General features: G+C 67.5%; 98 protein-coding genes and 16 pseudogenes (1 of these 114 running past the window's edge). 81 read left to right on the top strand and 33 right to left on the bottom strand.

From position 1 onward, the window contains the following. Window positions 1-1,052, top strand: partial view of an alpha/beta hydrolase gene (locus tag AC1P0E_RS32630; protein ID WP_482746080.1) — the 3' portion only. The gene continues 547 nt to the left of window position 1, outside the view; only the last 1,052 of its 1,599 coding nucleotides appear in the window; its start codon lies beyond the left edge, outside the window; the stop codon is at window positions 1,050-1,052. A 57-nt stretch (window positions 1,053-1,109) separates the two neighbouring features. Here AC1P0E_RS32630 and AC1P0E_RS32625 read toward each other — a convergent pair whose 3' ends face one another. From AC1P0E_RS32625 to AC1P0E_RS32600, 6 genes and pseudogenes are all read right to left on the bottom strand, one after another. Then, window positions 1,110-1,568, bottom strand: a complete 459-nt coding sequence (locus tag AC1P0E_RS32625) for a DDE-type integrase/transposase/recombinase (RefSeq protein ID WP_482746079.1) — start codon at window positions 1,566-1,568, stop codon at window positions 1,110-1,112. A 164-nt stretch (window positions 1,569-1,732) separates the two neighbouring features. Further along, window positions 1,733-2,392 carry a phosphatase PAP2 family protein gene (locus tag AC1P0E_RS32620; protein ID WP_482746078.1) on the bottom strand — a complete coding sequence of 220 codons (660 nt, stop codon included), beginning with the start codon at window positions 2,390-2,392 and terminating at the stop codon, window positions 1,733-1,735. 82 nt (window positions 2,393-2,474) lie between these two features. Next, window positions 2,475-2,980, bottom strand: a pseudogene (locus tag AC1P0E_RS32615) (YihY/virulence factor BrkB family protein); the annotation flags it as partial. Window positions 2,981-3,032: 52 nt separating this feature from the next. After that, entirely contained in the window at window positions 3,033-3,236 is a 204-nt protein-coding gene (locus AC1P0E_RS32610) for a helix-turn-helix domain-containing protein (protein ID WP_482746077.1), read from the bottom strand. Between the two features lie 353 nt (window positions 3,237-3,589). Next, window positions 3,590-3,859 (bottom strand): hypothetical protein, encoded by a 270-nt coding sequence (locus tag AC1P0E_RS32605; RefSeq protein WP_482746076.1) that lies wholly within the window; start codon window positions 3,857-3,859, stop codon window positions 3,590-3,592. A gap of 156 nt (window positions 3,860-4,015) precedes the next feature. Continuing rightward, complete coding sequence (locus AC1P0E_RS32600; protein WP_482746075.1) at window positions 4,016-4,651, bottom strand: hypothetical protein; 636 nt, start codon at window positions 4,649-4,651, stop codon at window positions 4,016-4,018. A gap of 247 nt (window positions 4,652-4,898) precedes the next feature. Here AC1P0E_RS32600 and mscL point away from each other — a divergent pair, with 247 nt between their 5' ends. The 7 genes from mscL (at window position 4,899) to AC1P0E_RS32565 (ending at window position 9,455) form a co-directional block, all read left to right on the top strand. Beyond that, window positions 4,899-5,306, top strand: a complete 408-nt coding sequence (gene mscL / locus AC1P0E_RS32595) for a large conductance mechanosensitive channel protein MscL (protein WP_482746074.1) — start codon at window positions 4,899-4,901, stop codon at window positions 5,304-5,306. 557 nt (window positions 5,307-5,863) lie between these two features. Further along, window positions 5,864-6,286 (top strand): hypothetical protein, encoded by a 423-nt coding sequence (locus AC1P0E_RS32590; protein ID WP_482746073.1) that lies wholly within the window; start codon window positions 5,864-5,866, stop codon window positions 6,284-6,286. A gap of 1,650 nt (window positions 6,287-7,936) precedes the next feature. Continuing rightward, window positions 7,937-8,149: a hypothetical protein gene (locus AC1P0E_RS32585; RefSeq protein WP_482746072.1), complete on the top strand. Its 213-nt coding sequence runs from the start codon at window positions 7,937-7,939 to the stop codon at window positions 8,147-8,149. A 202-nt stretch (window positions 8,150-8,351) separates the two neighbouring features. Then, window positions 8,352-8,561: a hypothetical protein gene (locus tag AC1P0E_RS32580; protein ID WP_482746071.1), complete on the top strand. Its 210-nt coding sequence runs from the start codon at window positions 8,352-8,354 to the stop codon at window positions 8,559-8,561. 5 nt (window positions 8,562-8,566) lie between these two features. Then, the gene (locus AC1P0E_RS32575) at window positions 8,567-8,806 is read left to right on the top strand and encodes an ATP-binding protein (RefSeq protein ID WP_482746070.1); all 240 of its coding nucleotides are present in this window, start codon (window positions 8,567-8,569) and stop codon (window positions 8,804-8,806) included. A 170-nt stretch (window positions 8,807-8,976) separates the two neighbouring features. Next, window positions 8,977-9,198 carry a hypothetical protein gene (locus AC1P0E_RS32570; RefSeq protein WP_482746069.1) on the top strand — a complete coding sequence of 74 codons (222 nt, stop codon included), beginning with the start codon at window positions 8,977-8,979 and terminating at the stop codon, window positions 9,196-9,198. Beyond that, window positions 9,195-9,455, top strand: a complete 261-nt coding sequence (locus tag AC1P0E_RS32565) for a hypothetical protein (RefSeq protein ID WP_482746068.1) — start codon at window positions 9,195-9,197, stop codon at window positions 9,453-9,455. The genes AC1P0E_RS32570 and AC1P0E_RS32565 overlap by 4 nt, the downstream gene beginning before the upstream one ends. 769 nt (window positions 9,456-10,224) lie before the next feature. On the opposite strand, the gene amaP is transcribed toward AC1P0E_RS32565, so the two are convergent. The 5 genes from amaP to AC1P0E_RS32540 form a co-directional block, all read right to left on the bottom strand. Next, window positions 10,225-10,830 carry an alkaline shock response membrane anchor protein AmaP gene (gene amaP, locus AC1P0E_RS32560; RefSeq protein ID WP_482746067.1) on the bottom strand — a complete coding sequence of 202 codons (606 nt, stop codon included), beginning with the start codon at window positions 10,828-10,830 and terminating at the stop codon, window positions 10,225-10,227. Window positions 10,831-10,875: 45 nt separating this feature from the next. Continuing rightward, on the bottom strand, window positions 10,876-11,565 hold the full coding sequence (locus tag AC1P0E_RS32555; RefSeq protein WP_482746066.1) for a DUF6286 domain-containing protein: 690 nt from the start codon (window positions 11,563-11,565) through the stop codon (window positions 10,876-10,878). A 36-nt stretch (window positions 11,566-11,601) separates the two neighbouring features. Further along, entirely contained in the window at window positions 11,602-12,006 is a 405-nt protein-coding gene (locus tag AC1P0E_RS32550) for an Asp23/Gls24 family envelope stress response protein (protein ID WP_482746065.1), read from the bottom strand. Beyond that, window positions 12,003-12,182 (bottom strand): DUF2273 domain-containing protein, encoded by a 180-nt coding sequence (locus AC1P0E_RS32545; protein ID WP_482746064.1) that lies wholly within the window; start codon window positions 12,180-12,182, stop codon window positions 12,003-12,005. The genes AC1P0E_RS32550 and AC1P0E_RS32545 overlap by 4 nt, the downstream gene beginning before the upstream one ends. Before the next feature lie 76 nt (window positions 12,183-12,258). Next, on the bottom strand, window positions 12,259-12,744 hold the full coding sequence (locus AC1P0E_RS32540; protein ID WP_482746063.1) for an Asp23/Gls24 family envelope stress response protein: 486 nt from the start codon (window positions 12,742-12,744) through the stop codon (window positions 12,259-12,261). A gap of 161 nt (window positions 12,745-12,905) precedes the next feature. Here AC1P0E_RS32540 and AC1P0E_RS32535 point away from each other — a divergent pair, with 161 nt between their 5' ends. The 8 genes from AC1P0E_RS32535 to AC1P0E_RS32500 all read left to right on the top strand — a co-directional run bounded on the left by AC1P0E_RS32535 (window position 12,906) and on the right by AC1P0E_RS32500 (window position 18,269). Next, on the top strand, window positions 12,906-13,550 hold the full coding sequence (locus tag AC1P0E_RS32535) for an RNA polymerase sigma factor (protein ID WP_482746062.1): 645 nt from the start codon (window positions 12,906-12,908) through the stop codon (window positions 13,548-13,550). Next, window positions 13,541-14,221 (top strand): hypothetical protein, encoded by a 681-nt coding sequence (locus AC1P0E_RS32530; protein ID WP_482746061.1) that lies wholly within the window; start codon window positions 13,541-13,543, stop codon window positions 14,219-14,221. Before AC1P0E_RS32535 ends, AC1P0E_RS32530 begins: the two co-directional genes overlap by 10 nt. Beyond that, on the top strand, window positions 14,218-14,574 hold the full coding sequence (locus AC1P0E_RS32525) for an Asp23/Gls24 family envelope stress response protein (RefSeq protein ID WP_482746060.1): 357 nt from the start codon (window positions 14,218-14,220) through the stop codon (window positions 14,572-14,574). Before AC1P0E_RS32530 ends, AC1P0E_RS32525 begins: the two co-directional genes overlap by 4 nt. Before the next feature lie 170 nt (window positions 14,575-14,744). Continuing rightward, complete coding sequence (locus tag AC1P0E_RS32520; RefSeq protein ID WP_482746059.1) at window positions 14,745-15,095, top strand: hypothetical protein; 351 nt, start codon at window positions 14,745-14,747, stop codon at window positions 15,093-15,095. Between the two features lie 36 nt (window positions 15,096-15,131). After that, entirely contained in the window at window positions 15,132-16,088 is a 957-nt protein-coding gene (locus AC1P0E_RS32515; protein WP_482746058.1) for a hypothetical protein, read from the top strand. Further along, the gene (locus tag AC1P0E_RS32510; protein WP_482746057.1) at window positions 16,085-16,546 is read left to right on the top strand and encodes a nucleotidyltransferase domain-containing protein; all 462 of its coding nucleotides are present in this window, start codon (window positions 16,085-16,087) and stop codon (window positions 16,544-16,546) included. Before AC1P0E_RS32515 ends, AC1P0E_RS32510 begins: the two co-directional genes overlap by 4 nt. Before the next feature lie 126 nt (window positions 16,547-16,672). After that, window positions 16,673-17,005 (top strand): helix-turn-helix domain-containing protein, encoded by a 333-nt coding sequence (locus tag AC1P0E_RS32505; protein ID WP_482746056.1) that lies wholly within the window; start codon window positions 16,673-16,675, stop codon window positions 17,003-17,005. A gap of 328 nt (window positions 17,006-17,333) precedes the next feature. Continuing rightward, entirely contained in the window at window positions 17,334-18,269 is a 936-nt protein-coding gene (locus AC1P0E_RS32500) for a hypothetical protein (protein WP_482746055.1), read from the top strand. A gap of 180 nt (window positions 18,270-18,449) precedes the next feature. Here AC1P0E_RS32500 and AC1P0E_RS32495 read toward each other — a convergent pair. Then, window positions 18,450-18,841: pseudogene (locus AC1P0E_RS32495) on the bottom strand (ATP-binding protein). Between the two features lie 875 nt (window positions 18,842-19,716). Here AC1P0E_RS32495 and AC1P0E_RS32490 point away from each other — a divergent pair. Continuing rightward, a complete protein-coding gene (locus tag AC1P0E_RS32490; protein ID WP_482746054.1) occupies window positions 19,717-20,055 on the top strand; it encodes a MerR family transcriptional regulator in 339 nt (112 codons plus the stop codon). A 254-nt stretch (window positions 20,056-20,309) separates the two neighbouring features. Here AC1P0E_RS32490 and AC1P0E_RS32485 read toward each other — a convergent pair. Continuing rightward, window positions 20,310-20,456 (bottom strand): annotated as a pseudogene (locus AC1P0E_RS32485) (serine/threonine-protein kinase); the annotation flags it as partial. After that, window positions 20,441-20,968, bottom strand: coding sequence for a transposase family protein (locus AC1P0E_RS32480; RefSeq protein ID WP_482746053.1), 528 nt, complete (start codon window positions 20,966-20,968; stop codon window positions 20,441-20,443). The gene AC1P0E_RS32480 and the pseudogene AC1P0E_RS32485, both read right to left, overlap by 16 nt. Before the next feature lie 176 nt (window positions 20,969-21,144). On the opposite strand from AC1P0E_RS32480, the gene AC1P0E_RS32475 reads away from it, so the two are divergent. The 10 genes from AC1P0E_RS32475 to AC1P0E_RS32430 all read left to right on the top strand — a co-directional run bounded on the left by AC1P0E_RS32475 (window position 21,145) and on the right by AC1P0E_RS32430 (window position 32,786). Continuing rightward, window positions 21,145-22,236 (top strand): IS630 family transposase, encoded by a 1,092-nt coding sequence (locus AC1P0E_RS32475; protein ID WP_482746052.1) that lies wholly within the window; start codon window positions 21,145-21,147, stop codon window positions 22,234-22,236. Window positions 22,237-22,415: 179 nt separating this feature from the next. Then, entirely contained in the window at window positions 22,416-22,853 is a 438-nt protein-coding gene (locus AC1P0E_RS32470; RefSeq protein ID WP_482746051.1) for a transposase family protein, read from the top strand. Between the two features lie 411 nt (window positions 22,854-23,264). Then, on the top strand, window positions 23,265-24,632 hold the full coding sequence (locus tag AC1P0E_RS32465; protein ID WP_482746050.1) for a His/Gly/Thr/Pro-type tRNA ligase C-terminal domain-containing protein: 1,368 nt from the start codon (window positions 23,265-23,267) through the stop codon (window positions 24,630-24,632). A gap of 25 nt (window positions 24,633-24,657) precedes the next feature. Next, window positions 24,658-26,790 carry an AMP-binding protein gene (locus AC1P0E_RS32460; protein ID WP_482746049.1) on the top strand — a complete coding sequence of 711 codons (2,133 nt, stop codon included), beginning with the start codon at window positions 24,658-24,660 and terminating at the stop codon, window positions 26,788-26,790. A 125-nt stretch (window positions 26,791-26,915) separates the two neighbouring features. Next, on the top strand, window positions 26,916-27,386 hold the full coding sequence (locus AC1P0E_RS32455) for a cupin domain-containing protein (RefSeq protein ID WP_482746048.1): 471 nt from the start codon (window positions 26,916-26,918) through the stop codon (window positions 27,384-27,386). Next, on the top strand, window positions 27,383-28,735 hold the full coding sequence (locus tag AC1P0E_RS32450; protein WP_482746047.1) for an aldehyde dehydrogenase family protein: 1,353 nt from the start codon (window positions 27,383-27,385) through the stop codon (window positions 28,733-28,735). Before AC1P0E_RS32455 ends, AC1P0E_RS32450 begins: the two co-directional genes overlap by 4 nt. Then, entirely contained in the window at window positions 28,735-29,967 is a 1,233-nt protein-coding gene (locus AC1P0E_RS32445; RefSeq protein ID WP_482746046.1) for an ATP-grasp domain-containing protein, read from the top strand. Before AC1P0E_RS32450 ends, AC1P0E_RS32445 begins: the two co-directional genes overlap by 1 nt. After that, the gene (locus AC1P0E_RS32440; RefSeq protein WP_482746045.1) at window positions 29,957-31,087 is read left to right on the top strand and encodes a GNAT family N-acetyltransferase; all 1,131 of its coding nucleotides are present in this window, start codon (window positions 29,957-29,959) and stop codon (window positions 31,085-31,087) included. The genes AC1P0E_RS32445 and AC1P0E_RS32440 overlap by 11 nt, the downstream gene beginning before the upstream one ends. Beyond that, window positions 31,084-32,304: an MFS transporter gene (locus tag AC1P0E_RS32435; protein WP_482746044.1), complete on the top strand. Its 1,221-nt coding sequence runs from the start codon at window positions 31,084-31,086 to the stop codon at window positions 32,302-32,304. Before AC1P0E_RS32440 ends, AC1P0E_RS32435 begins: the two co-directional genes overlap by 4 nt. 122 nt (window positions 32,305-32,426) lie before the next feature. After that, window positions 32,427-32,786 carry a PaaI family thioesterase gene (locus tag AC1P0E_RS32430; RefSeq protein WP_482746043.1) on the top strand — a complete coding sequence of 120 codons (360 nt, stop codon included), beginning with the start codon at window positions 32,427-32,429 and terminating at the stop codon, window positions 32,784-32,786. Window positions 32,787-32,832: 46 nt separating this feature from the next. Here the strand turns inward: AC1P0E_RS32430 and AC1P0E_RS32425 are convergent, their stop codons facing one another. Continuing rightward, on the bottom strand, window positions 32,833-33,483 hold the full coding sequence (locus AC1P0E_RS32425; protein WP_482746042.1) for a Type 1 glutamine amidotransferase-like domain-containing protein: 651 nt from the start codon (window positions 33,481-33,483) through the stop codon (window positions 32,833-32,835). An 80-nt stretch (window positions 33,484-33,563) separates the two neighbouring features. On the opposite strand from AC1P0E_RS32425, the pseudogene AC1P0E_RS32420 reads away from it, so the two are divergent. After that, window positions 33,564-34,376 (top strand): annotated as a pseudogene (locus AC1P0E_RS32420) (IS5 family transposase). Window positions 34,377-34,385: 9 nt separating this feature from the next. On the opposite strand, the gene AC1P0E_RS32415 reads toward AC1P0E_RS32420, so the two are convergent. Continuing rightward, window positions 34,386-35,366, bottom strand: a complete 981-nt coding sequence (locus AC1P0E_RS32415; protein WP_482746041.1) for a CehA/McbA family metallohydrolase — start codon at window positions 35,364-35,366, stop codon at window positions 34,386-34,388. Between the two features lie 341 nt (window positions 35,367-35,707). Between AC1P0E_RS32415 and AC1P0E_RS32410 the strand changes: the two are divergent. From AC1P0E_RS32410 to AC1P0E_RS32395, 4 genes and pseudogenes are all read left to right on the top strand, one after another. Further along, window positions 35,708-36,546, top strand: a pseudogene (locus AC1P0E_RS32410) (IS5 family transposase). 93 nt (window positions 36,547-36,639) lie between these two features. Then, entirely contained in the window at window positions 36,640-37,110 is a 471-nt protein-coding gene (locus AC1P0E_RS32405) for a DUF5959 family protein (RefSeq protein ID WP_482746040.1), read from the top strand. Window positions 37,111-37,411: 301 nt separating this feature from the next. Then, a complete protein-coding gene (locus AC1P0E_RS32400) occupies window positions 37,412-37,834 on the top strand; it encodes a hypothetical protein (protein ID WP_482746039.1) in 423 nt (140 codons plus the stop codon). Between the two features lie 430 nt (window positions 37,835-38,264). After that, window positions 38,265-38,522: a hypothetical protein gene (locus AC1P0E_RS32395; RefSeq protein ID WP_482746038.1), complete on the top strand. Its 258-nt coding sequence runs from the start codon at window positions 38,265-38,267 to the stop codon at window positions 38,520-38,522. 269 nt (window positions 38,523-38,791) lie between these two features. On the opposite strand, the gene AC1P0E_RS32390 is transcribed toward AC1P0E_RS32395, so the two are convergent. Then, window positions 38,792-39,160, bottom strand: a complete 369-nt coding sequence (locus tag AC1P0E_RS32390) for an STAS domain-containing protein (RefSeq protein ID WP_482746037.1) — start codon at window positions 39,158-39,160, stop codon at window positions 38,792-38,794. 304 nt (window positions 39,161-39,464) lie between these two features. On the opposite strand from AC1P0E_RS32390, the gene AC1P0E_RS32385 reads away from it, so the two are divergent. Further along, complete coding sequence (locus tag AC1P0E_RS32385) at window positions 39,465-39,827, top strand: hypothetical protein (RefSeq protein ID WP_482746036.1); 363 nt, start codon at window positions 39,465-39,467, stop codon at window positions 39,825-39,827. 390 nt (window positions 39,828-40,217) lie between these two features. On the opposite strand, the gene AC1P0E_RS32380 is transcribed toward AC1P0E_RS32385, so the two are convergent. Beyond that, window positions 40,218-40,634: a CBS domain-containing protein gene (locus tag AC1P0E_RS32380; RefSeq protein WP_482746035.1), complete on the bottom strand. Its 417-nt coding sequence runs from the start codon at window positions 40,632-40,634 to the stop codon at window positions 40,218-40,220. A gap of 682 nt (window positions 40,635-41,316) precedes the next feature. Here AC1P0E_RS32380 and AC1P0E_RS32375 point away from each other — a divergent pair. The 6 genes and pseudogenes from AC1P0E_RS32375 to AC1P0E_RS32350 all read left to right on the top strand — a co-directional run bounded on the left by AC1P0E_RS32375 (window position 41,317) and on the right by AC1P0E_RS32350 (window position 48,332). Next, complete coding sequence (locus tag AC1P0E_RS32375) at window positions 41,317-41,679, top strand: hypothetical protein (RefSeq protein ID WP_482746034.1); 363 nt, start codon at window positions 41,317-41,319, stop codon at window positions 41,677-41,679. Window positions 41,680-41,713: 34 nt separating this feature from the next. Then, window positions 41,714-44,044: an FxSxx-COOH system tetratricopeptide repeat protein gene (gene fxsT, locus AC1P0E_RS32370; RefSeq protein ID WP_482746033.1), complete on the top strand. Its 2,331-nt coding sequence runs from the start codon at window positions 41,714-41,716 to the stop codon at window positions 44,042-44,044. A 491-nt stretch (window positions 44,045-44,535) separates the two neighbouring features. After that, a pseudogene (locus AC1P0E_RS32365) lies at window positions 44,536-44,637 on the top strand (hypothetical protein); the annotation flags it as partial. A gap of 244 nt (window positions 44,638-44,881) precedes the next feature. Next, window positions 44,882-46,072, top strand: a complete 1,191-nt coding sequence (locus AC1P0E_RS32360) for an ISL3 family transposase (protein ID WP_482746032.1) — start codon at window positions 44,882-44,884, stop codon at window positions 46,070-46,072. 439 nt (window positions 46,073-46,511) lie between these two features. Then, entirely contained in the window at window positions 46,512-46,925 is a 414-nt protein-coding gene (locus AC1P0E_RS32355; protein ID WP_482746031.1) for a preprotein translocase subunit TatB, read from the top strand. 675 nt (window positions 46,926-47,600) lie between these two features. Further along, window positions 47,601-48,332, top strand: a complete 732-nt coding sequence (locus AC1P0E_RS32350; protein WP_482746030.1) for a VanZ family protein — start codon at window positions 47,601-47,603, stop codon at window positions 48,330-48,332. 80 nt (window positions 48,333-48,412) lie between these two features. On the opposite strand, the pseudogene AC1P0E_RS32345 reads toward AC1P0E_RS32350, so the two are convergent. Continuing rightward, window positions 48,413-48,967: pseudogene (locus tag AC1P0E_RS32345) on the bottom strand (ISAzo13 family transposase); the annotation flags it as partial. A gap of 54 nt (window positions 48,968-49,021) precedes the next feature. Here AC1P0E_RS32345 and AC1P0E_RS32340 point away from each other — a divergent pair. Together AC1P0E_RS32340 and AC1P0E_RS32335 are read left to right on the top strand one after the other, a co-directional pair. Next, window positions 49,022-49,606, top strand: a complete 585-nt coding sequence (locus tag AC1P0E_RS32340; protein ID WP_482746029.1) for a TerD family protein — start codon at window positions 49,022-49,024, stop codon at window positions 49,604-49,606. A 162-nt stretch (window positions 49,607-49,768) separates the two neighbouring features. After that, window positions 49,769-49,963 (top strand): hypothetical protein, encoded by a 195-nt coding sequence (locus tag AC1P0E_RS32335; RefSeq protein ID WP_482746028.1) that lies wholly within the window; start codon window positions 49,769-49,771, stop codon window positions 49,961-49,963. A gap of 41 nt (window positions 49,964-50,004) precedes the next feature. On the opposite strand, the gene AC1P0E_RS32330 is transcribed toward AC1P0E_RS32335, so the two are convergent. Further along, a complete protein-coding gene (locus AC1P0E_RS32330; protein ID WP_482746027.1) occupies window positions 50,005-50,400 on the bottom strand; it encodes a VOC family protein in 396 nt (131 codons plus the stop codon). Between the two features lie 225 nt (window positions 50,401-50,625). Here AC1P0E_RS32330 and AC1P0E_RS32325 point away from each other — a divergent pair. Then, window positions 50,626-51,120 (top strand): annotated as a pseudogene (locus AC1P0E_RS32325) (acyl-CoA desaturase); the annotation flags it as partial. Window positions 51,121-52,106: 986 nt separating this feature from the next. Continuing rightward, entirely contained in the window at window positions 52,107-52,445 is a 339-nt protein-coding gene (locus AC1P0E_RS32320) for a MerR family transcriptional regulator (protein WP_482746026.1), read from the top strand. A 191-nt stretch (window positions 52,446-52,636) separates the two neighbouring features. On the opposite strand, the gene AC1P0E_RS32315 is transcribed toward AC1P0E_RS32320, so the two are convergent. Further along, the gene (locus AC1P0E_RS32315; RefSeq protein ID WP_482746025.1) at window positions 52,637-53,836 is read right to left on the bottom strand and encodes a PP2C family protein-serine/threonine phosphatase; all 1,200 of its coding nucleotides are present in this window, start codon (window positions 53,834-53,836) and stop codon (window positions 52,637-52,639) included. Between the two features lie 263 nt (window positions 53,837-54,099). Here AC1P0E_RS32315 and AC1P0E_RS32310 point away from each other — a divergent pair. After that, window positions 54,100-54,322: pseudogene (locus AC1P0E_RS32310) on the top strand (transcriptional regulator); the annotation flags it as partial. 81 nt (window positions 54,323-54,403) lie between these two features. Beyond that, window positions 54,404-54,514: pseudogene (locus tag AC1P0E_RS32305) on the top strand (MerR family transcriptional regulator); the annotation flags it as partial. 393 nt (window positions 54,515-54,907) lie between these two features. On the opposite strand, the gene AC1P0E_RS32300 reads toward AC1P0E_RS32305, so the two are convergent. Continuing rightward, window positions 54,908-55,609: a hypothetical protein gene (locus AC1P0E_RS32300; protein WP_482746024.1), complete on the bottom strand. Its 702-nt coding sequence runs from the start codon at window positions 55,607-55,609 to the stop codon at window positions 54,908-54,910. Window positions 55,610-55,891: 282 nt separating this feature from the next. Here AC1P0E_RS32300 and AC1P0E_RS32295 point away from each other — a divergent pair, with 282 nt between their 5' ends. The 5 genes and pseudogenes from AC1P0E_RS32295 to AC1P0E_RS32275 all read left to right on the top strand — a co-directional run bounded on the left by AC1P0E_RS32295 (window position 55,892) and on the right by AC1P0E_RS32275 (window position 61,446). Continuing rightward, window positions 55,892-57,379 carry a DUF4331 domain-containing protein gene (locus AC1P0E_RS32295; RefSeq protein WP_482746023.1) on the top strand — a complete coding sequence of 496 codons (1,488 nt, stop codon included), beginning with the start codon at window positions 55,892-55,894 and terminating at the stop codon, window positions 57,377-57,379. Beyond that, the gene (locus tag AC1P0E_RS32290) at window positions 57,376-58,650 is read left to right on the top strand and encodes a tetratricopeptide repeat protein (protein ID WP_482746022.1); all 1,275 of its coding nucleotides are present in this window, start codon (window positions 57,376-57,378) and stop codon (window positions 58,648-58,650) included. Before AC1P0E_RS32295 ends, AC1P0E_RS32290 begins: the two co-directional genes overlap by 4 nt. Before the next feature lie 3 nt (window positions 58,651-58,653). Then, on the top strand, window positions 58,654-60,228 hold the full coding sequence (locus tag AC1P0E_RS32285) for a nickel transporter (protein WP_482746021.1): 1,575 nt from the start codon (window positions 58,654-58,656) through the stop codon (window positions 60,226-60,228). A gap of 284 nt (window positions 60,229-60,512) precedes the next feature. Beyond that, window positions 60,513-60,854: pseudogene (locus AC1P0E_RS32280) on the top strand (DUF6415 family natural product biosynthesis protein); the annotation flags it as partial. A gap of 79 nt (window positions 60,855-60,933) precedes the next feature. Further along, the gene (locus AC1P0E_RS32275; protein WP_482746317.1) at window positions 60,934-61,446 is read left to right on the top strand and encodes a hypothetical protein; all 513 of its coding nucleotides are present in this window, start codon (window positions 60,934-60,936) and stop codon (window positions 61,444-61,446) included. Window positions 61,447-62,163: 717 nt separating this feature from the next. Here AC1P0E_RS32275 and AC1P0E_RS32270 read toward each other — a convergent pair. The 3 genes and pseudogenes from AC1P0E_RS32270 to AC1P0E_RS32260 form a co-directional block, all read right to left on the bottom strand. After that, a complete protein-coding gene (locus AC1P0E_RS32270) occupies window positions 62,164-64,134 on the bottom strand; it encodes a helicase associated domain-containing protein (RefSeq protein WP_482746020.1) in 1,971 nt (656 codons plus the stop codon). Between the two features lie 763 nt (window positions 64,135-64,897). Then, on the bottom strand, window positions 64,898-65,206 hold the full coding sequence (locus AC1P0E_RS32265; RefSeq protein ID WP_482746019.1) for a hypothetical protein: 309 nt from the start codon (window positions 65,204-65,206) through the stop codon (window positions 64,898-64,900). A gap of 618 nt (window positions 65,207-65,824) precedes the next feature. Beyond that, window positions 65,825-66,586: pseudogene (locus tag AC1P0E_RS32260) on the bottom strand (ISL3 family transposase); the annotation flags it as partial. Between AC1P0E_RS32260 and AC1P0E_RS32255 the strand changes: the two are divergent. From AC1P0E_RS32255 to AC1P0E_RS32240, 4 genes are all read left to right on the top strand, one after another. Beyond that, the gene (locus AC1P0E_RS32255) at window positions 66,519-66,728 is read left to right on the top strand and encodes a hypothetical protein (RefSeq protein WP_482746018.1); all 210 of its coding nucleotides are present in this window, start codon (window positions 66,519-66,521) and stop codon (window positions 66,726-66,728) included. The pseudogene AC1P0E_RS32260 and the gene AC1P0E_RS32255 overlap by 68 nt on opposite strands. Window positions 66,729-66,763: 35 nt before the next feature. Further along, window positions 66,764-68,467 carry an oxidoreductase gene (locus AC1P0E_RS32250; RefSeq protein ID WP_482746017.1) on the top strand — a complete coding sequence of 568 codons (1,704 nt, stop codon included), beginning with the start codon at window positions 66,764-66,766 and terminating at the stop codon, window positions 68,465-68,467. A gap of 142 nt (window positions 68,468-68,609) precedes the next feature. Continuing rightward, window positions 68,610-69,152: a DUF5753 domain-containing protein gene (locus AC1P0E_RS32245; protein WP_482746016.1), complete on the top strand. Its 543-nt coding sequence runs from the start codon at window positions 68,610-68,612 to the stop codon at window positions 69,150-69,152. A 597-nt stretch (window positions 69,153-69,749) separates the two neighbouring features. Further along, window positions 69,750-69,956, top strand: a complete 207-nt coding sequence (locus AC1P0E_RS32240; protein WP_482746015.1) for a hypothetical protein — start codon at window positions 69,750-69,752, stop codon at window positions 69,954-69,956. Window positions 69,957-70,490: 534 nt separating this feature from the next. Here AC1P0E_RS32240 and AC1P0E_RS32235 read toward each other — a convergent pair. Next, window positions 70,491-70,592 carry a DUF6207 family protein gene (locus AC1P0E_RS32235; RefSeq protein WP_482746014.1) on the bottom strand — a complete coding sequence of 34 codons (102 nt, stop codon included), beginning with the start codon at window positions 70,590-70,592 and terminating at the stop codon, window positions 70,491-70,493. A 648-nt stretch (window positions 70,593-71,240) separates the two neighbouring features. Between AC1P0E_RS32235 and AC1P0E_RS32230 the strand changes: the two genes are divergently transcribed. The 3 genes from AC1P0E_RS32230 to AC1P0E_RS32220 all read left to right on the top strand — a co-directional run bounded on the left by AC1P0E_RS32230 (window position 71,241) and on the right by AC1P0E_RS32220 (window position 82,222). After that, complete coding sequence (locus tag AC1P0E_RS32230; RefSeq protein ID WP_482746308.1) at window positions 71,241-74,930, top strand: LamG domain-containing protein; 3,690 nt, start codon at window positions 71,241-71,243, stop codon at window positions 74,928-74,930. A gap of 86 nt (window positions 74,931-75,016) precedes the next feature. Next, window positions 75,017-81,559: an RHS repeat-associated core domain-containing protein gene (locus AC1P0E_RS32225; protein ID WP_482746013.1), complete on the top strand. Its 6,543-nt coding sequence runs from the start codon at window positions 75,017-75,019 to the stop codon at window positions 81,557-81,559. Window positions 81,560-81,643: 84 nt separating this feature from the next. Further along, window positions 81,644-82,222 carry a hypothetical protein gene (locus AC1P0E_RS32220; protein WP_482746012.1) on the top strand — a complete coding sequence of 193 codons (579 nt, stop codon included), beginning with the start codon at window positions 81,644-81,646 and terminating at the stop codon, window positions 82,220-82,222. A 369-nt stretch (window positions 82,223-82,591) separates the two neighbouring features. Here the strand turns inward: AC1P0E_RS32220 and AC1P0E_RS32215 are convergent, their stop codons facing one another. Continuing rightward, window positions 82,592-82,804, bottom strand: a complete 213-nt coding sequence (locus AC1P0E_RS32215) for a DUF6207 family protein (RefSeq protein ID WP_482746011.1) — start codon at window positions 82,802-82,804, stop codon at window positions 82,592-82,594. 251 nt (window positions 82,805-83,055) lie between these two features. On the opposite strand from AC1P0E_RS32215, the gene AC1P0E_RS32210 reads away from it, so the two are divergent. Together AC1P0E_RS32210 and AC1P0E_RS32205 are read left to right on the top strand one after the other, a co-directional pair. Beyond that, entirely contained in the window at window positions 83,056-83,715 is a 660-nt protein-coding gene (locus AC1P0E_RS32210; protein ID WP_482746010.1) for an HNH endonuclease family protein, read from the top strand. A gap of 119 nt (window positions 83,716-83,834) precedes the next feature. Continuing rightward, window positions 83,835-84,152, top strand: a complete 318-nt coding sequence (locus tag AC1P0E_RS32205; RefSeq protein ID WP_482746009.1) for a hypothetical protein — start codon at window positions 83,835-83,837, stop codon at window positions 84,150-84,152. Between the two features lie 883 nt (window positions 84,153-85,035). Here AC1P0E_RS32205 and AC1P0E_RS32200 read toward each other — a convergent pair. Beyond that, window positions 85,036-85,884 (bottom strand): NAD(P)H-binding protein, encoded by an 849-nt coding sequence (locus AC1P0E_RS32200; RefSeq protein WP_482746008.1) that lies wholly within the window; start codon window positions 85,882-85,884, stop codon window positions 85,036-85,038. A gap of 1,129 nt (window positions 85,885-87,013) precedes the next feature. Here AC1P0E_RS32200 and AC1P0E_RS32195 point away from each other — a divergent pair. The 8 genes from AC1P0E_RS32195 to AC1P0E_RS32160 all read left to right on the top strand — a co-directional run bounded on the left by AC1P0E_RS32195 (window position 87,014) and on the right by AC1P0E_RS32160 (window position 93,740). After that, entirely contained in the window at window positions 87,014-87,556 is a 543-nt protein-coding gene (locus tag AC1P0E_RS32195; RefSeq protein ID WP_482746007.1) for an RNA polymerase sigma factor, read from the top strand. After that, window positions 87,553-88,254, top strand: coding sequence for a hypothetical protein (locus AC1P0E_RS32190; protein WP_482746006.1), 702 nt, complete (start codon window positions 87,553-87,555; stop codon window positions 88,252-88,254). Before AC1P0E_RS32195 ends, AC1P0E_RS32190 begins: the two co-directional genes overlap by 4 nt. 1,446 nt (window positions 88,255-89,700) lie before the next feature. Then, window positions 89,701-90,252, top strand: coding sequence for a hypothetical protein (locus tag AC1P0E_RS32185; RefSeq protein ID WP_482746005.1), 552 nt, complete (start codon window positions 89,701-89,703; stop codon window positions 90,250-90,252). Next, window positions 90,239-91,174, top strand: coding sequence for a helix-turn-helix domain-containing protein (locus AC1P0E_RS32180; protein WP_482746004.1), 936 nt, complete (start codon window positions 90,239-90,241; stop codon window positions 91,172-91,174). Before AC1P0E_RS32185 ends, AC1P0E_RS32180 begins: the two co-directional genes overlap by 14 nt. Window positions 91,175-91,410: 236 nt before the next feature. Further along, window positions 91,411-92,225, top strand: a protein-coding gene (locus AC1P0E_RS32175; RefSeq protein ID WP_482746003.1) for an IS5 family transposase whose coding sequence is annotated in 2 segments (ribosomal slippage) — window positions 91,411-91,753 and window positions 91,753-92,225 — 816 coding nt in all. Because the reading frame shifts where the segments join, the coding sequence is not laid out codon by codon here. 167 nt (window positions 92,226-92,392) lie between these two features. After that, window positions 92,393-92,869, top strand: a complete 477-nt coding sequence (locus AC1P0E_RS32170) for a hypothetical protein (protein WP_482746002.1) — start codon at window positions 92,393-92,395, stop codon at window positions 92,867-92,869. A gap of 149 nt (window positions 92,870-93,018) precedes the next feature. Next, window positions 93,019-93,363, top strand: coding sequence for a hypothetical protein (locus tag AC1P0E_RS32165; RefSeq protein WP_482746001.1), 345 nt, complete (start codon window positions 93,019-93,021; stop codon window positions 93,361-93,363). A gap of 134 nt (window positions 93,364-93,497) precedes the next feature. Further along, complete coding sequence (locus AC1P0E_RS32160) at window positions 93,498-93,740, top strand: hypothetical protein (RefSeq protein ID WP_482746000.1); 243 nt, start codon at window positions 93,498-93,500, stop codon at window positions 93,738-93,740. Here AC1P0E_RS32160 and AC1P0E_RS32155 read toward each other — a convergent pair. Further along, window positions 93,661-93,888 (bottom strand): annotated as a pseudogene (locus tag AC1P0E_RS32155) (hypothetical protein); the annotation flags it as partial. The gene AC1P0E_RS32160 and the pseudogene AC1P0E_RS32155 sit on opposite strands and share 80 nt — an antisense overlap. Before the next feature lie 251 nt (window positions 93,889-94,139). Here AC1P0E_RS32155 and AC1P0E_RS32150 point away from each other — a divergent pair. After that, window positions 94,140-95,087 (top strand): S66 family peptidase, encoded by a 948-nt coding sequence (locus AC1P0E_RS32150; RefSeq protein ID WP_482746307.1) that lies wholly within the window; start codon window positions 94,140-94,142, stop codon window positions 95,085-95,087. Between the two features lie 655 nt (window positions 95,088-95,742). Beyond that, complete coding sequence (locus AC1P0E_RS32145) at window positions 95,743-97,701, top strand: hypothetical protein (protein WP_482745999.1); 1,959 nt, start codon at window positions 95,743-95,745, stop codon at window positions 97,699-97,701. 61 nt (window positions 97,702-97,762) lie between these two features. Here AC1P0E_RS32145 and AC1P0E_RS32140 read toward each other — a convergent pair whose 3' ends face one another. After that, window positions 97,763-98,425, bottom strand: coding sequence for a hypothetical protein (locus tag AC1P0E_RS32140; protein WP_482745998.1), 663 nt, complete (start codon window positions 98,423-98,425; stop codon window positions 97,763-97,765). Window positions 98,426-98,981: 556 nt separating this feature from the next. Here AC1P0E_RS32140 and AC1P0E_RS32135 point away from each other — a divergent pair. Both AC1P0E_RS32135 and AC1P0E_RS32130 read left to right on the top strand, forming a co-directional pair. Next, window positions 98,982-99,968: a protein NO VEIN domain-containing protein gene (locus AC1P0E_RS32135; protein WP_482745997.1), complete on the top strand. Its 987-nt coding sequence runs from the start codon at window positions 98,982-98,984 to the stop codon at window positions 99,966-99,968. A gap of 234 nt (window positions 99,969-100,202) precedes the next feature. Beyond that, window positions 100,203-102,089 carry a DNA/RNA helicase domain-containing protein gene (locus tag AC1P0E_RS32130; protein ID WP_482745996.1) on the top strand — a complete coding sequence of 629 codons (1,887 nt, stop codon included), beginning with the start codon at window positions 100,203-100,205 and terminating at the stop codon, window positions 102,087-102,089. Between the two features lie 670 nt (window positions 102,090-102,759). On the opposite strand, the gene AC1P0E_RS32125 is transcribed toward AC1P0E_RS32130, so the two are convergent. From AC1P0E_RS32125 to AC1P0E_RS32115, 3 genes and pseudogenes are all read right to left on the bottom strand, one after another. Then, a complete protein-coding gene (locus AC1P0E_RS32125) occupies window positions 102,760-103,125 on the bottom strand; it encodes a hypothetical protein (protein WP_482745995.1) in 366 nt (121 codons plus the stop codon). Window positions 103,126-103,747: 622 nt separating this feature from the next. After that, window positions 103,748-104,851: a helicase associated domain-containing protein gene (locus tag AC1P0E_RS32120; RefSeq protein ID WP_482745994.1), complete on the bottom strand. Its 1,104-nt coding sequence runs from the start codon at window positions 104,849-104,851 to the stop codon at window positions 103,748-103,750. Between the two features lie 292 nt (window positions 104,852-105,143). Further along, window positions 105,144-105,263 (bottom strand): annotated as a pseudogene (locus tag AC1P0E_RS32115) (hypothetical protein); the annotation flags it as partial. 451 nt (window positions 105,264-105,714) lie between these two features. Between AC1P0E_RS32115 and AC1P0E_RS32110 the strand changes: the two are divergent. From AC1P0E_RS32110 to AC1P0E_RS32065, 10 genes and pseudogenes are all read left to right on the top strand, one after another. After that, window positions 105,715-106,032 (top strand): annotated as a pseudogene (locus tag AC1P0E_RS32110) (hypothetical protein); the annotation flags it as partial. Window positions 106,033-106,486: 454 nt separating this feature from the next. Continuing rightward, window positions 106,487-106,867: a tyrosine-type recombinase/integrase gene (locus AC1P0E_RS32105; RefSeq protein WP_482745993.1), complete on the top strand. Its 381-nt coding sequence runs from the start codon at window positions 106,487-106,489 to the stop codon at window positions 106,865-106,867. Continuing rightward, the gene (locus AC1P0E_RS32100; protein WP_482745992.1) at window positions 106,864-107,205 is read left to right on the top strand and encodes a helix-turn-helix domain-containing protein; all 342 of its coding nucleotides are present in this window, start codon (window positions 106,864-106,866) and stop codon (window positions 107,203-107,205) included. Before AC1P0E_RS32105 ends, AC1P0E_RS32100 begins: the two co-directional genes overlap by 4 nt. A 1,325-nt stretch (window positions 107,206-108,530) precedes the next feature. After that, on the top strand, window positions 108,531-109,619 hold the full coding sequence (locus AC1P0E_RS32095) for a hypothetical protein (RefSeq protein ID WP_482745991.1): 1,089 nt from the start codon (window positions 108,531-108,533) through the stop codon (window positions 109,617-109,619). 451 nt (window positions 109,620-110,070) lie between these two features. Further along, window positions 110,071-111,060: a hypothetical protein gene (locus AC1P0E_RS32090; RefSeq protein WP_482745990.1), complete on the top strand. Its 990-nt coding sequence runs from the start codon at window positions 110,071-110,073 to the stop codon at window positions 111,058-111,060. 113 nt (window positions 111,061-111,173) lie between these two features. Next, window positions 111,174-111,677 carry a hypothetical protein gene (locus AC1P0E_RS32085; RefSeq protein ID WP_482745989.1) on the top strand — a complete coding sequence of 168 codons (504 nt, stop codon included), beginning with the start codon at window positions 111,174-111,176 and terminating at the stop codon, window positions 111,675-111,677. Beyond that, window positions 111,671-112,945, top strand: a complete 1,275-nt coding sequence (locus AC1P0E_RS32080; protein ID WP_482745988.1) for a HesA/MoeB/ThiF family protein — start codon at window positions 111,671-111,673, stop codon at window positions 112,943-112,945. The genes AC1P0E_RS32085 and AC1P0E_RS32080 overlap by 7 nt, the downstream gene beginning before the upstream one ends. After that, window positions 112,942-113,427, top strand: a complete 486-nt coding sequence (locus AC1P0E_RS32075; protein ID WP_482745987.1) for a Mov34/MPN/PAD-1 family protein — start codon at window positions 112,942-112,944, stop codon at window positions 113,425-113,427. The genes AC1P0E_RS32080 and AC1P0E_RS32075 overlap by 4 nt, the downstream gene beginning before the upstream one ends. 67 nt (window positions 113,428-113,494) lie before the next feature. After that, the gene (locus AC1P0E_RS32070; RefSeq protein WP_482745986.1) at window positions 113,495-114,970 is read left to right on the top strand and encodes an SAVED domain-containing protein; all 1,476 of its coding nucleotides are present in this window, start codon (window positions 113,495-113,497) and stop codon (window positions 114,968-114,970) included. Between the two features lie 144 nt (window positions 114,971-115,114). After that, window positions 115,115-115,273 (top strand): annotated as a pseudogene (locus AC1P0E_RS32065) (VOC family protein); the annotation flags it as partial. Window positions 115,274-115,343: the final 70 nt, after the last annotated feature.

Genomic DNA, 115,343 nt, shown 5'->3' with positions numbered 1-115,343 from the left:
CCGACGCCGCGAGCGCGGTCGTGGCCTGTAAAAGGCACAGCGGCTCGATTCTGCCGCACGTCGGAACGGCCGAGGCGGCCCGTGACATGGACGTGCTGCGCGCCGCGCTCGGCGACGACAAGCTGAGCTATCTCGGCTGGTCCTACGGGACGTCTCTGGGCACCACCTACGGTGAGCTGTTCCCCTGGCGGGTACGCGCCATGGTGCTGGACGGGGCCGTCGACCCCTCGCTGGACTGGTCCGAGCGGGCCCGTAGCCAGGCCGCCGGATTCCGCAAGGCGGTCGACGACTACGCCGAGCACTGCGCCGACGTGGTGGGGGACGCCTGCCCCGCCGACACCCCTGACGGCATCCGCGAGCTGCTCGGCGGTCTCTATGTGCAGACCGCCGAGCAGCCGCTGCCGGTCAACGACAGCGAGTGGGGCCTGGACGCGGCGACCCTGCACAGCGCCATCGTCACGTCGATGTACACCCCGGAGGAGCAGTGGGAGGCGCTCTCCCACGGTCTGAGCGACGCGGCCAGCGGTGACGGAACGAGGCTCGACACAATCGCCGTCGGAGAGGAAGACACCTGGGGGGACCAGGACAGCGGCAGCGGTGACGAGGTGGAGCAAGAGGAACAGGGGGAGGAGAGCCACCCCGACAACTCCGACGTGGCGATCACCGCGGTCGACTGCGTTGACATCCCTCACCCCAAAAGCCCCCAGGAGTACTGGAAGGCCCTCGACCAGGCACACCTCGCCGAGGGCGACTTCGGGTCCGAGAGCGTGGTCGCCGCGCTCGACTGTAAGGACTGGCCGCACCGCGGGCCCGGCCCGCACCGGGTGTCCGCCGACGGCCTTCCGCCGGTCCTCGTGGTGGGCACCACCGGCGACCCATCCACGCCGTATCACGAGGCACAGAGCCTGGCCCGCCAACTTCCCCAGGGCATGCTGCTGACCTTCGAGGAACTTGGACACACCGCGTACGGGCGCGGCAGTAGCTGCGTGGACAACGCCGTGGACAGCTACCTCATCGACCTCAAGCCGGTGAAACCGGGCGCGACCTGCTGACGCCGCGGACACCGCCACACTCCACGTGCCGTGAAGGCCTCGCCTGTGAGGACCGCGCTAGCCCCCACATTGGGCCTGGCCGTCTTCCTCAACCTCGCCGACGCGCTCTGAGGGCTTGCCGGAGCAGCGTGGCTCACCGTGCGCATCGTCGTCGCAAGTTGTACCAGCCTTCGATGAAATCGAAGAGCCCGGTGCGGGCGGCGGCCCGGCTGGGCCAGGGCGGCGGTGCCGAAAGGCTCGCATTTGATGGTGGCGAAGAAACGACTCGGCGAGCGCGTTGTCCCAGCACTGCCCGGTGCGGCCGACCGACAGTCGGATGTCGAACTCATGAGCCAGAGAAGCGAATTGCTGACTGGTGTATTGGCAGCCGCGATCCGAGTGGAAGATCACCGGGCCGGTGCGGCGGCGATGCCGGCAGGCGGCTGTCAGCGCGTCGGCGACCAGCTCGGTCCGCAGGTGGTCGGCCGTGGCCCACCCGACCACGCGGCGGGAAGCGATGCCGGACAGCGCCGCCAAGGGCCGCGCCGCCCCTTGGCGTGTGCCGTGAGGGATCGGCCGGGTGAGGGCGCGCTGGACTGTATTTACCTGGGCGGGTGGGCCACCCTTGTAGGTGTGCCCGCCGCGCTGCCCTTTTGCCTCCACGAGCGGCGGGTGCACCCACGACGGACTGGTAGGCGGGATTAGCCGGGCCGGGTGCCGGTCAGGCGTTGCACTGCGGTGGCGCCGCCGCGGTCGACGGCTGTTTTGACGGCTGGGAAGATCGCGCCCGTGGACGGTGGCGGCGAGCAGGATCTCCTGCCAGCTGCGGTCAGCAGCCGAGGTGCGCGGTGGACGAGCCAGGCGCTCGCCAGGCCGATGACGGCGCCGACCGCGACATCGCTGGGATAGTGGGCTCCGCTGTGGACACGCTCCACGGCCACCATTGCGGCAGGAACCGCGGCGGCAGCTCCCCACCACGGCGAGTTGAGTGCGACCGCGGCGGTGAAGCCCACGGCGGCCGCGGTGTGCCCGGAGGGGAAGGACGAGCTGTCCGGCCGGTCCTCTACATCGTCGTGCGGAATCAGGTCCGCCGGGGGCCTGCGCCGCTCGTACAACTGCTTGCACCCTGCGTTCCCGATCACCTGCGCGGTCAGCATCCCCGCCACGCCCGCCACCGCGGCTTTGCGCTCCGTGCGCCCGCCTACGGCAGCCATGACAACGGCGATACCCCACCAGAGTTTCGTCTTCTCCGCCGCGGACTCCACCGCCGGCAGCACCTGCCGCGCCCAGGGAGAGTCCCATGAAGCGGCCCGGTGGGTCAGATGCCGGTCGGCACGACGGAAATCATGAAGAAGATGCATGACCTGCTGGTTCCCCTCACCCGGTATCCAACACGCTGGATCCGGCACGCAACGGGGCCCGCTCAAGCGCGACGGCCTGGGGTCAGACGCCGCCCACCTCCCTGCGGTCCTCGTCGGTCCACGTGTGGGTGTCGCGCGGCTGGACGTACGGCTCCTCGTGTTCGGGGTGGCCGCCGATGATGGCCCGCTCCCGGGGCCACTTCCGAGTCGAACTCCAGCCCCATCAGGATCGCCAGGTTCGTGATCCACAGCCAGACGAGGAAGATGATCACACCGGCGAGGGCGCCGTACGTCTTGTTGTACGAACCGAAGTTCGCCACGTAGAGCGCGAAGCCGGCCGAGGCGATCACCAGATCAGCAGGGCCAGGAAGCTGCCCGGGGTGACCCATTTGAAGCCCCGGCCCTTGGCGTTGGGGGAGGCCCAGTACAGGATCGCGACCATGACGGTGACCAGCAGGACCAGGACGGGCCACTTGGCGATCGACCACACCGTCAGAGCGGAGTCCCCGATACCGAGCGCGCCGCCCAGTTGCCGCGCGAGGCCCCGGTGAACCCCACGATGAGCGCGCTGACGCAGGCCATTACCAGGCCGAGGAAGAATGCGGGCAGCAACACCGCGATGACTGCTATCGGACCCGTGTCAGGCCGGCGCCGCGACAGGAACCTGGGCCGCGTGAAGGACTTCGGGCAGCGGCAGCCCGAGGGCGTCGGCGAGTTCGGCCAGCTCTTGCGCGGTGGGATGGACAGGACCGCTGGCCCCGTCCTCAGCGAACGCCCTGATACGCGGCGTGCGGATACCGGTCCGCTCCGCGAGGGCCTGCGCAGTCAGGTGACGTCGGTGCATGGACACTTGCAGAAGTTTTCCAAGGTCGGCCGTCTCTCTCGTCTGCCCCGCCCAGGACTCGCCAGTCCTGGGCTCCCCCATGGTGAGTGGCCGCCCTGAAATGACGGTGGGCATAGGGCATCAGTGCCCACCACTGCCGTCGTTCCCGCGCAGGAGCCACCAAAGCCAAGGGCCCATGGCAAACGGATGATGCCAAAGCGACCCGCGCCGTTGCGTCTTGGCAGTGGGATCGCGTGGAGTTACGAAGACCCTGTGGCCGACCCGGTGCGGCGAAGCCCGGGTCGGCCAGATTCGCTGCAAAGACAGAGCGACCGAGAACTGAGCGCCGCACGAGTCTCTGGTGCAGTGGCGTGTCAGCTGCCGACGGGTGTGACACCGAACATCAGGGTGCGGCGGCTGACGTCGTAGTGCACGGTTGACGTCTCGGAGAGCAGGTCCTGGAGGACGTCCGCGTCGTCGGCGTCAACGGTCAGCACTTCTTCCCACGCGCCTTCGTCGAGCACCAGCTGCAAGGTAATAGTCCCTGGGGCCCCTGGACCGCCGGCGACCCAGGTGAACTGGTAGTGGCTGAGCTGACGCACCTTGATGCTGTCGTCCGTGACAGGTTGCGTGACCTTGGCCATGCGTTTCTCCTTCTGGCGTAGGGATAAGCGGTTGCGGTTCCACGGCTGTTGGTTGATCTTGAGGCCCTCCAATCCGGGTGCGCCTGAGCGCTCGGCCGTGCAGGGGTGCTCCGGCTCGGACGGTGGGCCGGAGCCTGGGCGGCTGGGGATGGATACCTATGCTTCGCAGTGCCGTCCCGGCAGGCCGCGCTCACGGGCGCGGCGAACGGCAGCCCATCCGGTGCCCCCAGCTGTGACGAGGGGTGAGGCGGCCCGGCGTACCATCCCCAGCCGTTGCTGCTCGGGGCGTTGCTGCTCACCGTGCAGGGCGTTGAGGACCAACACGCCCGCGGTCAGAGCGGGCACGGCCCACTGCAGCAGGACGAGCTGACGCTGTGCCTGTTCAAGTTTGATCGGGTGCTCCGCTGCCATCTGGGCATCCCTGGGGTCCAGGGACGAGGCGAGCTCGACCTTCTTACCCACGACTCGGGTATAGGCGGTCGCAGCCAGGGCCGCCCCGGTGAGCACCAGCTTGGCCACAGTGGAGGCACCCACCCCCTGCTGGTAGGCCACCCGGGCGCTGTTCGCACCCAGCAGGCCGACTCCTCCCACCAGGTGAGCACCGATCGCTGCTGCGTTCACCGGCGTCCAGGCTGCCCAGCCGGCGCTGGCGATTCGCGCGGTGGACAATTCATCGTCCCCAGACCTGTTCGCTGCCCCGTTGAGGCCGATGGCACCCATCAGGGAGCCACCGAACCAGGCCGCCAGCCCGACGTCGTGCAGGCTGCGCAGAGCCGTGTTGCGTTCTGACATTCGAATCCTTCCAAGTCTCACGCCCTGCGATCCAGGGCACCGCAACCAGCCTCAGCGTGATCACTGGCACCGGCCAGACAGGGCGCGCACACGGGCTACCAGCCCAGTTCAGGCCGCTGTCGCAGGACGACCCGGTCGCGGTGCTTCGGCGGTGAGGGTTGGCGTCACTGAAAAGGGCTAGGCGTGAGGTGAGCAGACGCCCGACCGGCTGTGCTGCCAGGGCGACACGGATGAAAGGACTGAGCTGGTGAAGGAACTGCTGCAAGGGTTCCGCAGCTTCGTACTGCGCGGAAATGTGGTGGACTTGGCCGTCGGTACCGTCGTCGGTGCCGCGTTCACCACTGTGGTCAACGGCTCCGTAAAAGCCTTCCTGACCCCTGTAGCGGGTCTGGCCACCGGCGCCACGGGCGACTACAGCCGCAAGACCTTCATGATCGGCCAAACAGTCTTTCCGTACGGCAACTTCATCAACGCCACGATCAGCTTCCTGCTCATCGCCTGCGCGCTGTACTTCCTCGTCGTCCTGCGGTCAACAAACTCCACGAGCGTTTCGCCCCGCACCACGACGTCCAGGCAGACAAGCGGGACTGCCCCGCATGCCTCAACTCCGTCCCCGCCCAGGCATACCGCTGTGGGCACTGCACCAGCGAATTGACGTCACCAAACGGAGCGCCCGACAGCAACACTCTCTCGGCAGGCCCCTCGTACACATCCTGACAGGCGTTTCCAGCGCTCCAACCCCAGCAGCTCGACCAGACCAGACCAGACCAGACACAGCCGGCATCGGCGTGGTGCGCCTCATCGATAGGCGCGCTCTCGTGATCGACCCCTGCAGGCTCGGCGCGCGTTTGGTGACGGTGCGGCCCCTTGGTGTGCAACGCCGGCGAGGATCTGGAAGCCGGGCGATTGAGCGTGACCAGGCCCAGCGCGTGGCAGACGCCGTGTCAGCCGCCGTCACCTCAGTGCGCCATCAGTCGGCCCTACGGGATTGCCGCCCGTTGACGAAGAACCAGCGGAAAGGCGCCATGGCCGTCTGGCAAGTGGGCTCGCGGCCGCGGAAGCGTGCTGACACTGGTGGGTAAGACGAAGCCCTGGACGGCTTGTGACGGCTTGGCCCAGGGCCCCGGCTACGGCTCCAAACGTCTTCGGAGCCGCTGCTTCTACTGTGCAGGCTGCGGGGTAGTACAGCTGGCTGCGCCACCCTTGCGCACCGTGGCTCACTCCATCGGCCGTCATACGCGGGCCGTACGCGCCAGATCCTCTTCGGAGCTGGCGGGCGGGAACTGTACGACCCCGCGCCGCTGGGAACTGGTCCGGCGACACCTCCTGAACGCTCCCAGCGGCTCCGCGCAGTTCCGCCGTTCGGCGGTGCGGCCGGCCCACGTGGCACGAGCTGCGGGAGCGGGGGCAGCTCCAGCGGCGGCAGAAGGCCGCAGTCTGGTCCTGTCCTTCCTGCGGCGTGTGGTCTGCCCCAGCGGGGAGGACTGGGAGGCCGTACCGGTCGGCGGCGACTGCGACATGTGTGCCTACGCCAAGGAGGGCGAGCGTCAGAAGGCCGAGGACCGCGCACGTGAAGAGACGGAAGCGGATGCGCGGCGCAAGGAGAACAACATCTTCGGCTTCTTCCGCGGCTGACAAGCACCGGAGCTCTGCCGGTGTGCACGGCGCACCACGGCCGGGCTGGGTTGGGGGCCCCGAGCCGAGGCGCGGTTGTCGGGGCCCCCGGAGCGCGCGCAATCCATGGGGTTGCATGCGTCCCCCGGCTCAACTGCCGTGGTGAACCTCGGGTCACGGACTCGGTGGGGTGAAGTGTGGTGGCACCGGGTTGCCCCGCTCAGCCCTTTGGCCAACTCCGCGATGTCGATCAGCCGGTACGCCAGCGCCCTGCTGATACCCAGCTCGGCCTGCGCGTACTCACCCCACCCGCCATAGCCCAGCGCCACCCAAACCCGCGCCCGGTGCACGTCCCGCACCCGCTGCGCCAGCACCACAGCCGCCCGCCGCGCCTCACCGATCGCTGCACGCAACTGCTCGGTCAGCCGAACCGCATCCAACCAACCCACAGGCTTTAGCACCGAGCCCTGACCTGGGTCATCCGAGGAAGCCACATCTTCAGGATGCTCCCTGTGCGCCCGGCCGGACGGGGGGCGCGAGAAGCACGCGCGCTGCCGGCCGGTGAGAGAGGGTGAGGGCCCTTGAGGGGAGGGCCCTCACAACGCGGGTCCGTGGGGGACGGAAATTGCACTCGCGTCGGCGTATCAACGACCGCCGCGTGTCGTGGTCACTGTCCGCGCGAACGCAGAACACGTCCGCGCGCACGGAGGGCTTTCTGCCCCACTGGTGAGAGGCTGGGGAGCGACTCAGCGCTCGCCCCCGACCGCTGAGACGCGGGACCCGCCTCCAATCCCGCACCCGGCCCGGCCTCCCTCCCCCCAGGGAGGCCGGTCCCTTGACGCGCTGAGGGAGCCTGTCGAAGGAAGCCGCCGATCAGGGCAGGATGATCTCTTTTCGCGTTGTTAAAGGGGCGTGGGTGTGGGCACACGCTTGATGTGAGTGGGCAAAGCAGGTCCTTCAGGGGCCACCCGCAGGCGGCGGCTGGCCCCTGAACGTGCTGCCCACAGCCCGCTTGAACCGCTGAAGCTCACTGCGCTACGCCGCCTGTGCCCCGTCGAGTTCGGCGCGGATCGCCAGCTGCTGATTGCGCAACCGGCCACGCCGGTTCTTCTGCCAACCCACGCTGGACCGGGCGCCGCCGCCCTGTGTCCGCATCAGGTTGATATGGGGGCACGGGTATCGTGGCGTCTTGGCGAGGCGGTCGTGGGGGCGTACGAAGGGCCGGTGAGCTGGCCCGGGTAGGTGAAGAGCCGGGGTCGGCCACATTGAGCTTGCTAACGGCTGCGTCTCGGTGAGGTTGCGGTACTACCGTTTCGCCTTCCTGCCCGGCCCGCAGGGCGTTGATCGGGCATGGAAGGTTCCCACGGTGAGATCCGGGGTTGTTGGCGTGTGCGTACTGGCTGGAGGCGCCGGTGCACGGCGGTCACGGTCGTGTGGGCGATGGTGGCGGTGGCGCTGAGCTGAACCGGTCAACACCTGATGGCAGTCCAGGCGGTGTTGTGGCTGCCCCGGCCTGAGTGGTCGAGGCGGGCGGGCGCGATGGAAGTCATGATCCGTTTTGGGCGGGTAGCGGGCGGGCGTGGTCCGGGTCATTTCCCCCGTCTCGGAGCGCGTAGCTGTCGGGCTGGTGTTCCCCCGCACTGGTCCGCCGGCACCGGGTACCCGGCGCCGATGGTTACCGAAGAAGACGGATTACCGCCCACGGACGTGCCGGAGCTGATCGGCGAGATCGTGCAAGCCGTGCGGGAGGGTGACGATCCGCGGATCAGGGCGCTGCTTGAGCGACTGGCCCAGCGGGCGGACACTGAAGCACTCCTGTTGCTGCGCGCCCGGTTGAACGAAGGCCTGTCCCCAGGACCACGCACCACGTGCCGGCGTGAATGATGCCCGGTGGTCGTTGCTGCGGCATGAGTGCGTACTGTGTGCCGGGCTTCGTCCCGCGGTTTGGAAGTGAGCCACGGCGAAGCGCCCCTTTTCCGCAACTGGCCTGGCGACAAGCAGTTTGTGGGGATGCTGTGGCAAAGCGGGGGTAAACGCGATGGTGTCGCGTTCGGCGGCGAGACCTGCGGGGCACGGGGGAGATGTTGTGGATCAGGTGGCAGTTGATGGTCGGGAAGATCCGGTTGTTGCAGGCCCGGTGGCGTGGGCTGGTGTGGCGTATGACGGGAATCTCGAGTCGATCGGGGACGCGAGGCGGTTCGTCACCGACTTTTTGACCCAGCTGTGCGAGCAGCGCCGGATCGAGGTCCCCTCACAGGCGGCCGGAGCGGCCGAGGTGGTGGTCAGTGACTGGTGACCAACGTGTGCAAGTACGCTCCCGGCCCGTGCGTCCTCGACGTGGAGGTGGTCGGCCCGGCTTTGGAGATCACGGTGTGGGACACGAGCCCTGCTCTGCCGGTGGTGTGTGCGCCTGATCCGGGCCGGATCGGCGGGCATGGCCTGGAGATCGTCACCGCCATGTGCGAGGGCTTCGAGGCGCGGCGTGAGCCTATCGGCAAGCGGATCAAGGCCCGCGTGCCTCTCGAACTTGCGGCCGGTTAGGGTCTGTCCGTTCCTCGCACTCCCGCCAGGCGGCACCGTATGGGGGCATGGATAGCGGCATTCGCCCGGGATTTTCGGCTGTGGCGGGGCAGGCTATGGGGATGAGTTTTAGTCCTTTAGGCGGTGCGGGGCGTTCGGTTGCAGGGCTGTGGCGCCAGGTGCTGGCCGCATTGAAGAGCACTGAGGTCAGCGACGCCCAGCGTGAGGAGCTCCTGGCTCTGGGGGCTGCGGAACTGGCCCTGGCCCGCGCCGAGGAACGACGCCCGGTCACCGCCGCAGATGTGCAGCGCATCGCGTTCGAAGAGTTCTCGCTGCTGCTCGGCACGCGACAGGCGCGTGCGGCGCTGCGGGAGAGCCGGGAAGCCTGGCACGGGAAAAGGGAGCCTGCATGACCACCTTCGTCATCACCATTCCGGGTACGTTCCTGCGCGAAGTGACCGACGCCGAACGGGCCGCTCTCATACGGCAGCTGCGTCCGGCCGACCCGCAGCACACTGCCCTGGGCCAGAGCGAGGACCTGGACATCCTCACCGTCCACGAGGATGGAACGTTCAGCCTCCGCCTGGAGGTAGAGGCCGGCGACAGCCGCAGCGCGGAACAGCACGTCAAGCAGGTGGCCACCACCGCCCTGCGCCAGGGCCGGAATTAGCGAGGGCCAGGCCCCGCTCGGCCCGACAGCGGTGACCGGCATCGACACCTAGCCACCGCGCCAGCTGATAGCGACGGCCTGGGCAGGAGTCCACGAGCACCCGGCCAACAGACCTCGTCGCCGACTGCTGGCCGGGGCCCCTGCAGGGAGCGCTCACCCGGCTGCCCCGGCCCCGCCGCCACGGGATCCCGTGCAGGCGGGATAGGGGATCAGCGGGGTCGGGTGTCATCTTCGGAGACGACGAATCCGATCAGGACCAGAAGGGTCGCGGTCAGAGCGTCGCGTTTGCCGTACCTCCTTCATGCCGTATTGACCCGGTGGGCGGTGCCCGGCGGTCAGAGCCAGGTGCCTTCCAGGGCGCGGTGGTCGCCGGTGAGCGCGTAGCGGCGTACGGCGAGGACGGTTTCGACGTCGCAGCCGACGTCGTCCGCGTACCGGGCCGACCTTGTCGACGGCTTCCTGCTCGGACAGAACGCCGGGGCGAGTTCGAGAGCGATCTGTCCCAGCCGGCCGCGGCCATGTGTCGACCAGGCGCCGTACCACCGTCGTGTCAGCCGGGTGTCGCTCCGCGTCAGCGAGTGCCCGCTCCCGACCGTTCGGTGACGGCGGTGGTGAGTTCATCGAGTCGGCCGGGAAGGTGGCTGTGTAGGCGCTTTGACTCCCCAGCGCGATTACCTCCCGTTCGAGGGACCCACAAAACCGCCCTGCGGGGCTCTCTTAACAACGGATTAGGCATTGCCTCCCATTGAAAGCATGAATATCGGGGCTACTATGCGGCGCGGTGGGGCTTGTGCGGGCTGACCTGCAGCCGTGCCTGGCAGGGGAGTTGGGGCCAGCCTGTGGACTGGTGGGCGCGTTCCAGGGGACCGTGGCACAAGGCCTGCAGGACGGCGCCAGGCTCGCTGTCGGGGGTAAGCGTGAGGGCGACGCGGACCTCGGGATGGTTGGCCCGGCCGACCATCTGCACCCTTGCGTGCTGGACGCCGGGTAGCTGGCGGGCGTCGGCGGCGATGGCGTCGCTGAGGGCGTTGTGGTGCAGTTCCACTCCGTATGTTGAGGGTGTTCCTTCGATGGGCATGCAGCCTGGGCGGGTGCGGCGCAGTTGTGCCAGTAGCCACCACAGGGTGAGCAGGACGATGACGGCCAAGACGGCGATGACCACTGGCCACCACCAGCCCTCGTCGGTCCAACGGGTCCGCCCCCCTGCGCTGAGCAGGACGCTGTGCGGGGTGGTCAGGGGCCAGCCGTCGGGTGGCGTCAGGTTCCAGCGCCGGTAGAGATCGAGGCCACCTGCGAGGACGAGGAGGCCACCTCCCAGCAGGACGAGACCGACCAGCGCCATCAGGCTCCGGTTGACCGCGGATTGCCTCTTCATGGCTTCGTCTCCTGCCTTCTTGCCACTTCGGGCGTCCCAGACGGGTCAGTTGCGGCGTTGCCGTACGCGCAGGGTGATCCGGGGCGGGTGGGCCAGGGCGAGCCGGTCGCGTTGCTCGTGCAGAACGGCGGTGAGGTCGGTCTTGACCTCGGCGGGGTCGCGGAAGCGTATGTCTGCGCGAGCGTTGATGCGGTGTCGGCGCACCCTGATCCTGGCGCGGCTGACGCCGGGGACGCGCAGGGCGGCATCTCGCAGTATCAGGGCGGCGGCGTCCCGGTCCAGTACGGCCCGCACCTTGCACTGGCCGGCGGGGACGTTGAGGGGCAGCTGGTGACGCAGGCCATGGGTGAGCGCCAGGATGATCAGGCACAGGCCGAGGGCTGCGGTGAGGGCGGCGCCGATGAGCATCCAGATGTCGTCCAGGGGGCGGGTGGCCAGTTCGTGAGCGAGGCGGGTACGCCAGGCCGCGGCTTCTCGGCTGGCCCGCACCATGGAGATGTCGAACAGCAGGATCCCGGCGCCGGCTCCGATGACGAGGGCAGTCAGCGCGGCGGGCATCCGGCGTGCAGACCACAGGCGGCGCGACGCACGCGTGCCGTCGGCCGCCATGCTGCTCGGCTGGGACTGCGCAGCGTCTGGCGGTTGCTTGGCCAGTAGCTCCACCGTCAGCGGAGTGGCCGCTTGGGGGGTGGTGGGCTGCTCCGTCTCGGCGGCGGGTTCTTGGTCCCGTGACATGCCAGCTCTCCTTCCCGTGAGGTGTGCCAGCCTGGGTCATTGCACGCGTCTGTGCTCCAGGCCGCCGGAGGGAACCAAGCGCTCGATGCTCAAGGTGACCTCGGTGACACGCATGCCGGTCAGCCAGGCCACCCTCTCGCCGACATAGCGCTGCACTTCGCGGGAGGTACCGGCGATGTCGATCGGGTAGGGCAGGTCCAGGGACAGGCCCAGCCGGGCCGATCCGCTGCTGACCGCGACCGTGGAGCGGGGCGGGGTGAGTCCCAGGCGCGCGGGGCTCGCGCCCGTCTGGTCGGTCAGTGCCTCATGCGCGGCGCGGGCCGTGATGCGGGCGACCACCTTGTCGGGGATCACGGTCGCGCCGCGCTCGGCCGCCGGTACAAGAGGCTTGGGAGCGTGGGCCGGTCTGCCGGGTGAGGCGGCAGCCGGTTGCCGGGTCACCGCCGCTCCCGTGACCGGACGAAGTCGGATACTTCCAGGTCACCCTCGAGGAGGCGGCCGACGACCAAGCCGACCGCGCCCAGAACCGCCACGAGCAGGAAAGCCCAGAAGCCGCCGAAGTAAGCGGCGAAGCCCAGGGCCATACCTGCCAGCAGGCCCACCGTCGCTCTGCTCATCTCACTCACCTGCATCTCATATCGATCGGCTTCTCCCCAACACCGCCTTGCACCGCGTCCGAGGCAGGTGGCGGGGTCACTTCACACGGCCCTCTGTCTCCTCCTGCTCGTCCTCTTCGTCGGGTAGGTGGACATCGTCGACGGCGATGTTCACCTCGACGACCTCCAGGCCCGTCATGCGTTCCACGGCCCCGATGACGTTGGTGCGGACATCGCCGGCCACGTCCACGATGGCGACGCCGTATTCGACGACCACGTCGAGGTCCACGGCCGTCTGGCGCTCGCCCACCTCGACGCTCACCCCACGGGTCACGCTGGGGCGCCCACCTGGCACCCGGTCGCGGACGGCCCCGAAGGTCCGGGACATCCCAGCGCCGAGGCTGTGGATGCCCGGTACCTCACGGGCGGCCATCCCGGCGATCTTCTCCACCACACTGTCGGCGATCGTGGTCCGCCCACGTGTCTCGGGCGCCGCCCCGGCGCCGGTGCGACCCTGCAGAGACTTGCCTGCGGTGCCGGGTTGGCTCTCACCTGCGGTGGGGCGGCTGATTGTGTCCGACATGAGGACCTCCCGAGGGTGTCCGTGCGGGAACCGGTGCGGTGCCCGTCGAAGGATTAGACACACTGCAGCCGCATTCCTCACACCATTTACGTGACGAGCACCACATAGACTCGAAGGGTGCGGACGCCGGGACGACGGTCCTGGCAGGAAGCGAGCGGTGGATGCGCGACCGGACCGGACACCCGCCCCCACCGGGCGCAGACCACCTCCAGCAGCCTGCGCCGCTGACCAGCGCCGACGTCCCGGTCAGCCGGGACAATTTCGCCGAGCTGGCGGACAGGCTGCTGGCCGTACGGGCGGCCGAGGGAGATGACGACGCGTTCGCCGTTCTCGTCCGCCGTCACAGCAGCCCACTGCTCGCGCTCGCCCACCACCTGCTCGGCAGCCAGGCCGACGCCGAGGACGCCGTCCAGGAAGCATTTCTCGCCGCCTGGCGACACCTGCCGGAGTTCCGCCACGGCGCCTCGTTCGGCACCTGGATGTACCGCATCGTCACCAACCGCTGTCTCAACATCCTGCGCCACGGCCCCCGCGCTCTTCCCCTGGACACCGCCCCCGAGCCCACTGCACACGATGCGGGCAGCTCACCACCGCGCGTCGCCGAGACGGACGCGGCAACGGCCGCTTTGGCCCAGGCACTTCGCGAGCTCAACCCCGAGCAACGAGTCTGCTGGATCCTGCGGGAACTGCACGGCCTGCACTACCAGGAGATCGCACACGTGACCGCGACCAGCGAGCAGACGGTGCGCGGCAGACTCTTTCGCGCACGACACGCACTGCAGGAGGCGATGCGCCCATGGCGCTAGGCGACTCACAACCCGACTCCGGCCACGGACCGCCAGCCGAAGGCGCCAAGGCGGCCGCCCGCCCGCCATTCCCCGAAGCAGAACTGCTCGCCGGCGACGAGCTGCTGCCCTGCGGGCGCCCACTCAGCCGCGCCTGGGAGGAGGCACGCGACGCCGAGACCACGGCAGACCCGCACACCACCCACTGCCAGTACTGCCGACAGGCAGTCGAGGGGCTGGCTGCCCTGGACAAGGCCACCCGCGCCCTGCGTGACAAGGAACGTCCCCGCGAGCACAGCCTCGCCGAGCGGGTGATCAACGCGGTCCGGGCGGAGGTGCGGCTCGGCGCGCTACTGCCGCTGGACGACCCCGCCCACGACCTGCGGATCGCTGAGAGTGCCGCCGCGAGAGTCCTGCGCCGCGCTGCCGACACCGTGCCCGGAGCCCGCGCCGCCAGCTGCCGCCTCACCCCCACCGGCAACGGCACCGCCGTGCACGTCACCATGACCCTGGCAGCTGCTCTCGACCAGCCGCTGCCCGACCGGGCCGCCCAGGTACGCCGAGCCGTTCTCCATGCCGCAGACCACGAGCTGGGTCTGGCCGTCAGCGACGTGGACCTGGAGATCGACACCGTGCTGGACCCTGCCGCCGCGTCCAGTGGCCGACTGACGAAGCGGAGCGGACAGCGATGACCTCCGCCAGCAACCGAGACATCCAGCAGACTGCTGCGCGGGCTGCCCTCGATGTGCCCGGCGTGGCCGCACTCCAACCAGGCCTCGCCGACCGGCTGGCCGCCACGGCCTCCCGCGCACAGCAAGCCATGGGAGCCGACCCACTTTCTGGCGAGGCCGGCATCCGGGCCGAACACTGCCCCGAAAGCGGCTGGCACCTAGAAGTACGCTGCGCCGTGCACGAAGACCACCGCGTCCTGGACGTCGCCCAGCAGGTACGCGAACACGTCCGAACCGCCCTCACCGCCCACCTGACCCAGCACGGCACAACCGCACCGGTCACCGTCCTCGTCACGGTCACCAGCACCGTGTAAATGAGGGCCAGTCACCGACACCATCAGCCACAAGTCCATCAGCAAGATCCTGCACGGCGAGACACCGCCAGGCTGGCTCAAGCTGGAACCTGGTGCGCCAGTACCTCACGTGGAACACCCACCGGTGCGACACCATCGATGCCGAAGTCCTGCGGCCAAGGGAGTTATAGATGAAGGCGACAACCGATGCTCAGTGGCCGTTCCCAGAAGAGACAGCACGGAAAGACCACGGGACCAGCCTGATCGCGCTTCTCCGTGAACGCCAGCACGACGGGGCGATCGAAGCCCTGATGCTGGCTGCCGCCCAGAAGCTCGACGCCTTCAGTGCGGCGCGCTTCGTACAAAAGCTCTCCGAACTCCCCGATTCTGCCCGCCTAGTGACCGCGCTCCTGAACGCTGTTGCCAGTGACATGCCCGCTCCCTTGGCCCGCGCGACGGTTGACCAACTACAACAGGACCGCAAACCGACGGAGGCGACTGCCCTCGCTGGCCTCCTGGAGCGCCACCATCGCAACGGATAGCGTCATATCGTATTTCCGCGCCGACGCAGCGTCCTCGTGGCCGCCGACGCCCTGCCGCCCCGCGACGAGCAGATGGTCCGCCTCGAACGGCACGTGAAGGACTTCGTCGCCTCCCACGCCACCCCGGAGGGGCGGCAGATCCTGCACCGCTACGCGACCTGGCACCTGATTTGTCGGCTTCGCCGCCGAAGCCGCAGCAACGACATCACACACACCCAGCTCAACGTCGTCCGTGTGCACCTCCGAGCCGCCGTCTATCTCCTGGACTGGCTCACGGACCAGAACCTGACCATGGCCAGCTTCTGCCAGGGCGGCCTCGAACGCTGGATGATCCGCGACGAGACCCAACTCCAAAGAGAAGCAGGCCACTTTGTGCGCTGGGCCCTCACCCAGGAGATCGCCCGCGACCTCAGCTTCCCCGCCGTGAAGTGGAACGGCCCCTCCCAGGCCATGGGCAACGACGCCCGCTGGGCCGCGGCCCGCCGCCTGCTGCACGACGACACCATCCGGACCGAAGACCGCTTGGCCGGCCTGTTGTTGCTCCTCTATGCCCAGTGGCCAGCGGCGATCTCCCGGCTGACCACCGCGCACATCGAGAAGGCGGACGCCACAGTCCGCATCCGCCTCGGCGACATCGCGGTCACCTTGCCCGGACCCGTCGCCGAGCTGGCCCTGGAACAGGTCTCCGCCCGTCGCAGCCACGCGGTCCTCGCCCAGACCGACTCGCTCTGGCTCTTCCTCGGAGGCCAACCCGGCCGCCCAATCGGCGCCTGGGCCATGGGCGAACGACTCCGCAAGCTCGGCATCCGGCTGGCGGCAACCCGCTCCACCGCGCTGTTCCAGCTCGCCACCGAACTGCCCGCCGCGATCCTCGCCCGCACCCTCGGCATCCACATCACCGTCGCCGTCAAATGGCAACGAGCCGCAGCTGGAGACTTGGGCGCCTACGCCGCCGAGATCAGCCGCCGTCTGGAAGTCCAGGAGCCCACATGACACACCGCACCGAACAATCAGCGAACCAGACCGAGATCTCGCAGGAACGGGCCGCCGAAGCGCAGCAGATCATCGACCGCATCACACGCTGGGCCGCGAACCGCCAGGACATCGTCGGCCTGCTACTTGTCGGTTCATACGCGCGCAACGCCGCGCGCCCCGACTCCGATATCGACATCGTCCTGCTCACGACAGACCAGACCCAGTACTTCAACAACACCTGGGCCGACGAGCTTGCCCTCGGCGAGCTCGTCCGAACGCAAGCGTGGGGGCTCATCACCGAGCGACGCTATGCCACGGCCTCCGGTTTGGAAGTTGAGATCGGCATCGGGTCTCCGGAGTGGGCACAGACGGACCCCGTCGACCCTGGCACGCGCCGCGTCGTCACCGACGGAGCCCACCCTCTGCATGATCCGGCAGGGGTCCTTGCCTCTCTGATCCAGACATGCCGACCGTGACCATCCTGTCAGGGGCATTCGGACAGTTCCAATACCCGACTGCACCATTACATGTGCACCGCACGTCGAAGACGCCTGGACGGCCGCCCACCAGCGCGCCGAGAACCGCTGGAAGGGACTGACCCGATGAAGTGGAACCTGAGACTGGCCGCGGCTCATCGGGAGATCTGGAAGGCAAGCGAGTTGCAGCGGCTCCTCGCGGAGCACGGTCTTGTGATCAGCGCCGGGAAGATGCCCGGTCTGTGGTCGAGCACCCCAGCCAGCATCAAGCTCTCCGACATCGAAGTGATCTGTGTGGCTCTGGGCTGCGAGATCACCGAGATCATGACGCCCGAGCCGGAGAACGTCACCCGCACCACGAGCGAACAGTCGCCCGCGGCTGAGGCAGTCGGGCAGGTTGGGCCCGCACCGGCGGTGGTGCCGCGCTCGCGCGGTGGCCGATCGCTGCCGCCGCGATGACCTGTCCGGTCTGCTCGATGACGTTGCCCGTCCGCACCGGGCTGGGGCGTCCGCGCGTGTACTGCTCGAACGCGTGCAAAAGTCGGGCCTATCGGCGCGGCCACGCCGGCCGATCCCCGGCGGCCTTGAAGCGGCCCGAGCCTACGGGGGAGGGTGTGTTGGGCGTGGCCCGGAAGTACGCCGTTGGGCTGGGTGAGGAACGCGGCTGGACCGTCTACGTGCATCGCGATGTCCACCAAGCCCTTGGCCGGGCTGACAGGGCTGCCCGGACGGTGATCGCGTCAGCCACGTCGAACTGCGTCGACGGCTGTCCGGGACCGGCCTGCCGATGCGCCACACGGCCGAGGTCCTCGCCGCTTTGGACCTTCTGCACGACGACCGGGCACCGGCCGCCAGGGACTGGATCGAGCGGCGCACTGCCGAGCTACCCGACGGCTTCGCCTTGGATGTCCGCGGCTGGCTCTTCTGGCTGCTGGACGGCGACGCCCGCCCCCGGCCACTGGGCACCCTGCACTCCTACTTCGGCACCGTCCGACCGATCGTGGAGCGGTGGGCCGAGCACCGGTCCCAGCTGCGGGAGATCACCCGCGAGGATGTCACCGATGCGGTCACGGGCCTCTGCGGCAGCCAGTACACGTCCGTCGTCACGGCCCTGCGGTCCCTCGTCCTCTACGGCAAGAAGTACAAGCGCGTCTTCAGCAACCCCATGCGGGGCATCCGCGTCGGCCGCCGCCCACCGGGACCTGTCATGCCGATGTCCGAGGACGAGATCGCCCACGTCCAGACCGCCGCCCAGACGCCGGCCGCCCGACTGGCCGTTGCCCTAGCCGCCGTACAGGCCGTCCGGGGCGAAGCGATTCGCACCTTGCAGCTGGACGACCTGGACTTCCAGCAGAACCGCATCGCCCTCGACGGCAACATCCAGCCGATGGGTTCCCTCACCACCCGCGCGGCCCTGCGGGCCTGGCTCGGCGAACGGCGCACCCGCTGGCCCCGGACCCTCAACCGCCGTGTTCTGGTATCCCGGCAGACCGCGCTCGGCACCGGCCCGGTCAGCGCGCACTTCCTCAGACACCAGCTCACGAAGCACGGCGTCCGCGCCGACCGCGTCCGCGCCGACCGCGTCCTGGGTGAAGCCCTCGCCACCGGAGCAGACCCCATGCACCTGGCCGCGATCTTCGACATCTCCGAGACGACCGCCGTGAGGTACGCGACCCTCGCCCGCCAGCTCCCCAAGGAAGATGCGCTCGGGAACGAGCAGTAACCGACGCAACGTCACCACACGAATGCCGCCTGCCACGAGAAGCTATGTCAGCGGCGTACGACGAAACTGCCGCCACCACCGATACGCCCCGTGCGTAGGACGGACGTACAGGTACGGGCCCGCCTCGTCGATGTTGCGGCACAGCAGGTGGGAGAGCCGGTCGGCGTCGGCGCCCTGGCGCTATCGGGCGAGGAGGGCGCTTACGGTTTTGCTGCCGGGTGCTCGGCGGGACACGGCGGTGGCGTTTGCGAGGTGGTTGACCATGTGCCAGCCGAATCCTCCGGTGCCGCCGTTCAGGTCGGGGGTGCGCATGTATGGGGGGCCTGCGGGCTGGGGTCGTGCACGGCCACCTCGATGCTGCCGGGGTGCGCGGTCAGGTCCAGGGTGCAGGTGCCGCCGCCGTGGCGAAGGGCGTTGGTGACGAGCTCCGAGACGACCAGGACCATCGTGTCGGTGGCCTCGGCCGCAATCGCCGGTACGAGCTCGTCGAGGAAGCCCCGGGCGCTGTCGCGTGCACCGGCGATGGATGTCGCGGAGCGGCGGGTTGCGACGTTGACGCTCATCGTGTCCATCAGGTTCCCCCGGTCTCTGGATCGTCAATGCCCGGCCCTGTCTGTCCGGTGCTTGTGCCCCCCCGGTCTGCGGCCTATTAACCCGGCTTGCCCCCGCCCTCCATCGTTGTTCGGGGTCGATTACCTCACCGTCGGACACGCTGAAATCTATCTCGGGCGGAGTAGACATTGGTCGGTGGTGTGGTTAAGGTTTCTCTCGTAACCCAAAGAGACAGCAGGTCCTGGCAGAAACGAACTGCCGGGCAGCAGTACCGCAGTTGCAGTGCGCAGGACGGTTTGGTGGTGGAGTTTCGAAGCCAGGGTTGTTGCAGGACGGCGACGGGACTGGCGACCGGACCGGGTGGCCCGCAGTGATCAGGGGCCGCCGTAAGCAGTGCCGCAGTTCGGTAAGTGCAGTTCGCGGTACCCAGCAGTGAAGTCAGTGAGCAGCACCTCGGTGAAGGCGTCGGCTGCGGACGCGCGCACCGGGAGGTTCGGCAGTGGGGTTCTAAGCCAGAGCAGATGCAGGACGGGCGACGGGGCTGGCTGCCGAAGAGTGGCGTAGCCACAAGGCCACAGAGCAGTACGCATCACCAGCAGTACGCAAGAGCAGTACCAGCAGTAGGTAAGTGATCCCAGAGGGAAAGAACGGAGGAGCCCCGCGCCATCAGGATCGCCCGGGCGAAATCACTGGGCCCGGGTACCGCAGGACATCGATAGTGAGGTGGTCTCCGGTCAAGCAACCGCGATCCCCGCAACCCCGACAGCAGTTCGGTCGGGTCTGCGGAAACAGAAGGCCGGCGCAGTATCAGGGCCGGCAGATGGTGTAGCAGTTCCTTCGGGGCCCTGGTGCCAACGGCACCAGGGCCCCTCCACGCGTTCCATGAGAGGTGCAAGTGACAGCAGACGACTCGTTCGGCCGTCTCGACGACGACGACTACCCCGCCTACACCATGGGCCGGGCCGCCGAAATGCTCGGCACCACCCAGGGCTTCCTCCGCGCTATCGGCGAAGCCCGACTCATCACCCCGCTCCGCTCCCAGGGCGGCCACCGCCGCTACTCCCGCTACCAGCTGCGCATCGCCGCCCGCGCCCGGGAGCTCGTCGACCACGGGACCCCCATCGAGGCCGCCTGCCGCATCGTCATCCTCGAAGACCAACTCGAAGAAGCCCAGCGCATCAACGCCGAACACCGCCGCACCGCCGAACCAGCGAACCCCACGACCGCGGCCTGAGTGGTGCAGACCTGCAACTCCCAGGCGCTTGCGGCTGCCGCCCACGCATGTGCCCGGGACTCAAAGCGCGCAAAGCGTTCCGGGCAACATCGTCTTCTACGGTCCTGGGGGCCGAGCGTGTGACCTGTGCACCGAGAGTCACTCTCATAACGAGGGCATCTGTGAGAGCTCTGCGACAAGCCCCGGATCGATCACGTTTCCACAGGTCGCCGATCGCGAGAGCCCTCTCGCAGTACCTCGTGCCGGCCGCCGGGCGCCGACAGTGACCGGTAGTGCTCCGAGCTGATCCAGCCCGGTGTGCCGGTGGTGACGCCGGTGCGGGTCACGCTGGTGCCGTCGGCCGCGTGGGCGATCCCGGAATCCAACACACGGGGTCCGGCGGGGGTCAGGATGACGTCCCTGCACACGGGGCGGAGAGTTGTACCTCGCGGTGGAACCGGCTCCGGAACTCGGGGTCGAGTTGAGTCTGCATTGATGTCGAGGCCGACCAGCCGATGATCCGGCGGGAGGAGGTGCCCTCGACGAACGCGACGTAGACGACGCCGGAGAAGGTGGCGACGTGGGTAAAGCCGGCGACCCAGCAGCGGTTGGGCGCGAGCGCGACGAAGTCACGGTCGACCACGTCCGGTGCCCTCGGTGCGGTGGAGTCGGGGATCGTGGTGATGACCTTCTTGCCGCGGACCGCGCCGGTGATGCCGGTCTCGCACATCAGCCGTTCGACGGCGCAGCGGCCACGGTGTGGCCCTTCCGGTTCAGGTGCCGCCAGATCTTTCTCGCGCCGTAGACGCGGTAGTTGGCCTCGTACGGCCTCCTGGATCAGGATCTTCAGCTCGGCGTCGCGGAGGGTGCGAGCCGAGGGCGCCGCCTGACGCTTCTTGTGGGCGTAGTAGGTGGACGCGGCGATCCGCTGCACGGAGCGGCGCCCGCCAAGGGTTGCAGCCGCTGCACGCCTGATTCGCGAAGGAACCGAACACCTCATGACCACAAATGCGGACGCGCCCTGTCAGGACCGCGACCACCGGGAGCTGCGCCTGGTCGTTCTCCTGCTGGCCCTAGTGACCTGAGTCGAAGATTTGTCGTTGGTTGGGTATGAGTCGTCCGGGTCCGAAGATTCCGCCGTTGTCGGTGACCGATGCCCAACGGGCTGTGCTGGAGGGCTGGGTGCGTCGTCGTACGACGGCCCAGGCTTTGGCTCAGCGGTCGCGGATTGTGCTGGAGTGCGCCGAGGGGCACTCGATCATGGAGGTGTCCCGTCGGCTGGAGGTCACTGCGGACACGGTCCGCACCTGGCGGCGGCGTTTCCTCGAACGTGGCTTGGACGGCCTGTCCGACGAACCCAGACCCGGTGTCCCACGGAAGATCACCGACGCCGATGTCGAGCGGGTCATCGTCAAGACGCTGGAAGAGAAACCGAAGAACGCGACACACTGGTCGACCAGGTCGATGGCGGCGGCGACGGGCATGTCGCAGTCCGCGGTCTCGCGGATCTGGCGGGCGTTCGCCCTGGCCCCGCACCGGTCGCAGACGTTCAAGCTGTCCACGGACCCGTTGTTCATCGACAAGGTCCGTGACGTGGTGGGCCTGTATCTCGACCCGCCGGAGAAAGCCCTGGTGCTCTGCCTGGACGAGAAGTCACAGATCCAGGCACTGGACCGGTCCCAGCCCGTCCTGCCGATGGTGCCAGGAGTTCCCGAACGCCGAAGCCACGACTACGTACGCGCCGGCACCACCACCCTGTTCGCCGCTCTGGAAGTCGCCACGGGCAAAGTGATCGGCTCTCTCCACCGCAGGCACCGGGCTGTCGAGTTCAAGAAGTTCCTCGCCAAACTCGACAAGGAAGTGCCCGCCGACCTCGACGTGCACCTCATCCTCGACAACTACGTCACCCACAAGACACCCGCCATCAAGCAGTGGCTACTGGCCCACCCACGCTTCCACCTGCACTTCACGCCCACCAGTTCGTCCTGGCTGAACCTGGTCGAGCGGTGGTTCGCCGAGCTCACACAGAAGAAACTCAAGCGAGGTGTCCACCGCTCGGTCCAAGCCCTCGAACGCGACATCCGCAACTGGCTCGCCGACTGGAACGACCACCCACGGCCCTTCATCTGGACCAAGACCGCCGACGAGATCCTCGACAAAGTCGCCGCCTACTGCCGACGAATCTCTGACTCAGGTCACTAGTGATGGGGCTGCTGATCACGGGGGTCGCAGTCTACCTCGCCTTGGTCCATCCGTCGCTGGCTGGGCCGTTGGGGGTGGGCGCGGCTGTTCTTGGTGTGCTAGCCGGTGCCGTGGGCATTGTGTCCCGCGCAGTGCGGCATGGGCTGTGACGGCTGGCGCAGGTCATCACGTCATAACATGTGTGTCCCTACGCTGATGCCCCACGGAGCGAGGGCGCCCGCCTCGTCCTGCAGGACGAGGCGGGCGCGCGAGCGGTGGAGCGTCCCGCCCGGCCCGGCCGCACCCACGACAACACCGCCGCCCGCCACGATCACATCCTGACCCACCTGCGCGCCGCCGGCCTCGGGGCGCTGGCCGACCTCGGCTTCCGCGGCCTGGACAACGACCTGCACGACCCCGTGATCGTCACCGGCTACACCGCCAGCCGCACCCACAAGCTCACCCCGGGCGAGAAGACCGCCAACCGCGTCCTCGCCATCGGACGCGCACCGGTCGAGCATGGCTTCGCCCACCTCAAGAACTGGCGGACCCTCACCAAACTCCGCACCGACCCCGTCCGCGCCACCCAGCTCCTGCGCGCCCTGCTCGTCCTGACAAACCTCGAAGTCAACCGCTGACAGACGATCTTCTCCGCAGACTCCCACGACCAGCACGAGTACCCAGAGCACCGGTCACACCAGCCCTTTGAGCTGCGGCTTCAGGTTGGCGGAGGCTCAGTGCCTCGTCCACCCTCTTCCTCGCAGGTTGACCCGGCGGAAGCTCGGCAGTGGCCTGACTCGTAGGCGATAAGGACATCACAGGCGAACCGTCACGGAGGTCAGCCATTCGCCATCGATGCCTCGTTGTCGGGGTACGGATATCGAACACCCCTTCCCGAAAGTCGATCACCGTGCTAAGTTCGGTTTCAGGTGAGCCGTCAGGAACTCCAAGGGGTTCGAGCTAGAGTTCCATCCTTCTAAGTAGTAACTCACTAACAATGCATGGAATTTGCCCCAAGGGATATTGGTGGCTTATCGAGGGGCGCGAACGTGGTTGCTGATGTGCTGATATTCGACGGCCACGGGCACAAAATGTGGGCCGGCTCGGAGTCGGACAGTGCACAGGCGCTCTTGTCGATCCCGGACGCTGGTATCAGTACCACCGCCGTGGCGGACATCGAAGTCGTTCCGCGATGCAATAAGAACGACGTCATGCGAGCCGCTGAACAGCTCCATATGGTCAGCCGTCGGGGTGTGCCGAAAGGCTTCCTAACGACCCTGCCGGCGGGCAACGTGTTCGAAGAGGCCGTCGATGCCTTCAACATGGCCCACCTTGCCGCACTCGATGTCAACCGCATCGACTTTCCGCTGGTCTTCGACAGCGGCGGCGCGGCGATGGCCGAACTGATCGAGCCCTACCACCTGCAAGGGCGCACCTTCACCCTGGCCGACCGCGAAGGACTGCGGCTCAGCTACGCGGCCGACCCTAATCTGTTCGGGTGGCTGCAGGGTCGAACCCTGGCACCGGACCTGCTGCCGTACGCGGTGTACAGCCCGCAGCCCGTATTCCGGAACTTCCGTACCGGCGAGCTGAGCATTCAGCGGGTAAGGCAGTTCACGGTCCCTGACATCCACATCCTGGCGACGCAGGACAGCGCTGCCGACCGTTATCTGCACGCACTGGAACTGGCGGCGGAGTCCACTCGGTTCTGGTTCGATGAGGACTACGTCCACGTGCTGGACTCGGTGGCGGGCACAGCGAATGACAACGAGGAATTCTACGCGAGGGCCGGAAAGGCGGCAGGCGGTATCACCGTCGTGCGGCGCCTACCGAATCAATCCAAGTACTATGCGCAGAAGTCGGGCGTGCTCGTGTGGTCGGGCTACGACAACGTCATGCTCTACAACTTGCAGATGGACGACGTGAACCCGACCCGGTTCGATATCCGACTGGATGGTGGAGGCCACCCGACGGTCATCCATGCCTGTGTCGCAATGGGAATGTCCCGGATGCTTCCATTGATACTTGGACGCGGCATATCCGGTATCAGTCGTAGGGTGATGCCTGTAGAACTAGCACCCATCCAGGTGTCCGTTGTTCCCTTGCGCGAAGCCCATGTGGAACGCGCTGGCGAGATCACCGCCCAACTGCGGAATGCGGGAATTCGCGCCGCCACCGATACCGATATCGGTCGTCCGATAGGGGCGCGCCTAACCAAGGGAAATCAGGCATGGCGGCCGTTCTTCACCGTAATCGGTGATCGTGAACTGTCGCAGCAGCCGCTGATCCAGGATGCCACTCGTACTGCGGATGCGATGACGCCGGACGAATTCGTACGCCTGCACGGCGAACGCATTCGCCGATGCGCGGCCGGGCCTCTCGCTCAGGACCGCCGTCTGCCTTTCATCGGCGACTGACCCTCTCTACGAACAAGGATCTCCTATGACTCACCCCGAGTGGGTGGATTCGTTGCGCGCGCTTCCCGAAGGCGCGCGGGTCGTAATCAGACTGCCGAACGGGGGCGCACTCGCCGACGTGCTGCTGGCCTGCTTCGACTTGCGGCTGGTGTCGGTGCCGGTGCATCCCCGCTCCACCGATGCCGAAGTGGGGCAGCTGATCGACCGGGTCTATGCCTCAGCCGTGGTGGATACCCCGCAATCCGCCCCGGGCCCGATTCGGATCACCAAGCCCCACGGCGGTCGGCCGGACCATGAGGATGCCTGCGGACTGGCGTTCATCATGTTCACTTCCGGATCGACTGGACGCCCCAAGGGTGTGATGCTCAGCCGCGATGCTGTGACGGGCAATGCGTCCAAAGTGGCCGCGTTGCACGGGTTCTCACCTGACCGCCCCCATGCCACGTGCCTGCCGCTCTACCACGTCAACGCGCTGATGATGTCACTCCTCGGTACACGGCTGACCGGCGCACCGCTCATGCTTCAAAGCCGTTTCAGCCCTGCGGGCTACTTCGCCGAGCTGGCCGCCAAGGGGGTGCGTACCGCGTCCATCGTGCCGGCGCTGCTGCACGAGCTGGTTCGCGCACGCCCCGCCTGGCCGGACTCCCTCGACTACCTGATCACCGCGGCCGCGCCACTCTCCAGCGACCTGGCGGCTGAGTTCCACCGTCTCTACGGTCCTCGGCTGCGTCAGGGGTACGGCATGACCGAGGCGGTCAACTTCAGCTTCGTGACACCGACGCTGGACGACCGCGAGTTCGTGCGCCAGTACGTCGAGCACGCACCGCCCGTCGGCCTTCCGCTGCCGGGAACGGAGTTCGAACTGCGCAGCGGGGAAGTGTGGCTTCGCTCCCCGGACTTGATGACCGGGTACTGGGAAGAGCCAGCCATCACCGCGGAGACGATCGATCAGGACGGCTGGCTGCGCACCAATGACATGGGCGAGTCGCGCGACGGCCTCCTGGTGCTGCGCGGACGCCGCGTCGAGACGTTCAACCGAGGCGGTGAGAAGTACTACCCGATCGACATAGAGGCGCGCTGGCGCTCTGCGGGCTTGAGCGGTGACTTCGCCGCGGTGCCCGTAGGTGATCCGGCTCTCGGCCAGGAGATCGGTCTGGTGTTCGAGAAGAACGACATCGCGCAGCTCCGCGCGGTGTTCAACGACAGAAGGGTACGTCCAGCCGTGGTGACTTCAGGCGAAGTGCTGACAACCGACACCGGCAAGCCCCGCCGCCGAGAGATGGGCCTGCCCCTGGCCGTCCGGCGCGACAACGCCGAGCAGTACGAGGAGATCCTCGACTACGCACGGGCCACCGCGATGAAGATCATCTCCAGCCCGCACAAGCCGGACTGCGCCCAAGCCGCGCACATGTACAACCAGGCCGTCTCGCTCGTGCACACGCACCCCGAGTCCGACCGCCCCGCCGCGCATCCCCGCACTGCCGCACACGAGTGCTTCGACGCCTTGGCCGAGTTCTGGCCAGTCTTGGCCGACGGCTCCGGCAGCGGCGAGCAGATGATGCACCAGCACCGCGGCCTCTGGGCCCGGTTCAACACCCAGTGGCCGCTGGTCAGCTATGCCGAACTGATGGCCGACGTAGTGAAGTCGGGCACCTTCCTCCAGGGCAGGGTGCTGGAACTTGGCTCCGGCGTCGGCAACACGACGTCGTTGATCGACGGCCACGTGGAGGGCGAGTTCGTCTGGTCCGACCGGGTGCCGCAGCTCGTGGAACGGGGCCGTTGGCAGGGCCGAGGCATCGTCTTCGATCTCGACGAGGAGGCACCCGCCGGCCTCGGCCAGTTCGACACGATCATGGCCACCAACGTCCTGCACTGCGTCGCCGACAAGGAGAAGACGCTCCGTCGGCTCACCGCACTGCTCAATGACGGCGGGCGGCTGATCCTCTCCGAGGGGGCCAGCCCGACCACCACGGAGGGTACGCCGTGGGCGCTGGACTACCTGTGCTCGCTCTGGGGCGGCTGGTGGGACCGCGGCGGCTTCCGCACCCGATGGGAGTGGATGGCCATGTTCGAGCAGGCGGGACTCCGCCCGGGCGGATTCTCCGCGCTGCACGCGGGCCGACACGACCTCGGTGGGGTCGTCTGGGCCTCCAAGTAACGCGCCCGGTCAACACCATTTAGTACTGAAAGGGCAACATGTACGGCTCGCTTCACCGCTCCCGTGACCTCAACATCGTCAAGTGGGCCCACGGTCACGTGGAAGACGGTCAAACCAATCTGAGAGTGGAACACGCCCCGCTGCCCGTCGACGTGCACGGTGCCGACGCCACCGGCCTCGCACTGGTCTCCAACGGTGAGATCGGCGCCGACCTGATCAGGCTGCCCGCCGGCGCCGGCTTCGCGCCGCACACCCACCCGGGCCACCACATCCTGACCGTTGTCGGCGGTATCGGCACCATCACCTACGACGGCAAGATCTACGAGACACGAGCCGGCCAGACGTTTCTCATCGAAGGCTCCGTACCGCACGCCGTCGGCGCGATCACCGACCATGTGATCATCGCTGTCGGGGCGCCTCACAAGGCGATCGACGCCGACGACCGCATGGCGCCGGTGGCCTACGAGGAGGTCATAGCTGACGCCGGGGACCTGACCTGCCTCATCTGCGACAAGAGTGTTCTGGCGCCCGAGCGGCTGCACGCCGATGACTGTCCGCACTGTCCCTGCATCGAATGCAACGGAGACGGGCAGTGACGCTGGTACTCCTCGACCCTCGTACCGGACGTCGCCGCGGCGAATCCGCTCTGAGCCGTGAGTCCGAGGTCATCGGCGCCGTTCGCGCCTGCCGCTCTGCTCTGCGGGCCTGGCGGGCGCTCACGCCTAGGGCGCGCGCGGAGCGGCTGTCCGCGCTGGCCGACGCGATCGGCTCCCGCGCGGAGCAGTTCGCCACGTCGGAGCGAGCGGGTACGGGAAAGCCCGTGGCGGAGGCAACGGACGAAGTCGACCAGGCTGTCGACCTGATCCGGTTCTACGCACAGGCAGCCCGTACAGAGCTGAGCCCTGCAGCAGGCGGGCTCCTCGACGGCCACGAGAGCTGGGTGCGCTGGGAGCCGATCGGCGTTGTCGGCGTCATCGTGCCGTGGAACTATCCGCTGATGATGGCGGTCTGGCGACTGGCACCCGCGCTGGCGACCGGCAACACCGTGGTACTTAAGCCGGCTGAATCCACACCGGACACCGCACTGCTCCTGGCCGAACTGGCCGACCGCACTCTGGGCTCCGGCGTGCTCACTGCTCTCACCGGCGACCGCACCACGGGACAGCTCCTGGTCGAGAGCGATGTGGATGCGGTCGCGTTCACCGGCAGCGTGCGCGGCGGAACCGACGTCGTAGCGCGCGCCGGGCTCAAACGCACCAGTCTCGAGCTGGGCGGCAACTGCCCGGTCGTGGTCCTGGCGGACGCACCTGAGCACACCTGGACGGATGTCGTCGCGGCATCGGTGTACAACGCTGGACAGAGCTGCGCCGCACCCGCTCGTGTGATTGTGCTCGAAGAGCACTACGACAAGGCCGTTGAACAGCTGGGCGCGGCCATGGCCGAGCAAACCGCCGGTGTCGACTTCGGGCCGCTGAACAACGCGGACCAGGCTGCCCGGTACGACCGGATCCTCAGTACTACCCGCGCGAAGACGGTCTTTCGCGGCGGGGTCGATGTGCCTGCCGACGAGCGGGACGGTTTCTGGCGGCCGACCGCCCTGCTGGCTGGGCTGCCCCAGGACGACCCCGCGATCACGGAAGAGGTCTTCGCACCCGTCCTCACCGTGCAGCGGGCGGACAGCGTTGAGCACGCCGTGGAACTGGCCAACAGCACGCCCCAGGCTCTCGCCGCGAGCGTCTGGAGCCGGGACCTGGCCTCCGCGCTCACCCTTACGCGCCGGATCGACGCGGGCGAGGTATGGGTGAACTGCCACCTGGTCCAGACCGCTGAGCTGCCGCACGGCGGCCGGGGCGACTCCGGACACGGAACCGACCTGAGTGTGCTGGCCTTGCGCGAGTACACCCGGCCTAAGACGATCACGGCCGCACTGCGAGGAGCCCGGTGATGACAGTCGCGATTGTCGACGGCTACGCGACCGCCCGGTTCCTGGTCGCCGCGCTGACCGAGCGTGGCACCCAGTGTGTACACATAGCCAGCGACCCCCACCCGCCGGTGGCCTATCAGCGGGTCTTCAACCCCGCTCCCTACCTGCACGATCTCGGCCACCACGCAGATCTCGACATCGTCGTGACGAAGTTGCGCAAGCTGGGTATTAGCCAGGTCATCGCAGGTGCGGAGTCGGGCGTCCAGCTGGCCGACGCTCTGAACCACGAACTCCGCACTCCGGGGAACGACATCACCCGTGTCGCAGCCAGGCGGGACAAGTTCGCCATGGCCAAACAGGTACGTGCGGCCGGCCTGGCCGCTCCGGCAACCACGATCGTCGGCGATCCGGGGCAGGCTGTGGACTGGTTCACCGCGCGCGGGAGCCGTCCGATCGTAGTCAAGCCGGTGGCGAGCGCCGGCACGAACGACGTGTCCGTCTGCCGCACCGCGGAGGAGGTCGCGAGCCGGTGCGCGGCACTGATCGGCACTGTCGACTTCTTCGGCGCCACCAATGAACAGGCTCTCGTCCAGGAGTTCCTGGAGGGCGAAGAATTCATGGTGAACACGGTGAGCGTCCACGGCGTCCACAAGGTGGTCGACGTCTGGCGTTCAGTGCGCACCGCAGGTCCCAACGGCGCGCCGATCTGCGACTTTCAGGAACCTTTGCCCCTAACCGACGGCGATGCGCGGCAGGTGGCGGCGTACACATGCGACGTTGTCACCGCGCTCGGCATCGCCAACGGCGCAGGCCATACCGAGGTCATGCTGACCGCCGACGGGCCCGTGCTGATTGAGAGCGCCGCCCGGCTGATGGGCGGCTTCCTCCCTTGGGTCTCGGAGAAGTTCAGCGGCACGTCGCAAATCCAGGAGCTCGCCGTCGCGCTGACCAGCCGCGAGGAGTTCCACGCATTCTCCGACACCGGCGCGGCGTTCTCCCAGCACGTACGCAACGTCTGGCTGATCAACAGGCAGCCCAAGCCCGGCCGAAGAGACGGGTGGCAGCAGCGCATCGAATCGCTGCCCACCTTCGTCGCCCTGACCACAAAGGTTGTCACTGGACAGACGGTTCCTCTCACCGTGGACCTGCCATCGGCACCGGGGTTCGTGTCACTGGCGGGCGGACTCGCCGAAGTCGAACGCGACCACCGGAGCATCCGCGAGATGGAACAGGGGGGACTGTATGTCGACTGAGTCACTGAAGGTGCAAATCCTGGAGCGGCTCGACGAGAGCGACCGTCTGACCTGGGACGCACTGGCGGCGACGAGATCGTTCTACGCGGGGACACGCTGGCTGGACTTCCAACGCGAACAAGAGCACGGCGGACGGGTTCACTACGTGTGCGTGCGCGCCGGCGACCAGTTGGTCGGCGCCGTTGCGGTGTTTGTCGTGGAGCGGCCCAGCAGTGGCAACTACACGCCCGGCAGGCTCTTTCCCGACGCTCTGGACCAAGGCGACAGGCCGATCACTCTGGTCGGCAGCTCACGCGGCTTCTACAGCGCGCCGCTGTTTTCCGACGCCCGGGCGCTGGAACTGCTGCTGGACGCGGTACAGGACATTGCCGATGAGCAGAGCGACGGGCTGGCGTGGTGGCTCTACACCACCTCAGCAGACGCTGCCCTGCTCACCCGACGCACCGGCGTCGTCCCGCGGTTGCTCAACGGAGAGTGCGTCATCGACCTGCCCGGCAACGGCTTCGACGACTACCTGGCGGGACTGCCCGGCAGCAGGAGGGGCAGGGTGCGGCGCGACCTGCGCGAGTTCGAGTCAGCCGGTCTGCACCTGCGCCGAGCACAGCTGTCGGACGAATACCGGCGCTGCGGTGCACTCCTGGCAGCGACCCAGCAGAAGCACGGCGTGCATGCCTCGGCCGATGCGATGACGCTATGGCTGGAACAACTCAGCCGCGCCGCACGGGACACCGGCCAGTTGCACCTGTGCATGGACTCGGAAGAGCAGCCGATCGGATTCTCCCTCATCTTCACCGAGGGGGAGACCGCCTTCATGCGCGCCGTCGGATTCGACTACGAGCGGGCACCTCATGTGGGCGAGTACTTCCAGCTGAGCTGCTATCAACCGATCCGAGACGCATACGCCGACGGTGTCACGGCCTTGCATCTCGGCGCCGGCGCGTACCACGCCAAGGCGCGGCGCGGGGCCACTGTCCGCCCGATGTGGGCCGTCCCGACCCGCGCCGGGGCCTGGGACGCTGCGGCCACCAAGTCGTACAACGTCAACCGCGTCGACGAGCTCCGGGCCGAGTTGCCCGGTGACGACCTGGTGTGGACCTCCGCCTGCGAAGGCTGGCTGTGAAGGGCCTCCGCTGGATGATCCCGCCCTCGCGCAATGGGCGTATCCTCGCGATCGGCGGCACCGTCGACTCCCTTGGAACCGGCATGTTCCTTGCGGCCTCGACGCTGTACTTCGTGCAGGTCGTCGGGCTGCCGGTGGTCGCTGTGGGCGTAGCGCTGGGTGCTGGAAGCGTCTGCGGTCTGCTCAGTCCGGTGCCCATGGGCAAGCTCGCCGACCGGATCGGTGCCAGCCGGGTGTTCATCGGGCTCCTGGTGGTGCGCGCGTTCGGATACGCGGGCTATGCACTGGTCGACGACTATCCGGCCTACCTCGGACTCACCTGCCTGCTCGCTGCCGCCGACGCGGCCAGCGCCCCGCTGTTCCAGGCGGTGATCGGCGACGTAGTGCCCGCCGAGCAACGCAGCGTCACCATGGCATCGATCCGGGCCATACGCAACATCGGGCTCAGCGCCGGATTCCTCCTCGCAGCGGGCGTCCAGGCACTCAACTGGGCACCGGCGTTCCAGATCCTGTTCGCCGTCAACGGTGTCTCGTTCATCGCCACCGGCCTGGCGATCCGGCGTGTGACTGCTACGGTCACGGCCCACAAACCTGCAGTCGAAGTGGTGGACCATTCCGCCCCGGAGATTCCCGCGCCCTACCGTGACCGGCGGTTCGTCGGACTCGTCGTAGCGAACGCGTTCGCGATGCTGCACGACTCCATTCTCTTCGTCCTGGTGCCCCTGTGGGTGGTCGAGGTACTGGACCTACCGGCCCCGCTCTCCTCAGCGCTACTGGCTGTCAACACCGTCCAGACCGCGCTCCTCCAGGGCTATATAGGTCGGTCCGTACAGGGGCTGGCCCGCTCTGTCCGCACCATTCGCTGGGCCTGCGGGCTGCTCGTCCTCACCTGCGCATTCTTCGCCGCAGCGGCCGTCGCCGGGACAGCCCTGGCAGTGACCGGGGCCATAGCAGGAGTCGTCATCCTGACACTGGCGGAAAATATGCTCATCGCGGCAAGTTGGGAACTGTCGTACGTCGTGTCTCCAGCGCGTAAACGCTCACAGTACCTGGCGTTCTTCAGTCTGGGATTCGGCAGCCAGCGGGCCGTCGGGCCACTGCTCATGACCGCCGTGGTACTGCCTTCTGGAGGCCTCGGATGGGCACTGCTGGGTGCGCTTTTCCTGCTTGCGGCGGGTGGTACCACTGCGGCCGCCCGCCCGGCGAGAGCGGCATGATCACCCCGCCTCCGGGTTCTGTCGTCCCATCGCCCGCGACGACGGCGCGGGCACCAGGCGAAGCACCGCATGAGCCGGGCTACGCCTCCTGCTTCGGATGCGGCAGCACCATGCCGGGAGGCTTGCACGTCCATGTCGTCAACGACGACCCGCAGGAGTTGGTCGCGACGGCGCGCCTGAACGCAGCGCACCAGGGGCCTCCCGGGCTGGCTCACAGCGGGGTGGTAGCGGCGCTGCTGGATGAAGTGATCAGCCTCGTCCTGTGGCGGCTACTGGACCGCAGATGCTTGACCGCACGGCTGGAGGCAGTCTTTCTCGCGCCCGTACCGATCGACCGCGACCTTGAAGTGCGCGCCCGGTGCACCGGTGTACACGGACGTAAGGTATACACCAGTGCCCAGGTACTGATCGCGGGGACGGCGCACGCCGAAGCCGTGGGGCTGTTCATCGATGTCACGGAGAACGCTGCCACTGCGAGATGAGTACACGCCGTGTGTCTGGTGACGGTGATTGCACGGCGCACCGGGGTTAGTGGATAGAGGTGATTGCTCCGTTGATCACGATGGCCTGTCCGTCGCGGAGAGTCTGATGGGCGACACCTCCTGCTCGGTAACAGTCGGCCACGATGTCCAGGATCTCGGTTTCGGGATGGCCTGGAGAGTCAATGTGCGGTACCACGATGTAATTGAGAAGAGCGAGTCCGTCCCAGCGAGCTTGGGCGTCGTAGGCAGCCCGCACCGCTTCTGGATCGTCACACCATTCCAGCCCGTGAAGGTCAGGTGCCAGGACGCATGCTCCGGCGCTGTAGCCGCCGTAGACGACCGCATCCTGCCACAGCAGCTTGGCCAGAGCTTGGTCGGCACCGCTTCGAGCCAAGGCGTGACGCAGGACGAATACGTTGCCCCCGCGGACCCAGATCAGAGAGAACTTAGCCAGAGCGGCTGCAATGGAGGTCGCGGGTCGGTCGAAGAATGCTCGCAGATCCAACTCGACCGGCCGTAGGCCGAGCTCAGCGAGTGCGCTGAACTCCCGCTCGACAGCAGCCTGACGCTCGCCGCTCGGCAGGGCGTCGACCGCGTTGGCGATCACTGCAACTTCAACATTGGCGGAACTACCCAGAAGTGCCAGCATCTGCTCCGGGTGGTCACCGACGCGGAAGGAGGAAAGATACATGCGCATCTGTGAACCTTACTGATCGTTTCAGAATGAGTTGAGTCGCAAGTCTTGCGCCCGGTGATCTTCGTGGGCAGGGTGTCCGGGTGCGTGCTGATCTTGTTCCGGATGACCTGTGGGAGCGCGTAGCTCCGCTGCTGCCCCCTGCTCCTGAGCGGCGTCGCCCGCTATCCCGGGCGACTGCGCGTTCCCGACCGGACGGCACTCGCCGGGATCATGTACGTACTACGGACCGGAGTCGCGTGGCGTGATGTCCCGGCCGAAACGGTGGGCTGCTCAGGGGTGACGGCCTGGCGCCGGCTTCGGGACTGGACCGAGGCCGGCGTCTGGCCGCGCCTGCACGCGGCCTTGCTGGCCGAGTTGCGCCGCGCCGACCTTCTGGACGTGGATCACTGCGCTGTTGACGGCTCGCATGTCCGGGCCCTCAAAGGGGGGATCACGTCGGCCCTTCGCCGGTCGACCGCGCCCGTCCTGGCTCCAAGCACCACCTGATAGTCGACCGGCACGGAACCCCGCTCGCCGTCACCCTCACCGGCGGCAACCGCCACGACGTCACCCAGCTCCTGCCGCTGCTCGACGCGGTTCCGCCGATCCGGGGGCTGCGAGGGCGACCTCGCCGCAAGCCGCGGCACGTGTATGCCGACCGGGGCTACGACTTCGACAAGTACCGCCGCCTGCTGTGGAAGCGTCGCATCAGACCGATGATCGCCCGACGTGGCGTGGCCCACGGCTCAGGGCTCGGCAAGGTCCGATGGGTGGTAGAGAGGGCCTTTGCTCTTGGCTGCACCAGTTCAAACGGCTCCGGGACCCGCTACGAACGGCGCGCCGACCTCCATCAGGGCCTGCTCGAACTGGCCTGCAGCCTCATCTGCCTCCGTTCGCTGCGCACCGTACGGTGAAACGAGTGGTCAGACGAGCATGATCGGATTCGTGAGTGCGGCAACGTCCCCGTTGAGACGGCGGACCTCGATGCGGACGAACATTGACTCCTCCGCCGTCGTGTCCCACTGCACCACACCTGCCCCGTCGCCCGGGAGAGACGCCCGGTGAACCTTTCCTCCATCGGTGTGGAAGCTGACAGTGCCCACCGGCACGCCTCGCACTGCTGCCTGCACTTCGACCTGCCCACCATAAGTTGTGAGCTGTTCTCCCACCCCGGCAACGTGACCATCGGCATTGGCAGTGAACGTCACGTCCACGTCCGCCGACTCGGCGATCCAACTGCGGCCGGCACGGATCCCGGCCAGGATCGCCTCGGTATTCAGCTCCTCGGTAAAGACCAGGGTGTGAGGGATGCCGATCTGCCCTTCCAAGTGCGTGTCGCTGTTGCCCATCGCCGGCCGCCACGAGCCCGTGTGCATGTCCGCTGCGAGGCTCCGCCCCCACTCCGCCAGGGTGGTCTCATTGTCAGCGTTCCAAGGTCGGTCCGAAGTCCACAGTCCGTTCCAGACCTCCACCACGTCGAAGCCCCGGAAGGGGAACATGAAGTCGCCCGACGGATAGGGCGCACGCGGGTGCGCGGCCACGCACAGCCCTCCGACTTGATGGACCTGGTCTAGGCACTGATCGACCAGCCCGTCCCTGACCTGGTGGTTCCAGTCGATGACCTCGCCGGGGTTGATGCCGAGCGCGAGCCAGTGCCCGGTTTGCGTAGTCACTTCCTCACCGAGAATGATCAAGAAGTCATCGGCAGCCAGGTGCCCCCACGCACCGGATTCCGCAGCTGAGTTGTGCTCCGTCGTCGCCATGAAGTCGAGCCCGGCAGCGCGCGCACGAACGGCCAACTCTTCAGGAGTGAGTTCCCCGTCCGAGTGAACCGAGTGGACATGGCAGTCCCCGCGGTACCAGGCCGCCCCGCATCCGACCGCCGGCGTCGGCGGGAAGCTCAAGTTCGACAAGGTTCTCCCCCCAAAGTCCTGTCGAGCCAACGCGCAACCAGACCTACCAGTTCCGTTGCACCACTGATCGACGTCTCAGTCGAGAGGTCAGATCGCATTCTGAAACGATCAGTTAAAGAGCGTTTTATCCTGCCAGGGGTGTTTGGCTGCGTTTTGGTTGGTCGACCTGCCTGGGACTGTTGAGGTTGCTGGCCACCACCGCGCTGTCTGCGGCTGGTGATGACTGTCGAGGGTCCGTTTCGGTCCCTTCGCTCCCGTCTGATCCCAACGCGCCCCCGCTCAGCCCTGTTTGCGCCCTGCAGTCGAGGGGCTGCCGGCGGTACTACCGAAACATGCCTCGACAACGGCCGTATCCGAGTGACCTGTCCGATGCCCGATGGGAACTGCTGGAACCAATTCTGACAGCCTGGCGGGCCGAGCGGAGGTGGAAGGGTCTGGACATCGGCCGGCCACCCGAGCACGACCTGCGCCGAATCATGGACGCCATCCTCTATGTCGACCGGACCGGGATCCCATGGCGGTACCTGCCTCATGACTTCGCTCCGTGGGAGACGGCGTACGGGTACTTCGCGGCCTGGCAGAAGGACGGCGTGTTCGACCAGCTCAACGGACTCCTCCGCCGACTCGTGAGAGAGGCGGAGGGCCGGGACGCCGAACCGAGTGCGTGTGTCCTCGACGCGCAGAGCATCAAGACTTCCGCCAACGTCCCGGCCGCCGGCCAGGGCATTGACGCGGGCAAGAAGATCGCTGGCCGCAAGCGCCACATCGGAGTGGACACCCTCGGCCTCCTCCTGGCCGTCTGGGTCACCGCCGCCAGCGTCTCCGACAACGCCGGCGGCATCCACCTGCTTTCGAATATCGCCAAGGATCACCCGCGCGTCACGAAGGCGTGGGCCGACACCGGCTACCGGACCAAAGTCATCGATCACGGCGCCGCCTGGGCATCGACGTCGACGTCGTCCGCCGCGACCCAAATCAGAAGGGCTTCAAAGTCATCCCCAGGCGCTGGGTCGTGGAGAGGACAATCGGCTGGCTCATGCACCACCGCTGGCTCGCCCGTGACTACGAGGCCCACCCCCACCGCTCAGAAGCCATGATTCGCGTCGCGATGATCGACGTCATGAGCCGCAGGCTGACCCGAGAATCCACCCCGAACTGGAAAGACGCATAGCGGCCCAGCGAGAGGCAGCCCCGGCCAGGCGGACAAGCCCAGCCAGTGATGCGAGAGGATGCACATGCGACCATCACGAGAGAGAGGCCGGCGGTGACCGAACCGGACGCAGTGGACCTGATCCACCTGGAAGATGCGGACGGCAACCGCTGCGTCGTCCGAGTGACCGGCCGCTACCAGCCGGGGGTGCTGACCGGCCACGACATCCTGCGGGCCGATGTCCTGGCCTCCTGCGACTTCGTTGACGCCCGGCTTGAACTCTTCCTGTTCCAACAGGACCTCGACGCCTGGCAGCGCGACCTGGCCCGGCTCGCGCCGGGCACGGACGCGAGCATCGGTGGCGACCGCGGACTGAGCCTCGTCTTCCACATGTACGAGGACCGCGCCTTGTCCGTGACCGTGGACGACCCCGACCGCCTCACCGCAATGCTCTGGCTCCAGCCGCAGGAGACCTGGATCCAGCAGCATCACCAGCGACTCGAGCACGTTCGAGAAACCTGGCCGAGTGAAGTCGTAGAGACGGCTCCCATGGCCTACGAGTGGAGTCCCAGCCGCAAGCGTTGAATCGCGTCGTCCGCCCGCGAACGCTTTCACTTCTCAAACAACCTTGGCGGGACAAAACGCTCTTTGAGCATCGGCAGTACGTCGTCCTCGGTGGCGTCGCTGGTGGAGAGGAGGTAGCTGATGAGGGAGCGGGCCGCCCAAGACCGATGCCGTTCAGCCAGCCTGATCTGCTGGGCAAGCTCAAAGGGGAGCCTGGGCAAGCCGCAGCCCGAACAGCGGCTTGCCCACCCTGGCCGGGCCGCGCTGAGGTGATTGCGCCTGACCGGTCGCCCCGGCCGGCGCCAACACCCAGGAGGGCATGATGCGAACCTTCGAAGAAGGGGAGACGGTCGTACGGCGGGATGTGCACCGCATTGGCCGGGTGTGGAGCGAGCACGCGCTGCGCGTCGTCGCCGACACCAGCGAGGCCCTGGTGGCCGCCTGCTCGCCGGGAGCCGAGACCCGCTGGCCCGCGCTGTACGTCAGGGCCCGCGCGGAGGGCGATCGGTCGGTGCGCACGGAGGCGTTCGACGCGATGGCGACCGGTGTGTGGGGGCTGGCGGACAGCCGGTGGCAGGAGACTGAGCTGCTGTTGTGGAAGCGGTCGGCGGCGTGGTTCAGCGTCAACGCCTTCTACACGATCGCCGGGCTGCGGAACTGGTACGTGAACTTCGAGCGCCCCTGGGGGCACGGGTGTCGTGGCGTCTTGGCGAGGCGGTCGTGGGGGCGAACGAAGGGCCGGTGAGCCGGCCCGGGTAGGCGAAGAGCCTGGGCCGGCCACTCATTGAGCTTGCTAACGGCTGCGTATCGGTGAGGTTGCGGTACTGCCGTCTCGCGTTCCTGCTTCGGCCGCAGGGCGTTGACCAGGCATGGAAGGTTCCCATGGTGAGATCGCTGCGGGGTTGTCGGCGTGTGCGTACTGGCTGGAGGCGCCGGTGCACGGCGGTGACGACTGCGTGTTGTGTGCGCTGGTGCGGCAGGCCGTTACCCCAGAGGGGCGCAGCGATGACCCAGCGGGCGGGCACGCGGGGCTGGGGCTGGACGGCCCTGGGCCGAACATGTTCGCCTGGCCGGTGAGGGAGGCGGCCCTGTGGCGTGGGCGGGTGGTGATGCTTTGCTGCGCGTGCCGCTTTGCGGGAGCGCCGGGAAGCCTGGCACGGGAAAAGGGAGCTTGCATGACCACCTTCGTCATCACCATTCCGGGCACGTTCCTGCACGAGGTGACCGACGCCGAACGGGCCGCTCTCATACAGCAGCTGCGCCCGGCCGACCCCCAGCTCACAACGCTGGGTCAGAGTGAGGACCTGGACATTCTCACCGTCAACGAGGATGGAACGTTCAGCCTCCGCCTGGAGGTAGAGGCCGGCGACAGCCGCAGCGCGGATGGGGAGGGCGAGAATCGCGAAGTCGTCGTCGGGGGCTGTGGGCCGTAGGTGATGACGTCCTTCTCCAGTGCGGCGACCGTAGCGGTGACGGAGGCATGGCGCGTACGCGTGAGGGAGCGCCGGATGCCGTCCTCACCCGGCATGGCCGAGCCCTGTCGGCGTTCGGTGACTCCGTCGGTGTAGAGCGGGAGCTGGTCAACCGGCTGGTGACGGCTGGCCCGCAAGGCAATGCAAGGCGTCGCTGCTCGAGTCGTGACGACAGGAGCGTGAGGGTTGATGGGCTCTGACCGTGTGGCCGGCTGGCTGAGTTGGGCGTTTCAGGCCGCTGGTGTGACTGGTGGTACGGCGGAGGTGCCAGTTGCGTGGAGCAGCCGGTCGACGGCGGGTGGGACGGGTCCTGTGAAGCTGAAGTGCGTCCCGGCGTCTGTGGCCTGGGCGCGGGCTTGGAGAAGGACGTTCAATCCTGCACAGTCACAGAAGGACACTTGGCTGAGGTCGACCTTGGTGCGAGGGCCGTGGTGGGAGAGAACGGCGGTGAACATGGTGCCGAGCTGTGGCGAGGTCTGGAAGTCGATCTCCCCGGCGACGAACACCGTGGTCGAGCCGCCGGTGGTGGTGCTGGACACCCCGAACCGCTTGCGGGCCGGCACAGAATGCGCGGATTGGGTGCCTAGGTCCTCTTCCATGTTCACAGCGTGTCGAGGACGCAGGCGACTGTCAAAGGTTCTGCGTACGCGTTTCGCCTTCCCCTGGGAGCAACGGAAGGAGCGGCCGACCTCCCCAGGTGCACCGCTCCTTCCGTTGCATCGTGCCCGCCCTCGACAGGACCGGGTAGTCACCTGGGTGACTGAGCGAGCCGTCGTATCGCGCTGCCCGTACATACGGGTTGTATTCGCATGGGGTTGGGTGCGCCGGGGCGGCTACCGGTTGCCGGGTGAGCGCCGGGTGCGCCGTGACATGGCCTGAGTGAGCGGGGTTAGTCATATCTGTATGACGATGTATCCGCTCAGTGCGACGCAGGCGAAGACCGGAGTTCGTGACTTGACGGAGGTCGAACGGGCCTTCGAGTGTTTGGAGGCTGGCGCTGCCGGGCCGGATCAGCAGACGCAGTATGCCCGGGGTGCTCTGGCTGGGTACCTCTGGGCGCTGGGGCGTGGGGAGCCCGCGCCCATCACCGCGCAGTCAACGGACGGGGCACCAGCAATGGAGGTGCTGATTGCGGAGGCGGACGCCGCCACCGTGCAGATTGAAGACTCCACCCAGCGCACCGTGCCCCGCGATTACATTCACGGTGTCCACGACGCCCTGGCCTGGGTATGCGGCCACACCGACGACAAGCCCCTGGCGCCTTGACCGCACCGGCGGCGCTGAAGAGCGAAGTGCCCGCGCTCGTCGAGGGCGACGAGGCCACCGCCGCTGTTCCTGCGCCCTCACCCCCGCCTTCACGGTCATCGGTCTGCCCGGGTGACTTCGGCCGTGGCGTCGCCATGGTGACGGGGTGCTCAGGGGACAGTGGCTGGGCCGATTACGTGCACCTTGGGTGGATGCGGCAGGCGAGAGTCCCCGCGGTGGCCGTCACGTCCCGCCGCGAGGGCTCTCGTCATGGGGGCACAGGGGATCTACCGGTTCGCGTAATCCGCCCTGCCCAGCTGTCGCCTTGGGGCTTTGGCTGGGTAACCCCTCCCTCTGGGCGGGCCGGTGCATGTGCGGGAGCGGCATCAGCCTGTTCCAGATAGGCGGGCGTCAGTCGGTGGACAACGCTTCGAGCAGGTCGCCGACCGTGGGGTCGGGCAGGGCTCGGGCGACGTCGGCCTGGGCGACGATGCCGACCAGGCGGTGGCCGTCGATCACTGGCAGCCGGCGGACCTTGTGCGCGGTCATGGTCCGCAGGATCTCCTCGGCGTCGTCGTCGGCGCCGATGGTGACCGCCTCGCCCTGGGCGAGGTCGCCGGCTTTGGTCTGGGCCGGGTCCTTGCCGGCTCCGAGGGCCTTTACGACGATGTCGCGGTCGGTGAGCATGCCCTTGAGCTTGTCGTCGGTGCCGCAGATCGGGAGCGCGCCCACCCCTAGCTGGGTCATCTTCTTCGCCGCGTCGAGTGCCGTCTCCTCGGCACCGATGCACTCCGCGCCTTCCGTCATGATCTCTCGAGCCGTCGTCATCCTGGGTTGCCTCCCTTAAGTCCTTGCGTACGTGGTGTGTCCGCACCCGTCGGGGCGGGTGGAAACACGGGTGCCCGCTTGTGCGCGACGAGTAACACCCGGGGGCGGCCAGCAGACCCGGATGATGACGCGGCGGGTTCCTCGTTCAGCGCGGCCGACCGCGCTGATGGAGAAAGCAGCTCATGCGGGCAGCGATCACCCTGCGAGGGCGGATGCTTTGCTGCGCCGTCGGCTGGCGCACGCCCTGGGCCGACCCTCGGCTCGCCACGATCGACTCTGATGAGGCTTTTGCATTCCAAGAAGCCTCATCAACGCCGTGGCCCGGCCGTGCCAGGCGGCTGCGCCGCAGCCCCAGTACCGCTTGTATACAAACGGTTGACACAGGGCAACTGTCAGCGTGGGGTTGCCGGCGTCGCGGATGAGGGCGGCGATGGCCGCGTTGATCCCGGAGGCGCGCAGGTCGAGGTGTGCGAGGAGCTGTTCGGCCAGGCCGTCGCAGGCCAGATGAATCTTGCTGGTCTTGTGTCCTGAACTTGAGGGGGAGGCTCCAAACCGCCTCATGCAACACAGTCACATCGGCCAGGTCGAGCTTGTTCCGTGGACGGAACCGCGCGTTCCTGGTCCAGCGTGGTAGCCAACGTCGCAGAATGGCGGTCCAGTTGATTTACGGGTGAGGGCGGACATGTCGACGGGTGTGAAGTTCACAGTCATTGCGGTCGCGGTGTTGGGGATCGCGTCGACGCCGTTGATCTGGTTGCTGGACGGCCCGAACACCGGCCAGCTGACCGGTGCGGCGATCCAGGCCGCGACCGGGGTGGTGGCTCTGGTGTGGGCCATCTTCCAGACGCCTGCGAGTCCTGCCCCGGGACCTGTGGACACGGCCGAGGATACGGGGCAGGCTCAGGCCACCGATGGCGGCACCGCGCATACCGGGGTGCGCCGCCCCGGGGGCACGGGGAGCGGCTCGGCAAAGGCGAAACGCACCGGGGACGCCACAGCCGACGGGCCCGGCAGCAGCGGCGGCACCGGCGTCGACTACAGCTGATCCGCCCCGCTCAAGGGGAGGGAGACCCTGGTTGATGAAAAAGTGGTGGAAGCGTGACCCCGGATCCGCCGGGCAGGAGGCCGCTACGGAGCCCGGGTCGGCGATGGAGGCGAGCGACACGGGCACGGCCCGCGCCTGCGCTGGCGGCACGGCGCTCACCGGTGCCCGAGTACTCCAGGAGCATGGACCGCAGCCGCCGCTTGTGGTGTCAGAAACCGGCAACGTCAACGTCATCGGGAGCGGGATCGGTGTCAGCGGCCATCTGACGTACGTCCAGCCGCAGCGCGAACCAGTGGCTTTTCCGCACCAGGTGGGGGTGCTGCCGACGCGCGCGGGCTGCTTCCAGGAACGTGCGGCAGTGCTCGCACTGCGCCGGACGCTGGCCGGCGGCGGCACGGCGGTGGTGTGCCAAGTGCTGGCCGGGATGGGCGGGGTCGGCAAGACGCAGCTTGCAGCCGACCACGCCCGCCGCGCCTGGAGCGGGGGAGAAGTGGACCTGCTGGTGTGGGTCACCGCAGCCACCCGGCAGGCCGTCCTCGACGCCTACGCGCAGGCCGCCGCCGACATCCTGGGCACCGATCCGGCCGACCCGGACCGCGCTGCGCGCGCGTTCCTGGCCTGGCTGGAGCCCAAAGGCGGCACCCACGGGCCGCGTTGGCTGGTCGTTCTGGACGATGTCGCAGAGCCCGATGACCTCAAGGGCCTGTGGCCGCCCAGCCATGCGCGGGGCCGGCCCCTGGTCACCACCCGTCGGCGCGACGCCGCCCTGGCCACCCGGGGCCGGCTGATCCCGGTGGGCCTGTTCACCCCGGCCGAAGCCACCGCCTTCCTGCGCCAGGCCCTGGCCGCACACGCACGCAACGAACCTCCCGCGGAACTCGCCGCGCTCGCCGACGACCTGGGGTATCTGCCGCTCGCACTGTCCCAGGCCGCCGCCTACCTCGCCGACACCGGCCTGAGCACCACCGCCTACCGCACCCACCTGACTGACCGGGCACGCCAACTGCACGACCTGCTCCCCGAACCCAGTGCCCTGCCCGACGACCAGCACGACACCGTCGCCGCGGCGTGGTCGCTGTCCCTGGACCGGGCCGACGCACTGCGCCCCGCCGGTGTCGCCCGCCCCATGCTCCAACTCACCTCGCTGCTCGACCCCAACGGCATCCCCCACACCGTCCTGACCAGCCCCCCCGCTCTGACCCACCTCACCGCCCACCGACCCCCGAGCGCCGACCACCCCAGCCAGGGCCGTTCCGCTGTCACCGCGGAGGAGGCCACCGGTGCGCTGCGTGCGCTGCACCGGCTGAGCCTGATCGACCACACTCCCCATATCTCGCACCAGGCCGTACGCGTCCACCAACTCATCCAACGCGCCGCGCGAGACCCGCTTCCACCCGACCGGTACGACGCACTCGCGCGCGTCGCCGCCGACGCGCTGATGAGCGCCTGGCCGGAGATCGAGCGCGACACCCAGCTCGCCCAGACCCTGCGCGCCAACACCACGGCCCTGACCGCAAGCACCGAAGACGCACTGCACCGGCCCCATGCCCATGTCGTGCTCTACCGCACCGGCCGAAGCCTGGGCGAAGCCGGTCAGACAGCAGCTGCTCTCGCGCACTTCACCCACTTCACTCAGACCATCACCCGCCACCTGGGCTCCAACCACCCCCACACCCTCGGTGCCCGGAATCACCTCGCCCGGTACCGAGGGGAGGCGGGGGATGCGGCCGGTGCGGCCCGTGCCTTCGCTGAGCTGCTGGAAGACGAGCTGCGGGTTCTGGGCTCCGACCACCCCCACACCCTCCTCACCTGGAGTCACCTCGCCTACTGGCGGGGCCTATCGGGGGATGCGGCCGGTGCGGCCCGTGCCTTCGCTGAGTTGCTGGAAGACGAGCTGCGGGTTCTGGGTCCCGACCACCCCGAAACTTTCATCGCCCGGAGCAACCTCGCCCGGTACCAGGGCCAGGCGGGGGATGCGGCCGGTGCGGCCCAAGACTTCGCTGAGCTGCTGGGAGACCGACTGCGGGTTCTGGGTCCCGACCACCCTGACACCCTCCTCACCCGGAGTCACCTCGCCTACTGGCGGGGCCAGGCGGGGGATGCGGCCGGTGCGGCCCAAGACTTCGCTGAGCTGCTGGGAGACCGACTGCGGGTTCTGGGTCCCGACCACCCTGACACCCTCCTCACCCGGAGTCACCTCGCCTACTGGCGGGGCCAGGCGGGGGATGCGGCCGGTGCGGCCCAAGACTTCGCTGAGCTGCTGGGAGACCGACTGCGGGTTCTGGGTCCCGACCACCCCGACACCCTCACCACCCGGCGCGCCCTCGCCTCCTGGCGAGGGGAGGCGGGGGACGCCCACGCATAACGGCAGATAGCCACCTGATGCCCCACCCAACAGGCCCTCTGACCGAGCGCGCCTGGACCGCCCCGGCCGCCGGTGGCGAGGCCCCCCGGTGGGAGCGCATGCTCGCCGCCGCCGCGCCTGGACTGTGCGGGCACGCCCGGGCGGTGAAGTTCGACGTTGGCCATCCACCTCACCGCAAGCCAGGCCGCCGACGCACCCGCCTTCGAGGCGGGCATGGCCAACAGCCGGCTTCCGCGAAGCGATCTCGGGGGGCCAAGACGGTCGCACCGCACTGGCGCATTCGGATTGTGAGCGGTCACGTAATTCGGCTCTGTCGCCGATCTTGTGATGCAGCCAGCTGAGCTGGGCAGTCTCCGGGTGTGCGATTCAAGGGATTTGGGGCGGTTGCTACCGCATTTGACTGGTGTGATCGTGGAGTCCGTAGAGCGGACGGCGGGGTGGTCACGTTTCGTGCGTCGTGCCAGACGCTCCCAGCGAGACGCTCGGCGTGCATGATGCCCTCCTGGCGAGTGCATGGCCGGTACCTGCGACGGCTCGCGGATGCCCCCGTTGGCGGCGCCCCGGTCGTGATCGAGCTGACGGTGCGCCGCTTCAAGTGCCCCAACTCCCGTTGCCCGGCGGTGACGTTTGCCGAGCAGGTCACCGGGCTGACCAGACCACACGCCAGGTACACCCCCGCGCCTTCGCGCGGTACTCACGTCGATCGCGCTGACCCTGGCGGGAAGACCGGGAGCGCGGCTGGCTGCCGCGCTGAGTATCCGGGTCGCGAAGGACGCCCTCCTGCAGCTCCTGCGCGCGGTTCCCGAACCGCCTCCGGCCCTGGTCCGGGTGCTGGGGGTGGACGACTTCGCGTTGCGCAAGGGCGCTGCGTACGCCACCATCCTCATCGACCTGGAGGCGCGTCGGCCGCTCGATGTGCTGCCCGGGCGGGATGCCGCGCCGCTGGCCGCCTGGCTGTGCGGGCATCCCGAGGTGGAGATCATCTGCCGGGACCGGGCCGGCGCCTATGCGGAGGGCGCCCGGGCCGGCGCCCCGCAAGCCATGCAGGTCGCGGACGGGTGGCATCTGTGGCGGAACCTCGCCGAGGCCCTGGAGAAGACGGTCGGCGCCCATCACGGCTGCATCCGGGCCGCGTTCGCCACGCCCCCGGCCACGAAGGAGCCCGCCGCGGGGGACCTAGCCACCGAGGAGTCGTCCGCCGCTGCGAACGCCCTGTTCGTCCCGCCGGACGGAACTCTCGACTGCACCGGCGGGCCGCGGCGCCTGGTCGCCCGCACCACCGAGCGGTACGAGGCGGTGCAGCAGCGGCTGGCCGAGGGCAAGACCTTGGCCGCGATCCGTCGGGAACTGCGGCTCGATCACTCCACCGTGCGCCGCTTCGCCCGTGCCCGCAGCCTCGACGAACTCCTGGTCAAGGCCACCAACCGGGCGACCATCCTGGACGAGTACAAGCCTTACCTGCACCAGCGGTGGATCGAGGGATGCCACGACATTCCCCAGCTCCACCACGAACTGCGCGAGCAAGGGTTCACCGGCGACGTCCAGTGCGTCCGCCGCTACTTCCGTCCGTGCAAGAAGCCCCACAGCCCCCGGCCCAAGCACCCACCGGCGCCCCCTCCCGATCCCCGGCCGGCGCCGAAGCCCCGCCGCGTCGTCCGCTGGATCATGACGAACCCCGGGCACCTAGCCGAGACTGACGCGACCGAACTGAAGGAGATCCGAGCCGCCTGCCCCGAACTCGACGCCGCCGCACGCCACGTCCGCGATTTTGCCACGATGATGCGCGACCTCCCCAGCGACCTGCTGCCCACCTGGATGGACAGCGTCCTCGCGGACGACCTACTCGCCCTGCACACCCTGATCAACGGCCTGCGCCGCGACTACGACGCCGTCACTGCGGCCCTATCCACCTCATGGGGCTCAGGGCAGGTCGAGGGCCACGTCACGCGGGTCAAGCTCCTCAAGCGCATGGGCTTCGGCCGGGCCAACCTCGACCTCCTCCGTAGACGCGTACTCCACAGTCCTTGATCCCGCCAGCATCACAAGATCTTCGACAGAGCCGAATTGCGCGACCGTCGACACGGATCAGGGCGGGACTTTTTGGGCGGTCGCTTTTGGGACGCGTTTCATCGTTCAAGCGTGGCCCGTTCTCACCTCGCCTATGCGGGCACTTAAGGGGCGTCACCTCGGGTGGCGGGAATCTCAGGTCCGTTTCCCTGTCGGGGGGCATTGGCTGGAGCTCGACATGGCGAGCCGGGTCTATTCGGCCCTCGCGCGCGTCTTGCCAGGGGAATGGGGCAGTGGTGAGCGCTGTCCGGGTATGCGGCTGGTGTGTAGCCGAATATTGTCTTGGGCCAGACATGGCCGGGGCCAAGAATTGCCAACGCATTCGACCAGCCGATGAAGAGCGGCCGACCGGCCGTTCCGTTCCTTCGCTTCGGCGGCTGAAAACGTTGAGGAGACGACTATGCGCAAGCTCGCTCGTGTTGCTGCTACGGCCGGCCTGGTTGTGCCCCTGGTGGGCGCGGCGGTCGCCCCGGCCGCGGCGCAGCAGCAGACGGCCAGCAGCCCGCACAGCTACACCTGCTCCAACCAGGGCGGCGGCCCGAACCACACAGTGAACTGCTCCGGCCTGATCACGGTCAACAACGTCCTGAACGGCACTACGGTCAACGTCGGGGACATTAACGTCTTGTCCGGCACTCAGCTCGACGACCTGGAAGTGGCTCTGGTCAACGTGGCCGACAACAACGTCAACCTGCCTGTCACCGTGCAGCTGGCGAACCTGGAGACGGCCACGATCAGCACCTACCTGACGAAGTTCGGCATCACCGTCCTGCCGGTCAAGGTCAACATCTGCGCCGGCAGCATCTGCGTCTGACCCACCAAGCCGCTCGGCTTTGAAGCGCCCGGTCCGTTGGGCGGATTCCAGGGATCGTCGCAGCACGTGATCATTGACGTGTGGGTGGCGAGTAGTTGGACAGACGCTCGGCTGGCTTTCCCAGCCGAGCGTCTTGCGTGCACGGGGCCACCGGAGCAGCGGTCTGTACCGGACGGATGCGAAGGACGGCTGCCGCGACTGCGACGGCACGGTCGGTCTTGAGCGAGATTCGGATATCCCGCTTATCGGGGTGGAGCCTGAGGCGTAGTTGTTCTGGGCTGTCGGCCGAATGTATGAAGGGGAAGCCTCTCCGGTCAGGCTCAGCGTTCTTGGCTGTTGGCTCTACGGGGCGACCGCCTCCAGCTGCTCCGCCAGGGTCACCGCGCGCTCCGGGTCATTCCCTAGGCCGGAGTTCGCCGACCAGTTCGGTCTCGATGCCGTGGGACCGCGACCCCCAGCGTCACACGGGGCCAGCTGAGGCTCGTCGAAGGCGGCAGCGACCTTGCGCCCCCTCCTGACGTGTGCACGAGCCGGTCGTGATCCCGTCCCGCTGGGCCGCCGGCTGGGGTCGCCAACAGCAAAGACCAAAACCACCTGGGCGTCGCGCCGGCGAACCCGGCCATGACACAATCAAAACTGATCCGTCGGTGGTCAATGTCCGCCACGGTCGCTGAGGTGCCCGACGAGGCGTTGTTGCGCCGCATGCTCGCCCACCGTCTCCTGGGCGAGCCGACCTATTCGGGCACGTACGGTCCCTGCGCGAACCGCCGGGAAGCGCGCCGCTTCACAACGCGGGTATCGGAACGTCCAAGCAAACTACCCCCTGGCTGGGAGCTCGTAATGGCGCGGATAGTCCTGCGTGACAAGCCCGCGAAGAATCCTGGGGAGCGGGTTCCCGGAAAACCTCCCCTGTCTACGCTCGGCCGGGTGCTGGCCATGATGCTGGCCTTTGCGGGGGCGGTCGTATTTGCGGTGGTTCTGGCCCGGCTGACTCTGGAACCCTCGGCAGCATCCGTGCCGTTGACGCACACTAACCTGCGCCCTGGTGACTCCATCCGTGCTTATCTCGTGCAGCCCATGGCCCCTGACACAGTCAAGCAGCTCGGCGGCAATATCGTGATGGGGATACCGTTCGGTGTGCTGCTGCCGGTACTGGTACCCCGAACGCGAGGACTGGTCCGCGTAGCGGCGGCCACCGCTCTCGTGATGATCCTCGTCGAACTCGTCCAAGGCGCCCTCATTACCGGGCGCGCCTTCGACGTCGATGATGTTCTGCTCAACACCACGGGTGCCCTCATTGGTTACCTGCTGATCGGCCGCCGGCTGGGTCGCGCAGTGCATCCCCGGCGCCGCCACTGGTGGCACCGGTTCACCAAACGCCAGGTGACTGCCGAAGACCCGGCATAGGTGCGCCGCGCCGCGCCCTCTGTTCCGCCGCCCCTCGCCGGGAGCACCATGGAGTTGACCACCGGAAGCCTGAACCTGGCCTAAACCGGGCATGCGGATTTGATCTCTGTGGGCGTCTCGGGTGCTCCGGCGAGGAAGGCGACGAGGTCGGCTGGGGTGGGAAACCGTGCTGTTGACGGTGCGATCTCGTATCCGTGCTGCCCAATGAGCGGGCGGGTTTCCCGAACGGCCTCGCTGATCGTTGTGCCATCGGCAGTGAAGATCTCGCCCAGGACGGCTTGGGTGCAGAGTTTGCGCAGGTAGAGGACGGTGGCCAGGATGCGATCGGCGTCTGTGGGCTTGGGCCTGACGCCTGCACCCCTGGCCCGGCGGCGTGCGGCGCCGCGCTGTGAGTGACGCAGCTGTTCATGCTGGGCGGCCTGCGCAGTTGCCAACTGGGCAACTATGGCTGCAAGTTGCCTGCGGGGCATGCCCGTCAATTCGGGGTGGGCCAGGTCAGTGCTGGTCACTCGCGCAGCCTGTGGGGGTTTGGAGGCGCCGGCTGGGGCTGGTACCAGCCGGCCGATGGGGTGAAGGGTGTAGTTCCAGTCGCCGTGGAAGCGGTGGCGGGTCATCGTCAGCGCGTCGATCTCGGCGTCGTCGATCGTCCACACTTCAGAGGTCACAGTCTCACCACCAGAAGGACTCACATGATCACGCTCAAGAAGGAAGACGGCCCGGCGGATCTGGGTGGGGTGACTCATCTGTCCATCGGGGTGTCCTGGGACGCCACGGTCGGGGCCAGCGGCGGCCTGATGGGCAAGCTCCGCCAGAAGGTCGGCACGGACCTCGACCTCATCGCCATCGCCATGCAGGGCGCCGACCCCGTGCGGCTGGCCGGACTCGACTCGCTGGACCCGCTGGGCAACGGCTCGCTGGTGCACAGCGGCGACAACCAGACGGGGAAGGGCGAGGGCGACGACGAGACGGTGACCGTGGAGTTCTCCCGCGTGCCGTCCAACATCACGTCGATCGTGTTCGTCGCCGCCGCGTACAAGAAGCGCAGCGCCTTCCAGAACGCCCGGAACATCAGCTTCAAGGTGTACGACGCGACGGGCGGCGCCGCCCAGCAGGTCGCCGACATCTGGCCGAGCCTGCTCACCGACGACAACGGCTGCGCCGTGGCCAAGGCGATCCGGGACGGCGCGAGCTGGAAGCTCCAGGTGATCAACGAGGTCGGGAAGATCAAGCAGGGCGATGAGCGCGACCTGATGCGCTTCGCCGTCAGCAAGTAGCGCGAACACAGCAGCCGGGGGCGCCCTTCGTGGGTACCCCCGGCTGCTTGCTGCCCGCCGACTACGGCAGGTTGCGGGCCATGACGATCCGCTGGACCTGGTTCGTGCCCTCACCCCGGGCGCGCCCAGGTCGTCATCGGCGGCAGTGCCAGCGAGACGCAGGTGCTGTTCTTCACCGACGCCGAAGCCCGCGAGTGGGCCAGCACCGGCGCGGCCGCCACCGGTCCCCAGAGCGCGGGCCTCCCCACACAGCCGGGCCCGGCTGTGCTGCACAAGCCCGCCCCGCCCGCCGACTCCTTGGCCGACGCCTGGAGCGACCCGGCTCTCCCGCCCACTGAGGTCTTCTCGGCAACGTGACGGTTGCGGTGTGTGACGGGGTGCGGGTGCCCGCTCGCGGCCTAGTTCTGCGGTGCCAGGGTGCGTAGGACGCAGAACTCGTTGCCCTCGGGGTCTGCCATGACCACCCAGTTTCGGTCTGAGCCCTGGCCTACATCCGTCTTGGTGGCGCCGAGGCCCAGCAATCTTGTCACCTCGTCCTCGGTGCTGCCGTCGATCGGGCTGACGTCGAGGTGAAGCCGGTTCTTCACGGTCTTGCCCTCTGGCACCTGGATGAACAGCAGGGTGGGCGACATCTGGAGGGCCCGAACACCCTCGACGGTCGGCACCCAGGAGCCGATCTCGACCTTGCCCTCGCTCCGGTCGATCACCTTGAAGTCCAGGATTTCACACCAGAAGGCCGCGAGCTTCTCCGGGTCGTGGCAGTCAACAGCCAACTCGGTGAACCTACTTGTCACGACTCTCCCAGATAGTGCGGACGGAGCTCAGAGTATTGGCTATGCCGCTCGTCCGACGCATCCGAGATCTTCCTGACTAGGGACATCAGACGGGCTTGACCCAGCATCAGATACACGAGAAGCCCCTGGTAGGAACAGGTCTGCGAAGAACAGGTTCCGGGTACCGAGAGGCTTCACGCGTTGACCAGTATCACCTACACCGGCGTGCTCGATGTCAGCCGGGCCATGCGGTCGCTGTTCGACCGCTCGCTCAAGCACCGCATGTGGGAGGGGGCCCTGCTCGCTGCGCACCTCGCCGCCTATCTCGGCGCGCTGTTCCTGGTGCTGCCGCCCGGCAAGGCGGTCGTGTTCCTCCTCGTCCACCAGTGCCTCTTCGGTGTCTACCTTGGCTCGATCTTCGCCCCGAACCACAAGGGCATGCCTATCCTGACGGGCGCCGAGCGGCCCGACTTCCTGAGGCGCCAGGTCCTGACCTCCCGCAACGTCCGCGGAGGCCGGTTGACCGACATCCTTCTCGGCGGTCTCAACTACCAGATCGAGCACCACCTCTTCCCGAGCATGCCCAGCCCGCACCTGCGCAGGGCTCAGACCATCGTCCGCGCGTACTGCCAGGAGCTCGGGGTCAGCTACCTGGAGACCAGCCTGATCAACTCCTACCGGCAGACCCTCGCCAGTCTCCACGCGGCGGGAGCCCCCTTGAGAAGGCCGCGGACCACCTGACGCCATCCAGCCGGCACGCGGGAGGCCAGCTGGTCGGCGGGACACCGGCCGGAGCCAGGGGCACGCCGGCCGGCGCGGGTCGGACGGGGCGCAAGGGACACAGGTGGTTGCCGCCGGACGGTCTGCGGTTAACCCGGCGATGACCGCCGTGCGCCCCGCCCGTGTCACTGTTCGAGGCCGATTACCTCACCGTCGAACGCGCGAAAATCTATGTCGGCCGGAGTAGACATTGGGTGGCGGCGTGGTTATGGTTTCTCTCGTAACGCAGAGAGACCGCAGGGCCTGGCAGAGATGAACTGCCGGGCAGCAGTACCCGCAGTACGCAGTACACGTAGTTGCAGTTCGCAGGGCGGTGCGGTGGTGGAGTTTCGAAGCCAGGGTTGTTGCAGGACGGCGACGGGACTGACGACCGGACCGGGTGGCCCGCGGTGATCAGGGGCCGCCGTGAGCAGTACCGCAGTGCAGTACCCGTAAGTGCAGTTCGGCAGTACCCAGCAGTGAAGTCAGTGAGCAGTACCTCGGTGAAGGCGTCGGCTGTGGGCGCGCGCACCGGGAGGTTCGGCAGTGGGGTTCTAAGCCAGAGCGGACGCAGGATGGGCGACGGGGCTGGCTGCCGAAGCGTGACGCTTGCAGTACAAGCGGTTCGCAGTACAGCACTACCGGCAGTACAGCAGTACCAGCAGTACAAGTTCCCGTTTGGCAGGACCGAGGGAAGAACGGAGGAATTGGGCGCCATCAGGATCGCCCGGGCCGGTAGTACGTAGCCCGGGTACCGCAGGACATCGATAGTGAGGTGGTCTCCGGTCACGCATCCGCGATCCCCGCACCCCCGACAGCAACCAGGTCGGGCATGCGGAAACAGAAGGCTGGCGCAGTACTGAGGGCCGGCAGATGGTGTAGCAGTTCCTTCGGGGCCCTGGTGTCGTACGCACCAGGGCCCCTCCGTGTTCTGACCCCTTTCCCCACCTGTTTCGCAGTGAGGTGCGATGACAGCAGACGACCCGATCAGCCGTCTCGACGACGACGACTACCCCGCCTACACCATGGGCCGGGCCGCCGACATGCTCGGCACCACACCGAACTTCCTCCGCGCCATCGAAGAGGCCCGCCTCATCACCCCCCTCCGCTCCCCGGGCGGACACCGCCGCTACTCCCGCTACCAACTGCGCATCGCCGCCCGCGCCCGGGAGCTCGTCGACCAGGGCACCCCGATCGAGGCCGCCTGCCGCATCATCGTCCTCGAGGACCAGCTCGAGGAAGCCCAGCGTTTCAACGCCGAGTACCGCCGCGGCGCTGAAGCGGCCAACCCGCCAACCGCGGCCTGAGACGGTTGCGCGCCCGCCGGACACCGGCGGGCCCCGGGCGCCCGTGTCGGGCCGCGGAGCCGAGTGGTCAGCGGTCCACCGCTTTCAGCCCGGACGCTATGACGGCCCCGTTGGTGACATTGACGTATCTGGTTGGCGGGGGCCACTTCGCTGCCTCGTGGCGGTGAAGTGGCTCCGGTTCGGTCGCTGTTTCACCCTGCCGAGGTGCGCGGGCCGTGCCATTCGCAGAAGAGGACGGTGGCGTCGTCCTCCAGTCGTCCCTGGTGGTAGTCCATGACGGCGTGCATGAGACGGCGCAGGGTCTCGTCGAGGGGGAGGTTGTCGGCGTGGTGGCGGATGATGAAGTCGGTGAAGCGTTCCACGCCGAACTCGCGGCCCTTGGTGTCGCGGGCTTCGGTGATGCCGTCGGTGAACAGCAGCAGCCGGTCGCCGGGCTCCAGCTGTTCGGTGCTCTGTGCGATCGGCAGGTTGAACCCGCTGCCCATGGGCCCGGCGGGCGGGCAGTGAAGCGTGCTGGCCCAGCGGCCGCCGCGGATCAGCACCGGCAGCAGGTGTCCGCGGTTGACCCAGCTGAATTTTCCGGTGTCCAGTTCCAGGTCGGCGAGGATGCCGGTGGCGTAGCGGCTGTGTCCGAACTGCTCGACCAGGGTGTCCTCGATGGCCGCACTGGCGTCGGGGATGCTCGTGCCGGCACGGCGGTGGCTGCGGCAGGTGGCCATGGCCAGGGCTGCGGTCAGGCCGGCGGACGTGTCGTGGCCCATGGCGTCGAAGACCGCCAGGTGCAGGACGTCCTCGGCCACCGCGTACTCAAAGGCGTCCCCGGCCACCTCGTAGGCCGGTTCCATGAAGGCGCTGACCGTGACCCGCCGGTCGGAGAACGTCCGCGGCGGCATCATGCTCCACTGCAGTTCCGCCTGTATCCCCATCGGCCGGACGCGGGTCAGCCGGGCGTGGGAGTCGCTGTTGGCCCGCTTGGAGGTCAGCAGCAGCCCGGCCATCGACGCCAGCGCCCGCATGACCTCCGCATCGGGCCTGCCCCCATCCCCGTCGCCGGGCTCGACGAGCAGGACCCCCAGGCGTTCAGCTCCGTCCCGCACCGGCACCCAGCACGCCCCGCCACGGGCCGGCGCCGTGACCTCGGCCGTCTGGTACGTGCGGCCGGGCAATGTGCCCTCGATCGTGTACTCCTCGCCGCCCTTGCCGGCGCTCAGACCGATGCCGGTGACCTCGCGCAGCACCTCCTCCTGGAGATCCGCCACGAACAGCCGCGCCCCGCCCGCACCGGCTTCCTTCGCGGCATCGTCGAGAAGGCGGGGCAACTGCTCGAACGGCGCCGTGTGACTGGCCTCCAGCAGGCCGGTCAGCGCCCCTGCCAAGCCGAGCGCCGTCACACCCGTCTCCTCGGCCCAGGCCCCAGCCCGCCGCCGACATATTCCTCTTCTGCCATGACCCATCCCCACCAGCGCACGACCGCACAGGCCCGCGAATAAACAAACGCATACGCCACCGGGAACCACAGGACCCAAGCCCGAAGAAGCGACACCGGCGCGCCCACCCCGGGCCCTCGGCGAGGGGCCGGCCAGGACAGCGATCCCCGCAAGTCTCCCACCCTGCTGGCGCGGACCGCGTGTCTCGGGTCCACCGTGCTCGGCGAACGGTGGGGATCATTCCGTTCACCGCGCAGCGCACCGTGTGGCCGCTGGAATCGTTCTACGTCCACGACGACACCACGGCACGGTGCTGGAGACGCTGGCGGCAGAGATCAAGGTGACCCCGCCGCGCTGGATCGCCGACTACATTCGCCGGCCTCGCGGAGATGGCCGTGTACGGCGACGCCGCCCGCGCCCATCCAGGCCGCGATCACCGCCTTGGAGTGAACCTCCCGCAATTACTCGCAACCTTGTTGAGGACTGCCCCCAACGCTGCGTAGCGTCGAAGTCACCGACGGATCGCCAGCCGGAGAGGCCGCCTGCCGCATCATCGTCCTCCAGGATCAGCTCGAAGAGGCCCAGCGCTTCAACGCCGAGCACCGCCGCGGCGCTGAAGCGAGCCCGCCGACCGCGGCCTGAGACGGTTGCGCGCCCGCCGGATACCGGCGGGCCCCGGGCACCCATGCCGGGGCGCGAGGCATGAGGCGTTTCCTGTGGTGACAGGGCGTGCGGAGGGCCCGGCGGGCGGGGAGGCTCACGACGTGCCCGTGGGCGTACCCTGCCTGTCGTCCCTGCCCTTTCGGACTGGGCCCGGCAGTCCATGTCGATCGAGCCCACGCGTTTGCTAACGACGCAGATCGGAGCGGGTACTGCTCCCGCCCGCGGCGCCTCCGGTGCCCCAGGCCGCTTTGGGGTACCAACTCTTTCGCCTCGCCGGGCAACTTGGCGGGGCCGGAAAGCTTGCCTGCCCAGCACGGCCAGGACGCCGGGGCGCGTGCGACGCTACCCTGGGGTTCCGGTAGTGCGCGGGCGTTACGGCAGGGTCGGGAACGCCGCCGGCTTCGTCTTGCCCGGGATGTAGTCGAAGTTGGGCGTGAGCGTGCCGAAGAGGCTGCCGGCGCGCGGGGCTGTGGCTCCGGTGCCCGCCGCGAAGAGGTTGGCGGCTTCCTGGGTGACGTAGAACGGGGCCTTCTTGATGCGGAAGCCCGTGGTGCTCGGGCGGGAGCCGGCCATGACCTCGGCGTAGGTGGACTCGGCGATCGTGACTTCCTCAAGGAGCGGCTTGCCGTCGATCGAGACGCCTGCGGAGTAGGCGGGCGTCGGCATGACGCGGATGAACGTGGACTTCAGGGTGATCGTCTTACCGGATCGGGCGTGGTGGACGTTGAGGCCGCCGGGGTAGAAGATGCGGCCCTTGGTGTCGAGGCCGTCGCCGGCCGTCGAGCCGATGGGCATGCTGAAGCCGCGGCCGTCGGCGTCCATCACGAACGGGCTGATGGCCTCCAGAGTGATGCCCTCGCGCTCCATCCAGGCGAGAGTCTCGTCACCGATCTCCACCTGGGCGTCGCCCCAGGGGGAGATGTAGGCGCCCGGCAGCGGCTCGGCGGCGGCTGCCGTCCTGGTGGTGTGGGCCGGCTGCTGGGCGGCCGCCCCGGACGAGGCCAGGCCGAGCGGGACGGAGAGCGCGGCCGCGGCGGCGAGGACGGTGAGACGGCGGAGCGCGTGCATACGCATAAAACGATTCCAGTCTGTGAGGGGTGGGGAAGGCACCGGAACTCATCCCGGGAGACCCCAACAAGGGGGACGAGAACCCGAGTTCAACGACGCGGTCGAAGATCGACTCCACGGTGAGTATGTCCATCGATGCATGGCTTTGCGACCACACTGGGCCGTCTGTTAGGCCATTCGAGGGGAAAGAGTCACACGACGGGTGATGCGCGCCTCGTAACGGTCACTCCAAGATCACGGGCGCTGTTGGCTGGAGAGACCCCCACCCCCACAGCCCTGGAGACACGCATGCCAGGAACCCCCAGAACGTCCCGATCCACCTCGCCGTCCCGCAGGCGGATCGCCGTCCTCGCCGCCACGACCCTCGCGCTCACCGCCGCTGCCCTGTCCGGGCAGTTCACGGGCACCAGCGAAGCGGGCGGGCACATCGACGCCCCCTCGGCCGTGCTCGACTCCCCGACGGACCTGACCGACGTGTACGCCTTCACCAGCCCGGACGACACGGACATGGTGACGCTCATCGCGAACGTCCGCCCCTTCCAGGTGCCGGGCACCGCGGCCAACGCGCTGGTGGACTTCCCGTTCGCGACCGGTGCCCGGTACGAGATCCACACGGACGCCGACGGCGACGGGGCCCCCGACACCACGTACCGCTGGATCTTCCGGGACGAGGACCGCCGGCCCTTCGGCGCGGGGCCGAAGGTCGGTCCCCTGCCGGTGAACTCGCTCGACGACCGGGCGCTCGGGGTACGACAGAAGTACACCCTGGAGAAGGTCACCGCGGGCCGAACCGTCCAGACGCTGCTGAAGGACGCGATCGCCTCCCCCACCCACACCGGCCGGGCCCTGATGCCCGACTACGGCAAGCTGCGGAAGCAGGCGATCCGCCAACTCCCCGGTGGCGGCCGGACCATGGCCACACAGGCGGCCGAGTCGTTCAAGGTGGACACCCAGGTCTTCGGCCTCTACACGGTCGGCACCCGCGGCCCGGTACCGGGCTGGCTGCCCGACGCCCAGCCCCTGTCGGCGCTGAACGTGAACAGCCTGGTCCTGCAGGTGCCCAAGAGCGAGGTCGCCCTGAACGGCGACCCCAAGCGCAACCCGGTCATCGGCGTATGGGCGTCCGTCTCCCGCCAGGGCGCGAACCTGGAGCGCCCTCTCGCGGAGCAGGCTCCCACCTTCCGGCAGGTCTCCCGGCAGGGCACCCCACACGTCGCGTTCGCACTGTTCGGCTCCACCATCGGGCTGGCCAAGCCGGGCGGCCCCGAGGACCGGTACCAGGCCCGCCTGCCGAAGGACGACCACCTAGAGGGCGACTTCCTGGCCGCCACCCTCGACCCCGTACCACCGCACCGGATCGAGAAGGCACAGGGCCGCACAGCGCCGGCGACCCCGCGCCACGACATCCAGGCCCTGTTCATGAAGGGCATCGGCAAGGACAACGGAGCCGCGTTCGGCTTTGACCTCAACACCCACACGATGAACGCCGACGCCGACCCGCAGCGCATCGTGCCCGCCGAGCAACTGCGCCTGAACCTCACCACCCCCGTCACCACCGCCCCGAAGGCGCACGGCGTCCTCGACGGGGACCTCCAGGGCTTCCCGAACGGACGGCGACTCAACGACAACATCGACGGCCCGCTGATCCGGATGCTGGAGGGCGAGCCCGCCGGGCCGTCCGCCGCCGGGCTCCTCCCGAAGCCGGTCGCCAGTCTCGAGCCCGCGGACGCCCAGAGCGTCTTCCCGTACGTCAACCTCCCGCACGCGGGCCCGTGAGGCGTCTGATCAGCGCCGTGGGTGCGGCGGCGGCCGTGGCCGGGTGTGTGGCGGGACTGCTTCATCTCGGTCCCGACACCTCCCGGCCCCAGGCCAGGCCGCGGACCGTCGCCGCCCCCGCGGGCGCCCACAGCGCGGGCATCAGCCCTGTCGATGCCGCCCGCAAGGCGACAGCGGCATACCCGCAGGACCCGGCCGCCTGGGCCGGCCTGGCACGCGCCGAGATCGAACAAGCCCGCACCACCCTCGACACGGCCCGGCTCGACGCCGCCGAGACGGCGCTGCGCCGCTCCCTCGCACTCGACGGCACGGACAACTACGGCGCCGTGACCGGCCAGGGGCTGCTCGCCAACGCCCGGCACGAGTTCGCTCAGGGACGCGCGTATGGACTGCGCGCCACCCGGATGGCACCCGACCGGCCCGACGGATACGCCGTACTCGCGGACGCCGAGATCCAGCTCGGGAACTATCCGCAGGCGCGCACGGCCGTACAGCGGATGCTCGACATCGCCCCCGCCACAGCCGCCTACAGCAGAGCCGCCTACGACCTGGAGACCAACGGCAGACCCGAGGACGCCGCCCTCGCGCTCCAACGGGCCCTGGACAGTGCCGTCACCGACGACGAACGATCCTTCACTCAGGCACGACTCGGCGACCTCGCCTGGTCCCGGGGCAAGCTGGACGAGGCGGAACGGCACTACCGGCGTGCCCTGGCCGCCGTGCCGGACCATCCGTACGGGCAGGCCGGCATCGCCCGGGTCACCGCCGCACGCGGACATACCGGCAAGGCACTCGAGCTGTACGCGCGGCTCGTCGAACGGACCCCGCTGCCCCAGTTCCTGCTGGAGACACTGGAACTTCGACAGGCGACCGGCGACTTCCGCCAGGGGAGCGAGCGGGCCGCCATGTCGGCACAGGTACGGATGGTCCGCGCGGACGGCAGTCCCGTCGACCCGCATCTCATCCTCTACGCAGCCGACCACGGCGACCCCAAGATCGCGGTGGAACTCGGGCGCAGGGAATGGAAGCACGCCCGCAGCGTCATCGTCGCCGACGCACTTGGTTGGGCGCTGCACCGCGCGGGGCAGGACACCGAGGCCCTCACCTACGCACGCCGGGCCGCCGCGACCGGCTGGAAGAACGCGCTGTTCCTCCACCACCGGGGCACGATCGAGCAGGCACTCGCCATGCCCGAAGGCTCCCGCCATCTGAGCGAGGCCGCCGCCCTGAACCCCCACCCCTTCCCTCACCACCCCGCCCCGGACAGGTAGTCGATGAAGCTTCCACGCCGCGCGTCTGCCGTCGCGGCGCCCCTGCTCGTGCTGCTCGGCCTGACCCCCCTACCGACGGCCCACGCCCACCCACTGGGCAACTTCAGCATCAACCACCACGACGGACTACGCCTGTCGCACGACCGCATCGAGGACACCGCCGTCGTCGACAGCGCGGAGATCCCCACCGCCCAGGACCAGGACGCCACGGACACCGACCGCGACGGGACGATCTCACCGGCGGAAGCCGCGCACCGGGCAGCCGAGCGGTGCGCCCGACTCGCCGGCCGCAGCAGGCTCTCGGTGGGCGGGGAGCGCATCGCCTGGACGGTGGGGCTTTCCACCCTGACGTACGGGAAGGGGGCAGCGTCAGTTCCCGTCGCCCGGCTGACCTGCACCCTGCGGGCCGACGCCGACCTCTCCCGGCCCGCCGAGGTCTCCTTCGTCTCGGGGGCGGATGTGACACGGACCGGCTGGAAGGAGGTCACCGCCGTCCCCGGCGACCGCGTACGGCTGGCGGCGTCATCGGTTCCCTCCAAGAGCCCGAGCGACGCGCTCCGCCACTACCCGCCGGACGGGGCCGAACAGCCGCTCGACGTGACCGCGGCGGAACTGCGTACAGGCCCGGGGACGGGCGGGGCCGCAGCTCCCGGTGACGAGGCGGCGGCAGTGCAGGCGGTGGACCGCGGCACCGTGCTCTTCCCGGCGCTGGAGCAACGTCTCGCCGGCCTGACCGCGGGCCGGGACCTCACGTGGCCGGTGGGTCTCCTCGCCGTCCTGTTGACCTTGCTCCTGGGCGCGGGCCACGCGGCACTGCCCGGACACGCCAAACTTGCCGTCGCCGCCTGCCTGGCCCGCCGCCAAGGCGGCGTCCGCGCCGCTCTCGCGGTCGGCACGACCGTCACGGCCACCCACACCGCCGGGGTCCTGGTCATGGGCCTGCTCCTCACCGCGGGCGCAGGATTCGTCGGGGAGCGACTGCTGGGATGGCTGGGGGCGATGAGCGGCGCGGTGATCGCGGTACTGGGGATGGTGCTTGCGGTGACGGCGGTACGGGCCCTGCGGACCGGGCACCCAGCGGCACACCGGCACCACGGACACAGCCACGGACACGCTCACGGGCATGGCCACCACCACGCCCACCCTCACATTCATGCGCACGAGCCGGGGCACGGCCACGGGGGCGCTCACTCACACAGCCACGGCGACGACGCGCGCGAGACCGACTCCCGCGAGGGGAAGAGCCGGCGGCGCACCGGCCTGCCCGCGCTCCTCGGCGTAGGACTCGCGGCCGGCCTCGTACCCAGCCCGTCGGCCCTCGTCGTCCTGCTCGGCGCCATCGCCCTGAGCCGGACCTTCTTCGGCGTCCTGCTCGTCATCGGCTACGGCCTGGGCATGGCCCTCACCCTGACCGCCGCCGGCCTGCTGCTCTCCGGCGGCGGAACCAGGCTCGCTGCTCTGGGCGAACGCCGCCTGCCCTCCCTGCGCCGCTACACCCGCTACGCGACCCTCCTCACCGCTCTCGCCGTCCTCACCGTAGGCGCCAGCCTCACGCTGCGAAGCCTTCTCACCCTCTGAAAGCTCGTTGAAGGCTGTTCAGGATGTCGGGGCTTCGCCCGCTGCCGGCTGGCTGTGGTGTGGATCCTTCCAGGAGCGACGCTGCGCCGTAATGCGGCCTATCTGATGGATCGCGTGTCTGTCTCCCGCTTTCCCCGGCCCTGCTGGCCCGCGCGGACCGGGGCCTCGCCCGGTTCCTCGGTCAGCACGGCCAGGACCAAGACGACAGGCCCGGCGACGGCGAGGACACCCAGCGGTGACCGCCGGCCACCCGCGCGACGACGCTCCCGGCAGCGAGGCCCGCCATGCACACCAGCTCCCACACGGTCCTTTACGACCCCGACGGCCTGATCGAAGCCGGGCTCCCGCTCGATCGCGAACCGTACGAGTGCCTCGTCACGGCCGTCCTTGCGTGGACCGGCGAGGACATGCTCAGCACCCGCGACTTGGAGCAGATCGCCCTCCATCTCACTGGCCACGCCCGCGCCGTCGCCTCCGACGTCCGCCGCCGCGCCGGCCAGCTGCCGAAGAACAGCGGACCCAAGGCGCTCGCCGACGTCGTCCTGCGCGAGGCGGAAGGCCGGCTGTCCATGATGATCGAGGGCATTGTGCGCTGCGTTCAGAACCGCGCCCGCCTCGTCCGCGCCCATGTGCCTGGATGGCCCGTGATGGGTTTGTTGCGTCGGTATGGTGCGCTTGTTTTGCTCGATCAACAGAAGGATGAGGATGCGCGTTCAGAAGCCCGCCCGCACCGCCCTGACGGCCACCGCTGCGGCTCTGCTGCTGTCGGCGGCGGTTACTCCTGCCCAGGCGGACGTCCCGGCCAAGGGCGAAACGTTCGTCATCTCGACGGAGTTCGAGGGCAAGACCCTGTGCGCGACGACCCACAAGCCAGACACCAGTGAAGCGGTTTACCCGCTTGTGGAGTGCAACACTGAGGCACCGGAACAGCAGTGGAAGCGCACCGCCAACGGCAAGTTCTTCCAGAACGTCGCGAGCGGATGGTGCCTCGACGACAGCGTCGCGCGTCGCAAGGCGTGGTGCGAGAGGGCGACAGCGGGCCCCTCCGTGTGGCAGCAGGGAAGTCAGGGCCGGGTGTGGAAGCAGTATCCCAATGGGACGAAGACGTACCTGGTGCCCGCGCGGCACAAGTTCCACGGCCCCGTCATCGACTTCCTCGCCGATGGGCGACCCGGGAGCGCGCCCCCGTTCCGCTTCGAGGTCGTGAAGCAGGGCTGACCACCTGACCCATAACAACCAGCGGCCCTCCACCGGCTCGACCGGTGGAGGGCCGCTGGTTGTTCCGAGTCGATCAGGAATACGGCGCAGGCCCGGCCCCCGAGTAAATCGGAGGGCAGGGCCTGGCTCGTATGCGTAGCCGAAGACCGCCACGTGGACTTCGCGGCTCCTGCGCGCTGGCGGCTAGCTGGCCGTTCGCGCGTGGCACCGGGGCTCACCACCTGCTTGTCTTTGTCTCGGTCGTCTGCTGAACGACCGGGTGAGCGTGACGCACTATGGGGGCTTGGGGACACGCTGCCGCTTCTCCCGGGTCACAACTCCCGGGATTCGGCCGCCTACCGGCTCCTCGCGCTGCGGCTGTGAAACCGCCATCCCTCAGATCCCAGACGACCGCCAGCGTGGTCCCGGCCTCGTCCAGGAGGAAGCCAACCACGGTGATGTCCCCTGCTGGCGGCGTCACTCGCGCGGAGTCCGGAAGACCACTCTGGAGAGTGACGCCGGGCCGCCCCGCAGCCCGAGGCGCATTCTGCAACACAGCTCTGCAACACGAGAGTGCAACAGGACCCGTTGCGCGCTGACCTGCTGGAACGCCTGCAAAAGGCGGAGGGCGGGGTGTGTGTTGCGCTCCGTGTTGCAGGGTCGTGCCGATGTCCCGCCGGTGACAGCGCGGAGCCCCGGGCCTCAAGAGGTCCGGGGCTTGGTCGGGCGGGGGAGCGGTCAGTAGTCGTCGCGTTCGGAGGGCGGCCCGTGCTGCTCGATGAGGTCGCAGGTACACGTACCGCCCTCGTACAGCATCTTGTCGCACTCATCGTGGTGGTCACGCTGCGGCAGGCGCTTCGAGGGCGCGGGCTGTACGGCGGCGGGCTGAGCCGGGACGGCCTGGGTGGTCGGCACCGGGCCCGCCCACTCCATGCCCAGCTTCGCGAGCGCGGCGAGCTGGTCGGCATCCAGCCGGTCCCTTCTCGTTTTGGTGTTGGAGATCCATACGCCCAGCTTCACGGTCACCGCCTCGCCGTCGACCGTGATCTGTTCGCTGTGCCCCCTCGGCACCGGCCGGTCGCCCTCGCGTTCCACCCACTGCGTGAGAGCGGCCAGACCCCGTTGGAACGCCGCCTGTGTTTTGCTCGGGCCCTTCGCCGTACGAGCGGCTGCCGGGGCGGGAGACGCGGCCTCAGCGGGCTGCACGCCCAGCTTCGACAGCCGCTGCTGCTGCTCGGGGAGAAGCTGCGCCCAGGTGCCCGGGTTCTTCTGCCGCTGGAGCCACTTGCCCAGGTCGTCGCCCTCGAACAGCACCCCCGGTTCGATGGCCGGCAGGAGGCCGTCGGCGTCGACCAGGTCTGCGAGGACGCGGTAGTGGCGCTGCCAGTCCAGCGGCCACGGGCAGTTCCAGTCCTCATCGACCGCGGCCAGCTGCTTCGCGCGCTCCGTCGCCCGCTCCGCGTCCTTCCCGAGACCGCCCTTCCGTCGCAGGTTCGCCATGTGCTGGCCGACCGGCACCATCGCCTCTCCCTCGCCCCACACCGCGTCCTGACGCGGCGCGAGGTGCCCCATGGCCCGCCGGTAGGACCGCAGCGCGGCGAGTTTGTTCTCCCACGCCTCTTCGCCCGGCTCCCAGACCATTCCGGCCTCCGGGGCGTCCAGCAGCGTCTTGCGCCGCTCCTCCAGCTCCCCGGCTCGCAGCGCCTTCCTCTGCTGGTGGACCCATCGACCAAGGGGGAAATCCTTCGTGACCCCCACTTCGACCTCGACGTCGTAGGGCACGGCGTAAAGGCCGGTGATCTCGTTCTCCTTCCGCCAGCGCAGCAGGGCCTGGTAGCCCTCGAGCCACACCAGGGATTCGGGCCGGTAGACCCGGGTGCGCAGGAAGGCCGCGATGGTCGCCGCGTCCCGGGGAGAGGAGAAGTGGAGCAGCGCGGACTCGGCAGCGGCCTGCGTGTCGTCGTGCTCCTGGTCCTCACCGTCGCTCTTGCCGCCGGCCCCGACGATCCGGCCGTCCTCGTCTCGCCGGACGTGGACCTTGCGCTGTCCGCTGGTGAGCGCGCGGGAGGCGAGCTGCTCAACGAGTCGTTCATCATGCGAGCGCAGGCCCTGGAGTACGGCTACAAGAGGGCGGAAGCTGGCAGAGGCGACCATGTCCGTCGGGTCCTGGCCGGGCTCCAGGAACACCGGCACGATGATCCTGGCGACCTTCGTGCTGCCGTCCCGGTTGAGCCTCAATGCGCGGCCGATGTTCTGCACGATCTCCACCTGCGAGCCACGGGTGTCCGCGAAGCAGATCGCCTCCACACCCCGCTCGCCGGTGATGTCCACGCCTTCCCCGAGCACGCGGACGCTCGCGAGGAAGGCGCGGTGCACCCGGCGGCCGGCCGCGTCGATGCCGTTGGCGAACTGGCGTAGGGCCTCGCGCCGCTCGCTGACGAGGTGATCGCCGCACAGCCACGCCGACCACACCCGGTCCGGCGGGACATGGCGTCCGGCTTCCAGCTCGTAGAACTCCGCGTCGATGGACGACTTCGGCAGGCGGTCCGCGGCGGCCAGGTCGTCGTCGGAGGCGTCGGTGGCGTACAGCTCGGCTGCGGTCTGCGGCAGCTTCCCCGCGAACGCCGCGGCCTCCTCCACCTTCTGGTGGAACGTCATCACCGTGCGCAGGTTGTACGCCGCCGCATGCTCCAGGAGCGCCGTCTGCAACAGGGCCAGGCGCCGGCCCCGCCGCGCCTCCTCCGACTCCCCGAGGACCGGCGAGGTGTCCAGAGGCGGTTTTTCTGATCAGTAGGTCGTGGTTTGGCCTGGGCTGATCAGTTTGGTGTCTGGTGGTGGTAGCGCTTCAAGCCCCGGTCGCAACGGCTCGGTGACGGCGGAGATGAGGGCATGCGCTGCGTGCTGAGCTGGCACTTGGTCAGGTGGAGTGAGCGTTGGTCAGCTGTGATCAGTTTCCCCGAGTGGTGATCAGGTTCGTTGAGTGTTCCTATGCGCTGGTTGTGGTGTTGGTGGGGTGGTTGATCCAGTACAGGGCGGTGTCCATGCCTCGTGGAGTCCAGTCGCGGAGCGGGGCTGGGGCTGCGGTCACCGCCGTGATGTACCTCGAGGCCGCTGGAATCACGGTCAAACCCGCGCTGACGGTGGAGGAACGTCAGCATCTGGCAATCGGGAGTTCGGCGTCTTCTTTTCCCGTGACTGAAGTGCGTGTAATGCGTTGTTCTCGTCGGTGCTCGCATGTCCATCCTCGAGGGTGCGGCCCCCTGGGGCCCTGGCCAACGCCCGGTCCAGGGCCCCGGGCCTTCGTTCCCGAGTGCTTGGACGCCGGCGCGGCTGAACCCAGCATCTGTTCACGCGAGACGCCCGGCTGGGAATTCCCAGCCAGGCGTCTCGGTGAACGGCTTGCGGCCCATCAGCTCCACGGGTATCGCCCGTTTCGGGCTTGCCGGTGAGCGCGGGGAGGGGTGCCGCGTTGTTAGAGAAGGCCGAGGTCGAGGTCGAGTCCCGGTCCGGTCTCGGCGTGGGCGTCGTTCCTGGCCAGGGTGTCCTCGCCGCTGCAGATCTGCTGGACCGAGACGGCGGTCGCCGGGCCGCTGCCGAGGATGGTGATGGGCCCGGTCGCGAGGTTGATGAGGCCGAGCTGGAACGTGTCCTGGCTGACATGGGACCGCTGCTCGCACACGACCACGTTGCCGCCCTTGCCCTTGTGCCGGCCGTCCGGGTGGCCGTAGCCGTCGCCGGCCGCGGCGACACCGGCCCCGAGCATGCTGAAACTTCCGAGCATGGCAGCTACCAGGGCAGCATTGCGAAGCTTGCGCACAACATCTCCACTTCCGTCAGATTTGGCATCATTGGGTGGTACCAGACAAGCCAGCACGCTAGGTCATGTTTGCGCCGTTTTGGGTGCAACGCGCCGTGTGTCCCTCGCTACGGAGGGGCCCGGCGGCCGTAGCTGTGACGGGATGCGGCCGACGTCGGCCGTCTGGCCTTGCGAAGCCGCCGACCGAGCCGAGGGGATCTCCCTTCGGGTTGTTGCAGGGGCGTGGGGTGTGGGCGCACCCTTGTGGTGAGTGGACAAGGCAGGTCCTCCCGGGGGCTGGCCGTAGGCGGCGGCCGGCCCCCGGTTGTGCTGCCCGCCGGACTGGTGAGGATCGCCACTGCTGATTGGGTATCCGGCCAGGTTTCTTCTGCCAATCCGCGCTGGACCGGGCGGCGCTGCCGTCCTGTGTCCGCATTTGGTGGATATGGGGGTCCGGGTGTCGTGGCGTCTTGGCTAGGCGGTCATGGGGGCGTACGAAGGGCCGGTGAGCCGGCCCGGGTAGGCGAAGCACCTGGGTCGGCCACGTTGAGCGAGCAGACCGCTGATGTGGACGTGTACGCGGCTTGCTAACGGCTGCATGCGGGGCTGCCGCACGGACCTCGGCCAGCGCCTTGTCGCAGAGGTTCTGCCAGATGTGCCAGCGGTCACTGACCTGCACCGCGTCAGGCAAGGCCCGGCGAACCGCTTCGCCGTAGGCCCCCGAGCCGTCACGGCAGACGATCTGGACGCCGGGATGCTCGCGCAGCCACGTCTCGAGCGTGTCCGCGCTGCGGCTGGGCAGTACGTCGATCCGCTCGCCGGTCTCGGCGTCGGTCAGGATGGTGGCATAGCGGTGGCGCCGCTTCAGGGCAAAGTCGTCGACGCCGAGCACCCGCGGCACGCGGAGCGGGGGCAGTGGCAGCCGCGTCAGCATCCGCAGCGCGGTCGAGCGGGAGATCGCGACGGTGAGGTATCGGGAGAGGCGGGCGCCCGCCCGGCCAGCTAACTCTTTGACCACATGACCGAGTTGGCCCGCCAGTCGGGTCGTGCGGCGCTGGTATCGCTCCAGCAGTCCGGGGACCTGCTCGCGGAAGGTCTGCCGCGGACAGCCCAGCACTGGGCAGAGAAGACGCCGCACCTGCACCGACACCACGACTCGGCGGCCGTCCACCGCAGGTCCGCCACCGTACGCTCGTGGAAGCCGTGCACTCTCGCGGTCGGCGTCCCGCACTTCGGGCACGGCACCGCCTCGTGCCGGGTTCGCGCCGACAGGCGGATCACCTCACCCTGGTCCGTCATGTTCTCCACGACCAGTGCCGATAACCCAGAAAACACGGTCCCCACAAAGGAGTTGACGTCGCGCATGCGATGTCAACGATCCCGGTCACGCTTCGTCACCACCGATTACGGGACAGAGCCGATCGTTTTACAGTCCCCCTGGCGGCGCGAGCCGGCAGTGCGCGAATTCATCCACCGCACCCGCAAGGAACTCGGCATCGCCGCCTGAACACCCCACAGGCCTCCCACCACCAGGCTATGCAGGTGGTGGAAGCCGAGGCTTCGACGCCGCCGACTTCGCCCGCCGCGTCGACGCAGCAGCCGGCGACGTCACAGCCGCCGTCCATCAGTGGCTCCTCGAGACCGGGCGCATTCACAAAGAGGCCCACATCACGCACCTCGAAATCCGAACCTGGCGTCCTCGCTGAAGTCCCCTGGCTCACAGGGCAGTGCGAAGACCGTGGCTTTATCCACTCGGTCCGTGGGCACGATTGCCCGATGCTGCTGTATGACGATCTGAGCCAGCCGGAGCGCCGCATCTGGGACGCCTTCCCCGCAGGCGCGCAGGTCGACTTGCGCAGAGGGAACCCGGAACTGGCGGATTCCGCTGAAGTGCACCACTGGGGGCCTGAGCGTACAGTTCGGGCGGAGGTGCTGGTGGCGCTGCTGCTGGGGGCCAACGCCACACAAGCAGGGGCGGTTCCCGCCCTCCGCCTCACCGGGGCCCGGATCACCGGTCGCCTCGACCTGGGCGGAGCGGAAGTCACGCACGGTTTGTGGCTGGAGCACTGCTACCTGCACGAAGAGGTCAGCCTGTACGGGGCGGCCACTAAGACCGTCAGTATTGCCAGCAGCCACATGCGTAGCCTGGACGGATCCATGGCCCGCTTCAACGGTCACCTTGATCTCCGGCACTCGGCCATCGAGGGAACCCTGGGGCTGAAGAACGCTCACATAGCGGGCGAGCTACGCCTCGGGGGCGCCGTGATCACGAGACCCGGCGAGTGGGCCTTCGACGCAGGTGGCCTCGTCATGGAGGGCGGCATATGGGCCCGCAAAGGATTCACCGTGTATGGCGGGACCCGCATGCCCGGAGCGACCCTGCCCGGTGGACTCTTCTTCAACGAAGCCCGACTGCACAACCCGGACGGCATCGCATTTAGGGCCGAGAACGCCACAGCAGCCACCATGGTCTTCACCCAGGGCTTCACCGCCCACGGGGCCATACAACTCCAAGGAGTACAGGTCACCGGCCCTCTCACCTTCGCCGGAGCGCGACTGGACCCCCCGGAAACAACACTTGACTGCACAAGACTCCAGGCAAACGCGCTCGACTTCACACCCGCCGCACCACCCAGCGGGGCAGTTGATCTGCAAGGAGCCCGCGTCGAAGTCTTGAACGATCACCCAGCCAGCTGGCCCGGTGTCGTACGGATGCAAGGGTTCACATACGGCTCCCTCCAGACGCAGCACAGCATCGTCCAACGCATAGCCTGGATCCAGCGGGAAGAGGCGTACACACCGCAGCCATACGAGCAACTGGCCACCTGGTACCGGAAGATCGGGCACGACGGCGATGCGCGGCGGGTCCTCCTGGCCAAACAGCGCCACCGTCGTGGCACTCTGAGTCCGGCCGGCCGTGCCTGGAGCCACCTGTTAGATGCGACTGTCGGTTTCGGATACCGGCTCTGGCTCGCTGCAGTATGGCTCGTAGGCCTCGCTGTACTGGGAACTTCCGTGTTCAGCAGCAACTCGCCACACTCGACCCAAACCGAGGCCAGAGCGCCGTTCAGCCCGCTCATCTACACCCTCGATCTGCTGATCCCGGTAGGGGGCCTCGGCCAACGCACAGCCTGGTACTGGGACGACGGGGCAGCACGATGGGTCTCCTACGCACTGATCGCAGCGGGATGGATCCTCACCACAGCAGTCGTCACCGGAGTGACTCGCTCACTCAACAAGACCTGAGGCCTTCAGCCCCGCCACCTCAGCGCCTGCATCGCACGGACAGGGGCCCAATGAGGGGAGGGAAGAGTCACCAGAGCCACCGGGCGAGGAACTCCAGCCAAGCGCTCCGCTCTGGCCTCCGCCGCTTCCCTGGTGGCGATCCTTGCAGCCTTCTGGGCCTCATCGATCTGCTCGGCGGCCGAAGTGCGGATGCCTCAGCGGCACGCGTCGTTCGTCCTTGTCCTTCTCGACGGTTTCGGCCGCCTGCGCGCGGGCGGCGGACGCCCCGGTCAGACGCCGGACATTTCTTGCTTGCGGCAAATGCCGATGCAATGGTCCGTTCGTCCTGGACGAATCGGCCCTGCGCCGCGCAGTCGGCGGACCCGACATCATGCGCGAACAACTGGAGCACCTCAACGCGATCAGTGCCGAGCCGCACGTCACCGTGCAGATCCTCCCCTACACCGCAGGAGCCCACACCGGGCTCTCGGGACAGTTCTCCATCCTCAAATTCGCCGACAGCCCAGACACAGTGGTGTACCTGGAACGGTTCGCCAGCGATCTCTACCTGGAGAAACCATCCGACGTGCACCACTACAGCGTGATGTACGACCACCTCCAGGCCCAGGCCCTCAACCCTCACAGCAGCCGCGACTTCATCACCGACGCCACCAAGACGTACATCAACGCAGCGAGCCGGCCTTGAGGCTTCACCGTGTTGAGGATCTTTGAATTCTCCCCCACCCCCGCTCACCTGGCTGGCCAGGCTTGCTCACGTTGGTCCTCGGCCCCGGCTGGTCACATCGCGGACGCTGGAGGCTCCGGAACTTCCCATATCGGGTCGTTCCTGTCTGGCCGACCATGGAGTCGACGGGGAACTGGTCCAGGCACAGCAAGCCGACGTCGTGCGACCTCGATAAACAATCGGCGCTGATCCTCCACCTCGTCGCGAAGTGCAAACCACCGATCCGCTAGGGACACCTCCCGTGCAACAGCTAACTGAGCCCGCCAGATCTGCTCGTCAATCGCGTGAGCGGCCTCGGCAACGTCATGATCCGCGACGAGACTCACCATGGCCAAGGCGTCGTTCCACGGACGCCAGTCGATGCCGGAGACGGCCTCGGGCGAGCCTGCCGCTTCTCTAGCAACCCGCCCCAGGTCAACGAGTACTCCGGCAGACTCCCGCAGGACCTGCGCGCACGCATCCGTTTGTCGATCCCAAGATTGCTGCACACGTTGTGTCCGGCTGCTGACGTAAGAGCCGGCAACGACGCCGAGCAACGTAGTCAGCACGGCGCTGCCCGTGGTGACAAGAGCACTCCAGTCGGCATTCACAGCGGTCAGTCTCGCCGCTGCCTTCCACGCTTGGAAGGCAGCGGACTCGCGCGACCCGAGCCTCCCGCGCCCCGCCAGCAAGCGCGGCGCCGAACTCCTGTACGGGGTGGGCGATCTGAAGCGGTGGGCCCGCAACCGTCCCCGCGCCGCCGTCGGCACAACCGACCTGTCGTAACGCCACCCACTCTGTGTATGGAGGCTTTCTGCCAACGAGACAGCCGCCCCGGCGTCACGGCGCCTGACGGTGATCCGCTCAAGGACGCATCGTGACGGCTGCTCGCATCGGCTAGCTCATCGATCACGCCCGGAAATCAGCCTGTCCACCCGCATCTGCCTGGAGGATCACCCCAGGATCCGGCACGTCTTCTTCATCCCCGTCGGCGCCTGCTGGCTCAACCTCCAGAAAGGCTGGTGGCGCATCTTCCGCAAGGCCGCCCTCGCAGGACAGTCATTCGCCGGGCCACCCGAGATCGAACAAGCCACCCGCCTGGCAACATCCCAGATCAACGCCCGGGCCCGGCCCTGGATATGGGGCCGACCTGCATCACCCACCAGGCGCTTACGCCGCCGGTATGTGTACATCCTTTGAGGAATCCAGCACTAGTTGTTGCGGGTCAGGACGTTGATGGCGGCGCACAGGCGCGCTCTCACCTCCGATTCGCCGGCACCCGCCATTCCCGGCGGGTGCCGGAGGAAGCCCAGCACTTGCTCAGCTGTGGAGGGCGCCGAGAGCGGTCGGCTCGTCCGCAGGGGCGATATCCAGCATGAGCAGACCCGGCTTTGAGGCATGCTGTTCGTCAATGTCGTCCATTGGTCCAGGCGACGTTGCCCGCTTGCCCGCAGTTCTCTCCGCGCGGGCCAATCAGCCCGAAAGGGTGAGGGAGTTAGAGCTGCCCGGCCTTCGCGTCCGCAGGGGCGACCATCTGGTCGCCCGTGTTGCCGGGTGCTGGAAGAACTGCGGTCGTCTCAGGGAGCGGAGATTGGCCAGCTGTGCGTACTCGCCAGCCTGGTAGCTGGTCGATGTGAGGGCGGGGCAACCGACGCTGGGAAGCGTGAGATCGGATCGAGCGGCCCTCGCGCTAGATGGGGCGCAAGTAGGAATAAAAATTGCCTACTTGAGGACGCCACAGGCGAAGCGAGCAGAAGTGCCGGCTGGCGTCCAAATGTGCTCCGAGGGGGCGTGTAGGAGCTGTGCAGATGCTTCCGAGCATCCTGGTCAGGCCATTTTCGCGGCGAGGGTGATCTTTGTCACTGTTGACCACGGGAACCTTTGCCGATGTACTCACTCGACTCATGAAGGTTGCGTGAACGGGGTGGGGTTGTGGTGTGGGGCAGTCGTGGCCGTGATGGTCTGATAGGGAGACGGTCGCAACGAGCGGTCTCCAGCGTGACGGCGATAGCCTTGCTGACAGGGCTCCCCGTATTGGCCCTTCCGGCAACGGCGAAGGCCGCTGGGCCGATGTCAGGTGCCTCTACGTCAGTTTCCCCGGAGTTGCAGGCGTCTGAGCGTGCGGAAGTTCTGGGTGAGCCGGTCGAGGTGACCGCGGCCCGTACCGAGTACACGAAGACCGAGGCCAACCCGGACGGCACGTACACGCTGACGCAGTCGACGGAGCCGCAGCGCGCCCGCGCCGAGGACGGCTCGTGGCGGGGGATCGACACCACGCTGGAGCAGCGCTCGGACGGCACGGTGGGCCCGAAGTCGGCTGTGGTGGACCTGGCGTTCTCGGACGGTGGCAGTGGTGCGGATCTGCTGAGGATGGGCAAGGACGGCCGCTCGCTGACTTTCGGCTGGCCGGGCACACTGCCCAAGCCGACTCTGAACGGGGCGACCGCCACCTACGCCAATGTGCCCATCGATGGCGTCGACCTGCAGCTGACGGCCACGGCTGAGAGCTACCGGGAAGTTCTGGTCGTCAAGAGCGCCCAGGCGGCTGCCAGTCCGGAACTGGAGAAGATCAGGCTTACCGCTGTTGGTGAGGGCCTGAGCGTGGTCCCCGGCGAAGGCGGCGGTCTGCGGGCACTTGACGCAGACGGCAATCCCGTCTTCCGCGGTCCGGCCGGGCAGATGTGGGACTCTGCCGGCGAAGAAGCGGGCACCACGACGCAACTGCTCTCCGCTCCTGTGGAAGGGCCGCAGGCGCAAGAAAGCGCTGAGGACGACACGGCGCCGGGTGAGGGCGACGCCAGTGCGGAACTGCCGGTGACCGTGGGATCCGGCGCCGTGTCGGTCACCCCGGACCTGAACCTGTTGCGCGGGGAAGAGACCGTCTACCCCGTCTTCATCGACCCCTCCGTCGGACTGGGTGTGTCCGAGTGGACGAAGCTCTCCTCGGACGGCGACAAGTTCTGGAAGTTCGACGAACCCAAGGGCGTCGGTCGCTGCGGTGTCGCCGACGGCTACTACTGCAGCTCCTCGGGGAGCTACACCGACCGCATGTACTTCGAGTTCGGCCCCTCCAATTTCGCCGGCAAGCAGGTGCTGGACGCCACGTTCAGGGCGTATGAGACGTGGTCGTTCAACTGCAACCCGTACTGGGTGGACCTGGAGCGCACGGACAACATTTCCGAGGGCACGCGGTGGCCGGGACCGGCTCAGCTGGACCAGATGGGTGACCGCTACGTCTCGGCAGGCCGTGGGGACAATTGCTCCCCCGAGCAGCCCAACGCGTGGATCGAGTTCAACGACAACCCGGCGGAGAGCGACGAGAACCTTGCCTCCACCGTGCGCGCGTTGGCGGACGGCAAAATCGCACGGCTCACGCTGATGCTCCGGGCCAAGGACGAGAGCGAGCCGAGGGCGTGGAAGCGTTTTGACTCCAATGCAGAGCTGAAGGTCTGGTACGTCCACCGGCCCGGCGTGCCCACGAGCGTCGGTGTGGTGGCAGGTACGGGAACCAAGACCTACTGCCGCCCGTCGTCGGACCCACTGACGGTGACGGTCAAGAAGCCGACCGTCTACGCACGCGTCCAGACGAAAGTCGAGGCATACGAAGGGGACGAGGAAGGCTCCCTTCAGGCCGAGTTTGTGATGCAGCGCAGCGACAACGACATGACGTCCGGCAACTGGTCCCAGGTGTGGAGCGACCACAAACCGGACAGCGGCTGGATCCCGGACGGCACATTGCAGTCGACGTCCACGGACGAGCGGGCCGAAGGGGGCCTGTACCGGTACAGGGCGCGGACGCAGTCGCACTGGAGCTACAACGGCAAGTCCGGGGATCTGTTCTCGCCGTACTCTTCGTGGTGCTACCTACGCATCGATACCACCGCGCCCAGAGCACCGGTGGTTGTCTCCAACTTCCCCTACACCGAATGCCTCACCAACGACTGTGTAGCACACGGCGGACCGAGCCAGCCCGGCATCTTCACCTTCAAGCCGAACGCGGCGGACACGGACATCCAGGCCTACCGGTGGAGGCTGCTGTCGTCCGACGCCGATGCGACCCACCGTGTCGATGCTGCAGCGATGAACAAACAGGTTCTGGTATCAGGCCTTGTACCTGGACTGCCAGGCACTTTGACGCTATCGGTGGAAGCCAGCGACTTGGTGTTGGACAAGGAAGGCCGGGTTCGCTGGGGACCGCCCGAAGAATTCAGCTTCAAGGTGGCGCTGCCCCCTGAGTCGTCAGGCCGCTGGCGGTTTGAGGACATGGTCCCGGGCTCCGGCAACATGAAGGCGGCCGATTCCGCCATCCACGGGGTCCGGCATGACGCCACACTCGTTGGGGCGGCAGGTACCGGTGGCTCGACACGAGCACGCCGCGGTGCCGGCGACTACTCTCTGCGTCTGAACGACGACACCAGCGATCCTGCCTCCCAGGTCGGCCACGCGGCTACGGCCGTGCCCGCGGTGAACACGGGTGACTCGTTCACCGTCTCCGCGTGGGTCTACCTCACGAACGCTTCCGTGAACCGGGCTGTGCTCGCGGCACCGGGTGAGAACAGCAGCGCGTTCACGCTGTATTACTCGTCCGCGTACAAGAAGTGGATTTTCAACCGTACGGACAAGGATGTCGCTAGCCCCGCCTACATACGTTCCGTCGCCGACGCTGAGAGTCCGCCGCTGAAGGTGTGGACCCATCTGGCGGGCGTGTTCGACGCGAACGAGGCCGGCAAAAGCGATGACACGATCCAGCTGTTCGTCAACGGACGCCCGCAGGGCAAGCCTGTGGTGCTGGCCAATGAATCAACCTCCTACGAGCCGTGGACATCGACCCGTGGGATGCAGTTCGGCCGCTCTTTGAAGGGAACAACCGGCCAGGAATACTTCTTCGGACTCCTCGACGAAGTCGCGATCTTCCAGGACGCCCGCTCTCCGGAGCAGATCCGCCAGGAGAACCAGTTGCTCAAGGACGGTGTGCCCTCCAACGAACTCGTGGCGCACTGGGACCCCACCATCAGCGCAGCCGGTGGCACCAAGGTGGCTGAGAGCCCGGAGGACCCGGACAACGCGACCAGCACCACCTTCCCCTACAGCCGCGGCCCGTTGGCCCTCTCCGGCACAGGCGCCGGGCTGACAGGGACCGATGCAACATCCCTGGTGTTGAACGGCACCTCCGGATACGCCTCCACCAACGGCCCTGTGATCGATGAGTCCGGCTCGTTCACCGTCTCCGCCCGCGTGCGGCTGAACAAGGCATTGCTGGCATCCAAGGCACCCGGCTACCGCGCCCTGGTGGCCGGGCAGGCCATCCCCGGGGGCAAGGAGTCCTCTTGGTCCCTGTGGGTGGAGAAGGTCACAGCGGACGCCTACCAGTGGAAGTTCGGGCGGACCGCAGTCGACGCAACCGGGAAGGTCATCGACACCGCCCTCGCCCCGGCACAAGAGCCCGTGGGCGAGCATGAATGGAACACCTGGGTGGACGTCACCGGCGTCTTCGACGGCACTAAGGACTTCACCCACAGCGATGGCTCCCAGCGCCTCGGCGTAGCCCAGATGTACGTCGGGCAGTTCATCCAAATGGGCGAGGAAGACTCAGGGCTCGCTCATGCGCAACAGGGCAGTGGTGCCCTCTCCGTTGGCAGGGGCTCAACCAGTGGCACGCTCGGCCACTACCTGCCGGGCGACCTGGCCAAGGTGCGGGTCTGGACCGGCGCGATGACACCCGATCAAGTGTCTTCACAAATCGCGCAGCCGTCGGCCTAGCGCTTAGCAAACGCCCATCTCTTTTCTTCATGCGGTCCTTTGACAGCGCGCGGCCGCCGAGCGGCCGCGCGCGAGGAGACTTTGTAATGAACCAGCTCGCACCTGGGATATCCCGGGCAGGCCGTGCGGAGCGCGGCAGATATGCCTGGACGCGCAGAATTGGCGTGGTGGTCGGTTTTGCCCTACTGCCGGGGTTGTTGTCGCCGGTCGTGTTTGCCGCCGATGTAGATCCGCTGGGCAAACCCAAGCTGGAGGCTCCGAGGGCTTCGAAGGTCTCCCCGCTCACCTCGAAGGTCAACAAGAAGAACGCGGATGCGGTCGCCAGGTCCGCGGCGGCTGATCAGGCAGCGGCCAAGCGGGCGCGCACTGACCAGCGCAGGACGGTGTCATGGCCGAAGAACGGTACGGCGACGCTGGCCCTCTCCGGCAGTGGTACGGCGAAGGCCGAACCGGGCTCCCTGCCCCTGACCCTTACTGAGCCGAAGGCAGCCAAAGGCAAGAAGCGGGCGAAGGCCGCTGACGCGGTCAAGGTCAAGGTCCTGGACCAGAAGGCGGCCAGCAAGCTGGGTGTCAAGGGCGTCGCGCTGACCGTCACGGGTCCCAAGGGGGGCGGCAAGGCCCGACTCGGCATCGACTACTCTGCTTTCGCCTCTGCCTACGGCGGCGACTGGGCGGGACGTCTGCAAGTCCTTGAACTCAACGACTGCGCTCTGACCGACCCCGGCAAGGCAAAGTGCCGTAAGCGTAAGCCGTTGGAGTTCACCAACGACCGCGGCGCCGAGCAACTGAAGACCCAGCTCGCGTTCAGTAAGTCGTCCTTCGCCGGAGAGACTATGGTGCTGGCCTTGGCGGCCGGAACCAAGTCCGGCGCCGGCGACTACAAGGCCACTCCGCTCGCGGCCTCGTCGACGTGGGAAGCCGGCGGCAGCTCGGGCACCTTCACCTGGTCGTATCCGTTGCGCACCCCGCCCGCCGCGGCTGGACCGGTGCCGGGTCTGTCGATCTCCTACGATTCCGGCAGCGTGGACGGCCGTACCGCGTCCACGAACAACCAGGGCACCGTGATCGGTGAGGGCTTTGATCTCACCTCGTCTTACATCGAGCGCAAATACGGGTCCTGTGAAGACGATGGGCAGACCGACAAGTTCGACCTGTGCTGGAAGTACGACAACGCCTCGCTGGTCCTGAACGGCAAGGCCTCCGAGCTCGTCAAGGACGACACCACCGGCAAGTGGCGCCTGAAGAACGACGACGCCTCCACCGTCACCCACTCCACCGGTGCCGAGAACGGTGACGACAACGGCGAGTACTGGACCGTCATCACCGGGGACGGCACGAAATACGTCTTCGGCCTGAACAAACTGCCGGGTGCGGGCACCGCTGACCGCACCGAATCGGTCTGGACGGTGCCCGTCTTCGGCGACGACTCCGGCGAGCCCGGATACGCGGACGGCACCACCTTCTCCGGCCGGGACAAGAAGCAGGCATGGCGGTGGAACCTCGACCTGGTCGAGGACACCCACCAAAACGCCATGACCTACTGGTACAAGGCCGAGAACAACTACTACGACAAGCTCGGCGACGACACCAACGGCACCGAATACACCCGTGGCGGCTACCTGCAAGAGATCCGCTACGGCCAGCGCGCCGACGCCCTGTTCTCCGCCACCCCCGCCGCCTCGAACAAGGTCACCTTCTACTACGCCGAGCGCTGCCTCGCCACCGGTACCGGCTGCGACGCGCTGACGGAGGACACTCGCGATAACTGGCCGGACGTTCCGTTCGACGCCGCCTGCAAGGCAGACGCGAAGTGCACCGGCAACGCGGGCCCGTCGTTCTTCACCCGCAAGCGCATGAATAGCATCACCACCTCCGCCTGGGATGCGGCGGCCACGACTCCCGCGTATGCAGCGGTCGACGCGTGGGATCTGCAGCAGCTGTACCTCGACCCGGGGGACACCGGCGACTCGACCGACCAGTCGCTGTGGCTCGACGAGATCAAGCACACCGGCAAGCGCGGCACGAACCTGGCCTTGGACCCGGTGAAGTTCACCCACGCCTTCCTGCCCAACCGGGTCGACGGCCCGGCTGACAACATCCTCTCCCTGGACAAGCCACGCTTGAGGACCATCACCTCAGAGGCCGGCGCGCAGACCACTGTCAGCTACATGGAAGCCGATTGCGTGTACGGGCAGACCATGCCCAAGGTGGACGAGAACACCCGCCGCTGCTACCCGGTCTACTGGTCCCCGAACGGGGAGAAGGTACCGACCCTGGACTGGTTCCAGAAGTACCCGGTCGCCGCCGTGTCCACATCCGCTCCGCACGGCGGCTCGGAACCGGTCCAGCACACCTACCAATACGACGGCGGCGGGGCCTGGCACTACAACGAAGACCCGCTGACCAAGGAGAAGGAACGGACCTGGTCGATCTGGCGTGGCTTCGGCAAGGTCACCCATCTCACCGGAGACAGCGACAGCGCCCAGTTGAAGACCGTCTCCATCTACATGCGGGGCATGAACGGCGACCGCGTCCTGGGCACCGACGGCAAAACACCCGACCCGGACCAGCGCAAGGCGGCCAAGGTCACCGGCATCAAGGCCAGTGAGATCACCGACTCGGATCAGTACGCCGGCTTCACTCGCGAAACCGTCACCTATAACGGCACCGTAGAAGTGGGCGGCACGGTCAACGACCCGTGGTCCAAGGTCACTGCCACCCAGCACAAGTCCTACGCCGACACCGAGGCGTACTACGTGCGCACCGGCGCCACCCACGCCCGCACCAACATCACTAGCGGCATCGAGCCGCGTGACCGAGTGCGCTCAATGGCGACGACCTACGACGACTACGGCATGGCTGCCACGGTCGAGGACAAGGGCGACAACGCCGTCGCAGGCGACGAGAAATGCACCCGCAACTGGTACGCCCGCAACGACGCGGCGGGCATCAACTCACTCGTTTCCCGCACCAGGGTGACAGCCCAGCCGTGTGCCACCACCGGGGACGCTCTCAACCTGCCGGCGGACTCCTCAACTGCCGGCGATGTCATCTCCGACACCGCAACCGCATACGACACCACCACCTGGTCCTCCGCACAGGTCCCCACCAAGGGGGAGGCCCAGTGGACTGGACGGGCCAAGGCGTACACCACGGCCAACAACCCGACCTGGCAGAAGGTCGCGGTCGTAACGTACGACACCCTCGGCCGCCCGCTGGTCGTGAAGGACAGCAACGACCTGGCGACCGCCACCACGACCTATACCCCCGCGGCAGCAGGCCCGCTGACCGCAACCACGGTCACCAACGCCAAACTGCACAAGGCCACCACCGCGGTCGACTTCGCCACCGGCGCCCCCATCAAGGCGACCGACCCGAACGGCAAGGTCGCAGAGACCGAATATGACAGCCTCGGCCGGGTCACCAAGGTGTGGCTGGCCAACCGCTCCAAGGCGCTCGGCAAAACCCCCAATTACGTCTACAACTACCAGATCACCAGCTCGGCTCTGCCCTGGGCGTCCACCGGCACCCTTAAGGGCGACGGTTCCGGCTACAACACCGCGTACGAAATCTACGACTCCCTGCTGCGCATCCGTCAGGTTCAGACACCCACGCCGATCGGCGGACGTGCCATTGCTCTGACTCTGTACGACGACCGCGGTCTGGCGGTCAGTGCGCAAGGTGACATCTGGGACGAGACGGCTACGCCTTCAGGCACCGCGGTGCAGACCGAGGGCAGCCAGGCCCCGGTCCAGACGGACACCACCTATGACGGCGCGGGACGCGCCACCAAGGCAGTGACCAAGAACTGGGGTGTCACCCGCTGGACCACTGAGACGTTCTACCGCGGCGACACTGTCGCCTCCACGGCTCCGAACAGCGGTCAGGCCACCGCGGTGGTCACCAACGCGCTCGGACAAACCACCAAGCGGCTCGAGTACGGGGGCCCGCAGCCGACCGGGCTCAACTTCACCACCACGGACTACACCTACACGGCAGCTGGCCAGCAGAAGACCATCACCGGACCGGATCAGGCCAAGTGGTCCTACGGCTATGATTTGTTCGGACGCCAGACCAGCGCGGTCGACCCGGACAAGGGCGCCTCCAGCACGTTGTACAACAGCCTCGATCAGGTTGAAAGTACGAAGAGCGTGCTCCAGAAGACCCTTGTCAACGAGTACGACGAGCTCGGCCGCAAGACCGGTCTGTGGGACGGCACGAAGACGGACGCGACCAAGCTCGCCGCCTGGACGTTCGACACGTTGGCCAAGGGGCAGCAGGACACCGCGGTCCGCTACGAGAGCGGCGTCAACCAGGCCACCAGCAAGGCCTACACCAGCAAGGTCACGGCCTACGACAGCCTCTACCAGGTCACCGGCAGCCAGCTGATCCTGCCCGACAGCGACCCGCTGGTGGCTGCAGGCGTACCCAAGACGCTGTCCTTCACCACCGGTTACCGTCTGGACGGCACCATCAGCCAGGCCTCCCAGCCGGCAGTCGGCGGTCTGGCAGCGGAGACCGTCGGATACACCTACAACGCCCTCGGCGCGCAGCTCACCTCGCAGGGCACCACCGGTTACCTCCAAGGCGCCGCGTACTCACCATTGGGCGACCTGCGACAGCTGACCCTGGGCATGGATGGATCCAGCACGGCGAAGAAGGCCTACCTCAACTACGACTACGAGGCAGGCACCCGCCGCCTGAAACGCTCCTTCGTCACCGACGACGTCCACGGCTACATGCCGCAGGACTTGAACTTCACCCAGGACGACGCCGGCAACGTCACCTCCATCTTCGACGCCAGCACCCAGGGCGGCACCACGAAGCCCGACTACCAGTGCTTCGCCTACGACGGCCACCGCCGCATGACCGAGGCATGGACACCCAACACGGCCGACTGCGCCGCCACTGGTCGCACTGTCGCCAACATCGCCGGCCAGGCCCCGTACTGGACCAGCTATACCTACAACGACGCCGGTCAGCGCAAGACCGAAACCACCCACGCCACCACGGGCAACGCCACCACCGTCTACGAATACGGCACGACCGCAGGTCAGCCCCACCCGCTCAACAAGACCACCGGCGCCAAGGCCAGTACGTATACCTATGACGCGGCGGGCAGCACCAAAACCCGTCCCGGCACCCAAGCCACCCAGACTCTGAACTGGAACAGCGAGGGCCAACTCACCTCCACCAGCGAACCGGCCGCCGGCACCAAGCCCGCCACCGGCACCAGCTACCTCTACGACGCAAGCGGCGAGCTCCTGATCCGCCGAGCCACCACAGCGGACGGCGACACAGTCCTCTACCTCGGCTCCACCGAGGTGCGCCTCACGGTCAAGGGCACCACCAAGACCCTGTCCGGCACCCGCTACTACAGCGCGGCCGGCCAGAGCATCGCGGTACGAACCGCCACCAGCGGAGTCACCGGCACCAAGCTCAAATTCCTTGCCGCCGACCACCACGGCACCTCCAGCCTCGCTCTGGACGCCACCACCTGGGCGATCACCAAGCGCTACACGGCACCCTTCGGCGCCACCCGGGGCCCGAAGGCCACTAGCTGGCCCGACGACAAGGCATTCCTTGGCAAACCAGCCGACGCCACCACCGGCCTCACCCACATCGGCGCACGCGAATACGACCCAGGAACCGGCCAATTCATCAGCGTCGACCCCCTGCTCGAACTAGACAAGCACCAGACCCTCAACGGCTACAGCTACAGCATCAACAATCCGCTCACCTTCTCCGACCCCACCGGCATGGGCCTCGCCTGCGGCGGAGCAGGCGGATCAGAGGAAGGCTGCGGCACCGGCGTTGTCACACACGGCGATGGCAGCCTATCCAACAACGGCAACCCCACAGGCGGCGGCGTCATTAGCGGTGGCGGCGCTCTCACCAACAACAGTGGCGGTACCGCTCCCACCACCTCCTCTGGAAGCACCGGCGGATCAGGCGGCAGCCCGACTTACTCCTGCGACTGGAGCGGACGACACTGTGTGCCGGCGGGGGCGCAATCCGCCCCGCTTTTTGCCGGACCTCAAGATTCCAGTACAGAAGACGCGATGCTCCTGGGACTCTTCCGGAACGCCGTCTACATGTCCGAATACTTCATTGGGCCCTTGGGGGGCGGCTGCCCGAACGTAGATGACTGCACCTACGGCCAGCAGTACGACGAGTGGGTATCCGGACAGGGCATCGACACCACCGGAGATCTATATCTCGTCCCGGGTGCCCTTGGAGCGGTATTCGGCGCAGGAAAAATTGGCAAGCCGAGACACACTGCCAAGAATCCACCGCCGGGCGGATGGAAGCTTTCGCACCCAAACCCGCTAATGAAGTACAAGCAGCTCCGTGAAACGTACGAAGACGTCAGTTCGGGAAATGCGCGGCAGCGTAGAAACCCGGACGGCACACTAGACTTCTACAGAGCCGATAAACTGAGCCCGCGACAGCAGCGGCAGTGGAAAGATTCAAAAATCTACACCGTACCTGGCAAGGACAACCATAGGGTCTTGGTAAGACCTGACGGTAAGATTGGGTACGCGTTCGGGCATGCTTATGATAAGCCTCGCCTCTTTCCATCCCCTTGGTACAAGGATGGGGGAGAGTATCCTGGGGGGCTGAACTAACACTCGCGATTTGATGCTGGCGGTGGACCCTGTCGGGCGGTCCACCGCCAGTCGAAGCTTGGAATAAATTGAAAGGCGAAGTGGATGAGTGATATTGAAGAGTTGAGACGTAAATTCAAGCTGATCGGGATGCTGCTCTTGAAGCAAATCCCGCAAGGAGAGATGATATCGCCGACTTTCGCATGGCAGGTTAATTCTCTTTCGCCTGAGAGTGGGCGCCTGGACGCGGAAATCCACAGGAGTGGGGGCGGGAATGACTTCCTGCGCGGAAACTCCGCCTGGTTCGCCATGGCCGAAGAGCTCCACATGCTAAATGAGCGGCGTGAATTCTTGATTGCCATTGAGGATGAGTTTGGTGATTTGTTTTGGGGGGAAGTGTCTCTCTTGTCGGAATGGGATTTCGTTGGGGCGGGATCTGCGCTCGGGATCACCGGAGCCAGGGAAGGATTTCCCGGTTTTGCGGTGATGTCGCTCGATGGCGAATCCGTAATCGTTGGGCATTCAACTGAGTCCTTGATCTCGTTCACTGGAGCTTCTGAGTTGAAAAAAATTCCCGAAATGAGGGAAGTTGCGAGCCGCATGGCGTTCGGAGCCCCTCATTTCGGAAATGATGCGGCCCTTGGGGCTAAGCGCTGGCTGGGCTTGGATCCGTCGGCAATTTAAGCGCGCTCACGCTCCCCTCACCCGGCGGTGAGGGGAGCCGAGCGCTTCACTGCGGGAGGGCGGCGACCGCGTACCGGGCCGGCCGAACGCAGTCGCGCACGCGAGCCACCCTCCGCACCGGTGTGCGCTAGCCGCGGGGTGAAGTTCGCTGAGGGCCGTTTGGAAGGCCGCCGCCTCTGACAGGGGCAGGAACAGGACGACCCTGCACCTGTGCGGTACGTGTAAGAGCCGGACCGACGACGCCGCCCGCCAGGACCGAACAGGCCGAACGCGAGCGCCAGCAGCAGAAGGCGCGCTCAGAAGGCCAGCGGTTGGCGCTTGGTCTTCCGTACCTGGCCCTGCCCGGGGAACGCAACGGGGGCGGCGCTCTTACATCATCGTGCCTGGGCGTCGGATGTCCGCGTAAATACGGGCCTTCACCCCAGGAACTCCGGGCTCGCGGCGTACCGGGGCGACGCCGGAGGTGGCCCACCATTCCCCGAGGCCGGCCATGACAGCGTGGACGGTTGCCTCGTCGGCGGCGGTGATGTCCAGGACGACGAGGCCGGGCTGGCTGACGTGGTGTTCGTCGATCTTCTCCATACTCTTGGCCGACGCCGCCCTGACCTCCAGCGGTTCGCAGGGTGCCCATATCCCACCCGTATGTGTCGTCCGGGCCTGCCTGTCCGGCGAGTCGACTTGTGCCGCCGGATGGCAGTTGGCTCGCTTTCGAAGACAGGGGGGTGGTGTTGGGGGCAGCGGGATCGTTTCTGCGATGAACCGCACCACCCGGGCGAGTGAGCAGCCGGGCATCTTCGCCCGTCCGCGGTGCGCGCGCCGGTATCCATGCGTTCGTGATCGAAAACTTGAAGCGCGCCATCACAGCCGCAGCACTCGTCCTCCTGCCCGTGACCGCCTCCCCGCCAGCCCACGCCGCCGAGACGCTTCCTCTCAGCGCCGCGGTCCACCAGCTCGAGACCGCCGATGAATCGCGTGAGGGGTACACGCGCGACAAGTTCCGCCACTGGAACACCGGCCAGAACCCCACGGACGGCTGCAACACCCGCCACGAGGTACTGATCGCCGAGGCAGTCGAGCCCCCAACGCTCGGCCCCGGGTGCAAGCTGACCGGTGGCACCTGGTGGTCGTACTACGACGCGACCACCGTGTCCGGCCCCTCCGGCCTGGACATCGACCACATGGTGCCCCTCGCCGAAGCATGGGACTCCGGCGCATCAGCCTGGACCGCGCAGCGCCGCGAGGCATACGCCAACGACCTGGGAGCCCCCACCTCACTGGTCGGTGTCACCGCCCGATCAAACCGCAGCAAATCCGACCAGGACCCCGGCACCTGGATGCCGCCCGCCGGTGAAGTCCACTGCCAGTACGCCGCCGAATGGACCGCAACCAAGCTCCGCTGGAACCTGGCCATCAACCCGCAGGAACAAGCCGAGCTGCTCGACCTGGCCGCACAGTGCCCGACCACCGAAGTCCACTTCGAACCCGCCCCATAGCCCCACACGGCCCCCTGGCTGACTTCCGGACATAGGGAGCGACACGCCCTCTGTGTCCGGTGCCAGGCCCCTGCGGGCTGCCTTCAGAGACACCCCCATCAATCGAACCAGGAGATGTCATGCGCCTTACTGCGCGACCGGTACTGAGCATCGCTGCGCTCCTTGCGGCCACCGCCCTCGCCCCGGTCCTCACTGCCGCCCCCGCTTATTCGTCATCGTCGCAGGTTCAGCTCATGGGCACCGCGCCGTCCTGCGTCAAGAGGGACGTCATCAAGCACCAGAAGTACGTGAAGGTCACCAATACGTGCAGCGAGACGATGCACCTGAAAGTGGTCATTGACTGGGGCCCTGACTCCCGCTGTCTGACGTACCAGCCGGGACAGCAATGGGAGTGGAACTGGGGCCGCGGCTCTTACGGCAAGGTCGTCACCTGCTGACTGGGTCCCGCGCCCCGGCGCGCCGACTTGGGGCCCGCACCGCCGTCATGGGCAGGGATGCCAGGGGAGAGGGGGCCACGTCGGCGGCAGGGGCGGAAACACCGTGTGCTTCGTCTGACTGAAGGCGGGTCGAGAACCGGTCCGAATCTCGATGTGCACTTATCAAACGCCCATATGTCTCGGTAAGTTGAACAGGTCTTCGCCTCGGCTTGGGGGGAGAGGTCGCGTTGCCGCTACGGCATGTCGGATTCGGCTGCGCGGCCTCCCAACACAGGGAGGTGGAGATATGGCCGACAAGTCGTCGACCAAGCGGGCAAAGTTCATACGGGAGCTTGCTGCGCGCATAGCAGTTGCACTGGGTGTTCGCGCTCTTTGGGCTGTCATCGTGGAGCTGGTTCGCGACGACCTTTGAGGAACGCTGCATGGCGGTCCCGGGGGCAGCGCATCACACGGCGGTCGGGGTACCCCCCTTCCCGCCCGCCGTGGCGCTGTCCTCGCTTGCGAATTGTCAGCGACAGGCATCCATCGCCATATCCCACAACCCGACACCTGGTGCCCTCGCTCAGCAGTGACGAGCTGGTCTCAGCTGCCGGGCGGCGCCCTGGAGAGCCAGGGTCATCACCACTGCCTTGTCCGTGCGGCGTCCCAGTGCCCGTTACACAGTCGGCGTCGACGCCTGCTTCCTCGTCCCACCCCGCACGATGTTGGATGCGGATCCTTCTGAGTGACGGCACGCCATAGCCGCGAGATGACCTCCCGACCTGCACGGTCAACTGCTCGTCGCTTCCCTGAGCAGGGTCCTGACCTCGACGTCAAGAGTGTGGGCGATGGAGCCGAGTTCCGGTGCTTCGGTCGTCTATGCCAACGTGTATTGACGTCCCTCTCAGCGAAAGTCTGCCGCGTGGTCCACCGCCCACTCCCGGAAGGATCGGGCCGGGGTGCCCGTGATGCGCTCCACCTCATCGTTGACCGGCTCCGGGTTGTCGAGCATCCCCACCTGGGCCGGCACCACGGCCTCCACCAGCTCTGCCGGGTAGCCTGCGGCCTTCATCTGCTCGATGGCCTCGTCCAGTGTGATCTCCTCGAACCGCACCGGCCGCCCGATCGCCTCGCTGATCAGCGCCACCTGCCGTTCCTGGGTGATCAGTTCGAGGCCGGTGATCAGGGGGCGGGCGCCGAGCAGGGCGTCGGTCGTCAGCGCCTGAACGGCGACAGCAGCGATGTCAGCCTCGTGGATCAGCGGGCGGGCCAGCCTTGCCAGCGGCGCCCGTACCGCACCGGTAGTGCGGACCTCCTCCGCCCAGCCCAGCGTGTTGCTCGCGAACCCGGTGGGCCGCAGCGCCGTCCACTCCAGGCCCGATGCCTCGATCAGCCGCTCCAGCTCCGTGTGGAACATGGTGATCGCCTCGCCCGGCTCCTCCTCCTCTCCGACCCCGGCGGATGACAGGTACACCACCCGTCGGGCGCGCTTCCCTATCGCGTCGATCACGTCCGACGCGCCCTCGGCGCTCAGGAACGGCCACACCAGGAAGACCGAATCGACGCCCTCCAGAGCCGTGTCCAGCGACGCGGGGTCACCCAGATCGCCGCGTACCGCCTGCACATTTTTCGGGAAGTCCGCCTCCCCTCTCACCAGCGCCCGCACAGGCACGCCCGCCGCGTGCAGTTGGGTCACCACCGCGCCGCCGACCTTTCCAGTCGCGCCGGTCACCAGGATCCTGGACTGTGTCATCGGAATCTCCTCGCATCGCCGTTCGATGACACGACTCTCGTACATCAACCACGGTTCAGGTCAAGCACCGGCCGACCGGAGCGGCCGTCAGGTGCTGTGCCAACTCATAACAGGAGATGGGTACGCCCCCTGAAGTTGTGCGCTGGCCTGGGAAGTCGTTGATTGTGTTCCGGGCGGTGTCCGGCTTCTACCGTGGCGGGGTGGAGTGGCGGTTCATGACGTCGTTGCCGGAGGAGTTGGAGGCGCGGGAGGCCGCGGCTCGTCGGGTGGTGGAGGAACTTCGGACAGAGGCTGCTGAGTTGGCCGTCCGGCTGGAGCGGCCCGGGAGGCCTGTCGCGGCTGGTGATCGCGAGGGAGACCGTCGCGGAGGTGCTGGCGGAGCGGTCGGTGGTGGAGCCGGAGTCGGTGTCCGGGCCGCCGGTGCGGCGGGCGGAATGATGTCGTCGCCATCGCGCGCACTGCCCAAACTCCTGCGAGCCTGATCCGCTGCTGACTGCATCGATGAGGCCATGCGCTCAGGGTGGACGGCGGCCGCTGCAGAGCAGCCCGCTGGCGGCCCTCGAGCCGGGAGCCGTCAAGGCTCAGCCAAGCGTCGGCTCCGAAGGAGCGCAGGTCGAGTGTGCCGGCCACTACGCAGTGAGAACCCAACGCCCAACACCGGGCGGCCTCTTCGGGCTGCTACGGAAAGTTGGCTTCTTCGACAGTGGCTGGATGAGCGACACCGCTCCGGCCTGACTCTGGTCCCCCAGGGGCTGTGGCCGGGCTCGTATGCGGCTTGGCTCGGTGTACTGCTTCGCCGAGGTGATCACTAGGCGGCGTTGTTGGTGCGCCGGAATTCCTGCTTCTCGGACACGGATTGCGATCTTGGCGTAACGTTCCGTCAATCTTTTTGCCGGTTGGGCTGGACGTTTGGGGTGGCTGTGACGGCATTAGAGGTGAGAGCGCCTCGCTCTCCCGGGCCTAGTAGGGGATGGGGGTCTGGTGAAGCGGAAAGGATCAGCATGTGCGACGGCAACCAGCCGACCGAATGCGTGGGGGGACCCCAGCACACGGCTCACCAGCAGCCCTGCCTCGCCCACGCGGTACTGCCGCGAGGGCTTCGATGAAGGGTGCCCGTGTACTTACGGGCGTGGTGACACCGGAGGAGTTCCCGCTGGTCTACGACTCGTTCGTCCTGGACAAGCGGGACCACTACTTCTCCTACGCCGCCGCGTTCCTGGGCTCACCGGAGGATGCCCGTGACGTCGTCAACGACGTGTTTTTCAAGATCTATCTGCGCTGGGACGATGTACTGGCCTCCGCGAGCAGCGGGGCGTACGGATGGAAGATCCTGCGCGACGCCCTCATTGACGCGCTTCGCCACCGCGACCGGCGCCCCAGCCAGCCTGCCGGGCTCCACCTGGATTTCCTGCCCGCCGAGTCCGACGCCGGCTTAGAGCAGGCTGAACTGCGCCCGCGGATCAACCAAGCCCTGCAGAAGCTTCCCGAACGCCAGCGCACTTGCGTCTTCTTGCACTACCTCCTCGACAAGTCGGTCAAGGAGGTAGCGGCTCTCACCGGCGTGCGCCCTTCTACCGTCCGCTCTCACCTGGCCGCCGCGCGCCCCACGCTCCAGGCCCTGCTCGCCGACCTGTCCGACACCCCGCCCACCCAGAAAGGCTGCGAAGAATGATCGAGAACCTCCTGCGCGGGGCGCACATCCGCACCCCCGAATACACCCAGGAACAGCGCGCCGAAGACGACTACAAGCTGCGCCAGCGCATCACCCACGTCAACGAACGCCGCAACCGCGCCGACCAGTTCCGTGCCCATGGCTGGCTCGTGCCCAGCTCCCCGGAACTGATTACCCTGCAGCTGGCTCCCGCTTCGCCGGCCGGCCAGGCCGTCAAGACGCGCATCGAGCGCGACCTGGCAGACCTGTGCCGGATGGTCATCAAGGCACCCGGGTGCACAGAAAAACTCATCGAGTTCGTCGATGCCGCCCGGCCCACCGACCAGGTCGGCGCACGGGTCTTCGGCTGCATGCTGTCCCTGAGCGGACACGACGAAGGTGCACGCTTCTGGTGGGGTTTTGCCGCCGGTGTCGGCGACGGCACTGCCGCCTACGCCCTCTTCCTCGACGGCCTCCTGCGCGACGACCCCGACACCGCCGTCCACTGCTACCTCGACTGGCGGGGCCAGGACTTCCCCGCCGACAAGGGCTGGGACCCCATCCGGCCCGGCAGGGTCGAGCCCTCACTCGAACAGCAAGTCGGCAACCACGTCCGGGAAGTCACTACCGGACGCGAAGCCCAGCACGTCCCCATCCCCGAGGGCTATCTCGAAGAAGTCACCCAGGAGCAGCGCGACGAGCTGCTCTGCGGAGGATGACCCGTCGGCGCGGCGCACGGCTCGTGAACCCTTGATCGTCAATGAGGCGCGTTCCCGTCGCAGAGGGCCCGGCCCGGTCGCAGCCGCTGCGGGCTGTCCGGCCGAGCCGCACCACCGTGGTCCCGGCACGAGGCCGGCCGTGCGGAAGGAGCCGGCGTTCCGCAGTCGGCCCTGGGTGGGCCCAGTGCCGGGCCGATGCCGTTCCGAGGCGCCAGGGTGAAGAGGAATCCGAGAGGCGGCTTGTTCACGAGTGCTGCGCCTCGAGCACGTCGCCCCGCTCCTTTCACGTATGCCGACGACTGCCCGGACCTGCTCCGGTCCGCCGGCCGCCCCGAACCCCTGAACAGGGGCGTCTGCCCTGCCCGCCGATCCGGGCGCGTGCCGGGCTCTGTTCCCCGAACGCAGGCCGGCGGTCAGGTGATGCTGACTGGTCATGGCACGTGACGAGGTTTGGTGCGAGGAGCGAGGGGCGGCAGGCGGAAGCACGGCGCCGACGGGTGGGGTGAGCAGACCTGCCCGAAGCGGCGCACTTCCGATCGGTCTTGTGAACACGGAATCGGTTGAGCGGACTTTGTTCGGGCTTGGAGTGGGAGAGAGGAGGCGTCAGGCGGTGATGTCGCTCACAGCTGGCGTTCTGGGTGAAACGGTGGGACGGGAATTGTTCAGGGATGACCGACCGGGTGCGCAAAGCGGGGCAAATGCCTTGCTCTGTCTATAAGGGGAGGGGAAATGCCTCAGGCCCCCCGCCGGAGCGGGGGGCCTCCAAGGTGCACTCAGGCCATGAGACGCCTCTTGATTGCAGGCCAGTTGGAGCTGAACCCGCGGTCCCCATGGTGGCGTGCCACCGGGGGTCTGTGGAGCGATTCGCCGTCTTGCCGGGCAGTCGTCAAGCAAGGCTGAAGAACCACAGTGAGTGAATAATACCGCTGACCTGCCGGTATGCCATCAGGGGAGCTCGTTCTCGAGTTGTTTTCGGCCCGTTGTTCACCACCCAAATGCGTTGATGAAGCGGGCAAATGGGGCTTACGGGGTGAACGTTTGGCCGAACTGTCGGCGACACGCAATACCAGATCCGCGTTCTTCATGCCCGCCGGTGCGGCGTCCGTGTCGCGCGCAAGCATTATTCACGAGCGCACGAGGAGGCTGGCGGGGGACCGGTCGCAGTGTCCGGCAACACCCCCATGGGGCACACTTATGTATCGCGCGCGGAACGCCTCGAGGAACCCCGTTTCTCAGCCGCAGACAGGAGTTGGAGCTCCTGGCTGACGGGACTGGCCGCCCGAGCCCGGCACAACTGAATACGCACTCAGGCCAGTTACACCCTCGCTCCGGTTCAGCCGGGGGCGAGGCGCTGAGCGAGGGCGACCCGGAAACGGGTCGCCCTCGCTCAGCATCAACCCCCAACAGAGCGGGCACCAAGGGCCCCTCGCATAGGAGTTGGACGAGATGCCTCCCCACAAGAAGCGCCGCCAGATCCTCATCGCCGCCGCAACGGCGAACGCCGCCGGTGCTGGCACCGGCTTCCTTGCCCATGTACTCGGCCTCGATCCCGAAGTCAGCGCGATGATCGGCACGTTCGTCGGCGGCACCGTAGGCGAAGGCCTCCTCCAGATCGTCGCCACCGAGAATAACGTCGAGGACATCGAGGCCGAGGGCACCAAAGACACCGACGAGGCCGCTGCCCGGGCCCGCAGTGGTCGTGGCACCGAGGACGGCGGCAAGGCAGAGAACGTCGAGGTCGACGACGGCATCGAGGGTGCTGAGCGCGACGTCCGCCGTGGTCGCCACGCCGGGCACCAGGCCTACGCACGGTGCACTCGACGCCGTACGGACGCCGCCGCCCACGTGGACCAGGCTGCCCCGGCCCGGACCGCGGCCGCCGAACCGCAGCACGCACGACACCGTCACCTGCACCGGGGCGCGCAGCGATTCGTAACCCGGGTCCACGGCCGAAACCTCCGATCGGCGACGCAGGAGGGGCGCCATGGCGCGTCCTGAGAAAGAGATCCCTGTCGAGACACCCATGGAAGTGGCGGAGCTCGCCCGCGAACTGCGGGCACTCCGGCGCGGTTCCAACCTCACCTACAAGGACCTCTCAGCGCGCTCGCACTACTCCGCCGCGGCCCTGTCCACGGCGGCGTCAGGCAACGGCGTGCCGAAGTGGGAGATAGTCGAGGCGTTCGTACGCGGCTGCGGCTTCACTGGGGACATGGGCTCCTGGCAGCGCCTCTACCGCAACGCGGTGGCCCGTGCGGCGGGCGAAGAGTCCCGCCAGTCCGCAGTACGGACCGCCGAGGTCGAGCTCACCGAAACCGGCGCCCAGGAGCGGAGCGAGACGTATGCGCTGCGTCTGCCCCGGCCTCGGCGACGGATCGATCCGCCGACCGACGCAGTCATCCCCGCCCAGCCCGACGGCCTGCTCGCCCTGGTGCAGCAGTTCATGGAAGCCCATCAGGGCGACGAGCTGGAGCGGGTTACCAGCCCCACGGTGGATCACATGCACACCGCGCTCGCCCTGTGCACCACGCCGGGCGACGTCCTGTCCGTGATGCGCGAGCTGGTCACGGACAAAGGACTGACCATGGGAGACCTGGAGCAGCGCAGCACACGCTTCTACCGGATCTCCGGCGCGACGTTCTCGCACGTCCTCAACGGAGACGAACTGCCGACCACCGAGCTGCTCCACATCTTCTTGACCGCGTGCGGCCTGGAGGAGGAGCGCACCTTGATCTGGCACCACACGGTGACCCGCATCAAGATCGCCCAGCTTCGGCATCGGAAACCCCAGCCGCCGCCCCCGACCTCTGTCACCACTGACATGCTCGTCATGATGCGGGCGATCCCAGTGATACGCAGACTGTTCAATGTGGTGATCCCCCTGCTGGCCATCGGAATCCTCGTCTTCCAGATGACTCGCTGATCCGGGCGGCCGGGAACCAGTCGTACAGCGTCGCCCCCGTGACCCACGGCCACGGGGGCGCGCCGTTCCTGGCGGCTCCTGGACCTACTCGTTCAAGCGCAGCCTGCTGACGCAGGCTGCGTCGGTGCCATCAGGTCAGGGCCTTCGGCCAGCTACACCGCACCCCGCTCGTCGAACTCGACTGATCATCTGATTTAGACCGTGTCCTACATGGTGAGTTGGTCGTTGGGTTTGCTATGGGGAGTGGGCGGTGGGGATGGATTGTTCCGGACGGTTTGTGGGAGCTCGCGGAGCCGTTGTTGCCGGCTGCACGGGTGCGTCCGCAAGGCGGTGGGGTCGCGAACATCGATGACGAGGCGGTCTTCGCAGCGATCATCTATGTGCTGGTCAGCGGGTGCGCCTGGCGGGCCTTGCCTCCGTGCTTCGGGGCCTCGAAGTCGACGGTGCATCGCCGGTTCGTCATCTGGTCGCGGGCGGGGGTTTGGGGCTGGCTGCACCAGGAGGTTCTCCGGCTCCTGGACGAACGGGATCTGGTCGACCTGTCCCGCGCGGTTCTCGACTCTGCCCATGTCCGCGCTAAAAAGGGGGCGAACTTGCAGGTCCGAGCCCCGTGGACCGAGGTAAGCCCGGTTCCAAGATGCATGTCCTGTCCGACGCGAACGGACTGCCCCTACGCGTCGGGCTCTCCGCGGCCAACACCCACGACAGCCAGGCCCTGAAGCCGATACTGTCCCATTTCCACATGGGACACGAATCCCACGCAGCCGCATTCAAGCCCCAACGCCTGCACGCCGACAAGGCGTACGACATCCCTCACCTGCGGCGATGGCTCTGGGGCAAGCACATCGGGGTCCGCATCGCACGCAAGGGCATCGACTCCAGCGAGCGGCTCGGCCGCCGCAGGTGGGTGATCGAACGCACCATGTCCTGGCTGACCGGTTACCGCCGGCTCAACCACCGCTACGAGCGGAAACCAGGCAACTACCTGGCCTTTCTCGGACTGGCAGCCGCTCTCTGCTGCTACAAACGGTTCCTCAAGCTGACCATGTAGGACACGGTCTTAGCTTGAAGGCCCCCGGCTACCCATCTGGTCAGCCTCAGCACCGGAGCACGCCTTCGTCCGCCGGACTGTGGCCGCAGTCACGCGAATCGGTGTTGTGCGAGGACCGCTCGCGGGGGACGGTAGTGACCGGCGCGGGGCCAAGAGAAAAGGTCACCATGAAATCGAGCACTGACCGGGCCGCAGAGCTCTTCGGCACCGACGAAGTCCGAAGCCTCCTCGCCACCCGCCTCCCCGGCTACGAGTCCTACCCCTTCTCCGAGCTGGTCCACGCAGCCCGCAACCGGCTCACCAACACCCCGGCCCACAGCGTCGGCATTCTCGCGCGGGAACTCCGTCGAGCCGGCCTGGCCATCCATCAGGCCCGCGACACCGGCCAGCAAGCAGGACAAGACGCAGCTCAGCTCGTCACGTTCACCCGCACTGGCTGCGACTGGTGGGCGAGCACGGTGGACCACAACGGACCTGCGCTCGTCCAAGCCCACCTCATCGATCCCTGCGAACAACTCCTCTCCGCCGGCAACACCATGGAACGCGACGACGGCTACGCGGCACTGCGCGGACTTGCCACCCGGCTCGGATCCCACAGCGGCTTCACGTCTCGCTGGACGCTGCAGATTGACGACGACGCGTAGCGCGTGCGCCCGTCCCATGGCCCAGAGGATGGCGCACGGCCGGTGACGGGCGACGGGGGCCTGTACACGCCCGTGCATAGTGCCCCCGTGACCGGCGTCGTCCTGGCGGAAATTCGGCATACACAGCCTCGCCTCTGCGGGAGTGGACCATGTCCAAGGACCAGGTCTCCGTGCCGCCGCATGTCGCCCGGGCCTTGCGCCAAATCAACGGGTGGACCAAGGCGACCGGGCAACACAGCCCTGAAGTGGAACCAGGTAGCAGTCTGAGTGGCGATGACGCCAAGGTTCCCACGCTGATGGTGTCGAGCGCCGCCTACCAGTGCTTCACGCACGACGTGGACCACCTGCACGCGGTCCAGGCCCTGTTCTCCGAAGCCAAGGTCGTCCACTCCTACGCCCCTACGCTCTGCTGCGGGTCGCCGTTGAGGTCGCAGGTGAGGCGATCTGGCTTCTGGAACCCGTCAGCCGCAACGAGCGGATACGCCGGTGCCTGAAACGGGCCTACGAGAACGTCCGCCAGGGCAAGGACTTAATGGACCTCTCCGGTCTGCAGCCGTCCGGCCGGCCCCACACGGAACGTGTGCAGGAGGTCCGGGACTCGCTGTGCAGAACGGCTTGGATCCCAACGATGTGTGCCCTCAGGGAGACGCTCGCCCAGAACCTCTGGCAGATCTGCAGCGGCTTCGCTCACGGCAGGGAGTGGGCCACGCTGGGAGTTCTGGAGCGGACCGTGCACAGCCAAGTGGGCAACGTCGTCCACCTACGTCTTTCCAGCTCCACTGACGTACTGCTCAACACGCTGTACGCAACAGCGATGCTGACGGGCAAGGCGAAGGCGCTCTACGACGGCAGAAAAACGTGCCACCACTAACCAGCGGGCACGCCAGGTGAGCGCAATGCGACAGTGGCGCGGGCACACCGTCGGCCGGCAGCCGCCGTAACTGCTCGAAGGCGGCGGGGACGCAGCGGTTGCCGGTGTCCCAGCAATCCCCGATGTGCACGCGGGCCGGGGGCAGGCCGCTGCCTCGACCGTCGTCATCCCGCTGCCCAGTCGAGTCCCAACTTTGCGAGCTGCTCGCGCTGTCCCTCGCTCACTGGGTTTTGAACCTGGTGACCCGGCATCCGGGCGGTTTGGAGCGCATAGAACTCAGTGTCCTCCAGGTACGGCGCTGTGCCAAAAACCAGCGCATGGCTCTTCGATACCCGTCCCCCCTTGCGTCCCGGTGACCGTGTTGGTGTCACCTCTCCATCGAGCGGGGCCGCGAAGGAACTGCGTGAGCGCCTCAATGTCGCCGTTCGTGACACCCAGGACCGCGGGTACGAGGTCGTCATCGGCCGGTGCATGGACGGCTCCGGGCACGTCAGTGCTTCGGCCGCTGACCGCGCGAGCGAGCTGATGTCGGTGCTGACCGACTCCACCGTCAAGGCCATCGTGCCGCCGTGGGGCGGAGAGACCGCGATTGACCTGTTCCCCCTGCTCGATTGGGACAGGCTGCGGGAGGCAAAGCCCACCTGGCTCGTCGGATTCTCCGACATATCGACCCTGATCACGCCGATGACTCTGCTCACTGGGACGGCGACCGTCCATGGCAACAACCTCATGGATACGCCCTACCGAGTGCCCGAAGGACTGCGATCATGGCTCGACATCGTCGCAGCCCCCCCGGGGCACCAGTTCACCCAGACCCCGCCCGGTCGCCACCGGACCACCGGCTTCGACGACTTCGCCGCCTTCCCCGACATACGCGAGTACACGCTCGACTCCGTGGGCGCCTGGACCCGGCTCGACGGGAGCGGTGACGTGGAGGCCGAGGGAAGACTGATCGGCGGCTGCATCGAAACTCTGTGCAATCTCGCGGGGACGGCCTACCTCGATGTCTCGGCCTTCGCTCGCAACGAGTCACTGGATGGGCTCCTCGTGTATGTAGAGGCAGCCGGTGACGATGCTTTCACCATCTGCCGAAACGTCCATGGCATGAGGCTCGCTGGGTTCTTCGACCGGGCGAACGCGGTTCTCGTCGGCCGGACCAACGCACCCGGCAACCGTTCCCTCAGCCAGCACGAGGCCGTCCTCGACGCACTTGGTTCTCTCAACGTGCCGATCATCGCCGACATCGAGTGCGGCCACGTCCCGCCCTACATGCCGATCGTCAACGGAGCGTACGGCCGTATCGTTCACACACCGAGCCGGAGCGAACTGACGCAGACCTTGGACTGACGCATCAGACCGGTCGTCCACCTCTGACCGGGGGAGGGTCGGGTCAACAGGTCGTCTCCCCACTTCCGGTGCGCTTTTTCGTCCAGCCGGTGCGGGGGCTTTGCGGGTCAGTCGAGCGCGATCCAGTAGCGAGTCACCGGAGTTCAGCACGACCGACAGAGCAATTCCTGACTCAGGTACGCGATGTCCAGCACAGAGGCCGTGTGCTCGCGGTGAACCTGGGCGGCTCGGGTCGTCCGGTCGGAGCAAGTGCAACGGTCCGTCTGGCTTCGTTCATCTCCAAGGGATCGAGTCCCCCACCGCGCCTATTCCAAGCCCGACGGCTATCCCAGACGTGTGATTATCCACGGATTGATAGGTACCTCAGGTGACATGCCTCGACATTGAGGGCGGAATTGGCGATTCCTTCACGCCCCTCTCACGGGATCGTGATCGTGGTGCGTACAACCGTGCCGAGCATCACAGGTATTAGCTTCGGTTAAAGGGAAACGCCCCATTTCGCAGCCTTGATCGGCCCTCTTGACCGTAGCTAGATGAGTGGACTGCGCGACAAGCGCAACCGATCAGCTCTGCCGCAGCACACGCGTGGTAGGGCCAGAGGGGAAGAGTTCACTTGTTGAGATCAGCAAGAAGGGTCATCCTGTCCCGCTTAGCCGTGGGCGCTGCGGCCGTCCTGCTCCTGGGGTCTGGCATCGCGGTACCCGCATCCGCCGATACCTTCGATCCGCGCCCGAACCCCAACGCCGCACCGTCGACGCGGCCAGCCGCCGGCCCTGAAACAAAGGTTAGGGCCGCTGGTTCCCGGCCGGTGTCGGGCAAAAACCCGTATGCCTTGCCGGGCAAGAAGGTTGGCAGTGTTTGGAACGTCTCCACCGCCAAGGTCACCCTGTCAAACCAGGTGACCGACGCTGACGGGGACAAAGCCAATCTCACCTTCGAAGTATGGACCGCCGATGCCGCAGGAAACCCTAAGGCCAAGGTCAAGCTCACCGACGCCAACCCTTACGGCGTCCTGGTGTCCGGATACTTCGCCTCCGGCAGCTTTGTCAGCATGACAGTGGAAGCCGGTAGGTTGCAGCCGAACACGGACTATGTCTTCCACACCTCCGCCTACGACGGCTCCTTGTACGAGACGTCGTGGTCACCGTGGGCGAGGTTCCGCGTCGAACTGCCCGTCGATCTCACGCTTCCCACGCCTGACTATGACGCGGTCGACCCGAGTTGGTTCGACGTCGCCCCCAGCGCTAAGCAGACCAAGCCGCTGGGCGCCGCCGCCTCCCTGGCCAAGTCGAAGTCGGGCAAGGCCGAACAGTGCGGGCCCGTCGACGACGACGGCCGCCAGGTCTGCTTCGGTCCCACCCGGGACAAGCCCCTCGATCCCAACACCGCCAAGGGCGTGAAGGCCGCGGAATGGTGCGACACCAGCTCCCTTGGGGCCCGCGCCTCGCGGTTTGAGGAATGCGACCTCCGACGTGTCCCGGTCCGGTTCGGCACGGACGGCCAGACGCAGGCGGAGACCTTCTTCTATTTCCTTCGGAAGATCTACCTCAATGACGGTGATGCCAGCTTCACCGAACGCCTCACTGTCCTTCCGGCCGAGAACGTTCCGGCTGATTTCGCGAGGATCGACCTCGAGCTTGCCGAGCACCTGTGTCAGGACCCGTGCACGCCAAAGGAGCCCGAGCACAGTTCCTGGACCGCAACACCCTCCTGGACCCCCGGCGACATGCACTCGGCGTCCCTGTACACGACGTTCAAGTGGGATGCCTCCGTGGCCGACAAGGAGTACCGGTTCCAGCCGGACATCAAAATTGACGCCGACATCTACGCTGCGGACGGCCAGACCCGCCCGATCCTGACCGGCTACCAGTGGAGCAAGGACTACTGGGCGGACACCCCCGACCTGGACCAGATCCGCTGCGACACCAAGATCACGAACATCCCCGCCGGATGTGTCTTCGTCAACTCGGCCCCGACGTACATCTTCAACGCAAAGAAGTACCCGCAGGCTGCGGCGCACGCATGGCTCATCCAGACCATGGCGCCCAATCACCCGGGCTCCAAGGGATACAGCAAGCCCCTGTACTACATGGGCAACAAGGCACAGAACGACAGGAACCGAGGCCGCATGTGTCCCACCGGGTGGGCTGCGGCGAACGGCGATGCCAGCGCGCTGGTCGATGCGTCGGACGCGCTGAACTGTGACGAGTTCGCCTTCGCCTCCACCTACAACAGCGGTGGCATGGCCAAAAGTGAAGGCGGCCTGAACCCGGCCCTTCCCGTTCCCCCGACCACCGCGACCCCGAATGGGAAGTTCTGCGTGCAGACCTTCGCCAAGCAGTACAAGTCGGCCATGCACTTGTACAACCTCGACGGTACCTACGCAGAATTCGGTGACGCGACGAACGCTCCGGTGTGCGGACGCTCGGCCATGTCCGGCATTCACAATCAGGAGTCCATGGGCAACCGCTTCGCCACGTTCATGAAGGACATGCGGATCATGGACAAGGACGCCTACTGGCTCGACACCCGCATGGCCCACAAGAGTTGCGCCCACACGGGTGCGGCCGGCCGCCCGGCCACGCCCGTCATCTGCACGTTGACCGCGCAGTAGCGGCCACCCGCTGAACCGGTAGGGGCGCTCGCAGTGAGCGCCCCTACCGTTCACCCGGTGGCTACACCGAGGGGAAAATGGCCAGGGGGAGATCTCCAGCCTCCACCGTAGCCTGGTCGATCGACAAGCCCGTGTACTCACCGACGGCGGTGAACACCGCCGTCGGGAGCTCGTCCACGTGCTCCTCGAAGTGCAGTGCCACCTCGTCCTCGGTGGCCTCACGCACGGAGGGGAACACGGCGCCTGCCGCCTGCAGCGCCGCGTCCAGCGCAGATGAGCGTCCCGTGTCCTCGGCGAACTCGGCCTGCCGCACCCGGCCGTCACCCGGCGCGTGGAGTATCAGCTTCGGGGGATCCCAGCTGTTCATTGTCAGGCAGACGACCTCTTCGCCCGTGCGAGGCTGCATTGCCGCTACCCTGCGGTAGCCCGCGTACCAAGTCGCCATGCCCCCGTCCTCCAGCACGTACAGCCATTCCCCGCAGCTGCCGTACATCGCACGGCTGGCATGGTTTAGGTCTATGCGGGGAGGCGCAGCCACCGCACCGCGGTCCTTATACAGCTCGCGGCGCCTGAGCTGTGCGCGGTCCGCACCGAGGCGGACCAGGAACTCCTCAGCCTCCGCACCACGGACAGCTGTCAGCGAAGTGTTGCCCCGCATCCCTGGCATGCCGTTCTTCGCGTCTTCGTTGCTGTGTTCACCGATCCACGCAATTCCATCAGACATGCCGATCACATTAACCACCCGGGGGCTTGCCGTGGCCCTGTCGCGACATGGTTTGTGCCGCGCTGCCACTGCTCCAACCTCACGCTGCGCATGGTGAAGAACGAGAACGGCTTCACGACGTCGGTGATGCGGTTGGTGCTGCAGCGGAATTTCCCCAGCAGGCGCGGTCGGACGCGGTGCCCGTGTCGTTGACGAATCGCACTGGGGCGGTCTGCCCACCGGCAAGGGACGCCGCACCACTACCGGCGATGTCCCGGTCCAGCCTCGCCGCGAACGGCCGGGTTCCCGTGCCCGCCGGTCGAGGCTGACGAGGTCGCCGCTGCGGCCGACCGCATCGTCGAGGGTCTGAATCCGCAGCGAAGCAGTCTCCTGACACCAGTAACTACCGCTCCACCAGCAACAATTTCAGCCCGTGCCTCGAGCCCTTCATGTGACGATTGTCGGCGATGCCTGCGGAGTCGTACACCCTCGGCTGGCGGGGGCTTCGTCGAGCTGTCAGGGAGCGGTAAGTGAAATCTTGTTGACCTGTCGGTAGTGATGATCTTAGGGTGCCCTGGTGGTTTCTGAGGCGTTGTTCGTGATGATTCATGTGGGGCAGAAGGTCGGGCACCAGCGGAACCTGGAGCACGGGATGGTGACGCGTTCCTGGGGTTTTCCGAGGAAGCCGGACTGGTACGGACGGCGGGAGCCGGACTTCGCGGTGCTGGTGACCGGGGCGGCGCCGCGGGTGCAGCCGGGGGAGTGGGAAGCGAAGTTTGTGCGGATGGTGCTGTGCAAGGTGCAGGTCGGTGTGTACGAGGGCACGGCGCCGCACTGGCCGGACGAGGCCGCCGAGGAGCGGGTCATCTACCCCTACCGGCTGGGCCTGGAGCCGCTGGCCGTGCTCGACGATGTGCCGCTGGGCCCGGACGGTCCGCTCAGCGCGGAGGCGTCGCAGGCGGCGCGCCGGTCGGGGACCCAACAGGGGGTGGGGTACCTGGTGGCGATGGACCCGCAGCCGTTGTTCGACGCGGCCGGCATTGAGGCCGACTGGGCCGCAGACCATGACGTCGCGCTCGCCGCGACGCCGGGGGTCACGCTTGAGCAGTTGGAGGGCCCCAACAGCCCCCGGCGCGGACGGCGGGGCGCGGGGCGACAGATGGACCCGGAAAAGCGCAAGGCGGTCGAGCTGTACGCCGAGGAGAAGGCCGTCACGCACTACCAGGATCCCGAGCGCGGCTGGACGGCGCACAAGGTCGGCAAGCCCTACGACCTGCGCCTGGAGCGGGAAGGGCTGGAGCGGCGGGTGGAGGTCAAGGGCACCACCGGCGCCCCCACCAGCGTGGAGCTGACCGTTAACGAGGTCTTCCACGCCCGCGATACCCGCCACACCGTCGACCTGTTCATCGTCAGCGACATCAAGGTCACCAAGACGGACGGCGCATACCACTGCAGCGGCGGTGACGTCCTGCTGCTCGAGGACTGGCAGCCGGCCGAGGAAGACCTGCGCCCCACCCGCTACCAGTATCTCGTCCCCCAGCCCCCCGCCGCCCCCCAGCCATAACCGCGGCCCGGCTCGCCCGATCTGGCCCCCTGCACCCAGGGGCGCGGCTGTACGACATTCACGCGCGGCATACGTGGGTGCGGACGGGCCCCTCCGGTGCCGGGCGGGGGACAGCCCCCTACGGGCCGGGTCCGCGTGCCCAGGCAACGCCGCCCGACCACCACCGGGCCGCACTCACCCCGCGCGGGGCCACCCGCGCTGCTTCATGAAACGCATCCGACCGAGGAGACGACGATGCCGTTACTGCGCATGTCCGTGCACGAGCTCGTCGACCGCTGTCAACAGGGCACGGTGGGCGATGATCTGGCCGAGTGTCACCGGCAGGCGCGACTGGGCCGGCTGGAGGACGGGGAGATACGGTCCTGGCGCAACAGCCTGCCCGCCCTGGCCCGCGTGCTGGACGAAGCCGGACTGCAGCATGTTGAGGTATTGATCGAGTACCAGCTGGCCCTGTCCAGCCTGCGGGCCGACGTGGTGCTGGCCGGCTGGCACCCCCACACGTCCCAGCCGTCCTACGTCATCGTTGAGCTCAAGCAGTGGACCCACGCCCGGGCCCTGTCCGACACCGAGGACCTCTGCCTGCCAGGGGTCGGCAACAACAACCGGGCCTTCTTGCATCCGGTCGCCCAGGTACGGCGCTACTGCCAGTACCTGCAGGACTTCACCACCGTGCTGGACGCGGAACCCGACGCGGTGGCCGGCGTGGCCTACCTCCACAACGCCGATACCACCGGCGTGGCCGACCTGCTCGCCCTTGAACCCGACCACCACGGGCGCCTGTTCACGCACAGCACCCGCGATCAGCTGATCACCTATCTGCAGTCGCGCCTCTCACCCGCTCACGGCACCGCAGCCGCCGACGAACTCGTCGACAGCCCCCTGGCACCCAGCCGTCCCCTGCTGCGCGCGACCGCGGAAGAGATCCTGCACGCCGACCGGTTCGTCCTGCTCGACCAACAGCAGGTCGCTGTCTCCCTGGTCCGTCGCGCGGTGAAGAAGGCCCGCGAAGCGGACAGCAAAGAAGTCCTCATCGTCACCGGCGGCCCCGGCTCCGGCAAAAGCGTCATCGCCCTGCACCTGATGCGCTACCTCGCCCACGACCGCCACACCGTGGTCCACGCCACCGGATCCAAGTCCTTCACCCGCACCCTCCACCATGCCGTCGGCACCTACAACCCCCGCGTCCGCAAGCTCTTCGGCTACTTCATGAACTTCGCCGACGCCCCCAGGAACGGACTGGACGCGCTGATCTGCGACGAGGCCCACCGCATCCGTGCCCACTCCGTCCGCCACCGCGGGGTACGCCAGATCGACGAACTCCTCGACGCCGCCCGCGTCCCTGTCTTCCTCCTGGACGACCACCAAGTCGTACGCCCCGGCGAGATGGGCAGCCGCAAAGCGATCGACCAGGCCGCCGCCGCCCGAGGCCTGCGCCCACGCCACATCGACCTCAACGGCCAGTTCCGCAACGGCGGCAGCCGTGCCTACGAACAGTGGGTCCTGCGCCTGCTGCAGCTCACCGACGAGCCCGCCACCGAGTGGGCCGACGAGCGGACCTTCCACGTCCGAGTGGTCGACTCTCCCCAGCAGATGGAAGACCTCCTGCAGGCCAAGGAGGCGCAGCACCTCACCGCCCGCATCACGGCCGGCTTCTGCTGGCGATGGAGCGACCCGCGCCGCGGCCGTCTGGTCGACGACATCACGATCGGCTCCTGGCGCAAGCCGTGGAACCTGCGCGGTGAGTCCCGCCTCGACGGCGTCCCCCCGTCCTGGCTGTGGGCCACCGACCCCGACGGCTTCGGCCAGGTCGGCTGCATCTACACCGCCCAGGGCTTCGAGTACGACTGGAACGGCGTCATCCTCGGAGACGACCTCGTCTGGCGTCAGGACCGCTGGCTCCCCAACCCTCAGGCCAGCAGGGACCCCGCGCTCAGCAGCACCGACCCCGCCACCTTCCTCCGCCTGGTCCGCAACACCTACAAAGTCCTCCTCACCCGTGGCATGTCCGGAACCCTCCTGTACTCCACCGACCCCGAAACCCAGGCACGACTGCGCCAACTGGTCCCCGCACCGACTGCGGCAGAGCCCGACCCGCCTGCGCCGGTCCAGCAGCCCACCTGAACCACAGCACCTGTCCAGGAGCGGTGTTTGTGATCGTAGGGGTGTGGTCTGGCATGGACTGATCAGTTTGGTGTGCGGCTTTGGTTGGTCTGGTCAGGCCGGGGGTGTGCCTCGGTGGCTGTGGCGTTCATGGGGTGTGGGGTTGTTCGCGGTCTTTGGACGTGCAGCTTCGTCACCTAGCGGGCGGTGGTGATCAGGTTGTCTCATCTGCGCTGGCGGATGGCTCATGTTCAGTGATCGTTGGAATGCGGTGCACCTGGACGCGCCATGATGCTGGCGCGGGTTGCCGTCGGCGCTTGGCCACCAGCTCACCTCGATGGCCGGCTGCGCTCTGAGGGCCGCTTTGTGCCGCCGATCCTTCCTGACCGCCGGAGGATGACGCTATCGAGCTCACCCAGCTCGCCACACGTCTCGAAACTGAGGCCGCCAGCGGAGCTCCCGACCCGGTGCGCCTCCAGCGCTGGGGTGGCTCCCGTCGGCATCCTCAACTTTCCCGTCTGAGCGGAGCGCTGGGAAGCTTGCTCGCCGCGTATACCGGGCTGGTGCTTCCCGGGCTTCCTCCCGCCTGACGCTGCGGCTAACTCCTCACGTGGCAGGCCCGGGGCAGATCTGCCCGGGCCAGCATCGACCGGAGCCCGTAGTGCCGAGCACCGTCTGCCTACATTTTCCTCTATGCGGATGCCGGGGATTGGCTGGCGCCGTCTGGGGCTGCGGGTGGGAGTGCTCCTGGTGGCGGGTCGGGGGGTGGCTGGGGGTTGGTGGCGGGGGCTGTGGCCTGCCGATAGCTGATGATTGCCTGAATTCTCTTCTCGGGGTCGCTTATCTCGTCCAGTGTGGCTGCGAATTTCTCGTCGACGAGTGTTCCTTTTCTTTGCCGGGTGTGTTCGAGGATCAGGCCGGTGAGAGGGATGGCGAGGTACGCCGCGATGACGATCGCTCCGACGGCCCACCAGGGCGCGCCGCCCAGGGCCCCGGCGAGTACGGCGGGTAGTCCGGCCAGGAGGCCGGTGATGGGGGCGAGGGAGGTCGAGTTCATCGCGTGGATGCCCTTCCAGCACGTGACGGCTGGGCCGCCTCATGCCTGAACGAGCCGTGCGGGGACGGCTGGGACGGGGAGAGGCGGCACAGGTGTGCCGTGGTGAGAGGGCATGCCGAAGACCGGCGTCGCCGCAGGGCGGGCCGGTGGCGTTTTACGGCAGGCCTGTCAGCCCCTTTGGAGACCGGTTCGTTGGTCCCGCGGGGTTTTTCGAAGGCTTTGTTCGGCGGTTTTAGCGGAGGTTTTCTTCGGCTTTTTGGGCAGGGTGGGCTATATAGCGAAGCTAACAAAAAGAATGCTAATAAAGCCCTTAAGCCGGTTCATTTAACCTTTTCCGCGCCGCCTTTTCTTCTACTCGCTGGCCGCGTGCATCCTCTTGCGGGCACGCCAGACCTGCTCACCAGTATCCGTCATCTCGGCGTCGCCTGGGGCCTGTTCGGGCTGATCAACGTCAGAAAGTTCACCCGGCCGAGGCCTGCTGACCAGGTCGGCGCCGGGTTGGTGGCGCTTGGCCAGGAATCAGACGGTGATGAGGGCTGCTGTGGTGAGGAGTTGCTGCTGGTTGGGGTGGAGGAGCAGCCAGCCGCGGCGCTGTCTCTGGGCCCAGCGGCTGGCGACGGGACTACGGGGATGGGTACGGGCGTGGTGGTAGGCGCGTTGCCACAGGATGGGCCAGGGCGGGTTCCACCAGGGATGTGGGAAGAGCGGTCGGCCGCCCTGAGCCATGCTCCTGTCCCTTTGTCACGCTGCCCAGTGCACTCCGAGGGCGGCGAGCGGCGGTGAGCTGTTCCTCGTCGAGCCGGTCGCGGCGGGCTTTGTGGTTGGCGATCCAGATCCCGGTGCGGTGTTGGGTGCCGTTGGGGAGGGTTTCGACGGCGGTGCGCCCCGGCAGCCGGCCTTCCCGTTCGGTGTACTGCCGCAGGGCTGTCAGTCCGCGCTGGAAGGCGTCCGCGCCCGTGCCCGGCCCAGTGGTCGGGCGCTGTTGTGCGGGGACGGCAGCGGGCTGTTGGGCGGGTTTCACGCCCAGTTCCCGCAGGCGCCGCTGCTGCTCGGCGTTCAGGCGCGCCCAGTCGCGTTTCTGCCGGGCGAGCCATTGGCCGATGTCGTCGCCGCGCCAGGTCACCCCCGGCACGATGTCCTTGAGAGCCGCGCCGGCCTCCAGCAGCCGGCTGAGGCCGGTGTGGTGGCGCTGCCAGCCCACCGTCCACCCCAACTGCCGGGGGTTCCAGTCGGGGTCGATGGCGGCGAGCTGCGCTGCGCGTCGTGCTGCCCGCTGGTGGTCTTTGCCGAGCCCGCCGGGCCGGCGGATGTTGGTGAGCCATTGCCCGACCGGCTTGCCGAGGGCGACAGCGTGCCGCGGGGCTGCGAGAGTTCCCGCTTGTGCGTAGTAGGCACGGGCCGCGGCCAGGTTCTCCTCGAACGCCGCGTCGGCGGTGTCCCACACGATGCCGAGCTCTTCCAGCTCCGCAGCCCGCGCCCCGCTCATGACCCCCGCCCGGAAAGCACGCCTCTGATCGGACAGCCACCTCCCCAGCGGATACGCGCCCTCGACGTGCTCGTAGGGAACATCGAGCCCTTGCTCGCGTTCGAAGTACCGGTGGGCCGCTTCCAAGCCGCGCCGCCAGTCCTGGCGTTCGGTGTCGATCACCTGGAACTTGACCCATTTTGCGATCATGACGGGGTCGCGCGGGGCGGCGAACCGCAGCAGGCAGCCTCGGATCGTCACCCTGTTCCGTCTCGGGGGCCTCACCGATCCACGCCGACGGATCAACGACCGATCTCCGGCTTTCCTGAGGAATAGCGAGCATTTCCACGGCACGCTCATCATGCGCCCGCAAACCTTCCAAAACTTTCACCAAAGGCCGATAAGAGGCCGAGGAAAGCATGTCTTCCGGCTTTTCTCCGGGCGCCAGGAATACTGGAACAATCAACGTTGCCAATTTTCCCTGTCCGGGCTTTTGCCGAAGGGCGCGCCCGATGGCCTGGACGATGTCGACAGCCGAACCCTTCGCGTCGAGCAGCGCGACCGAGTCCACGGCCCTGATGTCCACGCCCTCGCCCAGAACTCGGCAGTTCGACAACACGGCACGCCCCGCCCGCCGCCCGAACTCGGCCAGGACCCGGCCCCGATGCTCCATCTCGTGCTCCCCGCACAACCACTGCGCCCACACCCGCTCCGGGTAGCGTTCCGGGTCAGAAGCGTGCAGCCGCCTCACCACCCGCGGCAGGCCTTCGGCGAACGCCTGCGCCTCCATGGTCCGGTGATGAAAGGTGATCGTGGTCTGCAGACCGTGCTCCACCATGGTCTCGATAAGGGCTGTGTGCAGGGCGGCCAGCCGCTCCCCGCGCACCCGCTCCCGGTCCTCCCGCCCGGCGTCTCCCTCGCCGATGCCCTGCCCGTACAGCCGCGCCGGCGTGACCACAGGATCGGTGAGTTCCACGACCACGATCTGATACCGCGACCCTTGGGTATTGCATTGGGTGGGTGAGTTGTCGCAGGTCGTGAGGTCACTACGGTGAGGCTAAGCCTTCATACGCTACTCCTAACCCGGCGGTTTATCAGGGCAGTTGGAGGATTGATCCCGTCTGATGCAGGATTTGCCCAGGAGACGGGAGGTCCTGGGAGTGGGTTCTCGACACAGGAGCGATCTTGCCGGTGCCGCGCATCTGGAGCTGGTCGCTGGCGTGGTGCAGCTGCGGCCGCAGGACGCGATGGTGGAGGCAATGTTGCGGGGATGGCGTGCTCAGCAGTCCGCGCGCGGGCTGAAAGCGGACACGGTCGAGGCGCGGGAGCGGACCGTGCAACGCTTCTTGGAGTTCACGAACGAGTACCCCTGGGAATGGACGCCGGCTCACGTGGATGAGTGGTCGGCCTCTTTGATGGGGGAGAGACATCTGGCTCCGTCCACCGTGCGTGCGTACCAGTGCGAGCTGCGCTTGTTCAGCGAGTTCGTGACCGATGCACGTTATGGATGGGCCGAGACGTGTGAGGCGGAGTTCGGAACGCACCCGGTGGCGATCTGCCACGAGTGGAACACGATCGCTCATCTGAACGGCTATGAGGGGGATCCGGAAGCCCGGCCCTTCACCCGCGAGGAGTTGCAGCGGTTCCTCGACTATGCCGATGAGCAGGTCGATCGTGCGGTGCGCGCCAGACGCAAGGGCGCGCTCGTGGCATACCGGGATGCCACCTTGTTCAAAGTTGTCTATGGCTGGGGCCTGCGGCGCACGGAAACGTCGAAGCTCGATCTCGTCGATTTCGGCCGTAACGCGAAGGCGCCGCAGTTCGGCCGCTACGGGATGCTGAACGTGCGCTACGGAAAAGCCAAGCGGGGACAGCCGCCGGAACGTGCTGGCGGTGATGGACTGGGCGGTGGAGGCGGTGCGGGACTACGCCGAGAATGTCCGGCCGAGGTTCGGCTGTACGGAGCACCCTGCCTTGTGGCTGACCGAACGGGGCGGCCGGGTCAAGCCCGCAGAAATCAACGCCCGGTTCGTCGCCTACCGTGACGCGCTGGGTCTGCCCCGTGCACTCGTCCCGCACTCGCTGCGCCACTCCTACATCACTCATCTCACGGAGGACGGGGTGGACCGGCGGTTCCTGCAGCAACAGGTCGGTCACGAGTGCGACAGTTCTCTTGCCACCTATACCCATGTCAGCGACGCGTTCATGAACAGTGCTCTGCAGCGGGCGCTGGCACCTGCCTTTGCCGAGCCGTCGGCCGTAGGCGGGCACGGATGAACGCGAAGCTCGACTACCGATGGCACCTGCGGCACGTCATGGCGGACCGTGGCATGTTCTCCACCACCGACCTGATTGCGCCTCTGGCGGCGCGCGGCATCACCTTGTCCACCAGCCAGGTCTACCGGCTGGCCGTGGAACGACCCGAGCGGCTGAGCCTGAAGATCCTCATGGCGTTGCTCGACATCTTCGACTGTTCGATGGACGATCTCATCGAGCCTGTCGTGGCGGTCGGGTCCGCAACGAGGAAGAGGGCCGCTGCGGGCGGGGCCGGTGGCGAACACGGGGTCGGCGATCTGAGACCTAAACGTGCCCGTATCAGCAGGGCCGACGAGTGACCCCCGCATCCGAGGCCGAGTACGCCTCCGATCCAGTCCAGCGGATCGTCTCCCACGTCTGCCGCATCGAACGGCACCTTTCTCCGGACCAGGTGCGCGATGTCATCGTGAGCACCTCTTCCGAACGGTCTAAACGGCGCCGTCTGGCCGATGCGCTGGAAGCCGATCCGCACTTACTGCGTACCGGCCGTCCGCCGGCTCCGAAAGCTGTTGCCGAACTGCTCTTGGCCTTACGGGCAGCCGGCGCAGGCAATGTCGCTGCACCGCGTTGTTCACGGTGTGACCGTGAACAACGCAAGATTTCGTACTGGGCTGCCGGGGCCTGGGGGTGCGGTTCGTGCTTCGATGAAAGCAGGCCCTGCGCTGGATGCGGTAGGGCACGTAAGACCGTCAGTCGGGACCGGGAGGGTAAACCACGGTGCCATCGCTGCCCGGATAGCGACCCGCAAGCCATCCCCGCTCTGGCCGCGCTGATCAGGGACCGCAGCCCGGGTTTGAGTGAGCAGACGATCGATCGAGCGACGCAACAGGCATGCCGTTACGTCCTGCAGCAGGAGAGGATGGCCCGAGAGCTCCTCGCCCGGCCCGAACTTCTCACCGGCCAGGGGCATCGCGCTTCGCAGGCAGCGCTGAGGTTCATCGACGCACTCCTCGCCGCAGGTGCTACCGGGATCACCCGACCGTCCTGTCCCCGCTGCCACCGGACAGTGCGGCTACGGCCCCTGATCGACGGGCAGCGGATCTGCAGGACCTGTTACGGGCAGATCAGAGCCGTCCCCTGCACCGTCTGCGGCACTGTGCGGGATCCGGCTGCCCGGGATCCCAATGGCGGGCCGGTCTGCGCAGACTGCGTCGTCAACGACCCTGCCAATCATGAAGAGTGCCGTAGCTGCGGCCGCCGCCGCAGAGTCGCCACCCGTCTTGCCGATGGGCCACGGTGTGTCAGCTGCCGCCCGCGCCAACAGGTGACCTGCACCATGTGCCGACGCACGGGACCCGGCTGGGTCTCACCCGTTACCGGTGAGCCTTGGTGCGACGGATGTGAGAAACGCTGGGCCACGTGCAGCGGATGCGGTACCACCGCACCTACACGGGGCGGAACGCGCGAGGCCCCTCTATGCGCCCGCTGCGTCAACCCGGACCCTGCTGCCTGGAGTCGATGCAAGACCTGCGACGCTCCCTGGAAGCTCACCACCCGCACCTGCCCCAAGTGCGTTCTCGGCCGCCGGCTGCGCGGATACCTTGGCGGGCCCGGCCAGCACCTTCCCGAACGTCTCACTCCGCTGTACGAAGCCCTTCTCAACAACGGACGGCCGGACACGACCATGGCCTGGCTGAAACTGCCGAAAGTCATCACTCTGCTGCGCGCCATCGACGCCGACCCGCGCCCGCTGACTCACGCCACCCTGGACGAACTGCCCTTCAACAAGGCGGTGTCGCATCTGAGGGGCATCCTCGTTGCCACTCAAGCACTGCCCGCCCGCGACGAATACCTCACACGTCTGGAACATTGGACCGCCCAGGCCCTGAAGGACCGTACCGATCCTGACGAACACCGGATCCTTCACGGGTACGCCGTCTGGCACCACCTGCGCCGCCTCCGCAACCGTCTGAACAACGCACCCGCCACGAGGCTCCAGGCCACCAATGTCCGTACCCACATCACCGCGGCGGCGAATTTCCTGGACTGGCTCCGAGAGCAAAGCCTCGCCCTCGCTACCTGTACCCAGCCCGACCTCGAGCGATGGATCCTCTCTCCCAACTCCACCTACCCCCGTGAAACCAGCCACTTCATTCGCTGGTCCGTCTCTCACGCGCACGCCACGGGACTGACCTACCCCGCAGTCCGGTGGATGGGCCCCGCCCACAGCATCGACAGTGAACGTCGCTGGACCGACGTCCGGCGCCTGCTCCACGACACCACCCTCACCACCCCGGACCGCGTCGCCGGCCTCCTGCTCCTTCTCTACGCCCAGCGCCCCAGAACAATTTCCCGGCTCACCATCGACCACGTGGTTCTAGAAGGTGGTCACACCCGGCTCCTGTTCGGGAGCACGCCGGTCACCCTCCCTGAACCGCTCGCAGGTCTCGTCCGGGAGCTTGCTGACACACGCAAAAAGCGCTCCAGGCCCCACACCCCAGACGCAAGCCCCTGGCTGTTCCCCGGACGTCGTCCCGGCGAGCACATCGACTTCGCCGGCCTCGACGAGCGGCTGAAGAGAATGGGTCTGCGCCCCCGCCCGGACCGTTCAACTGCCCTGTTCACGCTGGCGGCCGGGCTCCCAGCAGGGTTCCTGGCCCGCATGCTCGGGATCCAGGTCGACGTCGTCGTCATCTGGCAGCAGATCGCGGCAGGAGACTGGGCCGCCTACGCCGCCGACGTAGCCCGCCCCCGAGATCAAACGCCTCGCTGATTCATCTGAAAGGACGCGGCACACGGGCTGGTATCCCATTCAGATGGTGGACTCAGTTATTCCAACTCTCGGAATACCCCCCAGTACCAGTGGGGACGTTCGCGCCTGCCCGAGGTGACGGGGGAGTGAGTGAGATTTCGACAGCAGCAAGCACTTCCGTGAGGCCATCGGCAGGCCATCCCCGCAGCTCCCAGCCCGCAGCTTGCTCACCCACCCGCCACCTCCTTGAATCCGGCCCGCCGGCGAAGGGCCGTCAGCACGGGGATGGGGTCCTGGTGCTGTGCCGTACACCCTTGATCGACTATGCGGCTCTCAGGCGGCGTTGTCAGTGGTGCCGCCTACGCTCAACGCGAGTGGCCTAATGCCTCCCGAACGCGGACGAAGCCTGCCCCACCAGGCGGCCGAACTCGGTGTGGGACCAGGGCTGAACACGCAAGATCGAGGAGGCACGATGCGGATCGACGAGGCGTTCGACGACTTCCAGAAGAGCATCAACGAGGACATCGACCAGACCAGGCTCGCCCGGGATCGACGCGACCTGTTCAAGAAGGCGCTGGGCAGCGAACCCGATGTCGCCGAGGTCTTCGGCTCCGGCTCGCTGAGTCGCAGCACCCAGCTCAAGCCCATTCACGACGTCGACGTCGTTGTCGTCTACGACGCTGTCCAGCACCCGGGCTGGGGCACCCCCGGCCTCAGCGCGGAGCAGGCCCTGGACCACACCCGCGGCCAGGTCAACCGTCTGCTGGGCAAGACCAATGGCATCCACAGCAGGGAAGTCTGGCGCGCGCTGCCGAGGAACCACGCGGTCAAGTGCTTCCTCGACGACTCCGACGACGACAGCGGCTTCACCGTCGACGTGATGCCTGCCCTCCGGCGGGCAGACGGCACCCTCCTCATCCCCGAGAAGCTGACGCAGACGTGGGTGCCTGCCCATCCTGAGCACCTGATCAACCTGGTAGCCGCCCACCAAGGAGAGTGGGAGCACTTCCGCCCACTTGTTCGCGTCCTGAAACAGTGGCGCCACGACGTTCCGGTTGCGGGCCGGATCAAGTCTCTCGTCATGGAAGTCCTCGCCCTCAACTGCATGCCCACCTCCGGCAACCGCGCCAGCGGGCTGCGCACCTTCTTCACCGCTGCCGCGGCCCGCGTCAACGAAGGTGTATGCGACCCCGCCGAACTGTGCGGTGAGATCCAACCCGACCTTGACCACGACGGCCTGCAGACCGCGCTCGTCGAAGCCGCCGAGCTCGCCGACCGGGCCTGTGCCGCCGCCGCGGCCGGCGACACCGACGACGCCCTGCGGCTGTGGCAGGAGATCCTGGGCGACTCCTTCCCCGCCCCGGCCAAACCCGCACGCCCCATCACCGGAGCCCCGGCCCTGATCACCGGCACGCCCGCGCTCATCACCCCCCGGCCGATCAAAGACGCACCCCAGGGATGACGACCAGCCCCGACCCTCGAAGGCCCACGCACCCTGACCCCATCACGTGGTGGGCCTGCGAGCCACGCCGCCTCGAGCGGGACCAACGAGAGATCACCGCCGCCCTCCCCGACGTGATCTACGACGGCGAAGGTGCCGGTAGCTGGCACGGCACGCTACCCCTGTGGCCGTTCGACAGACCCCAGCCCTCGCACCTCACCGACTGGATGGGAACCACAGGGCTGCGCGTAGCCATGGCCTACCCACAGGCCTACCCCATGGTGCCGCCCCACATCTTCCCCCTTGACCCGGTTCCCGAGCTGGCGGAGTGGACGCAGTCACGATGGCACGTCAACGGTGACGGCACCCTGTGTCTTCTACGCGCCGACGCACTGTGGACCGGCCGCGAGTCTGTTGTCGATCTGCTTCTCAAAGCCGCGGCCTGGCGGGTGGAGTACGCGCTGATGAAGCATGGGGCGATCTCGCAGATGTCCGACTGCGGCATCGTTGAAGACGATTGCTTCGACCACTTCCTCACTCAGCCGCCACCCACCACGGGCGGCGCGGACGAAAGCCTGACGGCTCCACCGGACACGGCACCGGACCACCACGACGCCGGGAGCGAACCCTTGTGCTGATCCTCGTTCCCCACCACGCAGCCGCCACCATCCGCCAGGCCGGCTCCTGGGGTCTGATGACCCTGCGCAGCAACCACGAAAGCCTGGCCGTCATCCGAGGAATCTCCACCCGCGACGGCTCGGTTCTCCCTGTCGACACCTCGCCCGGCCAGAACCTGCTCGCCCCTGGCGACGGCAGTCTGTCCGGCTGCTGGTACCGCGCGGCCCCAATGCTCCACCTTCAATGGCGCCAACTGCGCGGCAGACTCCAGACAGGCATCCCCCTGTCCGCCTTCCAGGAGCACCTCACCAGCGGATACAGGAACCCTGGCCTCAATCCCTACCTTGCCTTGACCTGCGCCCCGGACATGAAGGACGCCTTTCCCGAGCACGACGTCCCGGACATCGTTGCCTGGCGTGTCGGCCGCGACGGTGCCTACCCCCTCAACTCCCTCGTCGAGCCGACGGTTACCGGCATCGGCCAACTCCACGACCACTGGCCCGTGCAGGACCTTCAAGCAGCACGCGTCATGCTCGTCGGCACCGGCAGCATCGGATCCGCCACCGCCCACGCTCTCGCCGGCTACGGCATCGGGCATCTCACCCTCGTCGACCCCGACCGGCTTTCCTGGCACAACCTCGTACGCCACACCACTGCCCGCCGCCACGTCGGCCGTCCCAAAGCCACCGCCCTCGCCGAAGAACTCACCCCACTCCGCCCCGACACCACGGTCGTTCCCCTCGTCCTTGACGTTGTCGAGGACGCCGACCGGATCAGACCGCTGCTCGAAGCATGCGACCTCGTCGTCTGCGCTGCCGACGGCGTCGCCGCCCGCCGTGTCACCGGACACCTCACCCGCCGCGCCGGCATCCCTGCCGTCATGGCTTGCGTCCTCCAAGACGGCGCCATCGGCGAAGTCCTGCGACTGAGACCCTGGCCCCAGCACGGGTGCCTCACCTGCCGACGCCAGACCCTCGCCGAGCAGGGCGGCATCGACCCCGAACCTGCACTCGATGCCGGATACGGCACCGGAACCAGACACCGGCCGATGACCGCAGTCGGCCCCGACCTCCACCTCGTCGCTCACCTCACCGCCAAGACCGCCGTCGCCACCCTCCTCGAGCGCCGCGGACACCCCGACCAGCGGCTCCCCGGCGAACACGCACTCATCAGCCTGCGCCGACAGCCCGACTGCGCACCGCCCTTCGACCTGACCCGCACCGGCGAGATGCGATGGCTCCCCGCCACAGCCCCACGCCCCGGATGCCCCACCTGCGAATCCCCATGACTCCGCAACCCGTCACCGCCGTACACCTCACCCCACAAGCCACCCACGGCATCACCAACGAGCTCCGAATTGCCGCCCCCAACAGGGAAACCGGAGGCATCCTGCTGGGGCACCACATCCACGACACGGTGATTGTCCGACACGCTGGAACACCCGGACCTGACGCGGTCCAGACCCCCACCTACTTCCTACGCGACCTGGCCCACACCCAGACCTTGGCCGATCAGGCCTACGCCAAAGACCACAGCGTCTGGATCGGCGAATGGCACACCCACCCCACCAGCCACCCCGTCCCCAGCGCCCGCGACGGAGCCACCTACCACCAACTCCTCAACGACCCCGAACTCGGGTTCCACAGCTTCATCGCCGTCATCCTCAGCCTCCGTGCACCGCACTGGGGCATGACTGCCTGGACCTGCCACAACAACGCAATCACCCAGGTCGCCGTACATGGACTGCCGAACCAGCCAGGGCACCAGTAACGGCCCGATACCCGCGCGACGCACACAGAATCAACGCCACACCACCCCTCGCCCCCGGAGAGCGCCCATGGCACCTCTGCCAGGCCCGAGTCCCACCAGCGTCAGGATCACCGGCGACCACTACCAGTGGCTCATCGCCTGGGCCGGCTGTCTCACCCTCCTGCGCGAGAACGCCATCCACACCGCCAATCCCGTCATCTCGGTCGGCGTCGAAGCCGACGACGCAGGCAACCTCGACGATGTCGTCCTGCTGCGCCGCATCCCGCCCCACACCTACACCCAGGTCAAATACACCGTCAGCAGCTCCACACCCATAAATGAGGAGTACCTGACCAAACCGAGTCCCACCGGCGGCCCGTCCATCCTGAAGAAGATCGCCAGGACGTGGCGCACGCTCACTGCTGACGGCATCGACGTGGACCTCGCACTCATCACCAACCGCGCGCCCGACCCGAGCGATCCCCTGATCGCCGTGCGCGATGCCCGGACCCAGCTGCTCGTGCCCAAGGGGGCCGAGGGCACAGAGAGGTCGAAGATCGGCAAGGCGCGAGCCCGCTGGGCCGAGAACGCCGGGCTGAGCGAGACCGAACTCCATGACCTTCTCTCACACCTGCGCTTCGACCTGTCCCGAGAACTGCCCCATGTGCAGGAACAGCTGCAGCTCCTCATGGCTGCTTCCGGCCTTCGGTACGACGGCCAAGCGGTCGACGACGGCGCGAACTGGGTCGCGCAGCAGGTCCGCAATGGCCACCGCACCCTCACCCTCGACATGGTCAAAGCAGCCGTCGACAGCCTCAACCTCAAGACGGGACCCGCTCACGCGATCCTGTCGATCGCCACCCTCAAGCCCGACCCGCTCGCCGCCGAAGCCGACCACACCATCAACTGGATCGACCGGTTCGAAACCGACTCCGAGTACACCAAACGCCGCCCGCTCGCACCCGCCACCTGGGCACAGCTCCAGGACGACATCGAGGCGGCCCCCGCCCGCCTGTCCGGCCGCACCGACATCTCCGTGACGGGAAGCCTCCGCCTCGCCCCCGCGTTCCTGACCGGTACGGCCTTCCGCATGGTCACCGGAGCCGACCTCGCCGTTCTCCAACGCGGACAGCTGTGGTCCACCAGCGATACCTACGACACCGACTGCGACCCCACCGTCGAGGAACACGACATCGATCAAGGCGAGGATCTAGCTGTCGGCATCAACGTGACCGTCCGATCGAAGGACTTCACCAAAGACGTTCTCGACTACCTGCGCCAACAGAACACCCCTGCATCCAAACTCCTCGTCCTCACCCCGCCAACCGGCCCCAAGGATGACTCCGTCCCCGACAGCCAGGCTGCCAACGCCCTCGCCGTCGGAATCCGTGACACCCTCCGCCGCGCCACCCGCACCACCCCCCGGATCCACCTCTTTCTCGCGTGCCCCATGGGACTCGCCCTCCTTCTCGGCCACCGCTGGAACCGGCTGCGCCCCACGGTGGTGTACGAGGACGTCCGTACGGCCCAGGGCTACGAGCCGGCCTTCACCGTCGAGGCCTGACTGCGGGTTCGGCTGGGTGAACGGCGAGTTCAGCGTCTCCGGGCTGGGGTCCCAGGTTGTGGCGGAGATAGAGGGCGCATCGTCATCGGATTAGTGCACGAGCAGTAGGGGAGGCCTGGGTGCGGCCCAGGCACTCAGCAGAGGCAAGCGCATCTGAAACTGCAAGTCGACGACTTGGATGCGGAGACAGAGCGAGCTTGCGCCCTGGGCGCGACTGTGGAGGAGTACCAGCCCCAGAAGGGCGTACGGGTCCTGCGTGACCCTCACGGTCACCCGTTCTGCCTTTTCCTCCCGGGCGCTTGAATCCCCCTTGGCACCGGGGCGGCATCTCCTGCCTTCACAGTTGAGCCCCCTGCTCTTTTGCCGGTTACGT

This window comes from Streptomyces sp. TRD_SC_5 (assembly GCF_056836825.1).
This window is presented reverse-complemented; position numbering and strand designations above follow the sequence as displayed.

Bases quoted from the DNA above. Each gene is read 5' to 3' on its own strand.
- AC1P0E_RS32620 (WP_482746078.1), bottom strand. From the start codon at position 2,392: ATGCATCTTCTTCATGATTTCCGTCGTGCCGACCGGCATCTGACCCAC.
- AC1P0E_RS32610 (WP_482746077.1), bottom strand. From the start codon at position 3,236: ATGCACCGACGTCACCTGACTGCGCAGGCCCTCGCGGAGCGGACCGGT.
- AC1P0E_RS32605 (WP_482746076.1), bottom strand. From the start codon at position 3,859: ATGGCCAAGGTCACGCAACCTGTCACGGACGACAGCATCAAGGTGCGT.
- AC1P0E_RS32600 (WP_482746075.1), bottom strand. From the start codon at position 4,651: ATGTCAGAACGCAACACGGCTCTGCGCAGCCTGCACGACGTCGGGCTG.
- AC1P0E_RS32585 (WP_482746072.1), top strand. From the start codon at position 7,937: ATGGTTACCGAAGAAGACGGATTACCGCCCACGGACGTGCCGGAGCTG.
- AC1P0E_RS32565 (WP_482746068.1), top strand. From the start codon at position 9,195: ATGACCACCTTCGTCATCACCATTCCGGGTACGTTCCTGCGCGAAGTG.
- amaP (WP_482746067.1), bottom strand. From the start codon at position 10,830: ATGAAGAGGCAATCCGCGGTCAACCGGAGCCTGATGGCGCTGGTCGGT.
- AC1P0E_RS32555 (WP_482746066.1), bottom strand. From the start codon at position 11,565: ATGTCACGGGACCAAGAACCCGCCGCCGAGACGGAGCAGCCCACCACC.
- AC1P0E_RS32545 (WP_482746064.1), bottom strand. From the start codon at position 12,182: ATGAGCAGAGCGACGGTGGGCCTGCTGGCAGGTATGGCCCTGGGCTTC.
- AC1P0E_RS32540 (WP_482746063.1), bottom strand. From the start codon at position 12,744: ATGTCGGACACAATCAGCCGCCCCACCGCAGGTGAGAGCCAACCCGGC.
- AC1P0E_RS32535 (WP_482746062.1), top strand. From the start codon at position 12,906: ATGCGCGACCGGACCGGACACCCGCCCCCACCGGGCGCAGACCACCTC.
- AC1P0E_RS32530 (WP_482746061.1), top strand. From the start codon at position 13,541: ATGGCGCTAGGCGACTCACAACCCGACTCCGGCCACGGACCGCCAGCC.
- AC1P0E_RS32525 (WP_482746060.1), top strand. From the start codon at position 14,218: ATGACCTCCGCCAGCAACCGAGACATCCAGCAGACTGCTGCGCGGGCT.
- AC1P0E_RS32520 (WP_482746059.1), top strand. From the start codon at position 14,745: ATGAAGGCGACAACCGATGCTCAGTGGCCGTTCCCAGAAGAGACAGCA.
- AC1P0E_RS32510 (WP_482746057.1), top strand. From the start codon at position 16,085: ATGACACACCGCACCGAACAATCAGCGAACCAGACCGAGATCTCGCAG.
- AC1P0E_RS32505 (WP_482746056.1), top strand. From the start codon at position 16,673: ATGAAGTGGAACCTGAGACTGGCCGCGGCTCATCGGGAGATCTGGAAG.
- AC1P0E_RS32500 (WP_482746055.1), top strand. From the start codon at position 17,334: ATGCGCCACACGGCCGAGGTCCTCGCCGCTTTGGACCTTCTGCACGAC.
- AC1P0E_RS32475 (WP_482746052.1), top strand. From the start codon at position 21,145: ATGAGTCGTCCGGGTCCGAAGATTCCGCCGTTGTCGGTGACCGATGCC.
- AC1P0E_RS32460 (WP_482746049.1), top strand. From the start codon at position 24,658: ATGACTCACCCCGAGTGGGTGGATTCGTTGCGCGCGCTTCCCGAAGGC.
- AC1P0E_RS32445 (WP_482746046.1), top strand. From the start codon at position 28,735: ATGACAGTCGCGATTGTCGACGGCTACGCGACCGCCCGGTTCCTGGTC.
- AC1P0E_RS32440 (WP_482746045.1), top strand. From the start codon at position 29,957: ATGTCGACTGAGTCACTGAAGGTGCAAATCCTGGAGCGGCTCGACGAG.
- AC1P0E_RS32425 (WP_482746042.1), bottom strand. From the start codon at position 33,483: ATGCGCATGTATCTTTCCTCCTTCCGCGTCGGTGACCACCCGGAGCAG.
- AC1P0E_RS32400 (WP_482746039.1), top strand. From the start codon at position 37,412: ATGCGAACCTTCGAAGAAGGGGAGACGGTCGTACGGCGGGATGTGCAC.
- AC1P0E_RS32395 (WP_482746038.1), top strand. From the start codon at position 38,265: ATGACCACCTTCGTCATCACCATTCCGGGCACGTTCCTGCACGAGGTG.
- AC1P0E_RS32390 (WP_482746037.1), bottom strand. From the start codon at position 39,160: ATGGAAGAGGACCTAGGCACCCAATCCGCGCATTCTGTGCCGGCCCGC.
- AC1P0E_RS32385 (WP_482746036.1), top strand. From the start codon at position 39,465: ATGACGATGTATCCGCTCAGTGCGACGCAGGCGAAGACCGGAGTTCGT.
- AC1P0E_RS32380 (WP_482746035.1), bottom strand. From the start codon at position 40,634: ATGACGACGGCTCGAGAGATCATGACGGAAGGCGCGGAGTGCATCGGT.
- AC1P0E_RS32375 (WP_482746034.1), top strand. From the start codon at position 41,317: ATGTCGACGGGTGTGAAGTTCACAGTCATTGCGGTCGCGGTGTTGGGG.
- fxsT (WP_482746033.1), top strand. From the start codon at position 41,714: ATGAAAAAGTGGTGGAAGCGTGACCCCGGATCCGCCGGGCAGGAGGCC.
- AC1P0E_RS32355 (WP_482746031.1), top strand. From the start codon at position 46,512: ATGCGCAAGCTCGCTCGTGTTGCTGCTACGGCCGGCCTGGTTGTGCCC.
- AC1P0E_RS32340 (WP_482746029.1), top strand. From the start codon at position 49,022: ATGATCACGCTCAAGAAGGAAGACGGCCCGGCGGATCTGGGTGGGGTG.
- AC1P0E_RS32320 (WP_482746026.1), top strand. From the start codon at position 52,107: ATGACAGCAGACGACCCGATCAGCCGTCTCGACGACGACGACTACCCC.
- AC1P0E_RS32300 (WP_482746024.1), bottom strand. From the start codon at position 55,609: ATGCGTATGCACGCGCTCCGCCGTCTCACCGTCCTCGCCGCCGCGGCC.
- AC1P0E_RS32295 (WP_482746023.1), top strand. From the start codon at position 55,892: ATGCCAGGAACCCCCAGAACGTCCCGATCCACCTCGCCGTCCCGCAGG.
- AC1P0E_RS32285 (WP_482746021.1), top strand. From the start codon at position 58,654: ATGAAGCTTCCACGCCGCGCGTCTGCCGTCGCGGCGCCCCTGCTCGTG.
- AC1P0E_RS32275 (WP_482746317.1), top strand. From the start codon at position 60,934: ATGCGCGTTCAGAAGCCCGCCCGCACCGCCCTGACGGCCACCGCTGCG.
- AC1P0E_RS32265 (WP_482746019.1), bottom strand. From the start codon at position 65,206: ATGCTCGGAAGTTTCAGCATGCTCGGGGCCGGTGTCGCCGCGGCCGGC.
- AC1P0E_RS32255 (WP_482746018.1), top strand. From the start codon at position 66,519: ATGTTCTCCACGACCAGTGCCGATAACCCAGAAAACACGGTCCCCACA.
- AC1P0E_RS32235 (WP_482746014.1), bottom strand. From the start codon at position 70,592: ATGGACGACATTGACGAACAGCATGCCTCAAAGCCGGGTCTGCTCATG.
- AC1P0E_RS32230 (WP_482746308.1), top strand. From the start codon at position 71,241: ATGTCAGGTGCCTCTACGTCAGTTTCCCCGGAGTTGCAGGCGTCTGAG.
- AC1P0E_RS32225 (WP_482746013.1), top strand. From the start codon at position 75,017: ATGAACCAGCTCGCACCTGGGATATCCCGGGCAGGCCGTGCGGAGCGC.
- AC1P0E_RS32220 (WP_482746012.1), top strand. From the start codon at position 81,644: ATGAGTGATATTGAAGAGTTGAGACGTAAATTCAAGCTGATCGGGATG.
- AC1P0E_RS32215 (WP_482746011.1), bottom strand. From the start codon at position 82,804: ATGGAGAAGATCGACGAACACCACGTCAGCCAGCCCGGCCTCGTCGTC.
- AC1P0E_RS32205 (WP_482746009.1), top strand. From the start codon at position 83,835: ATGCGCCTTACTGCGCGACCGGTACTGAGCATCGCTGCGCTCCTTGCG.
- AC1P0E_RS32200 (WP_482746008.1), bottom strand. From the start codon at position 85,884: ATGACACAGTCCAGGATCCTGGTGACCGGCGCGACTGGAAAGGTCGGC.
- AC1P0E_RS32190 (WP_482746006.1), top strand. From the start codon at position 87,553: ATGATCGAGAACCTCCTGCGCGGGGCGCACATCCGCACCCCCGAATAC.
- AC1P0E_RS32185 (WP_482746005.1), top strand. From the start codon at position 89,701: ATGCCTCCCCACAAGAAGCGCCGCCAGATCCTCATCGCCGCCGCAACG.
- AC1P0E_RS32180 (WP_482746004.1), top strand. From the start codon at position 90,239: ATGGCGCGTCCTGAGAAAGAGATCCCTGTCGAGACACCCATGGAAGTG.
- AC1P0E_RS32170 (WP_482746002.1), top strand. From the start codon at position 92,393: ATGAAATCGAGCACTGACCGGGCCGCAGAGCTCTTCGGCACCGACGAA.
- AC1P0E_RS32165 (WP_482746001.1), top strand. From the start codon at position 93,019: ATGTCCAAGGACCAGGTCTCCGTGCCGCCGCATGTCGCCCGGGCCTTG.
- AC1P0E_RS32160 (WP_482746000.1), top strand. From the start codon at position 93,498: ATGTGTGCCCTCAGGGAGACGCTCGCCCAGAACCTCTGGCAGATCTGC.
- AC1P0E_RS32140 (WP_482745998.1), bottom strand. From the start codon at position 98,425: ATGTCTGATGGAATTGCGTGGATCGGTGAACACAGCAACGAAGACGCG.
- AC1P0E_RS32130 (WP_482745996.1), top strand. From the start codon at position 100,203: ATGCCGTTACTGCGCATGTCCGTGCACGAGCTCGTCGACCGCTGTCAA.
- AC1P0E_RS32125 (WP_482745995.1), bottom strand. From the start codon at position 103,125: ATGAACTCGACCTCCCTCGCCCCCATCACCGGCCTCCTGGCCGGACTA.
- AC1P0E_RS32105 (WP_482745993.1), top strand. From the start codon at position 106,487: ATGGACTGGGCGGTGGAGGCGGTGCGGGACTACGCCGAGAATGTCCGG.
- AC1P0E_RS32100 (WP_482745992.1), top strand. From the start codon at position 106,864: ATGAACGCGAAGCTCGACTACCGATGGCACCTGCGGCACGTCATGGCG.
- AC1P0E_RS32095 (WP_482745991.1), top strand. From the start codon at position 108,531: ATGGCCTGGCTGAAACTGCCGAAAGTCATCACTCTGCTGCGCGCCATC.
- AC1P0E_RS32090 (WP_482745990.1), top strand. From the start codon at position 110,071: ATGCGGATCGACGAGGCGTTCGACGACTTCCAGAAGAGCATCAACGAG.
- AC1P0E_RS32075 (WP_482745987.1), top strand. From the start codon at position 112,942: ATGACTCCGCAACCCGTCACCGCCGTACACCTCACCCCACAAGCCACC.
- AC1P0E_RS32070 (WP_482745986.1), top strand. From the start codon at position 113,495: ATGGCACCTCTGCCAGGCCCGAGTCCCACCAGCGTCAGGATCACCGGC.